We start from the raw sequence: 115,343 nt of genomic DNA on the forward strand, positions 1-115,343 counted from the left end.
CAAGGGTAAGCACTGGGCACAAGCCCTACCCGAAATATACGAAAGGAGATTCCCGGATGGCTGTGGATCTCAAAATGCAGGTCCTCCTCCAGCATATGGGATTCGTCGTACTCCACGGTGTAAGCGATCTGAAATGACGTCCGCTCCCCGGCAAAACTCCCCGCACAAAGGGGATGATCCCGTTTTTTGGGCGGCTTTCCCGGGAAAATCTTATCCAGGGAATCCGCCAGACAAAAATCATACTGATGCATATATCCTCCTCTTCCCCGCCGCTTAAAAAATTTCCACCTGCACTGCGCAGTCGGTATGATCAAAGCGGAAACGCACGACAGCATTGTCTTTTTCCACTGTGAACCTTCCCTTATTGGAACTTCCGCTTCTGGGATACCCGTCCCCGCAGTAAGTAGCTGACAATGTCCCATAGGTGGAAACCGCAAAATCATAGGTTCCTGCATAAGGCATCACAACACTCAGGGTGTATGTGTTATTTCCTATATAATACATCCGCGTCACTTCACTGTTGGAGTCGTTTTTCACGGCCCCCACATAAGGCTGGAAACTCCCGTAAACCACCACCTTTTCCGGAAGCTTGATCCCCGTCTCCGGGTCATAGACTTCCCTGGCGCCGTACGCGATCTGAAGCTCCGGATTGGCAGCCTGCTGTCTCAGACGGTGCCCTTCCTGCCACAGGCGCTTTACTGTCTCCTCCTGCCCAAATCCCATAGGACAGGACGGACTCTTTTTATTGATCTGATAAAATGTCTGTGTGTCTATGGTTCCACTGTCCCCCCGCTCCATGGTTACCGGGGCATCCCCCAGCATCCGGCGGAAGGGGATCTCAAAAAATCCATTCACATTATTCACTTCCAGCCACCGGTATGTGTACTCCAGAAAATGGTTCCGTTTTTCAAAATCCTGATGGGCAAACCAGGCGATCTGATCATATCCCCACCAGTCTTTTAAGGCAAGTTCCTCCCTGGAATATTTGGCGGGGTTATCCACCACAAGGCCTCCCCAGTTGTCGTATTCCATCAGATAAGGCATGGCCTGTGCTGACCAGCCATTTGGATTTAATCCGCCCTCACTGTATCCCTCACGGACCAGTACCAGGTCTGTACCCTCCCGCTCCAAAAGCGGAACCCGGGTAAAAGGCATGGCATGATAGTCAAATAACAGCGTTCCCCGCCGGTTCACCCCATGTGTGTGGGCATCCAGCAGCACCTTATGTCTCCTGCCATGAACAGACGCATACCTGCGTATCATCTCAAAAAGCTCCTGCGTCTTTACCATCCCCCGGTCATTTGCCGTATAAAGATGTACCTGCCCCATATGGAGTGCTTCATAGCCGCAGTCAATATAGCGCGCTGCCCGGTAGTAAAACCACATCCTGGCTTCCTGTCTGTTCAGATCAGGGATTCCCCCATTCTTTTCCGGTTCCTCTCTGTGGCTGACAAATCCCCCCGGCTCCCCGGGAAACAGGGTATCTGCCAGACAGAAGCACCTGTCCTCCGGCTCCATCCCAAAATCATGGAACACAAACTCAGGTATCTTCACGGTCTCTATCCTCTCTGTCACCCACTCAAAAATACAGGCCTGCAGGATTATATCCGGGTCTGCCTCATGTACCCTTTCTGCCAGTTCCTCTGACCTGGCAAAATGCACCCGGTCATCCTCCGTCATATACCAGATCCCTGAAGCCCGCCCCAGGAATTTCACTCCCAGCTCCCGTATCACCCGCAGGTCATCCGAGAGGGTCCTGCTCTCATAAAGCCCTGCCGCGGTCACTGCCCGCGACAGATAATTTTCCAGGACTTCCTTTGAAATCCTGCCGTCAAACTTATAATCCATCATCCCGGTTTCCCTTCTCCAAAAATGTAACGATGGAGGCAATATTGGCCCCTGTAGCGCCCTCTGCCATCCGATCGTCCTTTCCCCGCATCACACTTGGCCCCACTGCATCCAGATGTATCCATGCAACCCCTTCCTGAATAAATTCTTCCAGAAAACAGGCAGCCACACTGGCCCCGGCGCCTTTGCCGGGCGCATAGTTTGCCAAATCTGCGGTATTGCTCCAGGCCAGCAGTTCCCGGTAATGCCTGTCCAAAGGCAGTCTCCATACCCGTTCTCCGGCCTTACGTGCAGCACATGCAAACCCGCTGCTCACAAAATCATCGTTTGAGAACATTCCCGTCATGTTATCTCCTAGTGCTGCCTGGCAGGAGTATGTAAGCGTAGCCAGATCCAGGATCCTTTCTGCCCCCTGCTGCTGGGCATAAACCAGGGCATCGGCCAGGATAAGCCTTCCCTCTGCATCCGTGTTATAGATCTCCACCGTGCATCCGTTTCCCATGGTGATCACATCTCCCATCCGGCACGCCTCCGGGCCAATGGCATTCTCCGCCAGAGGCAGCACTGCCATAAGGTTTTCCTTCGTTCCCTCCCGGACAAGGATCTCAAAAGCCTCCAACACGTTAGCCGCGCCGCACATATCGAATTTCATTCCTTCCATTGCTTCAATAGACTTTAAGTGATAGCCGCCGCTGTCAAAGAGGATCCCCTTTCCCACCAAAGCAGTCAAAGGCCGCTCCAACCCCCGCTCTGCGGTGAGCACTGCCAGTTTGGGTTCCTGCGCGCTGCCCCGGTTCACTGCCAGGATACCGCCGAACCCTTGGGCTTTTAACTCTTCCCTGCCCAGTATCCTGCACGCTACACCTAAATCCGCGCCCAGGTCCCTGATGTAAGCAGTAAATTCCTCTGTTCCCAGGTAATTGGCCGGAAGATTGCCGAGACTTCTGGCATGGGCCATACATCTCCCTTCCAGTTCCCCGTACCTCACGGCACGTTCCAGCTCCGCGTCCTCTGCCCCATGGCTTTCTATATAAAATACCGTGTCCCCAAAATCTGCCAGGCTCTCCCGCATCCTAAATATGTCTTTTCCCTGAAGGTCTTTTAATCCTTCTTTCCGGAAACGGTATGCCCCCTGGCAGACAGAGCGCACGATCAGGCGTGCTGCCTCACTTTGCTGCTCCAAAGGGATTTTGTCCAGAGGGATCTTAAAACAATCTCCCCTCTGTTTTCCCAGCCGGTTAAACTGTTCTGCCAGCCGTCCGGCATCCGTGTGATCCGGTATCACTTCCGTACAGGCAGGCATATCCAAAGCCCCCATCCCGCTTGTCTGCAGGTATTTCAGAATAAATTTCATGTGGTCAAATCCCCGCTTTCCATTTTCTGACCGTCCTTCACATGCAGAAGCAGGGTCTTTATCTCATAAGGATGCAGGGATACCCGAATTTCAGATGAAGTGAAGGGGCTTTCCGGTTCTTCCATCAGATCACACTCACACCATTTGTCAACGTGAAATCCTGTCCTTATGCTTACTTCCCCCCGTTTTCCCTGGAATTCATGGAATCTGAGCACGATCTCCTCCCCGTTTTCCGCCTGTTTCAGCGCGTCTGCCACCAGGTTATCCCTGTCAAATGTCAGTATGCTCCCGTGCACAGCCGCGGCGCCTGCCTTGGCTTTTAGGGGCGTATTCAGGTCAAATGCCTCCTGCTCGATGGCCGCGTTGTACCATTCTTCCATATGTGGCAGCAAAGAATAGGTGAATGTATGGCTGCCCAGGTCCGCGCTGTAGTCAGGGTCTGTGGCTGCTTTTAAAAGGGTCAGACGCATGGTGTTCTCTTTCAGGTCATAGCCGTATTTACAGTCATTAAGAAGCGCTGCCCCGTATCCGGTCTCCCAGATATCCACCCATTTGTGGGCTGCCACCTCAAACTTGGCTGCCTCCCAACTTGTATTTCTCGTGATGGGACGCCGGATATTTCCGTTCTGGATATCAAACCTGGCGTCCACGGCCCGGATATCCACGGGAAATGCGGCCTTCATCAGTTTCTGCCGCTCCTGCCAGTCAACTTTTGTACAAAAATCTATGCGCCTCTTTTCGTTATAGAGACACATGGTCTGGCTGATCCTGCTCTTATGGTATTTCCAGCAGAAGGACACCTCCGTGCCAAGCCCATGTCTCCGAATCCGGATTTGGGTGCAGTCGGTGATCTCTTCCCTCTTTCTGTCAATGCCCGGCTCCAGTTCCCAGGCGTCAAAACAGCGGGGTTTGTCCTCAAAGATCTGGAGTACATTGGCACAGGCGCCACGGGGCAGGATCTCTCTTTCGGCCTCCCTGTCATAGATCCTGGAAAGCTGTCCCTTTTCATTCCAGCTGATTTCATAGAAAGGCGTCCGGATCTCCCCGGCTTTCACAGTCATCTCCTCCGGCTGTTCCCGGGGAATTTCCTCCGGCTGCCACTCTATGTCCGTGTAGGCGAAAGGCTCCATATCCCTGACCAAAACATACGCGCCTTCCTCTTTCCATACACAGGGAAGGGGATCCTTTGACCCACGGCCTCCATTTTGCATCCGGTAGAAATTCCCGGTACCCACCTGCTGCGCACACAGAGCTGCTGCCTCCTCCACGGGAATCAGGACAACCGAAGTTCTCAGCCAGTTGCTGTTGTTAAATACCGAAAAGAGACGCGCACCCGTACATTTTTGTACAAGCACCGCATCCACAGCCCCTCCTGTTTCCCTCAAAAGAGCGGCGGCTTTTTCATACTCCGTGTGGCTGTCCTCATAAACCTCCTTTATGGAAGACCCCGGCAGAATGTCATGAAACTGCTGGCAGAGCACGATCTTCCAGGCGCGCAGAATCCTCTTGGCGTCGTATGGAACCTTTCCAAATATCCTGGCTAACACCGACTGTATCTCCGCATCCCTGAGTGCATATTCCATCCTGCGGTTCATCCGTTTGTTATACGCCTGGGAGGTATAGGTCCCCCGGTGGAATTCCAGATAAAGTTCCCCGTCCCACACCGGAAGATAGCCTCCCATGGGGTTCTCTTCTATTGTCTTGTTAAGATCACGGAAATACTGCGTCACGGACTGTTTTTTCACATGGGGAATCCCCGGCATTTTATCCGCCATCTCCAACTGACGGAGCATATCCCGGTTTGGCCCGCCTCCCCCGTCTCCATAGCCGTAGGAGATCAGCAGTTCCCGGTTCAAATCTTTGTTCTTATAATTATCCCAGACACTTTTCACTGCCCTGGGGCCGGAGTTGCCGTTATATGTATAGTAATCCTCTCCGGGGTCTGAAGTAGTCACAAAGTGAGCGGTCACCCCGGTCCCGTCAATCCCCTTCCAGATAAAGGTGTCATAGGGCAGTCGGTTGGTGTCATTCCAGCTTATTTTCGTAGTCATAAATGTATCCACACCGGACTTCTTTAAAATCTGGGGAAGGGCCCAGGAATACCCGAATACATCCGGCAGCCAAAGGAACTCGCTCTCATAGCCGAATTCTTTACGGAAAAAATTCTTGCCCACCAAGATCTGGCGGATGATAGATTCTCCTGAGGCGATATTACAGTCACACTCTACCCACATGGCCCCGGAAGGCTCCCATCTGCCCTGGGCCACACGCTTTTTGATATCCTCATAAATGTCAGGGTAGTCCTCTTTGATAAATTCATAGAGCTGGGGCTGGGACTGAAGAAAATGGTAATCCCCATATTTCTCCATCAGGCGGTTCACAGTGGAAAAGGAGCGCGCAGCCTTCTCTCTGGTATGGCACAGCCGCCACAGCCAGGCCACATCAATATGGGTATGGCCGGTCATTGTCACACTGACATCCGGTTTTCCGCGGCCATCCAGACATCCGTCCAGATACCCCGCAGCCTCCGCCGCACTTTCATAGAACGCTCTGCTTCCCGGTTCGGTAAAATCCACAAGGCAGAAAGCCTTTACCAGTACATTCAGGATCCATTCCCGGTACTCGTTATCTGCTCCCAGGGCCTCATATGTCTCAAGCGCCGCTGTGGTCAAATAGTACAGATCATCGGTCCCTTTATCCAGCACACCCATCTGCGCCCGGCGTATCTCCATCACATTGTCCTTTGGAATGCCTCCCCCGCTAAGCCCTGTCCAAAGCCTGAATTTAAGACTTAGCTTCTGTCCACATACTTCCGGGTCCAAAAATACTTCCCGGTGATTTCCGTCTACTGCCTGATATGGTACGTCATTTAAATAGAGAAGACTTTCAAAGTTCCCGTTATTTCCGGTTCCCGCCAAAGCACCGAAGTCAAAGAGGCCCAGTACCTCTTTGCCCCAAAGCTCCCGCGGTATTTCTGTTTCCGTGCTCAGCCAGTAATACTTGTCCCAGCCTCGAAAGGAAAATCCCACGCCAACCTCCATAGGGTTCTCCCCGGATGCACAGTCCCCCTCCTCCCAGAACAAAAAAGAGGGAATATCCCAAAGATTTTTGTACCTAAGCTCCCGAAGTTCCTCGGCCAGGTTCTTTATCCTGTCAAAATCATGAAAATCAAACGGCATTTTTACTCCTTTCCAAGCAGTCCTTCATAGGCTCTGTCATAGTCTTCCAGCAATTCCTTTGCCAGTGACCAGGAACTGACCAGGGGGTGAAGCATCAGTGCTCGTGCTGCACACGTAAGGGAACCTGTCTTCACAGCCTCCACGGTCAGACGCTCATAATTTTTGATCAGACGCATGAGAATGCCGCACTGCGGGGGCACCTCTGTGACTGCCACCGGGCGGATGCCCTCAGAAGATACGCGGCAGGTCACTTCCACCACATCCTTGTCCTCCAGTCCCGGAATACAGCCCTGGTTCTCCACAGAGAGCACCAGGTATTTTCCCTCCGCACTCTGCATGCCTTCTATGCAGTCCAGCATAACACCCGCATATCCCATTCCGTCGGGCACCTCCAGACTTCCTTTTTCCGCAGCCGGGCGTTTGGCGGCCCCGGATTCAATACTCATATAGGAGTTCTCCCTCAGCTGCATATAATATAAGAATATCTGCAGTGCCCCCTCCGGGTCGGCATCCATATCCATGTTCTGCAGTTCGCTCATCATCTGTAGGTTTAGCTTTTCTATGGTCTCCCCTCGGGCGGTACCGGATTTTTGGATATTGGCCAGGGCTTTCTCTCTGTGATAGTAATAATACAGATACTCATTTGGCAAAAATCCTATGGAACGCAGCAGTTCCGGATCAAACATGGCAAATTCCTGGATTTTCCCAAGAAAATCGTCATCCGCCAGAAGCTGTGGAAGGATCTCTTCCCCCTCCTTTTTCACGCTCCGTATCCAGGAGAGGTGGTTCAGCCCAAAGAATTCCACATACAGGTCATCCTCCTCTGTCCCCAGGCAGGCAGCCATACGGAACTTTGTGCTGCTTGGCGCATCACAGATCCCAATGACACGGTCATAGCCTGCTGACCTAAGAGCCTGCGTCACAAGCCCGGACGGATTGGTAAAATTAAAGATCCACGCATTGGGTGCATACTCTTTTATCATCCTGCAGTAATCCAAAAGCACAGGAATGGTGCGCACTGCCATGGAAAATCCCCCCACCCCTGTGGTCTCCTGGCCGATGACGCCGTGCTTCAGGGCAATCTTCTCATCCAGTACACGGGAATGGTCACCGCCCACGCGCAGGGTGGTCACTACATAATCAGCACCCGCAAGAGCCTCCACAGGTGTCTGCGCTGCCCATACTTTCAGGTTTTCTCCCCTCCTGTCCACAACATGTCTGCACAGGCGCTCAATGATCTTCTGTTTTTCCTCCTGGATATCATAAAGCACTACCTCATCAATATGCAGCTTTTTATATCTTTTTAAAAGTCCGTTGATAAATATGACGGTCCTCACTCCGGCACCGCCTATGACAGCTATTTTCATTGCCGATCTCCTTTCACTTCTTTCTATTTATGTAACGGTTCAGTACCCTCACAGTTACAGGCAAAAATCCATGCAAAATCGCCTTTGCCGATGAGATTTTTGCTTGGCCGTGGTACACTTTCCTACGGTCAGCGCAGTGAATGCGCAGACCTACTGAATAGTCACCTATTTTTCTCAATAAAACGCAGCATTTCTTTTTCCTCAGGGAAACCGGTATTGCCCCCATGAGCGGATACCGAGCAGGCACCGCAGGCGTTTCCGTACTGCAGACAGGCCCCCATATCCTCCCCTTTCAGAAAGCCGTAGATAAACCCTGCATTGAAGGAATCCCCTGCTCCGGTGGTGTCCACAGCCTGTACCTCATAGGAAGCACGGCGGTGGACAACACCTTCTTTCACTGCCAGGGCGCCTTTTTTTCCCAGCTTGACCACAGCGGCCCCGCATCTCTCTGCAAAATGAAGGGCTGCCTCCTCTGCCGAATCCGTCCTGCCGTAATGCTCCGCCTCCGTCTCATTCATAAAAAGGACATCGATCCACGGAAACAGCTCATAGATCCTGCTGCTCCAATTCCCGGAAGGATCCCATCCCACATCAAAGGAGACTGTGGCCTCTGTCTCTGTCTTCACCCGGCGCAGCAGCCGTGCGTAGGACTCATGGGAGTCCTCCCCCTCATATCCCGTCACATGGATATGCCGGGCCTGACCTGCCTTTTCAACCTCTGCCCTATCCATGCTGATATCCCGGTTCGTTCCCCTGTAAGTGAGAAAGGAACGGTCATGTTCGTTGGTGAAACTCAGGGAGATTCCGGTCCGCTCCCCCTTCCTGGTCACAAGCAGTTCCGTGTCCACACCGGCCTGCTCAAAAGTCTCCCGGATCATGTGTCCGTAGCAATCGTCTCCCACTGCCCCCTGGAAGACCGGATGGAGCCCCAGCCTGCCAAGGCCCAGCGTAAACAGAGCTGCACCGCCTCCCACATACGTTTCCATGGAGGGGACAAGGTCCTCCTGGCCCGGCGCCGGAAACTTCTCCACACCGGGAATGATAATATCAGCATTCACGTCTCCATAGACATAGACATCCCACTTCTTTTCACTCATATTTCTGCTCCTTTTGTCTTTATCTGCAAAATATCTGTTTTCCTGCCCGTCATACCCAAAAACCGGCTTTCAGCGCGAACTAAAAGCCGGTTTTTTGTCAACCCTTAACTGCCCCAATCATGGCACCCTGAGCAAAATACTTCTGCACAAAGGGATACACACACAGAATCGGAACTGTGGTGATCACCACCGCTGCCATTTTCAGGGAATCTGATGTGACTGCCGTGGCGTTCTGCGCCAGGGCCTGAGCCACGGATGTAATCTCCTGCTGGGAACTCATGGCCTTACTCAACATCTGCTGGAGCACGGTCTGCACCGGCCATTTGGATGTATCACTCATGTAGAATGCCCCGGCGAACCAGTCATTCCAGTGATTCACAGCCGTGTAAAGCCCCACCACCGCGATCACAGGCTTACTGAGCGGAAGCATGATACGGGAATAGATCTGAAAATAACTGCACCCGTCCAGCTTTGCCGACTCCTCCAGACTGTCCGGAATCCCTTCAAAAAAGGTCCTGGCCATCAGCAGATAGGTCACGCTCACCAGTGACGGAACCACATAAACCCAAAAACTGTTGAGCAGATGCAGGTTCTTATACTGGATATAGGTGGGGATCATACCTCCGCTGAACAACATAGTAAATGTGATCAGCATGGTGATCAGCTTGTTGCCCGGCAGTTCCTTCTGTTTCAGGGAAAATGCCGCCAGGGTGGTCACCGTCAGACTTAACCCGGTACCGATCACGGTTCTGGCGATGGTGTACCCATAAGCCCGGACAATACTGCCGTCCCGGAACACTTCCTTAATGTTGTCAAACGTAGGCATTCTGGGCCAGAACCAGATACCGCCCCGGGCGGCATCCTTTCCGTCATTAAACGCCAGAACCAGCACATTCAGACAGGGCAGTATGATCACCAGACATACAGCAATAACGATCATGTATACAATAACCTGCACAGCGATATCTGTCCGGCTGGACTTAATCTTGGTTTTTTGGCCTTTACTCATCTTAAGCACCCTCTTTCACCTGTCAATGATAAAAGTTAACAGCATCTTTGTCTTTGTTGTAGACATCCGCCACATAGTCCTCAAACTTCTCCACACCTGCTGCTTTTAACTGACCGCGGAAAGATTCAATGATGCTCTTCACCTCGTCATCTGTTTTGGCGAAACATGCCTGGACAAATACTTCATCCCAGTTGAGCAGATCCATCTGTGTCTTCACATCTTCCAATCCTTCTGAGGACAGATACGCCGGTGCGTCCAGTCCCGGAATCAGTTTTTTCACATACGGATAATCCGCTGCAACCTCAACACTTCTGGCAAAGGTATCATTGGCAGACGCACCCGGTCTTGCCTCTCCGAAGTTATTGATATTGTCTTTATTGGTCAGTACAAATTCAAAGAAGTAGTTTCCGCTGCCGCCGAATCCTGCGCCCACCTGGTTGAGCAGATAGTCCATGTTGCCGTCGCTCAGAGCCTTCTGCACCTCTTCCTTGAGGACCGGTTTTCCGTCGACCATATCGTAGCTTACGCCCTCAGCTCCATACTGGGCGATCATCTGTCCCTCTTTTGTGGAGAGCCAGTCAAAAAACTTGAAGATCTCCTCCGGGTTCTCCGCATCCGCAGAGATCGCCATGCATCCCCTTGCCGTCTTACCGTGTGTTACCTTTTTGTTGTCGCCCTGAATGTCATTGAGGGGCCCCAGGGGGATCCAGTCGTCGGTCTGGTAAATAATATCCGTATAATTATTGACGTCAGCGATGATCGCGGAGTTATAACTCTTGCAGGCCTCCTGTGCACGGGTGGAGTCCATGGTGAAAAATTCCGGGTTCATAAGCCCTTCATCTATAAGGCGGCGGATATAATTGATCTCGTCATAGATGGAATCACGCTCTGCCTCATGCTTCACTTTTCCGTCGGTATCTATATTGTAGTTTTTGCTCACACCCCAGCGGTATCCCGGACAGATATACTCCAGGGTATCCACAGAACCGCCCCAGTATTTTGGTCCCAGCGGATAGACCGCATTTCCGTTCTTGTCTTTAAAACCGCCTTCTTTGATCTTCACAAGCAGATCATAGAAATCATCCTGTGTCCTGATATCATCCACATTAACCCCAAGGGCATCCACAATAGACTTCTGGATATACATGCCGCCCCGGTAATCCTCCTCCGGATCATATGTCAGGGACTTGTCTGTGGCATCCACATTCATCTGCCACAGATATACGCCGTCCAGGTCATCCCGGAATGTGACGTTTTTATAGGAATCCCAGGGAAGATAGCCTTCCTCATAATATCTGGAATACACCTCTGAATCTTTCATGTACTCCGATACATCCGCGAACATTCCCTCTTTTGCCGCCTTGGACAGCAGCGGGAACTCCGGTCTTGTAGAGTTGTCCAGATAGGAAACGATCACATCCGGAATGGTACCTGATGCCAGCTGGGAAGCCAGCACTTTTGCATCGCTGTCCCCGGGGGTATATTTCACATCCAGCTTGATCCCTGTCAGCTCCGTAATCTTCTTCATCGTTGGTGTGTTGTTTAAATCTTTGGGAAGGGAGTTTCCAATGTCATCCACATATGCCTGGACCGTGATCGTACGGTCTGCGATCCAGGTATCCGGTTTTCCTTCTTTACTCTCTGTACCTGTATTTTTAGCTGTCTCTTTGCTGTCTCCTCCGCACCCCGCCAGAACACCTGCCGTCATGGCGCCGCAAAGCGCAAGGGCCAGAACTTTCTTTACTGCTTTTCGTTTCATACCTTTTCCTCCTTTACCTTCTCCGATCACGCTACCATAGCCCGACTTCTGTGATCTTTTTACATACCTTGTTACAGATTACAACCAGGATCAATCCCACAACACCCTGTATCAGCCCGATGGCGGTTGCATATCCAAATTGTCCTCCCTGCAGGCCCACACGGACCACATATACATCCAGAGTATCTGCCAGAGTCATATTGCCGGGTGTACGCAGCAGCCAGATCTGATCTACCCCTGAGGAGAGCAGGCCTCCGATCCCCATGATGAACAGCAGACCGATGGTTCCCCTGATCCCGGGTAAAGTAATGTGCCACATTTTTTTCAGTTTTCCGCATCCGTCCATCTCCGCCGCCTCATAAAGAGCTGTATCTACGCTGCTGATCGCCGCCAGATAGATGATGGAATCCCATCCGATATTTCTCCACAGGTCCATGGAAAACAGGATTTTCAGGAAATACTTGGCATCCATCATAAAGAAAGTGCCTCCGTCCCCTCCAAGACCTGCTATGAGCTGATTCAGAATACCGGTATCCGGTGCAAGGATCCTCTGAAGCATTGTCACAATGATAACGGATGACAGGAAATGAGGCAGGTATGTAATGGTCTGCGTCACTTTCTTAAATTTCATGTTTCTGATCTCGTTGAGCAGCAGTGCCAGAATGATTGCGAACGGAAACTCCAGCACACATTTGATAAACCCAATCCTGAATGTATTCAGGATCAGCCTGGGGGCGTCATAGCTTTCAAAAAATGTCTTGAAGTATTTAAGCCCTACCCAGGGGCTTCCCCAGATGCCCTTGTTAAAAGAGTAATCCTTGAAAGCCAGAACGGAGCCGGCCATGGGCACATAGCAGATCAGTGCGTAATAGATCAGTGCCGGCAGCAGCATCACGTACAGTGGCCAGTATCGGACAAGCCGTTTTCCAATGGGCTGCTTTTGTTGTTTTGGCTGCTTTTCTTTTTGCATTTGGTATCCTCCTTCCTTCTGGTAACTATTATATTTTTTTCTCACGAATTTCCACAATGGATAAAAATCAATTATTTCATGGACATTTCTCTTCCCTGTCAGCCTCAGGTGTTATTGTTCACTCTGTGTCCTGTGTACCGTAACCTTCAGGTTCCAGCACCGCACAGATCGGATAATGGTCAGACAGCCAGATTTCCCCGTCCCTGTCCTCCCATTTTTCCACACTTCGGCAGCTAAATGGCGTGCCGGCAAAAATATAGTCAATACTCTCCGGCATATCCTCCGGCTCAAACCCATGGTAGGTGATGCCGATTCCTTCTGTGACATTTACAAGATCCCTGCGGCACTGCAGGACTTCCAGTTCCGGGCTGTCCGGCTCTGCGTTGAAGTCCCCGGCCAGGATCACAGGAATACCCCCAAATGCCTGCTCCCGGTCTGCCCTATCTAACAGCAGAGTTAGTCCCAATCTTCTGGCCTCTGTCCCCAGATGGTCCAGATGGACGTTATACAGCCGGAACAGGTATCCTTTTCCCATCTCTTGGGCATATTCAAACACAGCACCGGTGCAGACCCTGGGACAGATACTCTGGCACGCGTAACGGCTCCCCGGCACCTCCGGCTTGTCTGACAGCCAAAAAGTATCCATGGAGATCAGATTCACCCTGTCCTTTTTGTAGGCCACGGATACCTGCTCATCCCTCAGATTTTCATCCCTGCCGCACCCTATCACATAATATCCCTCTAAATGCTCTTTCAGCCACACCGCCACATGGGGAAGCACCTCCTGAAAACAGATGATATCCGGCTGCTCTTTCTGAATCTTTGCGGCGATCAGTTCCCTGCGCCGGCAAAAACAATTCTCTTTGTCCTGCCCAAAATCGCAGCGGATATTAAACGTGACCAGTTTCATACATTTTCCTCCATTCTCCCTGCCGCACCTTTTATAAAAGCCAAAGCCAGATCGGCTGGGACCAGGCTTTCTCTCCGGCCGCGTTCTTCACTACAAGGCGCACATATTCCTCGTCTCCGTTCAGGACAAAGGTTCCGCTTTCTAAATTTCCCTGGTCATCATGAAGGTGTCCGCTTCTGTGCGGGGTCTTAAAATATATGTCCGTACAGCCGCTGCAGAGGGCACAGGCAGCACCGTCCTCCACATAAAAATCATGGATCAGAGGACCTGAGGAGGCATAAAAGCTTCCGTCTCTCAGCGCCTCGAAGATACCCCTGTGGGTAAGCTCCCGGGCTTTTGCCATGATAAAGCCGCCCAGGCTGTGCGGTCCCAGTTCATGGGTATCATCTGACGCAAAGCAATACGTCCTGTTCCTCACAAACAAAAAATGATCGTAATACGTCTCGGAATTTCCATTACTATCCTCAAACTCTGCCACATGATTGTAGATTTCCATTCCCAGCAGTCCGTGGATATCCTTGATATCCGTGGAGTCCACCTTGGACCAGTAGGGATGGGCATAGATGGTGACATTGCCCCGCTGTGCCATATACTCAAGGATCCTCTGGGGGGTGCACAGGGTATTGCCTGTTCTCTCCTCCTCAAAACGGTAATCATCTGGTATCCGGTTCGTCCCAGGCAGACCGATACTCACAAGATGATGGTCCTTGCGCTCAGGCATCTCCAGATCCAGCTCTGTGCCGGGAAATATGAGAAAGTCCTCCCTGTTTAACGCTTCATGGACCCCGTAGACCCAGTGATCCGTGATAGCCAGAAAGGAATACCCCTCCTGCCTGTACCGCTCTGCCACCTCCCACGGCTCACCGCTTCCGTCTGAGCGTGTGGTATGGGTGTGGAGATTTCCCTTATAAAATTTCCCGGACTGATACAATGTTCTCTTCTGCATCTTCTATCCTCTCTTCCCAAAATTCTGCCTCAGCAATTTGGCATGGGCCTATTATAAAGCACTTTATTTTCAAAATAGAATGAAGATTTCTCAAAAAATCTATGGACAATTCTACGATACTCCCAAATCTATTGAATCCTGTTTTTATGTGTAGTATCATTTAGCCAAATTCTATTAACACTTTTTTCGGGAGGAGATACATCTATGAAAGTACTTTATAAGGTTGGAGGGACACTGTCAAAAGACTTTATCGGACAGATTTCCTATACCGTATGCCTGGACCAAAAATACGAGGAACTGGACATCGGGTTTTCTTTTGATAAGCAGAGATACACAGCCGCGGACGTGACAGAAGACGTGATCAGGGACTTGACAGACTACTGCCGAAGCCATTATGGCCTGGAACTGCCTCCCGATGCAGATCCGGTAAAAGAAATTACAGAAGGTACCAAAACGGAGATCCACACACTGGCCTCTCTCAATGACCGGTTCATCGGCTGTATCCACCGGCAGCTCACTGACAGACACATGCACTTTTCAGCCTCCTTCGCCACAGAGGGCTGTATCCCTCAGACGGAACTGGAAGGAGTCCTGAAGGTGACCATACTTGTCTTCAATGTCCTGATGGATGACACACATTATACGCTGCAGGTTTCTGCCAAATAAGGAGGTTCTCATGTACAAACGACTGGAATTACATAATCACACCACAGAGTCCGACGCTTCCCTCACCTGTGAAGATCTGCTTCACTGGATGGAAGCAGATCAGGTGGATGCCTTTGGCCTTACAGACCACAATACCATCTCCGGCCATCCCAAAATGCAGAAGCTGCTGCAGGAACGCAGCTTGGGCATACAGTGTATTTACGGCATGGAATACACCACCTATTACGGACACATCCTCTGTCTGAACTTAAAAGAGTATGTGCCTTGGGAAACCATTGACCGCCGCCGCCCGGAGCTGTTGTTTCAGGCCATCCAAAAAAAGAATGCCCTGGCAGGCATTGCCCATCCCTTTTCCTACGGCTACCCCTTTGCCCGGGGATGCCGCTTTGAGATGGAGCTTACAGATTACAGCTGTGTGGATTTTATTGAAATCTTCAATAACCCGGAACCGCTTCACCAGGTCAATGAAAAGGGACTGCTTCTCTGGGAAGACCTGGTGCTGAAGGGACTGCCCATTGCCATGACCTGCGGCATGGACCTGCACGGACGCTGGGAGATGGGGGATCAGTTTGCCACTTTTATCCCGGGGGAACCGGGCGGCGATATTTCTGCGGAACTGGATCTGGCAGTCCGCAGCCAAAAGACCTGTATCTCCAAAGGACCGGTCCTGGAGGTTTCCATGACCCCTGACAGCCGCTTCCTTACCTTTCATCTGGCTGACACTAAAAAACCCGGCTTCTCCTGTCCGGATGCCTCCGGTTATCTTGTCACGCTCAAAACCCCGGCGGAAACTTACACCGCAGACCCTGACCGGATGTTCCCCATAGCTAAACTGAAGGGTGCGGAATATGTGATCCCAAAATTATACTATAAAACTACGGATATTGAAAACCTGATCTGTGTAGCCCCGGTCCTGCACCTTGCAGGGCAGAGCCGCCTGCCGGGGATGTGACGTTATGAAATGGAAAGGTATCTATTCCCACCGCATCTTTACGCAGCTTGTTGTCTTTACTCTTTTGATCAGTCTGATCCCCACCTTGTCCATCACCAGTTTTCTGTTCTACAAGCTGGAGAACATGGTCAAGACAGAGCTTTCCAATTCCTATCGGCAGATGACCTCTCAGTACATAAAAAACATTGACGAAAAATTGACCCAGTACCAATACAGCCTGGACGTGATCGCCGACAATACGGTGATCCTGGAAGCTCTGGTGAATGAGACAAAAAGTCCTTACATTAAAGGAGAACAGATCAGCAGTGAAGTCACAAAGTCCCTGCTCCTGGACCGTCAGAAAGAAATCCGCAATTGTATGCTTTACTCTGATATAGATGAGTACCCCGTTTACGGAAACCGTGCCTCCATGGTCAAGGAGGCCGGACACGAGGAATGGTTTCTGCGGGAACGCGCTGTGAAGGAGGGCAGCTTCAGCTATATCTCCAGCGCAGGCAATGTACCGGTTCTCTCCTTTGTCAAAAACATAGAAAATGTCAATATCCATAACTATGAAAAAAAACAGCTCGGTTTTCTAAAGCTGGACCTGTACATGGAGCTGGTCTTCAAGCCTGCCGATGCAGACCTTGAGAAGGACTCCTCCTATGATGTCATTGTCTACAGTGACAAAAATGAACTCCTGTATTCCTCAGCCCCCCGAAAGAATCCCCTGCTGGACGCATGGCTTAATACGGAAGACTCCACAGAGCTGCTTGACGGCTTTACCGTCAAACATGAGACTCTGAAGGAAAGTTCCCTGAATGTCCTGCTTTTGTTTGACAATCATCAGCTGGCTGTCAAGCAGCAGACCGTAAGGCAGATGGTCCTGCCCATCCTTCTCGGTGTTACTCTGCTCATTATATTCTGGGCCTGGCTCTACAGCCGGAACTTCTCAGCCAGGATCGGATGTCTGGTCCAAAAATTCCACAAGGCGGAGACAGGTGACCTGAATATCTACGGGCCGATCGCAGGCAATGATGAAGTGTCAGAGCTGGACCGCCAGTTTTCTCACATGCTCGGGAAGCTGAATGCCCTGATCCAAAAAAATTATATCCGGGAACTGGAGAACAAAGAAGCCCAGTTAAAAAATCTGCAGCTTCAGATCAATCCTCATTTTCTCTACAACACCCTGGAGACCATCAGCTCCATGGCCGCAGTGAAACAGGTATTTGATATCTGCGATATCTGTCAAAAACTGGGGGAGATCTTCCGCTACAACCTGGGAAAAAATTACGGGGAATTTGTGACTGTGGCACAAGAACTGGGCCATGTACAGAATTATATCTTTATTATCAAAAAGCGATACGGAAACCGGTTTGAAGTATTCTACAATATCTCCCCGGACACAGACCAAGTCATGACCCTCCGCTTCATCCTGCAGCCCATCATTGAGAACGCAATCCTTCACGGGCTGGTCAAACAGACCACCACAGGTACCCTGGAGCTGTCCGTCTGGGAGGAGGACAACTGTCTGATGATACGCGTGGAGGACGACGGGATCGGCATGGATATCCAGAAAGTGGAGGAACTGAACCGCTCCATAAATGTAGCCGACAACCTGACCAAAACAGGACGGAACATCGGTATCCGCAATGTGAACCAGAGAATCAAACTCGCCTGCGGGGAACGGTACGGCATCACCGTAAAAAGCACTCTTCACTATGGCAGCCAGTTTGATATACGGCTGCCCCTCATTCGGAAAGGAGAAAAAACGGATGAATAGTAACCTGCTGATCGCAGATGACGAAGAACTCATTAGAAAAGGCCTGATCGCCCGTCTCAGCTACCTGGGATTTGAATTTGACCAGATCATGGAGGCAGAAAGCGGCTCTGAAGCGCTGGAGGCTGTCAGACAGAATTCCATATCCATTGTCATCACGGATATCAAGATGCCTGATATGGACGGACTCTCTTTTATCCGTGAGGCCAAGAAACTCTCTCCCCATCTGCGTTTCATGGTGTTAAGCGGTTACGCCGAGTTTGAATATGCCAAAACTGCGTTAAGTCTGGGTGCCAGCGCCTATCTGCTGAAACCACTGTCCAACAAGGATTTAAAGGAAGAGCTGGACAAACTGCTCATGCAGGTGGAGGTGGATACAAGAATACGCAGGGACATCACTTCCAGGAAAAAACTGGAGGAGGAGAATATTGCGTACACGCTGGAAAAGGAAGTCAATGCCCTCCTCCACGAGCCGGCAGGGGAAACTTCAGCAGCAGACAAATATCCAGCATTCTATCAAAAGATTTCTCCTCACCCCGGAAAACGCCTCCTCCTGGGGGTCATCAGCATTGAAGAAAAAAGCTGTGAGAATCATTTCAGCAAAGGGGACACCGAACTGATCCGGTTTGCAGTCAAAAATGTGTTTGACGAGATCAGTTCCCCCGGCAAGGTCCTTCTGGTCAACAGCATTATCCACAAACATCAGATGTATGCCGTCTTTGAGGGCAGCAGCAGTGAATCCTCCGTTCTCCGCCGGGAGGTGGAACAGTTCTTCCTGGAGATGCGGACAGTTCTGGAGAAACAGATGGGTATTTACCTGACCATGGGCATCAGCAGCCAGACCCGCAGGCTCTCTGCCGGCGTGTTAGGGGAGGCGGAATCCGCACTCCGTCAGCGTACCATCTACGGTGACGGCAATCTCTATTTCTATGAGGACAATGCGGTCTTTTCCGGAAAATCTTTCCCTGCTTCCGAGCTGTACTTCCTGGAACAATATCTGGTCCAGGGCAACATCAACGGCATACACAAGCTCCTGTCCGAATTGTTCTCCGAGGAAATGCTCCTAAACTGCGGGGTTTCCTACATCAGGATCTTGTGGGTGCGTATCCTGAACCTCCTCTTAAAATATTATGAGCCGGAGATACGCCAATACATCGGCGTGGAAGACCTTCTGCACAACTTCCGGGTCCTGGATGAACTCTGTCTTCCGGAAAAAATACACCGTTATATTTCGGAGATCGTCACTGACTGTATCAGCAAGCGGGGTATGCAGGATGCCAGTTCCAAAGACAAGATACTTCTGGCAGCACAATATATCAAAAAACATTATAACGAAAACCTGGCCATAAACAGTCTGGCAGAACTCTACAACATGAGCCCCAACTACTTCTCCTCTGTCTTCAAGAAGGAACTGAACCAGTCCGCGGTAAACTATATCACGGAAGTCCGTATGGAAAAAGCCAGGGAATACCTCAAAGACACTGACCTGAGCGTGATCGAGATCGCAGAAAGGGTGGGCTATGAGGACAGTCAATACTTTTTCCGGGTCTTTAAAAGGACAGCCGGGGTCACACCCCTTCAGTTCCGCCAGCAGCACAGGCGCAATACATCCATGTAGAAATATCTACTCCAAAATGTTGATATATCCATTTCCCCTTTTTCTGTTCTGATGTATATTGTTGAATGCAGAAAAAAGAAAGAAGAGGTATATCTCATGAAAAGATTTCACAAGCTTGAAAGTAATAAAATGGCACTCTGCCTGTTCCTGCTGTGCTGGTTCGCCTACTTCACCTCCTACATCGGGCGGCTGAATTTCTCTTCCGCTATGACCGCAATGATCGATGAGCAGGTACTGGCCGGGTCCCAGGCGGGCTTCATCAGCATGGTATATTTCTTCGCCTACGGCATTGGACAGATGTGCAACGGACTGCTGGGGGACAAGTTCCATCCCGGACGTATGATATTCACGGGGCTTGCCGCTGCCGCCGCCGCCAATTTTGTCATGGGGTTTGTGGATTCCTTTTTCCTCATGGCTCTGGTCTGGGGCATCAACGGCTACGCCCAGTCCATGATCTGGCCTCCCATCATCCGGATCTTTGCGGAAATGCTGCAGGAGACACAGAAGGTACGCTACTGTATCCACATTGTCTCCTCCCAGGTGGCCGGGACGCTGGGCGCCTATCTCCTGGCCGCAGCCGTCATGTGGCTGGCAGGCTGGAAGGCTGTGTTCGGTGCCGCTGCTCTCTGCCTGGGCGTTATGGCCGCTGTATGGTTCTTTGGTTTTAGCCGCATTGAGAGGTACAGTCAAAGTCACGGAAAAGATGAGGATACAGCCTCAGATACTTCCGGTCCCGTTCCCCAAAATACAAAGGCAGTACCTTTCGCCTCCCTTCTGTTCAGCTCCGGCCTGCTGGCAGTGGTATTTCCGGTACTGGTCCACGGAATGCTGAAAGACGGTGTAGCCACATGGGTGCCCACATTCATCAGCAAAACTTTTCTGACTTCTCCGTCCCTCTCCGTACTGGTGACAACGGTTCTCCCTGTGGTAAATCTGGTGGGCGCATATGCGGCACAGTATGTATACCGCCGGGCAGGCAGGCGGGCCATGAAAGCCGCCATCCCCTTTTTCCTGCTGGCTGCAGCGGCGCTGACCGGCATACGTCTGGCAGGCAGCCTGTCCATTGTCCTGACGGTGATACTGTTTGCGCTGATCACCGCCTCCATGATGGCAGTCAACACCTTATTTGTGAACCTGCTTCCTTTGAACTATGAAAAACAGGGGCGTGTCTCCACCGTATCCGGTTTTCTGAATTCTGTGGCCTATCTGGGAACCGCAGTCTCCACCTTTTCCATCGGGGTCATGGTGGACCATCTGGGATGGACCGCAACCGTGACCAGCTGGATCATAGTGACTGCTGCAGCCCTTTTGGTCTGCATCCTGAAATCCCTGCGTGAAAACGCCCTGTCTAAAAACCTTTGAGAACCGACAAGTGCTGCCGGAAAATACTCCGGCAGCACTCTTTTTTTACTGTATTGTAACTGTATCCTAATATTTTTTCATTTCCCGCAGGGACGCCGGGGAAACTCCATAGCACTGTTTAAACTTCCTGTAAAAATAGCTGGTATCCGTATATCCCACTTCCTGGGCAATGTCATTTATCCTGCGGTTAGTATTCAGGATCAGATCCTTGGCAATCCCGTTCTTAATGTTACTCAGATATTGGGTAAAGGAGCACCCCACCTCTTTCTGAAAAATCTGGCCCAGATAGGACGCGTTCATATGATACTTGTATGCCAGGGTTTTAAGGCTCAGTTCCTCTTTATAGTTTTCCTGCACCTCTGTCATGATCTGTTTTACCACCGGCGTATACGCGGAATTCTCTGTATGCAGATATGTGATGATCTCCGAGATCTCTGAGATAAACATAGCCTTCAGCCCAAAGATATCCTCCGCCCCATAGATGCCCTCCACCATATCAGACAGATCCTGCATATTCTTCTCTTCCAGCTTATATTCCCCTTTGATGTCCCATAAAAGCATGGCAATCTTAAGGGCAGTCTGGTACAGATTATTCACATCTGCGTCTTTCCTGATATTATTGATGAACAGATCCTCAATATAATTGATGGCCCCGTCCCGGTCCTTCTGCAGGATCATTTTGCGGAGCTGTGTCTCGTCAATGGCAACATCTTTTGAGCCACGGTTTTTAATATGGTTCTCATCCACACAGCTCCCGTACCCGTCCAGCATCCTGTACTTCTGCATCCGCATGGCTTCCCGGTAGACCTCCGGGAGCGTCTCATAATCCGTAAAAGAAGGGCCGATGCCTATAAATGTAAATATCCCCAATTCGCTTTCCAGCCGGTTCTGCAGATAGGAAAAGCGGCTGTGGATCTCACTTCTGATCTTCCTGGCCGTCTCCCCCTCCCCGCCATTCCAGGTATAATCTGTGGAGAAACATTCGATCAGAAGCAGGGTGTCTGCCTTCAGATGGATCACTCTGCACGCTTCTTCCTGCAGGATGGACAGCAGCTCTGACATATCCCCTTTCCGCATACTTCTGCTGTCAATCTTCATAACCGCTGCGGACAGAAGTTCTGCTTTTTTCACCTTTGGCAGCAGAGAGAGAAATGTCTTCCGCTCCTCCTCCCCGCTTCCTCCTTCCAGGAACTTCTGCCATCCAATGCGGTCCTCCATCTTCCTGGCATTGTCCTGGTCCATCTCCTGAAGTTTTAAGAGTGCCTTTTTTGCCACTGCCTCAAGCTGCTCCTCGTCTATAGGCTTTAATATGTAATCCTCCACATCAAGCTGGATCGCTTTTCTGGCATATTCAAATTCATCATATCCTGTGAGGATCACAAACCGCACCCTCTCATTCCTGCTCCTGATCTCTTTTAAGAGGTTCAGACCGTTCATCACAGGCATCTCCACGTCCGTCACCACCAGGTCCACAGGTTCCTTTTCCCAGAGGGACAGCGCTTCCTTTCCGTTGTGCGCCATATGTACCACATCAAGACCCAGCGCCTCCCAGTCTATAATGTTCCTTATTCCCTGGAGGATCAGTTCCTCATCCTCCACCAGCATTACTTTTTTCATCTGTTTCCCTCTCCTTGACTTTCACCAACAATATCACATGCATTCCCCGCGGCCTGTTTGCCTTTAAAAACACACCGCATGTATCTCCATAGGCAGCCTTCAGTCTGCGGTTGACATTGGTCATACCAATGGATTTGCGGGTATCCATCTCATTATTTTTAAGCTCCCGGTTCTTATTTTCCATATCTTCCCCGGGCATGCCCCTGCCATTATCCTCCACGTGGATATATAGATCCTCCCCTATGCGCCTGGCATAGATCCTGATCTCATTGTCACTCTCCTCCATACGGATCCCATGGATAAAATAATTCTCAATAATGGGCTGCAGTATAAATTTAATGACCGGAATTTTGGAGAGTTCCGGACTGCACTCCACACTGGAACGGAACTTTCCCTGGTAGCGGTATTCAAACAATTCCAGATATTTCTTACAATAATGCATTTCCTGCATCAGGGTGATCACATCCGCCTCCTTTAACTGGCTGCGGAATGTGACGGCAAGACTATACAGCATTTTTCCCACTTCCCTGTCCCCGTTGCAGATAGCCTTCATGCGGATGGCCTCCAGGGTATTGTACAGAAAATGAGGGTTGATCTGACTCTGAAGTGCCTGCATCTCCGCATTTTGCTGCTCTATCTCTGCCAGGTAGCTTTTTTGGATATAAGACTCCAGCTCCTGGCACATAAGGTTAAAATGGCGGGAGATCATATCCAGCTCGTCCCCGTTTTCGTTCTCAGGGAGCTGTACTTTTAAATTTCCCGTCTGCACCTGGTCCATGCCCTGTATGATACCGTCCAGCCTTTTTGTTAGGCGCTTCAGATAACTGCTGATCAAAATTTCTCCTGCTATGACCAGAACAGCACCGATGGCCAGTATAGCCAATATATGCACAACCGGGATGGAAGCGGCTGTATGCTTATCAAGTCTGGTGGCTACTATATAATCTTCCACGCTTTGGATCTGTATGTAGGATCTAAGCTTCCTGCCTGCGTCCTCCTGCTGGAGATCTTTCAGAAGCAGGGAATCTTTCTCCGGATATACCTGGTTTCCGTTATTATAATACAGGTACAATTCTGCCATGGGATACTTTTCCTGAATGGCTGTGATAGTACCCGTGTCAAATGTGAAGACAATACAGCCCTCTATCCTCATACTGAGAGGATCCCGGATCTCCTTCTGGAAAGAATAGGAGCCGGGGGATGCCAGCCCCCCATCCAGGATCTCCTTCCTCCGCTCTCTGCCGTTGTGATCCACACGAATGTCATTTTCCGAATAGAATACCGTTGTTTTATTATTGGTGTAACTGATAAGTTCTATTTTTTTGATATCCGGATATGCGGAATAGGCATTTTCCACATAGCTGTAAATGTCCTTGTTGTCCACTGTATTGGAGGAGGCATAAGTGTCCAGATGGCGTTTAAGATACTCCTCTGTTTCATACCGGAAATAATTGAGCATGTCCTGCAGTTCAGAATTATTTTGGTAGATGGCTCGGTGCAGATAGTCCGCATCTGAGCTTGCGCGGTTCACCTCCAGCACCGCCTCCCCGCACAGTTTCCCTGCATAATCCTGGTTTGTCTCCAGCATACGGGTTCTGCTGGATGAAATAAAATATAAAATGAGCACTCCCACGATCAGGATCAGAACTGCTGAGTAGCTCAGGAATAATTTGTGAAATAGATGTCTCGGGTTTTTGTTTTCCATATGTTTCCTCCTGCACATAAGTATAACATAACCATGTATGCCTGGGAAAGAAAAGAATCCGAGGAAAAGAAAAAGAGAGCTCCAAAGAACTCTCTTGGTCTCCCTATTCACTTAAACTTTCAGAGTGCGTCCGGTCGGGGACGGGAATAAAATCTGCCGCTGTAGCTCTTGATCTCATCCATAACAACAGCATTACGCCCCGGCGTTTTTAATGCAAATAATGCAATATAGCTGCCCCCCGGCGCCATCTCATCCAGAGTTTTCCTGACTGACCGGCGGATGTCCTCCTCGGAAATACACAGCCCATCCATATATTGGGTATCGAATCCGCCAATGTAGCACATTTTATGTCCATTTTTCTTCTTGCATTCAGCCGGATGATTTGATACATGCATGGTATTGGACGCTGTGCATCCCATATCCGCTATTTCATCCAGAATAGGGGCAAAGTATCCGCAGCAGTGATGCTCATATAGCACTCCCATAGAAGTAACCATATCTATAATACGCTGCAGATGGGGTTTCAGCAACGCTCTCCAGGTGTCCGGGGACATAAACATACCTTTTCCATGCCCATAATCATCGTGCATGCATAAAATATCAGGCTTATAATATTTTATTATATATTCATACATTCGTATTTTATGGTCTGCCACAGCCCCAAAAAAATCATAACAGGCTTCCGGTTCTTCTATCAGTGCACAAAGTGCTTCCTGAAATTCCATAACACTGAACATTCTCTCCCAGGGACCAAATACATCATTAATCCTTGTCAACTTATGTATACGGTCCCAATCTTTTGTATCAACAGCTGCATGTCCTTCCCAATCCAGTTTAGACAGATCCGGAAATTTCATATATTCTTTCCAACGTGTAATATCCGGCACCAGATGAATACCCGGTGTTGGATTTGCAGCCTTGATCTTAGGCTCATAAGTCCAGCTCTGCCCAAACCAGTCTTTTGCCACACCGGGAATATTGGTATATTCACATACAAAATCCATCCCCAAAGGCGTATATGTCTGAACATCTGTAATCATAGGCAGAAATTCCGGCTCTTTATGCTGCAGGGCAAGCAGTGTATTTTCTTTGTAGGATAAAACCGCCATTTACCGTCCCTTCTTTCCCGGCTCACTGTCCGCTGTAAAAAATACGGCTGTACCGGTACATCTCATCATCCAGATTGGTATTACCTTTGACTGGCCTCATGTCACGGATCCTGTATGCACATCGGCCTTTACTCCCTCTGGTCTTTATCATATCTTTGATGATCTGCACAGCCTCATCATCTGTAATATTGCCGCTTATATTAAAATTCCCAAGCTGTATCAGCCTATCCCCATACAGTTCCATGATCTCATCTTTATCCGTAGCCCCTTCCTGCCCTTCCCAGGCATCGAAACCTGCTTCAATAAAGTTCGGTATATGCATACGCACATTTCCACAGGAGTGCAGAGCAATATACATGCCCTCCTGATGTACTGCCTGTGTCAGCTTTCGATACTGGGGAATAAATAATTCCTGGTAGATTTCTCCGGAAAAAAACGGAGCGCGCTGTGCTCCCATATCATCATGGAACAAGATCATATCTGCATGATAATATTTCTTTGCTATTTTTATCAGTTGGATATACCAGTCAATCAATTTGTCATAAAACGCTGTTAATGCTTCCGGTTCCTCCAACAGATAGCAAAAGGCGTCCTCAAAACTGGTCAGGTCTGCAGTCCTCTCAAAAATGCCATTGTAAATCACAAAGTAAGTAAATCTGTCATTTGGCAGCATACTGTATAGTTCATCCGCATCCTTTTTCCAGTCTAACTGCTCTAAATCAGGAAACACCAGCTCTTTCTCCCAATTTGCCATGTCCGATAACCTACGGGTACCGGGTTTGACCATGGCTGCTTTTGTAAGCGGCTCATACTGCCACTCCACCCCGAACCAGTCCATTCCACCGAAGGCTCTTGCGGACGCATCCGGCATCATATCCGGGCATATGAGGTTCATATCCCGGTTCATATTGGGCAGCCACAGAGGTTTCTCTCCCCGGAACACCCGAAGTACATTTTCTCTTGGTGTAACAGGAGTGGAAAGCTTGGGCTGCTCCACACTTGCAGATCCATAACTGCCCGGAATTTTATAAGACCCTATACGCTTCATCTCTGTTTCTGAAAATCTCACAGTGCTCATACGCTCTCTCCTTATTTATCTATTATCGTAACTGTTCAGTACCCCTTTGGCGATAGGGTGTCAGCGCAGTGAATGCGCAGACCCTACGGAATAGTTACCTATTATCTACACATAAAACAACAGCACAATAGCAATGGCCGCGATCCCTCCGCTGATCACAGGTATTAAATTTCTCTTTACGCAGGTCAGAATATTTACATTCGTAGCGGATGCTATATAAAGAGAAGCGCCCGCCACCGGTGTAACCGCAGACCCAAGGGCGCACCCGATCAAGCCCAGATGCAGCAGAGGAAGAGGCTCAAGTCCTGTGGAAGTTATGATCGTAGTCATTACCGGTATGATCAGGCTGACATTCCCGTTAAACACTCCGGTTACCCCAACTACGAAAATTCCCAGGAGGGTGGTGATAGAAATGGCAATGGCAGTCCCCCCGCCGATACCGGAAAGCCCATCTACGATCAATTTCATTCCCCCTATCCCACTCAGGGCAGATGCAAAGAGTGTACCGAAAACAAGCAGGATACCAGGCCCTTTAAAGTAATCTCCCATCCCGTTGAATACCACAGAAACATCATTAAAGCACTCACGGAATTTCCTTCTGCATATACTGTGCACTACCACAGCAAGAAGCAGACTGAAATAGCAGGCCGCCACAACACTGATAACTATACTCCCCACGATCAGCTCACTGAAGATCAATATGGTCACCAGGGGTACCAAAGGCAGCAACGCGTAAAAATACGGAACACCGATATCCTGTACAGACTGGGATTCCAGAACTTCTTCGGAAGCCTCCGCATGCTCTCTTTTATCAAAAAACTTGGAAACCGGTATGAATACTGCCATTACAACCAAAAGTACAACCAGCATTACGGGAATCTGGCTTGAAACAAACCACTCCGACACAGACACGTCCTCGATACCTGCCAGCGACAGGGCTGTATACAGGCTGGCATCCGAAGGTCCCCAGACCGTCACATAAGAAAGCAAGACTGCTGATGCACTGGTTGTCTTAGAACATCCCACCTTGAGGAGTACCGGATACAAAGTGGCGATCATCAGGGCCGCAACACTAATACCACTTGGAATCACAATCTTTATCAGGTTGCCCACTAAGATCATCATGGCTGCCAGCAGATACGGTGCCTTGATCTTTTTCAGCGGTGCAGCAATCATTGTGGCAAACATATCCGACGCTTTAATATGTTTCATATAGACAATGTATCCGTATATAGACATGATGATCAGCACATTGCCCCCCATTGTTCCCTGCGCACTTGTATTGAGTTTTTCAAATATATCGAAAAACGCACTGCCGCAGGTGGCTTCCCCCATAATATCCGCCCCAGCCAGCGTAAGTCCCGCATAGGCAGCCAGAGACAAAGCCAGTAGTGTTACAACTGTATTATACTTTTTGACAATACTGAAAATGAGCAGTGACAAAAGAACTGCAGTTGCCAGAATTTTGATCATTTTTCGTTTCCTCCTTTACTTTTATATGTTTATTCTAAAGGGAAAACAATATTTTTACTATTCTCCCGAAGGTTTAAAAAAGGCTGTTTCTTTTTATGCATGCAGACTATAAACAGATTTCCGCTCTCCAATCTCAAAGTATGCCGTCTAAAGTATAGATTATTTGTTGTTGCTGTGCTATAATAAAGCAACTAAAAACTCAGGCAATTGCACAGGAGCTGATTTCAGATGGTAAACACAACCCTTTTTCTCAATATGCAAATTCTCTCGGATTATCTGGACGACCAATTTTCCGACTATATCTTTTACCGAAGCAATGACCCCATGGTCCTGGAGGACGTGCGTCTCTATTATGGGCAAACTACGGTTTCCCAGCAGATGGTCTACGTTACATCACCTGCGTATCTTGACGACCTGATGAAAAAGAACTGCAATATCATACTGGTAGGACAGGCAGTCATATGCCCGGATCCTATCCATTATAAAAAATCTATCATTCACATTCCCAGAAAAGAAAATCCCTGTTTGATCCTGGAACTGATACAGGATATCTTTTTGAAATTCCGGAAATGGTCTGCTCATTTGGAGCAAATATTGGCCGGTCACGGCAGCATGTATGACCTTTGTTCTGCTTCCATTGAAATCTTTGAAAACCCTGTCTATATTCTGGATCACAATAACAACGCCATTGTGCGCACCGCATTTGTGGTGGGAATGATGGAGATGAAGATGGACCCTGCTACCGGAAATCTCTTTCTTCCTGTTGAGAGAAGAAATCTTTTGTATCACTCAAAAGAATTTCTTGAAACCTATCAGACACAGACTGCTCAATACTGGACTCCCCCCTGGAACAAGCACAGAGACATCTACATTAATATATTTGATGAAAATAAGCGTTATCAGGGACGGATCCTGATCAATGAACTGCAGTCCTCCTTTAAAGCCAGCCACCTGAAACTCCTGGAATATTTCTCCTGCTTTATCAAGGAGGCTTTCTTATCATGCCGTTCTATAGAAAAACCCAAAGACAGCCCTTTACAAAAGCTCCTCTACCGGTATTTATTTGATGAGGATATAAGCGAAGAGCATCTGCTGGAGCAGCTTGACCGGATCGGATGGCATCAGGAAGATGGTTATCTGACAGCCAAAGCATCCCTGCCCCATCTGGATTCCAGTTATGCTTACAGTGCCTGTCTGGATATCACAGAAAATATCAACGACTGCGTAGCCTTTTTCCGCGAAACAGAGCTGTACGCTGTATGTCATGTGCCGAGATCCGTCCATGATCCGGCGCCTTGCTACTCCCTTCTCCATGAAATAGGATTGAAGGGCAGCATTCATTTTGGAGCAAGCAATCTATTTTATAATATATTAAAACTCCCCAATTACAGCAAACAGGCACAGGCCGGCCTCGAATACGGTCTGTGGCTGCATCCGGACCAGTATTGTCATCCTTTTTCCGGGATTGCCTTGTCTTATATGTTAAAAAACTCGGTTGGTGATCTAAACTCCAATATGGTATGTGCATCCAGTATCCGTTTACTGGAAAAGATCGACCTGGAAAAGGGCAGTGATTATTTTAAAACTTTGAAAGAATATATTCGTTCCAATTGTCAGCCTGTACTGGCCGCCAAGGCCTTATTTCTACACAGAGGCACCCTTACCTACCGGTTAAACAAAATACAGGAACTGACAAGTCTGGATCTGGATGACAGAGATACTATCTTATACCTGGATCTCTCCTTCCGTATACGGGATTTATTCCGGCAGGAGGCTTCAGACTGGTCCCCCCGTACTACAGCGGCCAGAAAACCGGAATCATAACAACACATGCGGCAAAGCACACAGCCACCAGCGGAAGCCCCTGTCTCAGCCAGTCTCCCATGTATATTCCGCCTTCCTCCGCAAGCATTGGATAGGACGGCGCCGCAATGGGCAGGGCAAATCCACAGCTGGATGCGATCATAGCTGTCAGCATAACGGGTTTCAGATTCACATCAAGACTGGAGGCAATCACTAAAACAAACGGCAGCACCACGCCAAAAGTACCTGTATTATTTAAAAACTGGGTAATCAATGCCACCAGCAGAAAGACCACAGCTATCAGTATTCTGTCAGGAATATCATCCCAGAATAGTCCCGCCGCCTTCTCTGACAGCAGAGAATCCAATTGGACCTTCTCAATCCCTATTCCTAACGCTTTCATCCCCATAATGAACATTAATATATCCCACCGGACAGCATTTACGATCTCATTTACCGATAGGATCCCTGCTCCGCCTAAAAACAGGATGACTGCACAGCCGGCTGCGTAGGCGGAGATCAGCGCCTTCTGATCAGGCGCTACCACAAGAATAAAAAACAGAAACGTCAGGGCAACGAGTATCTGGTTTTTTCTGCTTACTGCGCTTTTCACAACCGGCTGCACATCCATACATCCGGCTCTGTCGGGCAGATACCTGCTCCCTACAAAACAATAATATAAAATCATTAGGATACCCGCAGGCACGGTCACAAGGGAAATTTCAAAAATCCCCATGATATCTCCCGGCACTGTATTTTCGTAAGCAGCCTTCCCTATCATATTTAAGGGGGTGCCCATAATGGTCATCATGCCTCCGATCGTTGCCGCATAGGCGATCGCCATCATAGACTTTGTCTTGCTGACCTTCAGACTGCTTCCCAGCGTCAGTACCAGGGACATCATGGTAACCTGCACGGCCAGACTGGACAGTATACTGGATAACGCTGCGGTGCACAGACTAAGGACCAGGAGTATGACACCATCGCTGGTTACTTTTTTCAGTCTTTTCTGCATCCACTTCCCCAAAATATCCGATAGTCCCACCCTGAAAAATGCTTCACTGAGTACAAAGGCTCCCACAAAAATAAACATGGATTTGTCGGCAAGTCCTGAAAAAGCCTCAGCAGGGGTAATAATGCCTGAAACGGAAAGCACACAGGGAAGCAGCAAGCCAATCCACCCCAGGCTTGCTTTTCTTGTAAGCAGAAGTGCGATCAACACCACTATCATCCCCACAATAAATATCTGTTCCGCATTTCCCATTTTTCACCCCGCCTTTCCCTTCCCCTTTACTGTCAGCACATACTAAGATCCTGCACGGATGAGCTTTACTTCCTGATCTGATCTTGATGTAATTATAGCATTTCTGATAGTCTGCGTATATTCGGCAGGTATTATAAAAAAAGCAGCCTGATTTTACACATCAAGCTGAAAAGGATAAGGGGGCCTGTGCCAATGACTAGCCCATATATCCAAAAAAGACACGGGAGCACCGTGTCTTTTAAAGATCATATATGATTTTCTTCCAGTGAAAGCAGAACCTTCTGGTTCATAAACGTTATGAGGAACCCATACAAACTTCCCATAAATAATACCGCTGTCCCTGCCTTCAGTTCAAACAGCATCAGGATAACTCCCAGGGAAACCATGCTTCCCAGAGTGCTGGCAGGCCTGGTCACCAGAAGGATCAGGGATGTCTTTACAATATCCCTGTTTTTCATCCGGTAACGGGAAGCCAGCAGGTACAGATTGGGCGTGACCACCAATGTTGCCGCGAATAAGATGACAAATAGGATCATCAGAGGAAAGATAGGGACCTGGACCGCGAAAAACTCAATATTTATCTCAAACATCAGTATGAGGAACATATGCCCTGCTGCCAGAAGATATTTCTGCCCACAGTCATCCATATATGCCTTCCTGAAGTCTCTCCACGCCCCCGACTCTGTACCAAAGAGCAGTCGGTTCATGGTGTAAAACAGAGCGGAAAGGGCAGGCCCCATGGGAACCATGCACAGCAGAAACAGGGGCAGGCAGGTGCGCACCTGGGAAACTCCCACAAAGAGGAAGAACAGAAGCACCGGAAAGTTGGAAAGCAGAAACAAAGTATTTATTCCGATCACGTACCACAGTTTCTCACAAAATCCCAATATTTTTTCCATCTGGAACACTTCACTAAACATTTTTTCCTCCTTTATGGGTTCCGCAGGCCCTTACCGCCCGGCCGCCATCAAAAGACGGCAGGCGGCATATTGCTGCACACTGTATGGTTTATATACTGCTCTTTATAACGCTATCAGTAACGTCTTGATCTCATACGGATGCAGGTGAAGTTTCATCTCCCCTGCCGGTTTCTCCTCTGTAAGAGGACGCTCTCTTAAATCGCCCTCCATCCAGCGGGAATACGCAAATCCCGGTGTCACGGTTACCGTCTGGGAACTTCCCGCAAACTCATGGAAACGGAGCACAATATAGTTTCCGTCCTCGGATTTTTTCACTGCGTCTATTTCCACCTGCTCATTATCAAATGTGACAAAGCTTTCAAAATCCACCCTGGTCTTTCCGGCTGTTACTTTCATAGGATCATTGAGCGCACATGCCTCCTGCACAGTCTGCCCCTCCACAAAATCCCCGCCGTGAGGCAGAAGTGCGTAGGTGAAAGTGTGTATTCCCTGGTCCTGCAGATGGTCCGGCTGCAATCCGGAGCGCAGTAGGGAAATACGGATCACATTGTCCTTGATATCATGGCCGTATTTGCAGTCATTTAAGATGCTGACACCGTAATTTCTCTCGGAAAGGTCTGCAAAACGGTGGGCAACACTCTCGAATCTGGCCTGATCCCAGCTTGTATTCCAGTGGTTCGGACGCCTTACATTGCCGTACTGCACATCATAAGTGGCATAGGTGGAACGGATGTCAACCGGGAACGCAGCCTTTAATAACTGCTGTCTCTCATGGAAATCCACATCTGTCTTAAAGTCAATCCTCCTTGAATCGCGGTAAAGGCTCATATCCTGGGATATAGAGGACTTCATATATTTCCACTCCATATGGATCGTCAGCTTCAGAGGGCCGCACTCGGTCACCTCAAACGCTGTCATCTCTGTGATCTCCCTCATCTTCTGCTGATAGTAAATATCAATATCCCATGCATCGTTGTCAATCGGCTTATCCTCAAACATCTGCAGGACATTTCCCCGCTGTCCTTGTGCCAGGACTTCGCGGGCAAAAGTCTTATCATAGAGCCTGGTCATCTGTCCGTAATCATTCAAAGATACCAGGTAGTATGGTGTCTCAATCTCTCTTCCCCGGATCACAAAACTGTTCTGCTCATCCTTGCCCTGATCTTTCGGATGGAAACAGATAACCTTATGTCCCATGGCAGGTACCTGTTCTGCTTTTACATACACAGCGTTTTCCCCTTTTTGTACAGGCAGAACTCGGCCTTCCTCGTCTGTAAAGTACCCGTCATCTGTGCAGGGGACTGAGACCAGTTCATCTTTCTGCCATGCGGAAGCATTCCATACTGTCCAGGTATTCTCCTGCTGCAGGGCAGTGTTCTTTGTAAAATCATCCTCCACCTGTACGGCAATATCCTCAATTCTGGCATAGTCTTTGTGACAGTCCTCGTAAACTTCATGGATGGAAGAGCCGGGAATGATATCGTGAAACTGGTTGGTCAGGATCAGTTTCCAGCCTTTTGTGAGGCTTTCCTGCTGGGCTTTTTCAAGGCTTCCCTCCATCAGTCCCTGCATTACGGTCATCCACTCTGCGCGGCGGTACAGAAGTTCCATCTTCCTGTTCATGCGCTTGTTATACCCCTGGCTTGTGTAGGTTCCCCTGTGGTATTCCAGATACAGTTCTCCGTCCCAGGTGTTTACATACTGGTCTGTGTTCTTTACAGTGTCCTTCAGCTTTCTGAAATACTCCCCTGCTGTGGAGGTTTTCACATGGGGCAGCCCCGGGATCTTATCCAGCCTGCGTCTCTGTTCCAGCATATCACGGTTTACACCGCCGCCGCCGTCCCCGAACCCGTAGGCAATGAGCAGGTCTTTGTTCATCTCCTTCTCACTGTAGGCATCCCATACCCCCTTCACGGTCTTTGGCATCAGCTTTCCGTTGTAGGTGTAGAACCAGGATCCAGGTTCATTCCAGGGTTCCGGCGTGGTAATGAAGTGGGTCAGGACTTCGCTGCCGTCAATCCCCTTCCATTTAAAGGTGTCGTGAGGCATACGGTTAAACTGGTTCCAGCTTATCTTTGTGGTCATGAACATATCAATACCGGATTTTTTAAGGATTTGGGGAAGTGCCCAGGAATAGCCAAACACATCCGGCAGCCATAGGTATTCCACATCTTTTCCGAACTCATCCTTGATAAATTTGCTTCCGATCAATATCTGGCGTGTCAGGGACTCCCCACTTGTCAGATTGCAGTCCGCTTCCACCCACATGGCTCCGTCTGCTTCCCAGCGTCCCTCTTTCACCAGCTCTTTAATCTTTTCATAGATTTCAGGAAAATCTTCTTTCACGTATTCGTAGATCTGGGGCTGTGTCTGCAGGAAAATATATTCCGGGAACATTTCCATCATACGAAGCACAGTGGAGAAAGAACGGGATGCTTTCTCATGGGTATGTTTTAATCTCCACAGCCAGGCCATATCAATGTGGGTATGTCCCACACAGTATACATTTACCAGAGAGTGCTTATCCATCCGGTCAATCTTCTCATTCAGCACCCGGTCCGCCTGGTGGACAGACTCATAAAATTCATCGCTTCCCGGATATGCCCAGTCAATACAGTGGCAGGCTTCGTCCAGGGCATTTCTCAGATCATAACGGACAGGGTCATTCTCATCCAGATTTTCAATGGATTCCAGCACCATGGTTCCCAGATAGTAAAGGTCATCTGCTTCCTCATCCAGCCAGGCCAGGTCTGCTCTCTTGATCTGATGTTCCTGCACTGCCGGTACTCCGCCGCCCTCCAGTCCTGACCAGAGACGGAAGGTAAGGCTTAACGCCTTCCCAAAGTATTCCTCCGGGAAAAATACTTCCTGATGGTTCACGTCCACACCCTGGAAAGGTTCCTCATTCAGGTAACACATGGACTCAAATCCGCTGTTGTTTCCTGCTCCGGTATTTCCGAAATCAAAGATACCTACCGCTCTTTTGCCGGTCCACTCTGCGGGAATACGGATCTCCCTGTGCATCCACAGATAGCGGTCCCTGCCTGCCCAGCGCTCCCCTTCGCTGATTCTTCCCCAACCGTCAAAGTTTATGGGAACCTGGGGATTCACTGCTTTTTCTTCATCCTCGCACATAAGGAATTCTCCTATGGGAGTTACGCCACGGTATCTGTATTTCTTTACTTCGTCCATTCGCCTCTGTAATTTTCTATCTGTTAAAAACATAATACCTCCTGCTTCGCGCTTTTGATTATCTTTATGTCTCTATTTTACATGTTTTACAGGAAATAACAATTTTCCTTTTTCTAGGTTTCCTGTACAAATTCTAGAGCAGTATCCAGGCTGGCGAAAGCGTCATGATTGACCGGTCTTTTTACCGTTTTACCCTGTATCCCAGATAGTCCAGCATCAGTTCACTGTACATGGCATTTGCCCAGGAGAACCATGCTCTTGTAAAAATCTCAGGGTTATCCACAAAGACTCCCTCATGCATCATGCCTTTTCCACCGTCTGTCCCCGCAAGGCGCCTGAGCACCTGCACTTTTTCCTCTTCCATAGCTGCGGTCAAGCCTTCCATGGCTGCGGCAATATGCCAGACATATCTGGAAGGTGTGTGAGGACTTCCAATGCCGGACAGTTTGTCCCCTTTAAAATAGTACGGATTTGCTTCACTGAGCAGAAATCTTCTTGTATTTTCCGCCACATCACGGCGTCTGGGAATGTATCCCAGATACTCCATGGATAAAAGGCTGGGCACATTGGCGTCATCCATGAGATTATACTGCCCGAATCCGTCCGTCTCGTAAGCATAAATCTCTCCAAACTCCGCAGTCCTGACGATTCCGTATGACTCGATTCCCGCTGTTATCTCCTCGCGGAGCCGCTCTGCCCGCTGTGCGGTAAGCTCTTCATGAAGGAAACTACGGCATATCTCTGCCATATATCCCAGAATGACACAGGCAAACATATTGGAAGGAATGAGATATCCATATGTACATGCATCGTCACTTGGACGGAATCCTGACCAGATAAGGCCGCATCCCTCCTTTACCAGTGCACCTTTTCCCTCACGGGACAGAGTATCTGTAAAAACGCAGTTTTTCCGCTGGAAACGGTATTCCGAGCGGGACTCATGATACTGTTCCCGTTCAAATACATCCATGATAGTTTTGATCCCGGTTAAAAATGTATTGTCAAAGTGTTCCGTATACCCGGTATTTTTCCAGAGAAGATAAGCCAGCTGTACCGGATAACACAGAGAGTCAACCTCAAATTTCATTTCCCACACCCATGGATTTTGGTCCGGGAAATCTTTTTCCCAACAGTTTCCGTTATCCGTCTCATTAAAGGCATTGGCGTAGGGCTCCTTTAAAATACAGTGAAACTGTCTCTTCACAAGGCCTGCGATGACCTGTGTCAGCTTCTCATCCTTCCCAGCCGCCAGCAGATACGGACGGAGCTGTGCAGTGGAGTCCCGCAGCCACATGGCAGGGATGTCCCCTGTGATCACATGGGTGGTTCCGTCCTCCATCTCTTTTACTGTGGTGTTTAATGTGTTGGTAAAGCAATTGCGGAATACCTCCGCAAGATATGGCTCCTCTTTGCATTTTTGTTCTGCTTCTTTTATCAGTTCTTCAATGATTTCGGGGTTTTCCATTATATAGTCCTCCTGTATTCTTTCATGTAATTTGTTATGTGTCCATCCTATCAAAAACCGGGGGGACTGTATAGTGAAATATCTCTTGAAATTTGTAAACTTTTCTATTCTCCACGATTGTCCGCATATTAAATAAAGAGCCTCCGGACTATTAAAAACTCTCCGTCCATGAGACTCTTATTCTCTATCTTTTTATCACAAATTGATAACTGTTCAGTACCCTCACAGTTACAGGCAATAATCCATACAGAATCGCCTTTGGCCATGTTTTTTGCCTGGCTGCTGAAAGTTACTGCAAATTACAGATATCCAATTCCCTCACCGCACAAGAATGCTTCTTTGTACTCCTGTCATAAGTCAATGCTACCGCAAAGACCTTGCCGGATGTCTTATTATCACCAATCAAATCTTTAAACCGCAATGCGTATTTTTTCTCCTGGATCTGCTCCAATGCCGTCTCCGGTGCTGCATCAACTTTTAACTCCAAGATCAGTGCTGTATCACAGGGATCATAAGGATAAAATATAAAATCTGCAAAACCCTTTCCGGCTCTGTCCTCGCGTTCCATGCGATAATTGTCTCTGGCAGATAAATAGATCAGATTAACCAGTGCTCCCAGATCTGCCTCACTGTTATAATTTAGAATCGGCACCTCCGTATCATGTGCAAGAGATAAAATATCCTCCATTGTCCTGACATCTCCGCATAAAGTGGCCTGTAACATTTCCTGTGAACGCTTTGCTAATTTTGCAATATACCCCATTTCCCGGCGCTGCAGAACTTCCTCGTATTTTAACATCAATTCTTTATTCGGAATTGCTATTTTTCCATCCTTATGAGTCAGCATACCATAAACCAGCATGGCTGAAAAAATATCTTCGCGGCTGTGCAGTTCCATAGTTTCTGCGGTAAAATTCTTAATGCAAACCTCAATCCACTCTCCTGCCACCATCCGCACAATATCCTCTTTGACTTCGTGCAAATTGTGATTGATATAGAAAAATATTTCATCATACGGCCCCGTACTGCTCCAATAAGTGCCCAAATGATTCTCTGACAATGCCCGGTTCACAGAACGAGGATTATACACTGACTCTCCCTCTGCAGTCTGGTACCCGTCATACCAGATTTTCAGTTCCTGAAAGGTAAATCTTGTATTTTCTATTTTAGCAGAATACTTTTCATATAACTCCATCACCTCTCTGTCCGTAAAACCGAAACAAGTGCTGAATCTGGCAATCCCCGTGTCCGCCATAGTATATTCATTGAACATATTCAGCGGAGAACCGCTTGAATACTTCGCAATCGGAAGAATCCCTGTCATATATGCCATCTCTACATAGGCCTGTGATTTGAGTAGATTCTGCAGGAAACGCAGAAATTTAAACTGGTCGTTCCCGCTGAATGTATTGTCATGGAAAATAAAATCCCACTCATCCATGACGAAAATAAACCGTTCTCCTGTTTTACCTCTGATCATCTCAAGAGCGTCCCAAGGTGTATCTGTCTCTGTAATCCCGCATTGCGGGTACTGCTCTGCCAAATCTTTCATAAGTTTTTTCACTATGGCACTCATATAAGTATTATAATCTTCACACGGATACGGCGTTTTGCTAAAATCAATAAATATAACATTATGTTTATTGATGTGTTCCTCAAAATCAGGACTCTTTTTAATTTTCAGTCCGGAAAACAATTCCCTGCTGTCATACCCCCGTGAAAAGAAAGACGCTATTAGGTTTGCAGCCGCGGTCTTTCCAAATCTCCTTGGCCTTGTAATACAAATAAAACGGTTTTCTGTGTTGAGGACAGGGAATAGCTCTTCAAGGATTTCTGATTTATCCACAAAGTATTCCATTTGCGCGATATATTTATAAGATTCATAACATACATTATTGTTTAAATAATATGCCATACTGTCCTCCTTACGTTTTCTGCAAATTATTTGTCTGCATTTTCTGTAAATATGTATTTAAAACTAACTCTATTGTTAGATTATAACACATTGGCAGATTATAATCCAAAACATATCCTATAAAATCCAAAATACTAAAACACCCGGCAGTTCTGGCTAAACCAATAACTGCCGGGTATTCCCTATCTTTTCTGGCATTTCTCACAGAAATATACATTCCCGCCCATATATGCGGCCCTTTTTATCTCCCCTCCACACCGCATACACGGCTGATGCAGGGAGTTTTTAGAGAGCTGGGTAATGTACCCACCCTTATTTCCCAATAGATCACGTTCTGTATCTCTTCCCCCGCCGTCACACATCTGTTGCAGCGTACCGGTCACAGACTCGTAGAGGCTCCGGAAATCTTCCTCCTCCGCCTCACGCATATCAAACCTGGGGTCAATCCCCGCATTCCACAGGATGTCCTGCAGAACACCATTTCCCAGACCGGGAATGCGCTGCTCTGTTGCCAGATATGTCTTGGCCGATATCTTTTTCCCGGTATCTGGGTACAGACTTTTGAAATACTCATATGTGAATCCCTCATCCAGCGCCGTATGCTTACTGATGGAGGAACGGTAATATTCTTCGTCACACTCCCCCAGAGGATACACGCCGATAAATGCATACATCTGAACCGATACGGAAAGTGCCGTGTCGTCATCAAAGGCCAGAAATAGCTGATGCTTTTTCGGAAATTTTGCCTTCTCCTCATAATACCTGGGATAGGCGCCGTCTGACAGGATGATCATATAACTCTCCGTGTCGATCTCAAGCATACCGCCCCGGTTCAAGGCTTTTATAATTGACTGCCCCTGGAGCATTTCATCATACTCCTCTTTGTCCCCATGAAAAAATGCAAACTTATGGGGTGTATATCCCGCCGTTACATAGTCAATGGTCTTTCCATGCAAGGTCTCTGTTATCTGCTTTGCTATGGTCCGGCTCTCCGGCAGTTCCAGCATAGTCGTTGTCCTCCCTTAAGCCTGTTTCCACCTCTTCAGTGTGGGGAACCAGGACTCCATCATTTTTCTGGCCTCCTCCCGGGTGCCGAATGGGTTTCCGTTTTCTTCGTTGAATTTCAGGTTAAACTGGATCATATCCTCCATTGTCATATCATCGGTAAATTTGCCTTCCTTATAACAGTAACAGCAATACTCCTCATTTCTTCCCCCGTCATTGTTGGTACCGAAGTCCTCTGTCTTTTCCATGGGCATACCGCAGCTCTGACAAAATTTTTTATCTTCCATATTCGATGTCCTCCTGTTTTTCTTACAGAATACACGATGTAATATGACACCCTATGTCATATATGATAAAGTTTTTTTATTTTCTCCGCCTCATTTTTGATCTGCTCTTTCAACCATTCCGGTTCCAGAACCCTTGCGTCCGCTCCAAAGGATAAGATAAATCCTGTCAGCCATCTGCCCGGCGCGAACGCTGCTTTTACCTCAAATCCCCCGTCTTCCAGACGTACAATATCTTCCTCCGCAAAAAAATCCAGCACTTGAAACCCGGCTGCCTCCGTAAAGCTCAGCTTGATGGGAATCACCTTCCCGGGCATTTTCTCCTGCTGTTCCCCGGCCTCAGCCGCCTTTCTTATAGGGAAGATCTCCTCCTCCATCTGCAGTTCCCGGATACGGTTCAGGCGGAACAGACGAAAAGCCTGCTTTTTTCTGCAGTATCCTGACACATACCAGTGTCCGCCCTTAAAACAAAGACGCACCGGCTCCACCATTCTCCTGCTCTGGATGCCGGAGGAATTATAATATTGAAAAGTCAGCAGGTTTCTGTGTAAAATGGCATACTTGCAAAGCTCAAAATATTCTTTTTCCTGTTTTCCTGCACCCCAGGTCTCAAAATCCACTTCCAGCCAGTCCACCGTCTGCCTGCCGAACAGCCCGGCAAGCTGAGAAAGGAGCCTGCTGCTGTCCCCTGCTCCCACAGCGTCCAGACTTTGGAGAGCGGTCATGATATGCTCCTGTTCATCCTCCCCAAGCAGAGTCTTGTCAAGCTGAAAATGCTCCATGAGCCGGATTCCGCCTCCGTGCCCCTTCTCTGTATAGACCGGTATGCCTGCAGCGGAGAGTGTATCTAAGTCCCGGTATATGGTGCGAACTGATACCTCCATCCTTACGGCCAGCTCTCCGGCTGTTATCTCGCGGTGCTCCATTAATATGTATAATATCTCAAATAGCCTGCTGTTCTTCATTTATCCATCCCGTCTGTACCACAACATCTGTCCCTGTCACCGGCAACGCCATAGGATACACAGATATGGAGCATTCAGCTCCATATCCCACCGGCATTCTTCCATGACAGGGTATCCCTTTCTTTTCCTCCAGTATAACACAGGCCTGATTCACCTCACAAGATTGGTTCTCATGTCATTACGAAAAACTGGATCAGACTTGCCAATGTCTTACCGATGGCAATGGACAGGACTACCAGCCCTACCCCTTTTGTAAGGCCCACCCGTCTTGCCATAATGGCAAATACATTCACCACTTCGCCAAGGGCAATGATCCAGCTTCCCAGGAACATGCCGAAGAATATGCCGATAACTGCCAGCCCCCATTGCCCAAGAGGCAGGTGGAACTGATACAGATAAAAAATATTCCCCAGAAAAGTACCCAAAATCAAAGCGTCCTCGTAGAGGAGCAGATTATGTCCTGTATGGGTAACGCCTGCATACCGCGGGATAATACCCAGTCCGATAATAAAGGCTGCCAGCGCGGTGGCCACAACCATACCGCCGCTCAAACCTATGATGGCAGCAATCAGTTCACTCAACCACATTTCAGCTCTTCTCCTTCCTGTTCTTCTTCTCTATCAGAGTTTTGTCCACATCGTCCTCATAGACACGCATCTGCACCTCCATAGGAGTAGGGTCCTGTGTGATCTTTCCGTGCCCGAAATGGTTGAAGAAGAATACCACCCCAAGGCCGATCCCCAACGAATAAGTAAACTCCAAAATGGTGTGTCCGGTGGAAATATTGCCTGTGAGCTGTTTATAGATCTGAAAAAACAGCCCGGAAGTATCCACATCCATATTAAATGTCATAATGGAAAAAGCGCCGCCGAAAAATGTCAGAAAGCACACCAGAACCGTCTTCATCCAGCTCCAGAATACGTGTTTATGTCTCTGTGTCTCATAGGTGATGACAAAATTTGCCTCGCCGATATGGGTCACGTCCACAGTCTGCTCCTTATCCTGGATCGCATCCACCAGTTCCAGGGCTGATACCACATAACGCCCCGGCTTTCCGTCCGGTACGGTAAACACCTTTCTCACCCGGTTCCTGTTCAGCACACTTGTGCTGCTGGAGGACAGCTTCGCCACATCCTGCAGATATACTTCCGGCTGATGTACCTCCACATTTTTCTCTGTCTGCACATATAAAACATCACTCATGTATATATCTCCTTTGAACATAGACAGCCGGACGTAATCCTCCTGACTGCAATCACTATTACAGGGATAGTATGACATTTTCCTGTGCAAACTATTCTTAAAACAGCACACTTGCTGTGCCTTTCCTCAAAGCTTTTCCCGCAGGCAGTTCAGTATTTTTTTCTCAAGCCTGGACACTTGGACCTGAGATATGCCCAGCTCCCCGGCGATCTGGGTCTGGGTCTTCTCCTGGAAGAAACGCATATAGATCAGTTTTCTCTCCTCCGGATTCAAGGTACCCAGCATCTGCTCCAGCATCATGCGGTTTAAAAGATGCTCCTGGTCATTTCTCTGTTCCTCTATTTTGTCTTCAAGGGAGATATCCGTGCCGTCGCCCTGATATATGGTCTTCTGCAGGGACTCGATCTGTGCCCCCGACTCCATTGCCATTACCAGCTCCTCTCTGGTCACCGCAATACGCTCTGCGATCTCATCCATCTCCGGCTCTCTCCCGTTCTCTATCATCAGTTCCTCTCTGGCTGTGTAGGCCCGGCAGCATATCTCCTTTAAGGAACGGCTGACTTTCATCATACCGTCATCCCGCAAAAAACGTTTGATCTCCCCTGTGATCATGGGAACTGCATAGGTGGAAAATTTCACATCATAAGAAGTGTCAAATTTGTCGATGGCCTTCAAAAGACCAATGCTCCCTATCTGAAACAGATCCTCTGCCTCCACCCCACGGTTTAAAAAACGCCTTACAATACTGTGTACCAGACCAATATTTTTCTCTACCAACGTATCTCTTGCTTCCTTATCTCCCTGGTGCGCACGCCCGATAAGGGCAAGGATATCCTCCATACAGCCTCCTTCTACTCAAATACCTGACTTCCGGTTCCGATTTTTTTCTTCATCCGGACGACAGTACCCTTTCCCGGCTCAGATTCCACTTCCAGCATATCCATAAATGCCTCCATGAAGGCAAAGCCCATGCCCGAGCGGTCCTGCTCCGGTTTTGTAGTGAACATGGGTTCCATGGCCTTCTCCACATTCTCAATCCCACGGCCGTGGTCAGTTACCGCCACGGTAAGCTCTTTGCCGCAGATAGTGCAGTCAATCCTGATCTTATCCGTCTCCTTCTCGTAAGCATGTACAATACAGTTTGTGATCGCCTCAGAGACAGCAGTCTTAATATCTGCCACCTCCTCAAGTGTGGGATTTAACTGGGTGGCAAACGCTGCCACCGTGATCCGTGCCAGCCCTTCGTTGCAGGAACGGCTGTCCATCTCCAATGTCATTTCATTGGTATTCTCCATATCTACCTTCCCCCTTACCTTCTTTTCTGGTGCCAGACAGCTTCCTGGCTGATTTCAATATATTTGTAGATCCCTGACAGGCGCATAATGCGGTTTACCCTGTCGTTTACATGAATTGCCGACACCCTGCCCCCGCTGTAATGCAGCAGGCGGTATCTTCCCATAAGCATACCGATTCCGGAACTGTCCATAAAGGTGGTGCCGGAAAAGTCAAAGACAAGCTGGCGGACATTACCTTTTTTCAGCTCTTTGTCCACCTCATCGGTGATCTGGCTGGCAAAATGATGGTCCAGCTCCTGTGGTACATAAACCATCAGGCAGTTGCCTCTCTTTTTTAACACATCTTCCATACTCATTTCCCCTTACTCTTCCAATGCATCCCATCCGGATACTGCCGCCCGCAGAAATCCCATATTTTTCTGCAGACAACAAAAGGATGTGCATCCATTCATGCACACCCTTTCCTTCAAGGTTTCTCTTAGGTTATTCTTCCCCGGTGTCTTCCCAGCTGCCCTGTCCGTCACCTTCATCACCGCTGTTGTCATCACCATTATTGTCATCCTGGTTTTCGTCACCGGTTCCGGGATCCATACTGTCTTCCCCGCCGCCGTCTTCCTGGCCTTCATCGGGCTGATCCCCTGTATCTTCCTGAGGCTGTCCCTCATCAGCAGGTGCCTGGGAACCATCTCCGCCCCCGTCCTGCCCTGCTGAGGCTCCCGCAGGCGTTCCTCCGATGGCTGTCATGTAGTCCTTAGCGTCGCTGGCATAGCTGGTGCCCGGGAATGCGTCTATGATCTTCTGATACCATACTATGGCATTTTCATTGTCTCCGCTCTTCTGATAAGACTGGGCCAGATAGAACATGGAGTCATAATCCGGGTCTCCAATCTCCTGGGCTTTCAGCAGATTTTCAATGGCTGTCGCATAATCCTGGTTTTCGTAAGCCGTGATACCCGCGCTCTTATATGCGGCCTTCACCGTTTCGCCGATCTCACTCATAATCTTGTCATACATGGACTTGGCATCCACGGACAGCAGGGACGCGTCCACACTCTCCAGAGCGTTGGCCGCATTCTGATAATTCCCGCCGTTGTAAGCCTGCCAGGCCTTGATCAGATTATCGTAGCTCTCCGACTTGGTATTAGCCTGGGCGATCTGCTCGTTGGCTGTGTTCACAGACTGAGACGAGGCATCTATCTCCTGCTGCATCCTGTCTATCTCCGCAGCCTGGGTCGCCACCTTGTCACTGTACTCCACGATCTTCTTGTTGGCCTCATTATTGATCTTCTGGGTCTTGGCCGGAACAATGAGGAACCAGAGGGCTGACGCCCCCACAAGCAGCCCGATGATCAGGTTGATCAGCGTGTTGGTCACGGTCCTCTCCCTGTATTCCGGGGGCTGTATGATGGTATCATTGCCTGAGTTGTATATGACACGCCCGTCCTTTTCCTGGCGGTTCTTTTCCTTTGCCTTGAATCTTGGCTCCAGGCTGGTCATTCTTCCTGTCTGGTCATCCACCTCCCGCAGAAAACGCAGGGTGGTGGTATTGGTCTTGTCTATCTTGGCAGCGATCTTCAGCTGTTTCCTGGCCTTCTCATAGGCACCTTCTTTTATATATATCAAAGAAAGCAGATGATAGCCTTTAATCAGCTTGGGATTGCTGGTAAGCACCTTCTTGAGCTGCATCTTAGCCATATCCAGATTGCCCGTCCGGCAGTATGCAAGACACTGGTTATATTTTTTGATGCTGGTGTTGATGGTATCCAGCCGGTTGGCATTGCTCTGCAGCTTGTTGATATAATCTGACGCCACATTGCCGTCCGGCATAATATTTTTGCTGATGACCCATTCACTTAAAGCGGCCACTACCTCTCCGGTCTCAAAATACACCAGCCCCAGCAGGTTTCTGGCCTGGATATTACATTTGTTCATCTTAAGGCTTCGTTTCAGGCAGGTAATTGCCCCGGACAAGTCACGGATCTGTGCCTTCTCCAGCCCCTGATTATAATAGAGATTGGACAGTGCCACTGCCTTTTTCTGGGCGGTCACATTACACCCGCACTTTGGGCAGTAAGGTGAAGTGTTGAGCTGTGCTTGGCATATCATACAATTCATCTGTCTTCTCCCTAATTCTTAGCCGTTCCATTGGTTTCTTTCAGCATTTCCTTCAAAATATCGATCACATCCGTCAAATCCTGTTTGTAGATATTGCCTTCCGCATCATCCACATCCAGGCACGGCTGAAATTTCTTCAGTTCTTCCTCGTAATTAATCATTCATTCTCCTCCTAACGTAATCCTTTATCTCCCCGGCAAGATACAAAGACCCCACAACAAACAGCAGACCGTCCCCCTTCAGGGCGTATGCCTTCTCAAATGCCTCTCCCGAATCCGGCACTGCCAGTACATTGCTGCATCCGTTTGCTTTAAAAAGCTTTGCAAGCTCCACGGATGACTGCTTTCTGCTGCCCCATATCTCCGTTGTCACCACATTGGCAAAAGTCAGGCCGCTGCACACCCTGCGGATCATATCCGCATAGTCCTTGTCCGAAACCGTTGTAAACAGAAGGCTTATAGAATACTCTTTTTGAAAATGCCGGACGGTCTCCACGAACTGGGCAACCCCGTCCTCATTATGGGCACCATCCACGATCACGCCCGGAAGTATAGTCTCCATTCTGCCCTGCCATCTGGTATGCTTAAGACCTGTTTCCAGAGTTTCCTTCTCTATCCTGTGGATATCCTTCAGGACACCCATTGTCTCCACTGCCAGTGAGGCATTCATCATCTGGTATTTTGCAATAAACGGGACAAACAGTTCCGTAGTCCCGTAAACACCGGAATCAAAGGTAAATCCGATTCCATTTGGCGTATAGGACAAAAGCTTCTGGCTTCCTGCTTTCACCTCATAACAGGGGCACCCCAGCTCCTCTGCGCGCCTGCGGATCACAGCGGCTGCTGTCTCATTGTTCGCATCAAAGATAACCGGCACGCCTTTCTTTATAATGCCTGCCTTCTCGCCGGCTATTTTGTCAATGGTATCTCCCAGATATTCCACATGGTCCAGACTGATCGAAGTGATGACACAGGCCAATGGATTCAAAATGGAGTTGGTAGCATCAAGTCTTCCCCCAAGGCCGGTCTCAAGTACAACCATATCAACATCCTCATCATCAAAGATCAGCATTCCCATGAGAAACAGGAACTCAAAATACGTGGGGTGATAATCCCCCTGTTCCACCAGCCGGTCGGACAGCTCCTTCACCTTCAAAAAAGTTTCCAGAAATTTTTCATCTGAGACCATCTGCTCATTGATCTGGAATCTCTCATTGATCTTCATCAGATGCGGGGATGTAAAAAGTCCGCATTTATAACCGCCTTCCTCCAGCATGGTGGACAGAAAAGCGCAGACGCTTCCCTTTCCGTTGGTTCCTGCCACATGGATCATCTTTCTATTCTTATCGGGACTGCCCAGCATGTCCAGGCATTTCCTGGTGTGTTCCAATTTATTTTTCTTTGTAAATTTAGGAATTTCTTCAATGTATGCTGCTGCTTCTTCATAAGTAAACAAAAGCTTTTCCTTCTTTCCGTCTTTGGTAAGCCTTATGATAACTATATAGGAAAGTCACCACTTCCCTTTATAAGGATAAGGTCACTTATCATTATAATGGAGTGGTGACAATATGCAAGCAAATTATGTCGGTTCTTTTAAAAGTTTTTAATTCTGTACCGGGTTTTCCGGATTTGGCACCTCAATGTGCCCTTCACCGGACTCGGTTTTGTTCTGCTCCTCAATAGGATTCTGGGCTTCCCCGTCCCCATTGCCCGCCGCATTGGGGTCGATGACATCTGCATTTTCCTTGGGATCCTCACCCTCCAGAGGCGGAACCTCCGGGGTCAGAGGTTCCACAGGCACCTTGTAGATAATGGTATCTGTTCTGGTGAGCACCTTGCGGGTGGAGCTGTTGCTCCGGATCGCCACGTCCACCTCATCCCCGTCTTTTAGTTCCACATCATTGAGCAGTAGGGTTGTCGGGCTGATATATGTGGCATCCAGAAGTTCTCCGTTCACTTCCACATACGCGGACTGCGTGAAGTTCTCCCCGGTTATATAATACCTGCCGTCAGAAATCTTCTCGATTTTTTCAAGCACGGCATCTTTTACACCAAGACGCATCTCTGTCCGCTCAAAAGGATTCTCCCCATCGTAGACATACTGTTTTCCATACAGGATATCATACTGGAGCGTCTCCAGATCCACCTGATAATTTTTCGTCTGGCGTCTGGCCTGATGGAAACGGAAGATATTTCCCTCGTGGATCCCCACACGGTCCATAACCTCTGCTGCCATCTGGTAGGCTGCCACATTGGCATCCTTTTTCTCAAGGCCCATATTGTCCCAGATCACATACTCTGTCTGGAACAGATAACGGTTCTTTACATCCTTCACCTTCAGACCCATGGTAGGAAGATGGTCGCCGTACATGACAAGCACTACATCCTCGTCATATTGGGAGAGGGTTTCCGTAAGTTCTTTGACAAACTGGTCCATCTCATATATCTGGTTGCAGTAATACTCCCATTTATTATTCACAGCCTCCGACTCTCCGCCGGTCACGGTGATCTTGGGGTCATCGATCATGGGTTCCTCCGGATAATCCCCGTGTCCCTGCACAGATATGGTGTAAATATAATCCGGGTCATCTGAAGATTTCAACGCTTCCATAATATATTTTGTCAGGTTCCTGTCCCGCATCCAGTCATTGGGATTGGTGTCATCCTGCTCTGCCATATATTCCTCTGAGGTAAAAGTGTCAAATCCCAGATTGGCGAAGACATTCTTCCTGCCGTAGAAGTTTGCCTCATTGTTGTGTATGGCGTGGGTGCTGTATCCGAGATTTTTCAGCACATATGGCGCACTCTCGCAGGTTGTCTCCTTCAAAATACTCTTGTAAGGATACTCACCCGGCCCAAAATAGCGCAGGCTCATACCGGTAATGGACTCAAACTCCGTGTTGGCTGTTCCCGCACCCACACTGGGTACTTTGTAGTAGCCGGAGGAATATTCCTTCATCAGTTTCCTGAAAGTGGGAATGGGGTCCTCGGAGATATCCAGGAAATTCACAAGTGTGGGGTCAAAGAAAGATTCCAGCTGCAGGAAAATGATGTTGGGGCGTTTCTCCCCTGTCTCAGCCAGACCGCTCTCACTTTTCTCTATCTTATTGATGGAAGCCTCCGAATAATCCCTTGGGCAGCTGATACCTGTGTTGAAAATAGTGGTAGCCAGACAATAGGGATACCCATAATCTTCATAAGCAAATGCGATATTTCCGAAATAGTTGGACAGCACTCTCTTTTCCAGTGCCAGCTTGGTGGTTCCCGCAAAGGCCAGCACCCCTGCAAGCACAAGGGGAATATTCAGCTTGTAAGTCATTTTCCCCTGATATTTCGGTCCCTTCAAAAACAGAAATACCAGGCCAATGAGAGCCGCCACTGCCAGAATGATCACGATCACAAAAAAGACCGGTGATAAATATTTGTTGGCGATCTTAAATGCATCCGTGAGGAGATGCAGGTCCGGCCCGGTAAACGGTGTGACACGATTCGCCAGCAGCACACCGTTGATGATACCCAGGACCAGCCAGAAGATTGCCAGGAGAGTCCTCAAAAAAACCCTCCGGCGCACCAGATACACTATCAGCGTGGTAGTAAAGATCAGAAAGGAATTGTACAGAAACACCAGGGGCCTCTCCGTCATATAGGTATATGCCTCACCCACGGAATGCCTGGAGATTGCTTCTATAACAAAGTACCCCATCATGACCACTACCATCTGAATCGGCAGAGAAAGCAGATTCAGATATTTTAACCACTTCTCATTCATATATTTAACTCTCCTATAGCCTGCGCAGTTACCTGCCAAGCTGTGCAAGTCTTTCCTTTACCTGTTCCATCATATTTGTATATTTCTCAAGTTTGGCCTTCTCCTCAGCCACCTTGCTCTCAGGCGCTTTGCTCAGGAACCTTTCGTTTTTAAGCATTCCGTTTACACGGGCAAGCTCCTTGTTCAAACGCTCCGCTTCTTTGTTCAGGCGCTCAATCTCCTTCTCTATATCCACCAATTCCGCAAATGGCATATAGATCACAGCCTTTGAAGTCACTGCGGAGACCGCGTCGTCCGCAATCCCTGCTTTGTCAGCCTGGATCGTCACTTCACTGGCATATCCCAGAGTTGCGAAGAATACCTTTCCGTTCTCAAATACCTGACGGATGTCTTCCTCCTCTGAAACCACGAATACTTTGGCCTTTTTGCTTGGGGGTACATTCATATCTGTACGCACATTACGGATGCTTCTTACAGCCTCCTTGATGATCTCCACTGCACGCTCATCCTCTTTGAAACTCCACTCCTGTTTTTCCACCGGCCAGGAGGCGATCATGATGGATTCCTCCTCCGGATGCAGGGTGCAGAAGATTTCCTCTGTGATAAACGGCATATAAGGATGAAGGAGCTTCAGCGCATTGCCCAATACGGTTTTCAGCGTCCAGAGTGCTGCTGCCTTGGTGTTGTCCTCATCATTGTAAAGCCTTGGTTTTACCATCTCGATATACCAGTCACAGAACTCTTCCCAGATGAAATCATATACTTTCTGAACTGCAATGCCCAGCTCGTATTTGTCCAGATTCTCTGTGACTTCTGCTGCCAGAGTATTCACTTTGGAGAGGATCCACTTATCTGCACTTGTCAGGGTGCTTATATCAATCTCTGCCGGAACCTCGGCTTTTTCCAGGTTCATCATAATGAAACGGGATGCATTCCATACTTTGTTGGCAAAGTTGCGGCTTGCCTCCACTCTCTCCCAGTAGAAACGCATATCATTGCCGGGCGCGTTTCCTGTCATGAGGGTAAGACGCAGTGCATCCGCACCGTATTTGTCGATGACCTCCAGAGGGTCAATTCCATTTCCCAGGGATTTGCTCATCTTACGGCCCTGGGAATCACGCACCAGACCGTGGATCAGCACATGGTGGAAGGGTGTCCTGCCCGTCTGCTCCAATCCTGAGAATACCATACGGATTACCCAGAAGAAAATAATGTCATAACCTGTTACCAGCACATCTGTGGGATAGAAATATTCCATCTCCTCTGTTTTCTTCGGCCATCCCAATGTGGAGAAAGGCCAGAGTGCGGAGGAAAACCAGGTATCCAGGGTGTCCTCATCCTGGGTCAGATGCTCACAGCCGCATTTCGGGCAAACCTTTGGCATCTCCCTGGCAACCGCTACCTCCCCGCATTTGTCGCAGTAATAGGCGGGGATCCTATGGCCCCACCAGAGCTGACGGGAAATACACCAGTCACGGATATTCTCCAGCCAGTGCATATAGATCTTATCAAAACGGTCCGGAACAAACTGCAGGCTTTTGTCTTCCAAAGTCTGGATGGCAGCCTCCCCCATCTCTTTCATCCTTACAAACCACTGGGGTTTGATCATTGGCTCAACAGTGGTGTGGCAGCGGTCATGAGTGCCGACACTGTGGGCATGTGGCACTACTTTCACCAGAAGTCCCTGTTCCTCCAGGTCTTTGACCATTGCTTTTCTGGCCTCATAGCGGTCCATACCCGCATATTTGCCGCCCAGCTCATTGATGGTGGCATCATCGTTCATGATGGTGATCTCCGGCAGGCTGTGGCGTTTTCCCACTTCAAAGTCATTGGGGTCGTGAGCCGGTGTGATCTTTACGCATCCGGTACCGAATTCTTTATCCACATATTCGTCTGCCACAACCGGGATCTCCCTGTCCGTCAGCGGCAGCTTCAGCATTTTTCCAATCAGGTCCTTGTATCTGTCATCCTCGGGATTGACTGCAACAGCCGTATCTCCCAGAAGGGTCTCGGGGCGCGTGGTTGCGATCTCTACAAAACGGCCTTCCTCTCCCACGATAGGGTAATTGATATGCCAGAAAAATCCGTCCTGGTCCTCATGTTCTACCTCTGCATCTGAGATGGATGTCTGGCATACCGGACACCAGTTGATAATGCGGGAACCTTTATAGATATAGCCTTTTTCGTATAATTTAATGAAAACTTCCTGCACGGCCTCGGAACATCCCTCATCCATGGTAAAACGTTCTCTGTCCCAGTCAGCAGATGCGCCCAGTTTCTTTAACTGGTTGATGATCTTTCCGCCGTATTCCTCTTTCCATTCCCAGGCGTGTTTCAGAAATTCTTCTCTGCCGATCTCATTTTTATCAATGCCCTGTGATTTCAGCTTTTCAATAACCTTGACTTCCGTTGCTATGGCTGCATGGTCCGTGCCCGGCTGCCACAGTGCTTCGTACCCCTGCATTCTCTTGAAACGGATCAGGATATCCTGCATAGTCTCATCCAGCGCATGTCCCATATGAAGCTGGCCTGTTACATTGGGCGGGGGCATCACAATGGTAAATGGTTTTTTGTCTCTGTTCACTTCGGCATGGAAATATTTGTTGTCCAGCCATTTCTGGTAAATTCTGTCCTCCAGCCCCTTGGGGTCATAAGTCTTGGCAAGTTCCTTGCTCATAATCTCCTCCTTAAAATGAAATGGAATCCCGCGTGCGTTCCTCTTCCTTTTGCATACATTGCACATCCTGCCCGGAAGACCTTTTGTGTTACAATACAAAACGCCCTCTACAGACTTAGCTGTAAAGGGCGAAATATTCCGCGGTACCACCTTTTTTTCTCACTCATGTCCGTTAACGCAGACTACGCGTGAAGGCCTACTCCTGATTCATCCTTTACAAACCACACCATTCAGCCCTCCGGTTCAAAAGCTACCTTCCATCCATTCCCCTGAAACGACCTTACAGCCGGTGGATCGTTCTCTCTGTCAGGATCCAGGATGTACTCCTCTTTCTCATCACCTTTTCATACGTCCCATCATAATCACATTATCCTGGTTTGTCAAGTGAATAAATTGTGAAAAAACAAAAATAAGCCCGTTTCTGCGGACTTATCACTCACTTTGCAAGGGATGTTACCCCTCTGATCCTCGCCCCGTTCCGTAACCATTCAGCAGTATCCTTTTGGCTATGGGATGTTTGTCCGGCTGCTGAATATCTTCTGAAATTCAACATATTGATTGCACAGACCTACCGGGTTGTTACGGGTTCCTTCTATATAAAAGGGTGCGGATACACGAGGCATAAGGATCAGAGGAATCCCTGCCGTTTAATCTGCTGCATAATTCTATAAATTCAGGTTTCGGCCTTTCGGCATTCCATAATAAGAATCTCTTATAGAGATTCAGGTTCTAAACTTTGCACGGAAGTTCTCACCCTACTGCTCTCAAGCAGGTTTCCTGGCTTATGGTTCATCGCTCAGCCGCCTTCTCACACTTTCATGCAATGGCTCTTTGGCATCGCTCCCCATTTACAGTGACCGCATCGCTCAGGACTTGCACCTGATTCCCTTTTCACCAGCACTGTGCGGCCAGTGCGGATGCACTTGATCGTTTTATGGAATTATACACGTTTATGTTACCATTCTCCTCAGGTTCAGTCAAGCCCTTTTATTGGTTTACGGATGCAGTCCCCGCCTTCTGGCTCTCACGTTTTCTTCTTGTCATGATACCGCCGATGCGCCCTGTCTCCTTGGCTGAAAGGCTTTTCCATCCGGATTCCAGAACCTGGTCTAGCAGTCCCAGTTCCTCTGCTATTTCATATTTCAGCATTTCCTCGCGGGGCACCTTATTTAAGTCAATCTTCTCATTATTTTTCTTACTCATGAAAAGTCACACTCCTTCATAGATAATTAAAGTCTCTTTCAAGTATGACCTGTTCTTTTCATTTTAAACATATACAAAAAATATTCTGCTGTACTCCAATTCCAGTTGTTCCCTGTTTCTTTCCTTTGCCAATCGTGTTATTATTCACTTTGTAACAACTACATAACATTTTCGTAACAAATAAGGAGGTCTTTATGAAACACAAAATATTACCGGGATTTCTGGCACTGGCTGTCGTGAGCGCCATGGGAATGGCTCCCGCTCGTGTACAGGCTGCTTCCCTGGAGGATGTAAAACAGAATCTGCAGGGCAAAGGTATTATTGTAGCCGGAAACATTTCCAATCTGGATGAATTAAAACAGAAGCTGGAGAGTATGGGCATTGACTGCTCCATCCCCGGCTGGCTGGAATCCCTCTGCCCGGAACTCCCAGGCATGGGACAGCCCGGAAACCCGGACACACCGGACGACAACCAGCCGGAAAATCCAGACACACCGGATGACAACCAGCCGGAAAACCCGGACACACCGGATGACAACCAGCCGGAAAACCCGGATACTCCGGACGACAACCAGCCGGAAAATCCGGACACCCCGGACGACAACCAGCCGGAAAATCCGGACACTCCGGACGACAACCAGCCGGAAAACCCGGACACACCGGATGACAACCAGCCGGAGAACCCGGATACCCCGGACGACAATCAGCCGGAAAATCCGGATACTCCGGACGGCAGTCTCCCGGAAAATCCGGACATCCCGGACAACAACCAGCCGGGAAATCCCAGTGTTCCGGACAATGACACAGAGAACGCTGATTTTGTCCAGCAGGTAGTAAACCTTGTAAATCAGGAACGCGCCAAAGCCGGCCTCTCACCGGTGACAGCCGACACATCCATCCAGGCTGCCGCCCAGGTGAGGGCAAAAGAGATTGAGAAATCCTTCTCCCACACACGTCCTGACGGAAGTTCCTTCAGCACTGCGCTGACCCAGCAGGGTGTCACCTACCGCGGTTCCGGAGAAAACATTGCGTGGGGCCAGAAAACCCCGGAGCAGGTTATGAACGGCTGGATGAACAGTGAAGGCCACAGAGCCAACATTCTCAATAAAAACTTTACCAAAATCGGTGTAGGCTACCACCAGAACGCCTCCGGCACCAATTATTGGACCCAGCTATTCACTTACTAAACACACACACATTCATAAGCACACATCACACCAAAGACCGCGGCCCAGTGTCCCCCACTGCAGCCGCGGTCTTCCCTATTTCAGTATAATAATTGCGGCAATAATACACGATTATTGCCGCTCAACACCCTTCCCTATTTAGGTATGATAATTGCGGCAATAATATACGCCACAATTCCAGTCCATACCATCCCAAAGCAGGAAAGTATCACCCATGCAAGCCTCACCAGTGTTGGGTCGATATTGAAGTATTCCGCAATCCCTCCACACACACCTGCCAGCATATAATTTGTAGATGACCTATACAATCTCTTATCAGACATTATGATTCTCCTTTCATCTGAAACAATTTTTTTGATTTACAATTCCTGTTACTGATTCGCAGTATCAATCCCCGCTGTAACTGTTCAATCTCCATTCTCAAATAATATATCCACAGTGCCCATTCCGCATTCTATCTCCATATATTTTGGTGCATTGCTGTCACCTGTCCTCAATGAGCTGACACCGCTGTGGGACTCACTTCCCACATTTACAGCGCCTAATCCGCAGTCTATATCCGTGCCGTAATCCTGACGTTTTCCGCCCAGCGTTGCGGTTACGGTTCCCATTCCGCAGTTCACATACCCGGTAGTAAATTCTATAAAATGAATATCCATGGTGCCCATGCCAACGCCCAGTTCCGCCTCATTTGCCCTGATGCTTCCACTGGTCTCCACAGTGCCTGCGCCCACATACATGGTCAGATTCTCTGCCTCCAGGTCCTGCACTTCCAGTATTCCGGCCCCAATCTGAAATTCTGCGTCAACAAACTTCTTATTCTTCGGAATCTCTATCTGAATAGGGTATTTTTCAATCGAGCGTTTTCTGTAGGACCTTTCTATGGAGAGCTGACCGTCATCCTCATCAAACTCTACCTTATCTTTATTGGAATAAACCTTGACACGAATTTTATCGCTGGCTGAGGAACGCACTACAGATACATATGTGTATTTTGTATCCACATCCAGATCCAGGACTTGGTCTGCGTCAAATTCATATTCCTTAGCCGCTTTCCCGTTCAGTGTATCCTTGATGTCATCTACAGACTCTGAAAACTTATAATCATTGTCATAACGTACCCAGTTTTTAAAAGGCTCCCAGTCCACACTGTTTTCCACAGCCGCAGACACACCGCCCCAGGTAGCGCCCATGATGATCCCGGCTAAAAACAGTGCACCGCCTACAATCACCAGGACCAATGCTGTGATCAAACAAAATTTTGTAAATTTCTTCATGAACGGTCACCTCCCCTCATTCCTCTATGCATAATTCTCTGAATCAGATCAACAACCCAGCGGAACACCGCAGGCACCACTTTTGCTAAAAATAAAATAAATACCATGACCAGCAGGATACCGACAGCGGACATGATGATTCCCGCTCCGGAAATAGCCAGTGCTGCCGCCGGATTTCCCAGCATATGGATCAGTGCGTAAACCACCATGGCAATACCGCCGCCCAGCAGAGCTACCCCGCTGAACATAACTGCTGCGATAATACCGACCACACCTGCCAGCAGGCCAAAAGGTATACCGAGGATACCAAGGCCGATCCCGCCCACTACCGGAACAGCGAACAATACGAATACAATAATGATGCCCCACATGATTCCGCTTCTGTTCCTATGGGATTTCCCTGTACCGTAACCGCTTCTGCTGTAAGGGCCGTCATATCCCTTACCACCGCCGCTTCCGTACTGTCCTGTACCGTCCTGGCTGCTGCTCCCTTCCGTGCTTGACTGGCCGCTGAATCCATTCCGGCTGCCATAACTTCTCCTGCCTTCATATGCACTGCCGTCCCGCTGTGTCTGTTCCCCGCTGCCGGTACTTTTCTCTTTCTTATCCGCACCTGCCCGCTCCGGCATATCCCTGTCATCAAATATCCCGTCGCTGTATCCGGTCTCTGTGTATTCCCCGTACTCTTTGCGGCTTTCACCCAGGTCTGCCTTGATGATGGCAGCCACCTTGCCCGGACTCCCCAATTCCTGTATAACAGAGGATTCATTTTCCTCCCCTGCATCGTCAAAGTAATTGTTGTAGAACTCCAGTGCCTCCTCTCTCTCCTGCACCGGAATATCCCAAAGCAGCCGTTCCAGCTGCGCTAAAAATTCCTTTCGTTTCATTTTGGTATCCCTCCCTCGAACAATCTGGAAATCTTTGTGGAATAGTTTTTCCACTCTGTCTTATAAAGATTCAGCTGTGCCATACCTCTCTCTGTCAGCTTATAATATCTTCGGTTCCTGCCCCCGTACTCCTGATCGTAGGTCTCCAGGCATTCATCCTTCTGAAGCCTTCTGAGTACCGGATACAGTGTGGATTCGGATACCTCCAAAACCTGCCGGACATCCTGGGTGATCTTATACCCATATGTGCCGTCTGCCTCCTTGGAGACGACCGCCAGTACAATCGCGTCCAGCAGCGCGGCGCCTGTATTAAAAACCATATTCTCACTTCCTTTTCTCCGTATGTGCCGCCTGTACTGCCGCGGCTGCCTCCCGGCATGAAATATAGAACTCCGGGATACTTAGGATTTGTATAATATTATATTTTTTACAATACTATTTTATATTTAATACTATACGCTATATAATATAGTTTTGTCAATAGTATTATATAAAAAACATGTTTTTCTTTTCAAATGTCGGAAAAAGACGTATAATGTAGAAAAGAGCACAATGGTAACTGCGGGTCACTATCCGCAGATTCCCGTCCGGGAAGGCCTTCTCCAAAAGATGCTGCGCGAAGCGTGTTACTGTACAAAAAATACACATTAAGCATACTGTAAAGGTACCGGGCCGTTACCATTCTAAAACACGGAGGTAAGAATGAAAAATAAAATAGCAAAGATGATCGGCGTAGTCTGCGTCCTGATCCTGGTCATTTTCGGCGTATTTCTGGGAAGATACTGGGAGGGACGCAAATATCAAAAGGCAGATATCTCTGTCTCCGCGATTACTGCCCGTTTAACTCAAGCCAGTGACCTGGCTACCGCCCGCCTGGAATACAGAGGATTGATCCGTTACGAGGCCGGTGAGATCCGTTTTATCACTCAAAAAGGCTTTACCATGATCTACGATGCCCATATCAAGGCAGGCATTGATCTTTCCAAAGCCCAGGTGGACGTATCCGGCGAAACCATCACCGTGACCCTTCCCGAGGCTGTGATCCAGGATATCAATATTGACCCGGACAGCCTGGAGTTTTACGATGAAAAAATAGCACTGTTCAATCCCCAGAACAAAGAGGATACCGTAACTGCCCTGCAGGCTGCCAAGGAAGATGCGGAAAAAAATGCCGCTGACAGCGATCTGCTGACAACGGCAAATGAACAGGCCCAGCGCCTGATCCAGGAACTGCTGGCCCCTGTGACCCAGGACAGTGATAAAAAATACACCATTGTATTTAGTGAACCGGCTGCAAGCTAAAAAAAGTGTAACTATTCAGTAGGTCAGCGCAGTATATGCGCAGACCGTGAGAAAGTGTTCCGCGGCCAAGCAAAAATATAACAGTATATACATATCGGCAGAATAAAAGAAATGGGCCGGGAGAATATTACGATTTCTCCCGACCCGTTTCTTTTATTCCTTAACCGCAGCCGTATCCTGTCCGGACAAAAACTGGCTGTTATACAATTTGGCATAAAATCCGTTTTTCTCAAGCAGTGTCTTATGATCTCCCTGCTCCACAATGTTTCCGTTATCCATTACAAGGATCACATCCGCCTCCCGTATGGTGGACAGGCGGTGAGCCACGATAAAACTGGTCCTGCCCTGCATCATTTTTGCAAATGCCTCCTGAATATGCATCTCAGTCCTGGTATCAATGGAGGATGTGGCCTCATCCAAGATCAGCATAGGCGGAAGGCAGAGCATAACCCTGGTGATACACAGAAGCTGCTTCTGTCCCTGGGACAGGCCGCCGCCATCCTCTGTGATCACCGTATCATATCCCTTTGGCAGACGCTTGATAAAACTGTGTGCATGGGAAGCCCTGGCCGCCGCCTTGATTTCCTCCTCCGAGGCATCCGGTTTTCCCATGATAATGTTGTCCCGGATCGTACCTGTTCTGAGCCAGGTATCCTGGAGCACCATTCCGTAGGAACCCCGCAGGCTTTTTCTGGTAACACTGCGGATATCCCGGCTGCTGACCCGGATACTGCCCCTGTCCACATCGTAAAAACGCATGAGCAGGTTTATGATCGTGGTTTTCCCGCAGCCTGTGGGGCCTACGATGGCCACTCTCTGCCCGGGCTGCACATGCAGATTGAAATCCTGCACCAGTTTTGTCTCCGGTGAATAGGAGAAGTATACATGCTCCAGATCCACTTTTCCGTCTGTGTGTTCCAGAGTCTTTACATCCTCCGGCTCCGGTATCTGAGGCGTTTCCTCTATGAGCGCGAAGATACGGGACGCACAGGCCAGTGCATTCTGAAGTTCTGTCACCACACCTGATATCTCATTAAAGGGCTTGGTGTACTGGTTGGCATAACTCAGGAAACAGGAGAGCTGCCCCACTGTTATCCCGCCGCTTATGACAGACAGCGCCCCCACCAAACCAACCCCTGCATATACAAGACTGTTGACAAAACGGGTACAGGGATTTGTCAGGGAAGAGAAGAAGATTGCTTTTAGCGAACAGTCTGCCAGATGCTTGTTGATCTGGTCAAAATGCTCCAGGGCTTCCTCCTCATAATTGAATGCCTGGACCACTTTCTGGCCTCCGATCATTTCCTCCACAAGGGCGGTCTGCTCCCCGCGGGCCTCTGACTGCTGTCTGAACATGGTAAATGTCCTCTTGGCAATAAAGTTTGCCACAAAGAGGGAGAGCGGTGTGATCAGCACCACCACCAGCGTGATCCCCACATCTCTGGTGAGCATAAAGAGCAGGGTCCCCAGGATGGTGATCACCCCTGTAAAAAGCTGGGTGAATCCCATCAGCAGCCCGTCTGAGAACTGGTCCACATCTGCGATCACGCGGCTTACCACCTCGCCGTAGGAATGGTCATCCATGTATTTCAGCGGAAGTATCTGTATTTTCCGAAATGCCTGGTTCCGCACATCCTGAACCGTGTGGTAGGCGATCTTATTGTTGCTCACATTCATGATCCACTGGGCCAGGGCTGTAAACAGGATGACAATGCCGATCTTCTGCAGTGTATGCAGCACATAGACAAAATCAACCTTTCCCTTATCTATAATATGATCAATGGCCTCACCTGTCAGGATGGGCACATACAGAGTCAGGACCACCGTCACTGCCGCCGCCCCAATAGACAGGATCAAAAACGGCCAATAATGCCTAACATATTTGAGTACCTTTCGGAGTGTTTCCTTCTGTGCTGATCTTTTCCTGTCCATCTTATGCCTCCTCCTCTCTGTGCTCAAACTGTGATCCATAAATTTCCCTGTACACGCTGCAGGTCTTCAGAAGTTCCCCATGGCTGCCCGCACCTGCCAGATGACCGTCCTCCATCACCAGGATCAAATCTGAATACATGACAGAGGATGCTCTCTGGGATACAATAAATACCGTCATCTTATCCTTCAGGTTCCCTATAGCCCGGCGCAGTCTGGCATCTGTGGCAAAGTCAAGGGCTGACGCACTGTCGTCCAGGATCAGGATCTCCGGGTTTTTCACCAAAGCTCTGGCAATGGTGAGGCGCTGTTTCTGTCCTCCGGAAAGGTTTTTTCCTCCCTGCACCACCTCCGTGTCCAGGCCGTCCTCCTTCTTCTCCACAAACTCCTTTGCCTGGGATATCTCCAGTGCACGCCACAACTCCTCATCAGACGCCCCCCGGTTTCCCCAGAGAAGATTCTCCCGTATGGTCCCTTTAAACAACGATGCCTTCTGCAGTACCATCCCTACTTTTTGGCGGAGCTCATGGATGGGATAATTTCTCACATCCACTCCGTTCACCCGGACTTCTCCTGCCGTGACATCATAAAACCTGGGGATCAGATGCACCAGGGAAGATTTTCCGGAGCCGGTGCCTCCTATGATACCTATGGTCTGTCCCTTCCCGGCCTTAAAGTTAATATCCGTCAGGGATTCCTCCCCTGCATTCTTATATGTAAGCCCCACATGGCAAAATTCTACGGCTGCGCAGCTCTCTTTTGTCTCTGCCGGGGATTTTTTGCCTCCGTCCTGCATACTGGACTGTATTTCCAAAACACTCTCCACACGATTTGCACAGGCCAGGGCTTTGGTGATGGTGATGATCAGGTTTGCCAGCTTGATCAGCTCCACCAGGATCTGGGACATATAATTCACCAGGGCAATGAGCTGTCCCTGTGTGATATATCCCGTATCCACCCGAATCGCTCCTGTCCACAGAAGCACTACCAAAGCGCCGTTGATGATCACGTAGGTCATAGGATTCATAAGACCTGAGATTTTCCCCACATGTTTCTGCATGGCTGTGAGGGTATCATTACTCTCTTGAAAGCGTTCTTTCTCTTCCTCTTCCTTATTGAATGCACGGATGACTCTGACTCCGGTTAGATTTTCTCTGGTGATCCCCAGTACCCGGTCTAAAGCGGCCTGGGTCTTCTTATACAGAGGGATGGTGATCAGCATGATCCCAAAGACTACCACAGAGAGCAGAGGGATCGTCACCACAAAGATAAGCGCGGCTTTCACGTCAATGGTAAATGCCATTATCATTGCGCCGAACACAATACAGGGGGAGCGCAGAAACAGACGCAGCACCATATTGACTCCGTTCTGCACCTGATTGATATCACTTGTCATTCTGGTGATCAGTGTGGAGGTTCCCATGGTATCCATTTCCGTAAAGGAAAGTCCCTGGATATGGGAAAACAATACGTGCCGCAGTTTTGTGGAAAATCCCACCGCGGCCTTTGCCGCAAAATACTGTGCCGTCGCAGAGCAGACAAGCCCGATAATACCAAGGCTCACCATCAGCAGGCACATGATGATCACATAATGCCTGTCCCCGTTTCCGATCCCCCGGTCAATGATCCGGGCCATGACAAGAGGCACCAGCAGTTCAAAGGATGCTTCCAGAAGCTTGAACAGCGGTGCCAGGACAGACTCTTTTTTATAGTCTTTCATATAAATCAGCAGTTTTCTCATGATGTTCTCCTACCGGTTATTATTTTTTCCTATTTATCTTATCACCTCTTTCATGGAAAGACAAACTTTATCTGATATATTCCGGTACCGGCACATCTCTGAGGATCCGTACGGTAACTTTTGTCCCCCATCCCTCCCTGCTGTAAATGGATACGCCGCACTCCTCCCCATATGTACTTTTTACCATAGCCTTCACAAGCCGCACACCAAATCCGCCCTGATCCCCGGTATCGTCCTCCAAAAGACGGCGGCAGGTTTCTTCAGGCATCCCTTTTCCGTTGTCCCAGACTTCAAAGATCAGGTATTCCCCCTCCTGCCTGAGACTCACATGCAGCTGTCCCTCCTGTTCATTCATCCCGTACTTAATGGCATTTTCCACCAATGGCTGGATCAGCAGCTTGGGCATCTCACACTCTGACAGCTCATCCGGGATGCGGATCTCATACTGCAGTTTTTCATTCAACAAAAGTCTTTGGAAGGACAGGTAGGATGACAAGTATCTCATATCCTCCTGCACCGTGACAAATTCCTTTTTATGGTTCACGCAGTACCGCAGAATGTCAGCAAGGGTTGCCACCACATCAGCGATCTCATACTCATTTTTTAAGACCATCTTCCAGTAGATCATATCAAACGCATTATAGAGAAAATGAGGATTCAGTTTTGATTTGAGTGCCAGCATCTCCAGCTTGTAGTAATTGTTCCGCTGTCTCTGAACCGTATGAAGCAGTTCCTTGATGCGCACAAGCATGTAATTAAAACTGTCAATGATCATGCCGAATTCATCCTGCTTTTTCCGCTCCATGGTGAAATCCAGCTCACCGTTCTGGATCCGTTCCATGCCGTACAGAAGCTGTTTGACCGGCCTTAAAAAAGATTTGAAGATGGTAAACGCTATGATCCCCACTAAAAGCATGATACACACAAAGACAATGATCAGGATCGGGATGATCTGATTCAGCTCCTGCGTGACGGCTGTGCTTTCAAGAATGCCGCACAGGTTCCAGCCAAAGCTTCCCAGGGGATAGACCACCTGGTGGTCCTCCTGGTGGTCCTCCTGCTGCTGCTTCTGCTCTTTTAAATATTTCCCGGTCAACTCCTTGTTTTCCGTAAACAGAATGCGCCCGTCTCCGTCTGTGAGCATCATCTTTTCCTGGCGGCTTTTGTTTTTTGCGGTAAAAATGGTCTCGAAATTCTCCTGCGTAAACTGGACCACCAAAAGTCCGTATACAATATCCCCGTCATGGATGTAGCTTACAGCCTCCATAAGTCCCGGCTCTCCCTCGGGATATCTCCACAGTATATTTCCCTGGGGAAACTCCCGGTATTCTTCCAAATACGTCTTGTACAGCTCTGCAGTCTCAAAGACGGCGTTTCTGTAAAAACAGTTGACAGGCTCATAATCCTTTGTGTAGACATAGACATTCTCTGCCATACTCAGATTCCGTTCCCGCAGGGCTTCCCGCACAATGCGCACCTCTGTCATGGAAAAATTATCGGTGCCCGCCAAAAGTTTGGACAGATAATTTTTTACCCACTGGTTCTCCGAAATCCCTAAGATCAGGTCCTCCATCTGCCCGGTCTCCTGGCTGCATCTCTCAGAGACCTGGTATACGGTATTTTCAAAAAGCAGGTTGGTCTTTTCCGTCATGATCTTTACTGTACGGTAATACAAGACACTAAAAAGGACACAGATAAAAATGCCGCCTGCCAGGAAGATCAGAATGGTCTTTATCCATAAGGTTCTGGGTCTGTTCAGCTTTAGTCTACTCATAATCGTTTGGCACCTCTGTGTTGATCTTCCCGTCTATGTCATAATCCTCAAAGTAATCCCTGATCTCTTCCATGCCGATCAGACACCTGCCGTTTACTATAATCGTGGGTACCCAGAGGGACTCCTGCTCTCTCCCATAGAGGATATAGAACTTTTTCAGCATTTCCCAGCTTCCGGGCTCCCCGCTTCCTACAGGGTAAAGATCAAATTTTTCATACAGTTTATCATCCAGCTCCTCATTTCTGCCATCCAGCCATTCTTTTGCCTCCTGGCAGTCAGGACATCCCTCCATAGTAAAGAACACAATACGCGGAATCTCCCGGCTTCCCATATGGGTCTCCTTTTGTATCCCCAAAAGATAACCCAGCTTTTTCCGAAACGTTCCCTCTGCCTTGATGGAGGATAAAAGCTTTGCCTCCACTTCATCTTCCCCCAAAAGCATGGTACTGCCTACAAATACTGCCGGGTAAGTCATCTGTGCCGGTTCACTGGATGTCTGCATGGCTTTCGTCAGATCATTTCTGTAAAAGGAATAAAGTACATTATAAATTTTCAGTTCCGCCCGGTCCCTCACTCCCGCTTCCTCCAGCATGGATTCCATCTTGATCCTGTACTGCCGTTCCCCGGTACATGCGTTGCAGGGATGATCTGTCACAGAACATCCCCCGCACTGGTCATAAATATAGCATGATACAGGAACCGGTACCCTGTTTATCTTCCATACAGCACCTATCCCTCCTGCAAGAAACAGGAAAAGGACAGCTCCGAAAATCATTTTTCTCTTCAATACCGGTTCCTCCCATCTTATATGATCTCCAGGTCGTCTCTGCTCCCAAGCACGGAACCGCTGGGCGCCGGACTGTCCTGATACCAGTAGGCCACAGATGAGATATCATCCTGCAAAGGCAGATATCTTCCGCCCGAACGCCATCCCAGAGCCTGAATAGTCACTTTTAAATCCGTCTCAAAGTATATGGGATCTGTGATATGCCAGCGGTACATGCTGAACCTCTGCTGCGTCTTATAAGCCCCGTCCGTGTGTGTGATCTTTGAAAGGCCGGCATAGGGGGTACAGTATGGACGGTAAACCCCGTCCACCTCAAAGTCGTAAGCCCCGCAGAAATAATCCTCTGTCCCTGTTCCGCAGATAGTGGGATACTCCCGGTCCCCATCCATAAAGAATTTGATCTCTCCTTCTCCCCACCATCCATTGTTGTTTACACCCCAAAACATATAGGTGCCCACATACTGTCCTTTTCCCTTCACGCCGTCCAGGACCGTATAGTCTTCTTTATATGGAAGGGGATTTGTGCGGCGGTACTGGGCATGGAAATATCCGTACGCCTTCTCCAGCTCCCTGAGCTGGTAATCCACCTGGTAATATACGATCACATTCTCCTCCGCCAGATTTTCCAGTGTCATGCGGCATCCTTCGTAAAAAGGCATATCCCAATAACAGTTCAGGCCTCTGCGGGGATTCACACACACGGCAAGGGAGGTTAGCTGCTCATACTGCTGTTCATCCGCGCTTGCAAAAAAATCCCCCAGGGGAGCCTCCACAGACGGAAACTCCTGATCGTCCCAGTACATCCTGAGCACCAGGGTTCTGTTCTGCATACTGCTGGTGGTCACCCAGATATGCTTCACCATACCCTGCCCCTTTATATCCGCCAGGGTAAAGGTCTCGCCCGGCCCAATCTGTACGGAAGGTGAAACCTTCCATCCCTTGCCCAGGTCCCTTGCGCAGGAGGCACCGGTCCCCTCTACGGCCTGCCCTCCGGCCCCCTTTTCTCCTGTAAAGTTTTCAGGACTGACGGAACGTGTCCTGATATTTACCATTTCGCTTAAACTGCTCATATCTCCTATCATGGCTTCTCTTTCCTTTCTCAATGACAACTGTTTTACAGTTACGTTCAATGTTCATAACGGTAACACAAGACCTCATGCCCCTCCTCCATGGAATACATGGACGGGCTTTTCTGCCTGCATTTTTCTGTGGCGTATTTACACCTGGAGGCAAATTTACAGGCAGTGGCAGCAAATTCCTTGGTTTCCAGGTCAGGCAGGACTATGTCCCGGTCCCACTTTCTCCCCACAACAGGAATGGATTCCTGCAGGAGTTCCGTATAGGGATGGCCCGGATTCTCTAAGATTGCTTTTGCCTTTCCGAATTCTATCAGGTTCCCCCTGTACATGGTGGCTATATAATCACTCACATAATACGCGGTGGACAGATCATGGGTTATGTAGATAAAATTCACATGGTAGTCATTTTTCAGTTTTTTAAATAAATTAACAATATTCATTCTGAGGGATGCGTCGATCATGGCTACCGGCTCATCCGCCACGATCAGCTTTGGCCTTGTGATCAATGCCCTGGCTATGGAGATTCTCTGCAGCTCTCCGCCGGAAAACTGGTTGGGGAATTTTCCCTGTACCTGTTCCATGTTAAGCCCCACTTCAGCCAGTGTCTCCCGAATCTTTTCGGCAGCCTCCTCTTTTGACTTCATCTCCCCCAGATTACAGGCTGTTTCAAATAAGTAGCTGTCCACAGTCCTTCTTGCGCTGAAAGCAGTGAAGGGGTTCTGGAAAATAGGCTGCACCATTTTCCTGAATTCTTTTTTCTTCTTGTCATATACCGAGAGGTCTTCCCCTCCCAGGGAAATGTCTCCGCTCCCTGCCTCCAGAAGTTTTAAAACCATTTTGGCCAGGGTGCTCTTACCGCTTCCCGATTCTCCCACTATGGCCATGATCCACGGTTTGTCTGAGTGGATATCCAGATTCACATGGTCCACAGCCACTATACTGGTTCCGAAGATCATTCCGCCTATTTTAAAAGATTTTGTCAGATTTCTCACCGATAAATTATAATTTTCCATGGCTGCCTCCCTCCTTCAGCAAATGGCAGCTTGCCTGATGCCGTTCCCCCACAGATACCGATGTGGGCTGTTCCCTGCGGCACTTATCCTCAGCGTAAGGACAGCGTGCGGCAAATCTGCAGCCTTTCGGCGGGTTCCTGAGACTTGGGGGAAGGCCGGGAATCCCTTCCTTCTGCGTGTCATCCCCAAGCTTTGGAAGGGCTTTGATCAGCATCTGGGTATAGGGATGCTGGGGATTCCCGAATATCTCCTGTGTGGGTCCGTTCTCTATCATCTGCCCTGCATACATGATCCCAAGCCTGTCTGTGATCTGATAATGCACGCCCATATCATGGGAAACTATGACCATGGAGTTCTCCAGCTTCCTCTGCACTCTTGACAACATGGTCAGGATCCCCCGCTGCACCACCACATCAAGAGCCGTGGTGGGTTCATCGGCAAGCACCAGATCCGGTCCCAGAAAGGTTGCCAGCGCGATGATGACCCTCTGCCGCATTCCGCCGCTTAGCTGATGGGGATAAGCATCCAAAACTTCATGGGGCAGCTCCAGTTCCTTCAGGTACGCGGCAATGGTCCTCTCCTGCTCTGCCTTTTTCTGTCTCTTTTCTTTTGGTATCACATCAAAAAACTGTTCCCTGACTTTTCTGACCGGGTTCATGACATGCATGGCACCCTGGGGTACATAGGAGATTTCCCTCCACCACTCTTTTCTGATCTGGCCTGTTGTCAGGATTTTCTTTTCTTTTGAGGACTCTGTGGTCAGGGTCACCTTTCCCCCGCATATTTCCAGGGGAAAATCCACCAGGTCGTACATGGTTTTTAAAAGAGTGGATTTCCCGCAGCCGGATTCCCCGGCAATGCCCATGATCTCATTTTTCCGTACCTCAAAGCTCACATGGTCCACGGAATTCACATATCCGCTGACCGTTTCATAACGGGCACTCACCTGTTCCAGTTTAAGCATCTGTACCCCTCCTTTTTGCCCACATCTGCTGTGCCCCTGTCATGGTGAGGAACAGACCGATGAAAATAAGTGCTGTGGATACCACTGGCGCTCCGATCCACACCCAGCGCCCTGCCAGCATAGCCTGGTGCTCATTGGCCCAGTAGATCATTGTGCCGAGAGTGGCCGTTGTGTTGCTGGACATTCCGATCACGGCAAGGCTGGATTCCGCCGCGATTGCCACCAGGATCGTATTAATAAAGTTTGCCAGAGACCAGTTCATGACAAACGGGAAAATCTCTTTCAGAATGATCTTTCCGGTACTCTCCCCGGAAAACAAGGCTGTACTGATAAAATCCCGCTCTTTCAGGGTCAGCGCCATGGAACGCACCTGTCTGGCCGGCCAGGGCCAGTTAAAGATCACCAGGACCGCTGCCACATAAAAAAGCGGTGCGGTGCCCTTCAACATACTTGATATGAGGATCAGTATGGGAAGGGACGGGATCACAATAAAAGAATCCGTCAGAAGCGTAATGATCCTGTCTGCCCATCCGCCCTTAAATCCTGCAAGCAGCCCCATAAAAACCCCTACAGCTGTGGCAAAAAATGCAACTCCCATGCCTACCAGAAAGGAGTTTCTTATGGAGTAGGCCAAAAGCCAGAAGACATCCTGTCCAAGGCCTGTGGTCCCCAGCCAGTGCTCTGCTGTCGGGTCCATATTTCTGGGGTAAGACTGCCACTGCACAGGGCTGACTTTGCAGAAAACAGGCATGACAAATCCGATGACCAGGAAGACACCCAGAAGCACAGCGCCCATCTTCAGCCGAAAATTCCAGTATTTATTTATTTTGTTTTTCTTTCCTGCCATTCTCTCTCCCCCTAACTATAGCGGATGCGCGGATCCAGGAATGGATACAGCAGGTCTATCACGAAAGTTGTAAGGGCAACACTGATCACCGAGATGGTGATGGTGCCCATGATCAGGTTGTAGTCACTCTGCAGGATTCCCTGGTAGATCAAACTGCCCAGTCCCGGAAATCCAAACAGGATCTCCGTCACCAGTGCGCCGTTGAAGATACCGCCTATCTGCAGTGCCAGATTGGTGACCTGTGGGAGCATGACATTGGGCATCACATATCTTCCCATGATACGGCCTTCCCCCAGCCCTTTCAGTCTTGCAAACTTCACATATTCCTCTTCCTTGGCATTGCTCACCATGGTCTTCATACTGATGACCCACCACCCAAATCCTACCAGCACCAAAGACAGGGCAGGCAGAAAACAGTTCCAAAGAATGCTTTTTATATGTACCCAGTTAAATCCCTCGCCCTGTACAACAAAGGACAGGGGGAACACAGGAAGCAGGTAACAGAAAAACATGATCAACAGCAGGGCGAAAATGTAATACGGAATGGGATACATTACGATGGCGATCCCCTCCAAAAATTTTGACAGGGGTTTGTCTTTGCGAAACCCTGCCAGAAGCCCGATCAGGTTCCCGATCAGCCATGACAGGACCGTGGTGGTCAGCATAAGCCCCAGCGTCCACGGCAGCGCCCTGGCGATCATCTGCATCACCGGCGTGGGATACGCGGAAAGGGACGGGCCAAAATCATGTGAGATAACTACCCGTTTAAAAAAATCCAGATACTGGTGCAGGACAGAACCGTCCAGGCCGAAGAGGGAATTCATAGATTCCCTCATCTGCTCGATCGCCTCCGGGCTCATGGAACCGGCATTGGACGTCATCTGTCCAATCATTGCTTCCACCGGATCATTTGGCATGAGCCTGGGTACGAAAAAGACGGTTGTCACACCAATAAAGATCACGAGAAGAAATGTCGCAATCCTGGAGAGAAGAAATTTACCGAATTTCATTGACAGCCTCCTTATAATTGGTGTAATGTAACTGTTTCATACTTTCACAGTTACCGTATGGTGACAAATCATTTTGCAGCCTCGATCTTAGTGGTGTAGAACCTGAACTGTGACCACCACCACCAGGGACCTTCAAATGGATTTTCAGAATCCTGAAAACCGGTCCAGTACGTCTCAACGACCGGAACGAATTTTGCGGTGCCGAACATGGGGATCGCGGGCATCTCGTCCACAAAGATCTTCAGCATTTCTTCCACTGTTGCATTCACCTCTGGGTCATCCGGCTCAAGAGTCTGTAACTTATCAATGGCTGCACTCAGCTCCTCATTGGCATAACGCTCTTTGTTGCCTGCCGCGTTCTCTCCGTTTGGAAGAATATACTTTTCGTGCCATGTCTGGATATTCTCTGTCAGATCAGGGATTAGTCCGCAGAAAGGCCAGTATGCGCCTGCGTCATAGTTTCCTGTGGCATAGGAGGTCCAGAATGTGGAGGAATCCTGCTGCTTTACCTCAGCTTTCACACCGAATTTACTCCAGGCATCCGCAACTGCAAATGCCAGACGCATAGATTCAATCTCAAAGTCCGCAGGAGCCAGGATGATGATCTCCCAGGGCTGTCCCTCCGGTGTCATCCACTGCCCGTCCTTCTGGGTAAATCCGTTCTTCTGAAGCAGCTCTGCCGCCTTGTCTGTATCATATTTCCACCAGCCGATACCAAAGATATCTGTGATCTCCTCGTCTGTGGTGGGAAGATTTTCAACACCCTCTGTTTTGAGAAGCTCCACCATTTCCTTGGCTGTGTTCTCATTGAACGGTTTGTATCCATCCTCAAAGGCATATGTTTTCAGCCAGTCCAGCATTGGTTTCTGATACACATCCGTCAGCGCTGTTGTGGGAGGTACCGCAAGAGGTGAAAACTTCAATTTTCCGCCAAAGGTAGCCATGCTCACCTGTTTGATGTCCATACTCAGGGTCAGTGCCCAGCGCACATCCCTGTTATTGTAGTATTCATTGGAACAGTTAAAGGAGATGCCGCGCTCACAGGGATCATCCGGGATGGCATAAGGGAATTCCTCTGTCCAGCATTTTGCGTTGGGATTCTTTTCCTTCAGAATATCCCAGCTCTCCGGTGAAATGTCCTGCAAAATGTCAATCTCATTATTCACGGCTGCCATGACACGTTTCTCTTCACTTCCGAAATATTTGAATAATACATACTGGGGCTTCGGTTCCCCGTCAATGACGCCTACATCCGATTTGTCCCAGTCCTCTCTCTTTTCATACAGGAACCAGTTTCCCTGGGCATCACGTTTGGAGAGGGTGTACGGCCCCAGTGACAGAGGGTCTGTATACTTAAAGGTAGCCGGGTCTTCTTTTTCCCATATATGTTTGGGAACTACTTTAAAGTTATTGCCAAATACAATAACGCCCAGTTTCTGCTGGGGCTTCACGTTTGGCTCCACCAGCTCCATCTCCACTGTGTATTTGTCCACGGCCTTCATACTTTTTACAAAGGATTTGTACCAGCTTCCCCAACTGAATTCCTCTGTACTGCTGAGTATGTTGGATGTATACTCCACATCCTCGGCAGTGAACTCCACGCCGTCGGACCAGGTGATGCCCTCCCGCAGATGGAACTGGAACTTTGTGTTGGTGTCATCCATGGCCTCGGGAAAATCCGCCGCCAGGTCACAGATCTGCTCCCCCTTCATGGTATCCGCCTCCCACAGACATGGGTACAAAAGCTGATGAAGCCCGCAGTCCATGGCCACGCAGCCTGTCATATAGGGATTGAAATTATCCGGGTCTGTCTGGGTGCCGCTCAGCATATCCACGATCAGGGTATCCTCTCTGGGCGTCCCCACGTCTGTCATCTTGTCCCCCGACGCTGCAGGCTGAGCTGCAGTTTTTTCTCCTGACTTCCCTGCGCTGCCGCCGCAGCCTGATAACAACAGGGCCGCTGCTGTGGCTGCCGCCAAAATCTGTTTACTTTTTCTTCGCATTTTTTATCCTCCTTTGTTTTTTCATTGATGGTTTCAAGTATATCTATTTCCGTAAAAAAAACTGTTGATTTCATTAGATTTCTGGTAAATATATTTTATATTGCACAAAAAAAGCAGGGGTCATCAGTATTTTGACGGCTCCTGCCTCTTATCCGGCACTGTTATTTATTCATTATTTTCATTCTGTACTCTTTTGGCGACATTTTCTTGAACTTCTTGAATACGCTTCCAAAGTAGGCGGAATCTTTAAACCCCACCAGCTCTGCAATCTCTCCGATCTTTAAATCCCTTTCCTCCATCAGATTCACGGCTGCCTTGATCCTGACCTGATTCAGATATTCCCCCATGGGGATTCCCATATACTTTTTAAACTGGGAACTGAAGTACCAGGGATTCAGCGACACATATTCCGCCACCTTCTGCAGGGACAATTCCTGCATATAGTTGGCCTCCATGTAAGCGGATGCCAGCCGGACATAGGAAGGCACCTTGGCCTTTTCCTGGAAAAAGCTGAGAATCTGCTGCAGATATGCTTCCAGATTGGTCCATGCATGTAAAAGGCTTCTGCTGTTTCTCAGGTCTGAAAGTATCTGCTCCTGCTCGGAAAGACGCTCCGGCACTTTGCCCGTCTCCTGGGTTTTGACACGCTCTTCCATCATACAGCAGAAACGGATCATGCCCTTTTTCAGCATTCCGGGGTCAAATCCGTCTGTTCTGTTCAGAAGGCGGCGTCTGCCTTCATGCAGTATAAGCTGAAGCTGATCCTCTCTTCCCCGTATCAGGATCATTTCAATTTTAGAAAAAGGCAGATACTCCTCCATATTGATCTCCTCTGCCCTGCTGCTTTTCTTCTGCCATTCTTCCTCGTCCCACGTAAACAGCCTGCCGTTAAAATCCATATAAAATTCACGCTCCAAAAGTGCCTGCACGGTCTCCCGCAGTTCCTGCTGCTTCCAAGGAAAACGTCTTTCCAGATAAATAGCAAAATCCCCTGCATCCACACAGGTTTTCAAAGATCCCTCCTCTTGCAGCTCAGAAAAGGGCGCTATGATCCACAGCCTGTGTTCCTCCGCAGTCCCCACGGCATTTTTCTTTCTTAACTCTGCCCGCCTTCGTTCAAGGGCTGCCTCCCATTCCTCCCTGCCTTTATCCTTGTCAGACCACATGGCACACACGCAGTCCGTCCCCTCCGGGAATATAAGGGAGTCTCTCTCCTGCCAGTTCTCTGCCCCTTTCAGGAGCTTGATAAACAGGCGCTCTTTTTGCTTTTCCTCTGTCTCCTGTTCCCTCTCCTTTTTCTGCTGCTCCGCTTTCTCAAATATCCCCAGGATCTCTTTCCGCCTGCAGGGTTTCAGAAGATAATCCACTGCCCCGTTTTTCATGGCCTGCCGGATATATTCATAATCTGTGTACGCACTCATGGCGATCATGACGATCTCAGGACGTATATCCCTGATTCTCTCTATCAGAGTGACACCTGATATGTGGGGCATTTTTATATCTGTCACCACCACATCCACCTGTCCTTTATTTTCCTCAATAAAACGGATGGCAGGCTCCGGATCGGTAAAACTCCCCGTAACCTCATAATCAGGAAAGTCCTCCGCCAGCAAATGACTCATCCCCTGCAGCACTACTTGTTCATCATCAATCAATACAACCTTCAGCATCGTTTTCCACCCGCAATTCTGATCAATTTTCTGTTGTCAATTCTTTTCTATACAGAATTTTCTGTAGCTTTTTCCCATATCACGCAGATAAAACGCCCAGCAAACTGCAGATATACAGAATATGTAGATTATTATAATATATTGTCGGATTACAAACAATGGGAAATAACAAAATATGGGAGCCTCCTGTCGGGTTACTGTACACTCCGTGTCCTGTAATACGCTTCGCGATGCACAGATATGGCGTATTCTGCCCCATATCGCGCTTGCTGCCTGGGGATTTCCATGCTTTCAGCATGAAAACGCCTCCCGGTACAGTGGCCTGTATACAGTAACCCTGTCGGAGCCGTCAGCAATGCCTGCGGGTTTTATAGCCAAAAAAGAGCCTGCGGCAGTCCTCCGCAGACTTCTTTTTTCTTAACTTTGTGCAGCAGTCTTACTTTTTCTTTACTTCTTTCTGGAAATCAAAACATTCCTGTGCCACCACATTACTCAGCACCAAAAGGCAGATCAGGTTTGGGATTGCCATCAATCCGTTCATGGTATCTGAGAAATCCCATACGATCTGCAGTGTCCTGGTAGCACCCACAAATGTGATAAAGGAGAACAGTACCCTGTAAATCCTGTTCATCTTAGTGGAGCGGACCAGAAATTCCAAAGATTTCTCCCCATAGTATTCCCAACCCAGAATTGTGGAGAAGGCAAACAGCATGATCCCGATGGAAACCAGGTAACTTCCCATAGGACCCAGGGCGCTCTCAAAAGCTTTTATGGTCAGGTTTACGCCTGTCACCAATTCTCCGGAAGCATCCTTCATACCCAGCACACCGGAGGATGCAATGACAAGACCTGTGACGGAACAGACCACCAGCGTATCGAAAAAAGTTCCCGTCATATTGATGTAGCCCTGTCTGGAGGGATAATCGGTCTTAGCTGCCGCTGCCGCAATAGGAGCTGAGCCGAGGCCTGCCTCATTGGAGAACACACCTCTGGCAACACCCCAGCGCATGGCAGATGACATGGTAGCTATGATATTTCCGCCAACACCGCCGGCTACTGCCTTTACGGAAAACGCCATGCCGAATATCTGGCCCAGACCGTCCGGTATATGTTTTGCATTGATAATGATAACGCCCACTCCGCAGGCGAAATACAGCACTGCCATAAAAGGCACAACCTTCTCACAAACTTTTCCTATGCTCTTGATCCCGCCCACAAGAACTACCAGTGCCAGGGTCGTTATCACAACGCCTGTGACAATATTGGGGATTTTAAAGGTACTGTTCAGTGCATCCGCAATGGAGTTGGCCTGTGTCATATTACCGATTCCAAAGGATGCAAGAACCGCAAAGACTGCAAAAAGTGTTGCCAGCACAGCCCCCACTTTTTTGTTACGGAACCCATTTTTCATGGCATACATGGGGCCGCCCACCATCTCGCCGTCCGCGTTCATCTCCCTGTATTTTACAGCCAGAACGCTCTCCGCATATTTGGTGGAGAGTCCAAAGAGAGCGGAGATCCACATCCAGACGATCGCCCCGGGACCTCCCATGACCATTGCGGTTGCCACACCTACGATGTTTCCCGTACCTATGGTTGCAGCCAATGCAGTCATCAGGGACTGAAACGGGGTGATATCGCCCTCTCTGTTTCCCATACTGTCTTTTTCAGGGTCTTTGAATATTGATTTCAGAGCAAAGCCCAAATTACGCCACGGCAGGAATTTCAAATGAAAGGTAAGAAAAACACCTGTCCCCACCAGCAGAATGAGCATAAAGGGCCCCCACACAAAATCGTTCACCGTCTTCAGTATTCCAGCAAAATCCATACATTTCCTCCCTCACCTGCAGCAACGCAGAAAGGGACAGACTACCCAACCGTCTGCCCCTTTGTTCCACTGCGTTATTGCATTAACGTTTTATTCTTTCTCCATATCATACCATGGGAGGAGGGTTTTGTAAATCTGAAATCATTGCATCCAGCCCATCATGAAACGATATTTAATGGCTGGATATGTAACGGTTCAGCTTGTCTGAACTGTTACTCTGAAGTAACAACATGACAAGCAAGACTCGCAGCTCACCGAACCAATCACACCACCGGGCTTCAATTATTCATGTTCATGGTACAATTCTTGGCTGTAAGTTTTTAATCATTCCCTCTTACTGCCTATAAGCACATTTTTTCCATGGAACGCAAATCCGTACTTCCGGATTCTATCCTGCGGTATTCCTCTTGCTATTAAATATGCCGAGTACTCTTTCAATTCAATTTGATCTAATGCCGATTGAACGGTATCGTTCAAAGTTTTCTCATCATTTACATCCTGTACCTTAAATTCCATTATAATCGCATCATCCGTATGCTCCTTCGGTTCCAACATCACATCATATCTGCCAAAACCGCTTTCCCGATTTGACGCAACCGTATAACGATCCTCCAATTCCACAATTAATCCAAGCACAAAACCATGATAGAATCGTTCCGGTTCACTTTCTGCGGAAGGTTTTTTTCCTGTGTCAAAAAAACTGAATGTTGTTATGGACACTCTGTTCATATATACATTCATGGCCTTTATATCATCCTGCAGCATGGCTTTTATAAAGTCATTATAATTTGATGCCGATGAAGCAAACCAATCACGGACTAATCCCCGAAACATAATCATTACTTCCAGATTTGTTATCTCCAGTTCATACAGTTGTCTCCAATCCATCATAAAATCCTTCTGGATCAGGCATTTTCTCACCTTAAGATAACCACTGGCGAGCAGCAGACTCCAAATAGCACTCTCGTCAATATTAAGCTGCTCATACACGATCTGTTCATTGATTTCAGTGGTAATACTCTCTCCGGATAATAGTATTTCAAAAGTTTCTTTTATTTGCCTGCTCCCCTGGCGTATTAAGTTTCCTGCCAGGTTATTACTGCTTGTATTAGTCCAGTAAGGACCTACCTCACCTTTATCAAGGAAATTAATGATTGACCAGGGATCATAAATCCCCTGCACCTTTCCGAAAGAAAACCCATCATACCATAGTCTTACCTCTTCTTTCATATCCGTTAAACCATATGTTCTTAATGATTCAAATACTTCATCTTCTGTAAAGCCAAAACAATCTGCATATTCATTGGATGTAGCCGTTATCACCTTTAAATTGTTGAGGTCAGAAAAAATCGACTCCTTGCTAATACGAGTGATTCCTGTCATAATTGCACGTTCCAGATACGGATTATTTTTAAAAGTTGCATTAAATAAATTTCTGGTAAAAAAAGTCAAATCTTCCCAGTAACCGCTAACATAAGATTCCTGCATTGGGGTGTCATATTCATCCAGAAGTATAATCACCTTTTTGTGGTAATACTTATATAGATAACTTGACAATCTCCTAATTGATATGCTGATCTCAAAGTCTTCCATATCTGACGATATACTGTGGAAATACTCTTTTTCCCTCTCATTTAATATATTCCCATCCGCTAAATAATCGTGTTTATTGTACTGGTCAACTATAAGCTCACCAATTTTTTTACGAGCCTGCGTATAAGAAGTTTCTTTTATATCCGAAAAGCTCAGCGCTATAACTGGATAAGTTCCCTGAAGAGAGCGGTATTCCTGCTCTTTCCAAATATCCATATCTTGGAATAGGTCACTGCGTCCTTTAAATTCTAATGAAAAAAACTGTGCAGTCATGCTCATTGTGAGCGTTTTCCCGAAACGGCGTGGTCTGGCAATCAGGGTCACTTTGTCGCCACTTTCCCACCATTCCTTTATAAATCTTGTCTTGTCAATATAAAATAATCCATTTGTTATCAGTTCATCGTACTCCTGATATCCGATAGAAATTCTTTTTATCACAGATTTATTCCTTTCCAGTTGGTTTTATGGCTAATTCTTGTTATTATATCTGCAATCTTTGATTAGAGTGTGTTTGAAAATTGCTTTCGGCAAGATGTGCGTCACACTTTGTGGGAGATTTGACCTCGATGAGGGAGGCGTAGCGGGCTACGTTGACCGAATTGGGGGCAAATATACCGCGAAGTGGGGCGTGCGGATTGTCGGAATGGATTTTCAAACACACTCTAGTACAACCAGAAAATCCACTTCTCCTGCGTTACCAGGCAGTAGTATGGCTGTAATCTTACTGCTCTTTTCTTCCACCGCTTTTTGACCCAGGCAGTGCCCACCTCCGCATCTCCCCCTACACAATTAATTCCTTCTGCATATCCACCGAATAGATATACCTTTCAGACACCTTCCTACCCGTCATCCGCTCCAAAGCCTCTGTATAGTAATCAAGCTGAACCCTATATTTTTCAACCAGATCACTGCCATTTCTGCGCCGTACCCTGTCTGTTTTGTAGTCTACCAATATGATCCTGCCCTCCTCATAGAAAAAGGCATCAATGATCCCCTGTACCAAAACGCTCTCATCCCCAGCATACTCTTCTCGCAGCCGGTCGGCAGAAATCCCCATGACAAAAGGCTGTTCCCGATAAAGCATTCCTGCGGCCTGGGCTTTTGCCATGCGTTTTCCAATAGAAGAAACAGCAAACTGATACACATCGCGGGGCGAAACTGTACGCCGGACCTCCCTGTCTATCCTGTGCCCGGATTCCAGAGATGCAAGCTGTTCCTCCACTTCCTGAACGGAACCGGCCTTTGAAAAGTCAAGGCATTCAAATACTCTGTGGTATGCGGTACCTCTTCCGGCTCCGGTCAGGCCCTCCTCCCGTTTCTCGATAAATGAAGGGATGTATGGAACCACCTCTTCCTCCTCATACCAGTCAGTGCTCTCCTCATCTTCCATGTGCAGCCGCTTTAACTCGGAAACCGTAACCTTTGCAGGGATCTTTTCCCGGTCCGGGTATGGATAAGTGTAGGTAAAGCATTCCTCTATCTGCTCCTTTGCATCCTTATCCCAGCTTTCGTTGGTGTCAAATCCCAGGATCTCCTGTTTTTTCATCATCTGTATCATCCTGGTCTCCGCCTCTTCCAGGGTAAGCTTTGCAGGCGAGATTACCTGCACACGGAAGCCCGCCTCATGGTTATGGAGGGGATTCAGCGCGTATGGACGTTTTTCATAGGAGAGATATACCCGGTCCATACAGCGGTGCCTTGCAAGGGCGGGAAAGATCCAGTCCAGATAACAGCGGGCTTTCACAAGCCTGCCGTAGGATATCCTGCGCTCCTCCTGCTTTTTAAGAGGCTCCAGAGCTGTCAGCCGCTTCTCCAGCCTGGAGGTACAGCCTGTGAGAATCAGTTTTTCTTTTGCGCGGGTCAGCGCCACGTAGAGAATACGCAGCTCCTCCCCCAGATTCTCGATCTGTATCTGACGCTGTACCGCCTTTTTTAAGAGGGTTGGTGTTTTTGTGCGGTATTTGGCATCCACCCAGTCTGCGCCCACACCTAGATCGGGATGCATGACCAGGGATGCCCTGGCATCCTGCTGGTTGAACTGTTTTCCCAGGCCGGAGACAAATACAACAGGAAATTCCAGACCTTTGCTCTTGTGGATACTCATGATCTTCACTGTATCCTCATTTTCGGAAAGGATGTTGGCCTCCCCAAAATCCACCTGGTATTTCTGCAGATTTTCTATATACCGTACAAAGTTGAACAGGCCCCGGTAACTGGTGCTCTCATAGTCTCTGGCCTTCTGAAGCAGCATGAGCAGGTTTGCTTTCTGCTGTTCCCCGGAAGCACCTGCCTGGATATAGTCAAAAAGTCCTGTTCTGTCGTAAATCTCCCAAAGCAGCTCATGCATGGGTGTGTAGGGAACTTTCTTTCGGATACTTCTGTACAATTCCAGGAATCTGTGTGCCTTTTCTCCAATCTTTCTGTCCTCTGCATCCTCACATTCATGGAGTGTTTCCGCTGCCAGAAGTGCCTGATACATCCCTGATATTTCTTTCTCTTTGCCTGCACATTTCACACGCGCAAGCTCCTCCATGGAAAACCCGCCGGGCAGGTTGTGAATGGCTCCCGTAAAAGGGATGTCCTGCAAGGGATTGTCCAGGATCCGCAGGTAGTTTAACACAGTCATGACCTCTGACGCGGAAAAATACCCGGTCTTTGTGGTCACACTGGCCGGAATCCCTTGGGCGTTCAGGACACGTTTAAAGGTCTCCGACCAGCCGGACAGTGTCCTTAAGAGTATCACGCAGTCACTGAATCTAGCGGGACGGTACTTCCCTGTAGCCTTGTCAAGAACAGGATAGGAACCCACAATTTCCTGAATCTTACCCGCAACAGCCCTGGCTTCCAGCTCCTGCACGTTTTCACCGGATTCCATGACCTTCCATTCTTCCTCATCCGTCTCCACCAGAAGCAGTTCCGTGTCCTTCCACATGCTTTCGTCCGTCATAGGCAGCGTCAGTCCCCGTTCCTGATGCTCTGCCTCGTCTGTCTCCGCCAACGACAATTCTGTGCTTTTCCATTGGGTCCCGTCCGTCTTAGACAGCGTCAGTCCCCGGTCCTGATGCTCTGCCTCGTCCGTCTCCGCCAACGGCAGTTCTGTGCTTTTCCATTGGGTCCCGTCCGTCTTAAGCAGCGGTGTTTCCGTGTCCTCATCCCGTCCGGCCAGGCTCGCTGACCGGAGGCGGCTGTTCTCCTCTTTTCCATACGGGGGAAAGGATGCCCCGGGATACAGGGCCGCCGCTTCGTCATACTCTACTTTTCCCAGGGCCTCCCCCATGATCTGGTAGAAGAGAAAATTCACGCCGTCCAGCACTTCTTTCCTGCTTCGGAAATTTTTGTGCAGGTCTATTCTCAGGCAGTCGCCGCCTGCTGTGGAATAGGTCTTGAACTTCTCCATAAACAGATCCGGCCTTGCAAGACGGAAACGGTAAATGCTCTGTTTCACATCCCCCACCATGAAAATATTGTTGCTTCCATCCTCCATTTTAGAAACGGCGTTCAATAGCTTTTCCTGGACAAAGTTACTGTCCTGGTACTCATCTATCATGACCTCAGCAAACCTCCCGGCAAGCTCTTTGGCCGCCTGGGTCCTCCTGTCTCCCTCTTGGGAGTGATCTACTAAGATCTTCAAAGCAAAATGCTCCAAATCCGGGAAATCCAGAATATTTTTCTCTCTTTTTTTCTCTGCATAGGCCTGCGTAAACTGCAGTGTCAGGTCGATCAGCACACGCACGGGGCCTCCGGCCATCTGCACGTACCGGGCAGCCGCATCCAGGGAGAGAGAAAAATACTGCTCCCTCAGCTCCCCCAGCAAATCCTTTACCTGCTGCCGCAGATTTTTCGTCAGTTCCTTTGCCTCCTCAGATACCTGCGGGTCTTTCTTGGCTGAAAGCCTGGCAAAAGCAAGACCAGAAAACAATTTCTGCCATTCCTCAAAGGAATCTGTCTCGAGCAGCTTCTGTATAAAGGTCCTGTCAGACTGCAGTGCATTTTCATAATAGTAAGGGCCGCCCTCCCCCATGGCCGTGTCCAGAGCCGCGTCTGCCAGACTCATGGCTTCCTGCAGACTCTTTTGGATATCCTCTTTTATCATCTGCATCCACCCGGCCTGCTCCAGTTCCTCTTTGGAAGAGATATGGTAAGCCTCCTTACAGGATAATAGCCACTCCTCCGGATACGGATAGCTGACGGAAAAGGTGTAGAGCCGCTTTATCATGTCCTCAATCCCCTCATCCGTCTTGCCGGTGGAAAAACATTCCACAAACTGCAGAAACTCCGGCTCTTTCCTGCCGTACGCGTCATCCAGCACCTGCGCTGCCACATCCCCCTGCATCAGGCGCAGCTCTCCTTCCTCCGCCATCCGGTAGGATGGGTCCAGGTCGATCAGATGGAAATAATTCTTTACCACATAAGAACAAAAACTGTCAATGGTGGTGATCTGTGCGTGGTGAAGCAGGGTGCTCTGTTTCTGCAGATGTTCATTGTCCTCATCCTCTGCAAGCTTTTTCTCAATTGCCAGACGGATCCGCTCCCGCATCTCCCCTGCTGCCGCCCGCGTAAATGTCACGATCAGCAGTCTGTCAATATCCACCGGATGCACCGGGTCTGTGATCATGGTTATAATACGCTCCACCAGCACTGCCGTCTTGCCGCTCCCTGCTGCTGCACTGACCAGTATGTTGCATCCCCTGGCATCAATGACCCTTTGCTGCTCTGTTGTCCACATCACTCCCATACTTACACCTCCTTGTCCACAGGGTCCCCGGACTTTTCCCCGTCTTTCATCTTATTCCATATTTCCTCCGGTTTCAGAGGGTTCAGCCGCCGGTAGCGGTATCCCGCCACTTTTTCATCAAATCCGCAGGCCCCTTTATAGGGGCAATACTGGCAGGCATTCCGTTTTCCCATCTCATAGGGCAGAGTCTCTGCCTCCCCCGCCAGGATCCTGCGGCCGATCTCCCTCATCTTCTGGTTTACATAATTCGATATTAGATGAAACTGCTCTGGACTGACCGCGCTGGAATTTCGTGACAGGCTTCCGTCCTTATTGATGGTCACCGGGACACTCAGGGAGGCAGCACCGTTCTCCCTCAGATTTACATCCAGTTTTTCCAGCACGCCTCTGTCTGAGGAAGCCAGGCCGTTCATGCGCAGTTCCTTCAGAATACGACGGTTCAGCGCCTCCGGGTCTTCCTCCTCCACCTTTTCCACCACAGGGTCCTTGATATTGTAATAAAAGATCCCTGCAGGCTCCACCTTTTTATCGGGATTGTTCCTCTGCTCCAATTCCAGAGCCGCATTCATATACAGCACAAGCTGAAGCTGAAGGCCATGATACAGCGCCAGCAGATCAAAAGAAGTATTTCCTGATTTATAGTCAATGACCTTCACCAGGATCTTATCCTCCTCCACACAGGTATCCACGCGGTCAATCCTCCCCAGAAGCTTCATCTTCTCCTCTTCTGACAATGTGATGTTAATGCTCTCCAGGGAATCCGCCATGGCAAAGGAGACCTCAAAACGGCTTGGCGTGAAGGCTCCCTGCTCCATCTGGCTGGTCAATGCCCAGATGGTCCGCTTCATCATCCGTTTTACCCGGCTGACCATGTATTCATTTCTGGCACTGCTTTTCAGTATGGTATTTCCATAGTAAGAGACTACTTCCTCCACACAGGCATTTGCCATCTCATCCATCTGTTCCTCGTCAAGGTCTGTCCAGGGAATGCCGCTCTCATGCATTTTCTTTGCAAACCGCTCCAGGCCGCTGTGCAGTACATTTCCCATATCCATGGGACTGAATTCATATCTGGCCCGCTCTTTTAACTCCAGCCCGTAAGCCAGAAAATGGGCACAGGCACACTGGGCAAACAGTTCCAGACGTGTAGCACTGTTCTCCAGGGTCGTACCGTAGAGGGCCTTTGCCACACTTCTTCCGATCTCGTCCTCAGGGTTGATCCGAAATGCGCCTTCCACCATGTTCTGCATGGTCTGCTGCCATATTTCCTGCTTCTGGTACCAGGAAAACAGCTCCTTCCAGAGAGGGGACATCTCCTTATCAAGGATCTCCTTGAAGCCCTGCGCCAGATATTCCAGGGCACTCTGGGGATTTTCCACCTTCCAGGCAGAATCTTCGGATGGGCGTTCTAAAACAAGAGCCGGAAACAGCTTCTGCACCGCGCCGATCAGGAAAGACTGGGTCATGGGTTCTCCTCCATCGTCAGCCCTGCTGTACGACAGATACAGTTTGTCCGAAGGCTTTGTCATATTCAGATACAGATAGAACCGCTGTGTATACAGATTTTCCCGGTAGGTAGGAGCCAGCGTAACCGTGGAGTCTTTTAAATCCTCCCGGTTCAGATCCGACAGGATCTTTCCCGCAGCGTCCTCTCTTGGGATCTTCCCGTCATTGACGCCCACAAAGAATAACACCTTTATGTCTTTCAGCCTTGTCCTCTCCATATCCCCCACCAGCACCTGGTCCGAGTTTGGAGGGATGATACCGATCTTCACTTCGGAGAGACCGGCCTCCAGCAGCTCTTTGAATTCCCGGAGGCTCACTTTCTCCTCCCCCAGAACCTCTGCCATCTTGTCAAACAGGTCCATGACCATGGGATAAATCTGACTATACTCCTTGGCCCTGTCCATGGCGTTCTCCGAAGCGAAGTCCTTCCCGCTCCTGTCAAGCTTTTCCTGGATACCGCATGCGGTGATGAACCCATAAAACGCAGACACGCGCTCTAAGACGGTTCCTTTTCTGGTCTTCATCTGCTCTGTAAAAGGGGTCAGGATCTCCATGAGCTGTTTTCGGATTTTGTTGATCTCCACAACCTCCTCCGGCTTTTCTCCCCGGTAGTGGAGCACCCACTCCTCCTGCCATTTGCCAAAGCCCCGGATCCCCATGCCCAGCACATAGTTCTCCAGCCTGTCCATATCCTGCCCCTGCAAGTCCAAAAGCCCGCAGCGCAGCAGCCTGAAAACACTCTCGTAGCTGTAATTTTCCAAGAGCATGTCCACAGCCGAACGCAGAAATTCCACAAAGGGGTTCATGAACACAGACTTCTTCTGGTCAATAAAACAGGGGATATCAAACTTTAAAAAAGCTCTTGCCGCATGGTCCGCATAGGTTTCCATATCCCCGGTGATGACCGCAAAATCCCGGCATCTGTACCCTTCTTTCCGCATCAGGCGGCGTATGAAAAGGGCAGTCTCCTCCATCTCCTGTGCCGGATTTCTGCTCTCCCGGATGTGGACCGCCTGCTGCTCTTTCGTATAGATCTCCTTTTTAAACCGGAACAAGTTCTGTTCCAAAAACTCCATGGGTTCATTGCCAACAAACCTTCCGTTTCCCTTTACCCAGGTCTCCTCTACCTGACTTCCTGCTGCCCTGGCAAATTTACATAACTTTGACACCGTCTCCCTGCTCAGATGAAAAAGATGATGGGGGCTTCCCTGGCGGTAAGCGTCCAGGCGTTCATCCATAGTAACGGTCACATACATAGTTTCACACAGGGGAAGGACCTTTTCCAGCAGTTGAAGCTGAATGGGGGTAAATCCGGTGTAGCCGTCCAGCACTATCACACATCCCGATAATTTTTCAGACTGTCCGGCCACACGTCCCAGAACCTCCAGCACTTCTTCCTGGGTAATAAAGTTTCCCTCCAGGTAATCAAAAAATCCCCGGTACAGCACAGAGATATCCTTCAGCTTATAATAAAGCTCCGGCTTGTCCTTGGCATAGTCCAGCATGATATCCATATCCTCTTTTGTGACTTCATACTGTTTCAGCTCTGACACCATGGACTTCATCTGGGAAATATAGCCCTGCTTTTTCATTTTCTCCCCCAGGATCTTCAATTCCTTTTTCTTTTCCTGGGATACCTTCCGAAGCACCAGGCTCTTCCCGGTCTCCTCCAGCACCTGTGCACAGGATTCCCCGGTCTCCTCCAGCACCCTGTAGGCAAGGCGCTCAAAGCTCAGAACATCAATGTTCAGGATTCCCTTTCTGGGGTGCATCATCACAAGTTCTTTCTGCGTCTGCATAGTAAACTGTTCCGGTACCAGCACTAAATACTGCTTCCCCGGATGCTCCATGGACTCCTGTATGATCTTCTGGTAAATATAATGTGATTTCCCGGCGCCTGAAGCACCGAAAATAAAATGCAGCGGCATGTATCTCCTCCTCCGATCAGTTATAAAAAAACTTCTCTATCACTTCTTCCACCCCGTCCTCATCATTGCTCCGGACGGTGATGTAGTCAGCCACATCCTTGACCTTTTCCTGGGCATTTGCCATGGCGGCGCCCAGCCCGGCAAATTGTATCATGGAAATATCATTATAGCCGTCCCCGCAGCACACCATCTCCTCCCTGGATATGCCCAAGATCTTCAAAAGCTTTTCCAGACAGTAGGCCTTGTCCACATTTTTGGGTGTTGCCTCCAGGAAAAACGGCTCTGAGCGGAAGATCTGGGCTTCGTGCAGATATTCCTCCGCCAAAAGAGGCTCGATCCGCTCCAGCTCATCCGGCTCCCCTGTAAGAAGACATTTGTTTACCGGGAAGTTTACATAACTAGGAAAATCCTTTCTGTGACAAATGGGCAGCCCGGTGATCTTTGATTCTGTCTCCATATAGATATCCGGTGTGGTTCCCGCAATGATCTGCTCCTCCTCATAAGTGATGATCCCCACCTCGTGCCGCACGGCACTGCGGTAGAGCTTTCTGGGCATACCCAGGGGAAGCGTTTTGGAATAGATACACTCCTTTGTCTTCCAGTTCACGATCCTGGCCCCGTTAAAAGCCAGCACATAACTTCCATATTTATCAAACTCCAATTCATCCGCCACCGGAGCGATTCCCCTGGTGGGCCGCCCGGAGGCGATAGCTACCAAAGTCCCCTGCTCCTGTAGTCTTTTTATGGCCGCTTTTGTCCTGGGTGTCACTTTTTTCTCTGTATTGGTAACTGTGCCGTCAATATCCAGCACAAGTAATCGGTATTTCATAATTCTCCTGCCTCCTTGGTGACAAAATTGTCTGCAACCAGTGTATCACAAATTATGGAGGGAACCAACCTTGTTTTTCTTCCGGAGACTCCGGTAAAAAGCCGACTACGTGCTGTGCCTAACCTGCAGGATTTACAACACGAAGTAATTCCTCAACAAATTTACTGCTTTCATTTATCCAGGGACTATGGCCTGAATGCTCAAACCATACGATTTCCTTGTGGGGTGCCTGTAGAACTTCTGCATAATCCTCCACTAAAGATGTAGGTGCATTGATATCATGTCTTCCAAGAAAAAAATAAACCGGCACTTCTAGTTTCGGATAGTCAGTGCTCAAATTTATATGATACAACTGCGGATAAACATGATTGAACGTTGTAACAATTCCTCTCAAATAATTTATTTTATCTATAATACCATATTCACTTGAAAAAATATCCCGGAAGGTATTGAATCCTCCATTGTGGATCTCCGGGTTTCTTCCCATATAGGAGGAGAGATAATTTAAATATTCCGCACTTTTCCAAGTGACATCGGGGCCATAATAAGGAGGACGGCCATTATCTTTCAGTTTCCTTACTTTGTCCGTATCACCGTTCTTTTGAGCTAATTCCATTGCTTTGTCATAGTCAATACACTCTGTCTTCAGAAAATCTACCATTTGCCCTGTCCCTATTACGGCATGGTAGCTGCCGGGTGATTCCGATGCCAGAAACACGCCCAAAGCGCTCCCCCAGGATTCTCCCACAAGATATATCTTATCCTGGGAAAATTGCTTTTGAAGATATGCAGTCAACGCCAGGCCATCCTCAACATATGTATCAAGTGTCAGATTCTTACCGCCCGCCCCATATGACTTTCCGGACCCCGGCTGATCCCAGACCACAACAACAAAGTGTTTCTCCAATTCTGATAGGTCATGCCGCACGGCTGCCATCTGTGACCCGCCGGGACCTCCTGCCAAAAACAGAAGCACCGGGTTTGTTTTATTTACGCCTCTGATGCTGATCCATTCACTTCTTCCGTTCAAACTTACTTTTTCCAACTCTGCAATACTGCCTTTTATGGGCTTTTTGTTTTCATCTTTTATGGACGGTGTTGAAGCTGTAAGCTGACTGAATAACATAAAACCTCCCGTTAAAACCAATATCATAACCAACCATACTGTATTTTTCCTTAATCGGTTACGTTCTTTTGAATACAATCCCCGGTTTCGTTTTTTAAGGAAAAAACGGAATCCCAAAATAAGCTCTGCCGCCAAAAGTATAAACGTACAAACCAGCAGACCTAAAAATATAACCACCTCAATCATTATTAACTTCTCCTTTTCTCTTTTTTGACCGTTGTTCAAATTTATTGTAGCATAGATTTGACCGCTGTTCAAGTGTGAGAACTTGTGTTATAATCAGTGCCAAAGGTGGTGAACTTATGAATAAAAAAGATTTAATTTTAGATACCATGCTGGATTTGCTGTCAGAGAAAAAAGGTGAAAGCTGTTCAGTTAATGATATAGCCAAAAGAGCGGGAATCGCCAAAGGCGGATTATACTATTACTTTAAGTCAAAAGAGGAGGTTTTCGACGCCTTGGTGGAGCGCACTTATCAGGATATAATAGATGAATGTAAGGACATTGCTTCTTCAGGTGGAGAAAATGCCATTGAAAAGTTAAAACATTTATATATCCATTACCGAAGATCCATCGTATCATCGGATTTAGATACTTATCTTCATAATCCACAGAATGCAGGTATACATCAAAAATCACTTGCAAAAATATTAAACAGTCTTTCTCCCATTGTGGCTCAGATTATAAAAGAGGGCAACCGGGAGGGCGTATTTCATTGTGCCTGTCCTCTTGAACTGAGTGAAATAATTATTTCTTCTTTTTGCTTCCTGCTGGACCCCGGCATATTTAGCTGGACACCAGAGCAGAGCAGGAAAAAATTGGAGGCTCTTGCCTGTATGCTGGAAAAAGGCTTGGAAATTCCGGAGGGAAGCATAGACTTCTTTGTTTAAACGTAAGGGTTCCCTTCCAATATAGTTACCTGTCCCCCCAGGCCCCTCAACAATTTGTCCTCCTTTCAAGAATCCTTGCATATTTTCCCCACTTCCATAATAAGTTATAAAAAGGAATGCAGGAGGTGCAGCCATGAGCTCAAAGACCAAGATTGTCGTATTACATATGAAAGAAGTCATTTATACCATTATTTTCGTGGTACTTGCCATTCTTCTGGCGGTTCTTCTCTTTATGATGTTCGGAAAAGACCGGAAAGCCGACTCAGCCGCCACTTCAGCCGCTGTCTACCACGCTGGCGTGTATAAAAGCCCCATCACACTAAATGGCAACACATTTGACGTTGAGGTTACTGTGGACGAAAACCACATAAATGCCATATCTCTGGTAAATTTAAGCGAGACCACCACTGCCATGTATCCGCTGATGGAGCCCGCACTGGATGCGCTCTCCAGCCAGATCTACGCATCGCAGACCACGGAAAACATTACCTATACAGACGAGAACAAATACACCTCGATGCTTCTGCTGGACGCCATCAACGAGGCGCTGGACAAAGCAAAAGTGGATTGAACGCCGCGGCCGGCATAACAAGCCGAATAAAAAAACGGGGATGCTCCGGAACATCCCCGTTTTTTTCTGTCTGTTGATCATATCTGTTCTTCTCTGAAACCGCTTCTCAATTTACCGTGAGTACCTCCCCTGCATAGATCAGATTAGGATTTTCTATCCCATTGGCTGCCGCAAGCTGCGAAACCGTGGTACCGTACCTGCGTGCGATCCCGGACAACGTATCACCGTAGCGCACAACATAAGTCCTTCCCACATCCCCGGTACTTCCCGAGGAAGATACCTGAAGGATCTCACCCGGATAGATCAGGTTGGGATCAGAGATATGGTTCATAGCCGCAAGTCTTGCAACAGAAGTCCTGTACATCTGTGCGATCCCCCAAAGAGTATCCCCTCTGCGCACCAGATATGTGTTATTCATCTCTGAAGAAGGCACATTATCCGCCAGCGTGATCCTCAAAACCTCACCCGGATAGATCAAATTAGGATTTGCTATCCCATTCTCCGAAACGATAGCTGAAACACTGGTTCTGTACATCTCTGCGATTCCCCAGAGTGTATCCCCGCTCTTAACGGTATATTCCACTGTTGACGCAGAAGGCTCCGGCATTGGCACAGGCCCCGGCACACTGCCCGGTTCTTCCAGAAACATGGCATCCGTATAAAGATCCAAATCCACCGGCCCGGAGATCCCGGCCACATTCCCCATATCCGAATACTGCCATCCGGCCCAGGAATCCCAATTCACCGCCGAGGAAGGTTCAGAAACGCCATACTCCGCGATCCAGAGCGGATACGCTGTCAGTCCGCCGCCAAAAACAGCCCCCGCATTATAAGCGTCACTATACACCACGGTCCCTTTGCCGCTCAGATCTTCCACTGTCCTGATAAACGCCAGCCCAATTTCATTGGCCTCAGCGGCACTCAGTGTTGTCAGGTCTTCAAAGTCCATCGCCAGGCGGCACTGGAACTCCTTCCCCTGTATGGTATTTACAAAAAAATGGGCCTGGTACTCAGCCTGGGAGACCGTCCTGGCCGTGACATAATGATAAAATCCCACATTCAGCCCGGCTGCCCGTGCCCTCTCGTAATTCTGTTCAAAATACGGGTCCGTATAATCACACCCCAGACCGGAACGGATATAGACCGTGTCCACCCCGGACTCTGCCACCTCCTCAAAATCAATATCCCCCTGCCACATACTCACATCAATCCCCCGGCGCTGTTCCCCTGACGCCGCAGGGAGGGCAGACACGGATGTACAAGTGAGCAGCACAAAAGCCGCTGATAACAATATATATGAAAATACTTTTCTGATCATATCAATAAAAATCCTTTTTTCTCTATCATATGACCCCTATTCCCATCTGCTACCTTTCCCTCTCAATCAATGAAAGTTTTCCATCCGCTGCACTTTGCCGTGTGGGTGTTCCACCCGCTAAACTATCTGCCCTTTTCTGAACGCGCCTATCCTTTCACGGCGCCTGCCAGGATTGCGTTCTGCACCTGTTTACTTAACAAAATATAGATCAAAAGCACCGGGAACGTAGCCACTACCATTCCCGCCCCTATAGGTCCCCATTCCGTATAATACATACCAGCCAGGCTTTGGATCCCTACCGTAAGTGTCTTATATTTTTCATCACTGATAAAGGTCATTGCAAACATCAGCTCATTCCATGAAGATAAAAACGTAAAGATAGCGATCGTAGCCAATGCCGGCCGGACCAGTGGTAATATTACCCTGAAAAAGGTCTGATAAATATTGCATCCGTCTATACAGGCCGCCTCCTCCATCTCGTACGGCACGGTTGCGTAATGATTTCCCAGCACCATGATTCCAAAAGGAAGGGCGAACACAATATACGGAATGACGATAGCCAGCGGCGTATTCAATATATTGATCTTCTTAAATAATATGAATAGCGGAAGCAGCGTTGCATGGATGGGAATCGTCAGCCCCGCCATAAAGAACCAGTAAGCCGCTCCCCTGAGTTTCCATCTCATCCTTGTCACTGCATAGGCAACCATGGAGATCAAAATGGTAGATACAACAATGACCACAACTGCCACCAGTACACTGTTTCCCAGATATCCTAAAACCTTTCCTCCAAGCAAGGCGTTCTCATAATTTTTCACCTGCCAGATTTGGGGAGGCCCCATAATATTGCCGCCGAAGATTTCCTGATTACTCTTAAATGAGAAAAACACCAGCCAGATCAGCGGATAGACCGAAGTCACAGTAAAAAGGAGTAAAAATGCCATAAGGATCATTCTTATGCACTTTTTGCAGATAATACTTTTTAATGATTCTTTCATCCTTTTCCTCCCCCTTAATATTCAATCGGTGATGTCTTCACCAGCCGCTGCAAAAGATATGCTATGCCAATACATTCCACTACGATAAAAATCGCAGCTGCACTTCCGTATCCATAACGGTTGATGACAAAAATGCTGTTGAACATCAAAGAGCTGGGCACTTCTGTGGAATTCACCGGACCGCCGTTTGTCAGTACATAGATCATGTCAAATGCTTTTAAGGAGCCTGTGATAACAAAGATCGCACATGTCTTTAACGTTGGTAATATCAAAGGTATGGTGATCTTCATGGCTGCTTTTATGCCCGTGGCCCCATCTATCTGCGCGGATTCATGGATGTCCTTTGGAATGGCCTTGATGGCCGTATACAACAGAAGCATGTGATACCCTATGTTCTGCCAGATGATAGGGATAAATACACAGAACAGAGCAGTTTTGACATCCCCTATCCAGTTTTGTGTGAGATTTTCCAGCCCTATCATTTTCAGCAGCTCATTCAAGGCTCCATAATTAGGATTATAGATCTTAAGCCAGAGCTGGCCCACTACTACTGTGGACAAGGTGACCGGTATAAAAAATATGGTACGAAAGATAACTTCACCCTTTATATGTGATGCCAGGATCAACGCCAGGATCAGGGCCAACGGCAGCTGGATCAACAGCGTAAAGATACACAGAAGAAAGGAATTGATAACCGCCCTATGGAAAATAGTGTTTTGAAACATTTCTATGTAATTATCAAGGCCGATAAAGATCCCTTTTCCGATACCATCCCAGTCTAATAAACTATAGTAAAAAGAAAACAGTACAGAAGCGATCAGCAGGCCTCCAAACAGCAGCAAAGACGGAAGCGTGAATATAGCGATCGCTTTTTTATTTCCTAAAAATCTATCCAAAATAGCACCTCCCTGCTTTTAAAATCGGCAGCATAATCTGCGGGATAGAGATTATGCTGCCGAAATCATATTATTTCCTGGTTGCCGTCATTGCCTCTATATATTGTTCTGCCGTGGTCTGCTTCGCATAGATCCCCTGCAGAGAATTGCTGTGGATATCTGCTGTCTCTGCATCCAGCAGGGTATCCCATGCCAGACAGAAGCCGTCTGCATTTTCCATCAGTTCCGTTAAACGTTTCTGCATATCCGGCAACTCTGCGTCTCCCTCGTACTTCCATGTGGGAAGGTGCGCGCCGCTCTCGTAGCCATATTCTGAAAATTTCTGGCTCATAAATACAGCAAACTCTACGGCTTCTTCTTTTTGTTTTGATTCAGAAGAAACCATTAAAGTAGCACTGGCTCCTCCGATATAAGAATTCTGTTTCTCCGCACCGCCTTCGGCTGTTGGCCAGTTTGTCACTGTCAGGTGTCCTGCCAGAGGTGAATCCTCATCTAAATTCGCAACGCCCCAGCTTCCGTTATAGAACATAGCCGCTCTGCCTTCCAGAAATTCATTTTTCGCCTCATCGTTGGTGAGCGCCACTGCGCTGTCTGAAAAGACACCTGTGCTGACCATTTTCTCCAACTCTTCTGCGGAATTTTTCACAAAATCCTGGTCAAAATTCCCTTCCCCGTTTAACAGCTTTGTATTTTCATCAACGCCTCCGTAGCGCAGGGAAAGGATACCGAATGGGAACAGCCCGGGCCATTTGTCTTTTTCCCCCAATGACACGGGTGTGATCCCATTTTCCACGAATACCTTAGATACCTCATACATCTCATCCATGGTTTCCGGAACCTTCAGATCATACTGGTCAAACAGTTCCTGATTGCACATAAGTACGCCGATAAAGCTGTCCAGGGGAAGTCCGTATAAGGAGTCCTCATAGTAAAAATTATTACATATGTTGGGCATCATTTTATCCATATCAATGACACCGCTGTCCACATAAGCGTCAAGGTTTTCTACAATCCCGGCTTTTACAAAGGACTGGGAAAATCCGCCGCCCCAGGAATAGAATACATCGGGAGCCGAACCTGCTGCCAGTGTGGTCTTTAACTTTGTCTTATAAGCTTCGTTATCTGTTTTGTCCTCTTTGACGGTAACATCCGGATGTGTCTTTTTGTATTCCTCCAGCGCTTTATTCCATGCCAATACCTGGCTGTCCGTTTCATTCACCATAATGTGGGAAACTGTTAATTCTACCCCTTTTGCATCCCCATTATCCGTCTCTTTCTTTTGTGGGTCCGCCCCTCCGGCACTTCCACAAGCCGCTAAAGATACTACCATGGCCGCTGCCATAAGTGCCGCTAATCCTTTTTTCCTCATTTTCCTTTCTTGCCGGGAGCACCCGGCAATTCCTCCTTTCAAAGTTTAACGTGTTTTTTTATAATTGTATTATACCTATTTTCGCTTTTTCTTTTCCTTTTGCTTTTTACTATTTCTATTAATATTTTTACCACGGGAAACAGATTGCCGGCCCCTTTGCAGGTCAGCAAAAAAGGCCGTGCCGGCATATGGCTTTGGCGGACAGAATAATAGAACTGCACCGCTTCTGAGAGCCGGTGCAGTTCCGTCTATAAGGTTATACACAATGTACAGGGATCTTAACCCTGGCGTTTTTTGGAACGGTACTCATAAGGCGTACAGCCTACCGCTTTTTTAAACAGGATCCCTAAATAATTGGCATTGCCGGTCCCTACTTTTTCCGCTACTTCATAGATCTTTAAATCAGTCTCTTCAAGCAGGGATTTCGCCCGTTCAATGCGCTGGGCATTTACATACTCCACAAAAGATACCCCCATCTCCTTCTTGAATATACGGCTCAGATAGCTGCTGTTCAGATAAAATTTCTCAGCCGTTCCCGCTAACGCCAGCGTGGCATCCGACAAATGCATGTTGACATATTCTTTTACCGCATAGATCAGGCTGGACGGCCTGACAGACTTTTCATCGTGATACATTTCCATGATCTTTCTGCACATATCCAGAAAACAATCCTGCAAAAGCTTTAATGTGGGTATCTGAAAGATCCGCTGGTAATACTCCTTATAATCCTCATGGAAATCATAAGATGCCTCTTCCTTTGTATTCATAGAATAAATATAAAAGACAGCATTGAGAAGCTGCAGCTTCAGATAAAATAAATCCATAAAATTGATATGCTTCCATTTTTCAAACCAGTTATGGACCAGCTCCTCCACCTTGGCGGGGGAGTCTGTTTCAATATAAGCATGCAGTTTTTTCAAATCTTCCATGGGTATGGGATTGGCCATTCCCTCAAACCTGGAAAATATATTTTCCTCCTGATATTGGTTGTTTCCGAAAACAATAGCTGAATTCAAACGATTATTAGCTCCCATATACGATTTATAAATGTCTTTCATAAACCGCTCTGCATCCCCAATCCCATAATAAATGGGGAAATGAAACGTTTTTTTCCATTTCCCTTCTAATTCAGCCATAAATGTTTCCCATGAAAAATCCTCTTCACGGCTTAGGAATACTATATGCCCGAACTTGTCCGGCACCCAGTATATCCTTTTATCTTCCAGCTCCTTTTCCAGATAATGCGTCATCCACTCTGTGTTCCCTTTTTTAATGTCCATGCCAAGTATTATCTGGGAGAAATCATCAAAACTCACCACCACGGTCTGATAAAATCCCTCCCTGCCCGGCAGCAGAGAATCCACAGCATTTTCAGATAAAGAATCCTGATGGAAATCAGGCTCCAGTAATTTTTTCAGATAATATTCCCGCACGATGGGTTCATTCTGCCTTCTGTAATCTGTCAATTCCCGAAACAGCTCATCCTGTGACTGCTGGGATAAGATACTCTCTTTAATCTCCAGTGCCACGTTTTCCAGTTCTTTTTCGTCGATGGGCTTGAGCAGATAATTATCCAGACCCACCCGGATACCGCGCTGCGCGTATTCAAAATCATCATGTCCGGTAACGGCGATCACTCTTACATTGGGACAGCTCCCTTTTAACAGCCCGGTAAAAGACAGACCGTCCAAACCGGGCATACAAATATCTGTCAGCACCACATCCGGTTTCAATTCTTCCGCCAATTGAAGTGCGCCCTGAGCAGTCCCAAGCTCTCCTACAATGGTGTAACCTAATCTCTCCCAATCAATGCAATTACGGATATACTGTCTGATCAAATATTCATCATCTACAATCATAAGTTTCAGCTTCTGCATATAACCACCCTCATCTTTGGAGATCAGTAACAGCTCAGGCAGCTGAACTGTTACATGCATCCGCCTATTCAAATCGCTTCGCGATGGGCCGGATGCCTACTGTCGTTACATATTCATACGGTCAGTGCAGTAAATGCGCAGGCCGGTCTGAACTGTTACGGAGATCTTTCATAGGAATATAAATCTGTATCTTTGTTCCCCGGTTGATCCTGCTTGTTATTTTATAGACCATATCCCCGCCGTAACAGTATACCAGTCTCCGAATGGTCCCCATTAACCCAAAGGATTTCCCGGCTCCTGTATTTTTGCCATTGAGGACATTGTTTAGTGTATTCTCTGTCATTCCAATCCCGTTATCTTCCACCACCAGGCTTAAATATCCCTTTTCCTCTTTGATCCGCACAGCGATACGGCCTTCCTCCACGAAACCGTGGATTCCATGGGTGATGGCATTTTCAACTAAAGGCTGTAAGACCAGCTTTAATATTTTATATCCGCCCACTTCGGGGTCCACATCATAGTCCACCTGCAGATCCTCACCGTAACGCATTTTCTGTATTTCGATATAGTTTGCCACCATTTGGACTTCTTTTTCTATGGTGATATACTCATCGCCTTTGCTCAGACTGATCTTATAGAACTGGGCCAGTTCACACATCATGTGATAGGCATCCTCATAGCGTTTTAACAAAAACAGGGATTTAATAGAATCAAAGGTATTATAGAGAAAATGGGGGTTCATCTGTGTACTCAGAACTTCCAATTCCGCTTTTCTTTTCTGCATTTCCACCTGTTTTGTTTTCTCCAGCAGATTTTGGATCTCCCCCACCATTTCATTATAAACATCTATCAGATTCTGCACTTCACGGTGCTTGGTCTTTATCTCGATCTGTTTGAAATGTCCGTTCTTTACCTCCTCCATAGATTCCATTAATTTTTCAATGGGGCGAGTATACCAGTGGGACACAAACAGTGCCGCAATGATAATGATCGCCGCCTGGACAGCAAGGAGTATCATGGTCAGCAGAACCGTTCCTTTTTCCTGCTGATGAAGATCATCAAAAGGCGTGACCCCCATGTAAGTCAGCGTCTCCGTCTGGTACACGGATATCTGGCAGCGGACGTTTCCGATCTGCTCCGTGGCGGAGTCCCGGCCTTCTTTCACAAGCTGGATTCCCAGTCTTTCCGCCTCCTTCTGCATACTGCTGTCTAAGGTATTCAGCAACACATGGTCTTTATCCGAAAAAATGTAAAATTTCATCTGTGACTCATTATCATCTAGATTCAGCAGCAGCTTCTCCACCATTTCCTGGGAGATATGGATCATCATGTATCCGATGGTCTGCATGGAATCAAGGCTTCTGATGGCACGGGCAAAGGAAATGCCCGGTATCTTATCGGGATTGCGGAAAAAGTCATCACAGCGGTAGATGACGTGATACTGCCCGTCCTGCCCTACGTCCCGGTACCAGCTATAGTCCTGTATGTTACTGTGCCGCAGGGGATTGTTTCCCGACTTGTCTGAGTAACACAAAAAATTTTCCGTATCAAAAATATAAACGGACTCGATCAGATCAATTTTGGAGATCAATTCTATCAGGGAATCTTCTATCTGCTCTATATTGCGGAAATCGGTGATTTCCACCTTTTCCTTTACCAGTCCCTGCTGCAGATCAGAGTCTGACAGACAGATATAGGAATATGTATTGATATTTTCGATTATATTTTCCACTAATGTGTTCACACTTGTCAGATTCGTGATGGCAGCTTCCTGGGTATTTTCATATAAAATACGCTTATTATAGGTCTGGAAAATTGCCACGGTGCAAAGAAATACTAAGGTGATAATCGTGATCATCAAAACTGACATTTTCGTTGCAATTTTCTTTGAATAAATAAAATGCTGTATTTTACGCTTCCAATCTTTTGTATTTGGCATAATTTTCCTTTTTTCCTTATAATTTTCAAAGAATTTTGTAAATTATACACTATTTTCCGTAATAAATCAATAAAGGCGAGAACACACCTCAAAAAACAGAAGCGTGTGGTAACAGTTCAGACAAGCTGAACCGTTACAGCGTGTGGACTGCTGCATGTAAATACGCTCTCTGCAGTTTTCCAAAATACCTGATCCATATCCTCAGGTTTCAAGATCTGCTTATACTTTTCCAGCTCCACCCTTACATTATTCACATGGTCTGAGGCGAACATCATCCGGTGTGGTCCTATTTCCCTGTAGATCTCCCTTGTGTTATAGATTCCTGTCCAACTGGTCTCCAGGTAGATATTGGGACATTCTTTTGCCACAAATATGGCCTGATGAGTATCCCAATCCATACCGGAATGGGCGATCACAATTTTCAGATCCGGATATTTCCGGGCTGCCTTCCATATCTTCAAAGGCTGGGAAAACGGCACGCCGGAGCCTGTATGGACCATCATAGGCACCTGAAGCTCATTTGCAACGGAAAAGGCGAACATGCCGTCCTCCGATTCCGGATCTACCGCATGCCCTACAGGTGTGATCTTCAAGCCCACAAATCCCAGTTCTTTGATGCATCTGTATGCCTCCTCTCTGTACTCTTCCTTGGTAAAATGGGGATAGATGGAGGCCAGCCCCCAAAACTTCATTTTCCTGGAAGCACACAGACGGGCAATTCGGTCATGTATCTCCCGGTTTGCCTGCAGGGAAAACCGGGGCAGGGATGGCTGCACAATGGCTCCCGCCACCGGGGTATCCTCGTATCCCTTTAACAGATCCTCCTCGCTGATATGATGGTCAAAAACACAGTCATCGCCAAGGTGTGCGTGTACATCAATTATTTTCATACAATCTCAATCCTCTCTTTTTCCGGTCCGGGTGCCAACGGGAACCGGGCACCCGGGCCTGCTCTGCCTTTCCCGCGTGGGGATGACTCCTCCGTTCGATGCTGATCCCACATTTTGAGCATACTGATACAGACAGCCTGTGATATTCTTATGGACTCTGGCTTTTGTCTGACGGCGCTTTGCAAAGTCGACGCAAACAGCCTCTATGATCCCCTGCCGTACATCTACCAGGATTTCATCTCCATCCTCCAGATAGGCGATGGGGCCGCCGTCAGCGGCTTCGGGGCAGATGTGCCCTACAAAACAGCCGTTATTGGAACCGGAAAATCTTCCGTCCGTGATCAGGCACACTTTGTCTCCCAGATCCATCCCCACCAACAGCTTCATTGCCTTGTACATTTCAGGCATACCCGGTCCACCCTTGGGGCCCTCATTGCGGATCACTACCACATCTCCGGCTTTGACCTCGCCGCATCTGATCCCGTTAAGCGCCTCTTCTTCCCCCTCGTATATCTTTCCTTTTCCGCGAAACACCAGGGCTTTTTCCGGAATAGCGGAAGGCTTCGTCACTGCGCCCTCCGGCGCCAGATTTCCTTTCAGGATTTTGATCCCTCCCATTTTATGTACGGGATTTTCCATGGGGTGGATCACCTCTTTTCTGTGATTGGTTACATTCTCCAACAATTCTCCAACGGTTTTACCTGTACAGGTCTTTTCCTGTGTCCACAAAACCTCCTGTAACTCCTTCATAAGTACCGGTATCCCTCCCGCCTCATAAAAATCCAGGAGGGTATTGCTGCCTGCCGGGATCAAGGGGACCAGATGAGGGATCCCCTCGCATATCTTTCCAAATTCAAATACAGACATCTCGATCTCACCCTCATATGCAACAGCCAGCAAATGAAGGACTGCGTTGGTGGAACCTCCTATGGCGGCGTTCACCCTGATACCATTATAAATTGCCTGTTTCGTTATGATATCTCTTATTTTTATATTTCTGCGTACCATTTCTACAATCTGCTTGCCGCTCTGATATCCCACGGACAATCTCTCACTATACACCGCAGGGATAGCCGCTGTACCGGGCAGCATGATCCCCATGGCCTCTGCCAGACATCCCATGGTGTTGGCCGTACCCAGCATGGCGCAGGAGCCGATGGAGGGCATAGCATGTTCCTCTATCCACTTAAATCCTTCCTCGCTGATCAGTCCCTTCTTCAGCGCACCTTCTGATTCCTGGATAATGGAATGGTCAATGTATTCTCCTCCGTAAGGATTCCCCTCCTTCATACGTCCCGGCAGGCTGGGACCGCCGTTTATAAGAATAGCCGGAAGATTCACCCGCATGGCTCCCATGAGCATACCGGGAATGATCTTGTCACAGCTCCCCAGTAAGATAAGGCCGTCCAGTCTGTGTGCTTCCGCCATGGCTTCTATGCTGTCCGCGATCATCTGCCTTGTGGGAAGAATATACCGCATTCCCTTATGTCCCATTGCTATCCCGTCACATGCCCCGATCACGCCGAATTCTACGGGCGTACCGCCTCCTGCCTGTATCCCTTCTCTGACACGCTCCGATAAATTTTTAAATATCACATGCCCGGGGCAGACTGTGCTGTAGGAATTCACCACCGCGATCATGGGTTTTTCCAGTTCCTCCCGGGAATACCCGTCCGCCTTATACAACGCCCTCACATTTGCCCACTGAGGTCCCTTTAAAATATCACTGCTTCTCGTATTCATACCAGCACTCCTGCTCAATCTGTTCATTTTTTGCAACTGTTCCATTCTTGTTACTGTTCAATCCATAGCTTGTCACCTGCTAGATAAGCTATAAACCACTGTATCATACAGCCAATGGGCATACCCCTGGCCGCAAGCGGTTCCCAGCGGATATGCCATGTTACTGTCCAAATGCCTGCCTGTGGACAGTATCTATTTTTTAAGTGTAAACCGGTAATCTCCTGATCCTACCCGGATACAATATCCTTTATCCGTCTGTTCTACAGAGCGGATCCCTTCTTTTCCCTCTTCCCCGGGCAATAAGAGATCGCCGCCTTCCTGCAGCGCTTCTCCGGTGCCCGGAAGCAGCACCACTGCGCCGGTATTGCAGGGAATGGTTAAATACAAAGAAAAATCCGTGTCCGTTTTTTCCCATTCTACAGAAACCATCCCATACATGGTCTCTTTCTTAGCTGCCGCAAACCGCAGATCACCGATTGGCCCCGGTGCGATCAGAACCTCTTTGCAGGCTGGCGAAAGGGGCACGATCCCCGCCACTTTTTCGTAAAAGCATCCGCTGATGCTTCCGAACATGGGCTGGTTATGACAACAGGAACACTGATAGAACCCGTATTCTTTTTCCCAATACTCCCACAGCGCAGTGGCCCCGTTGGCGAGCATATACCCATAGCCGGGATAAGTAGTATTTGTGATCATTTGATATGCAATATCCCCATACCCGTTATCCACGAGTGTTTCAAATAGATAAGGTGTCCCAAAGATCCCTGTATCCAGATGACCATCACATTCCTTAGCAACATGCTTTGCCATATATCTGAAGACCTGTTCTTTTTCCTGTTCTTTTACAGCTCCCAGTTTATAAGCAAAGGCTTCACTGCCCTGTGCCCCGATGCTGTACCGGCCTGTCTCCTTATGGAAAAATTCCCGTCGGAAAGCCTGTATGGTATTTTCCTTTAAAACGCTGTAGGACTGCCTTTCCTCTTCCTTTCCCAGAACCTTCGCTATATTTTCCATCAAAGAAGCACAATAACCGTAAAAATAGGTATTCACAAACCGGGGCGGAATCAAGGTCTCACCCGGCGTTGACCACTCTCCCAGGCAATCCTTATCTGTCCCTTCCGCTTCTACGATACCATTTCGGACACCTGTAGCCAGGAACTCCATCCAGTGTTCCATATTTCCAAAATGTTTTTTCAGTATCTCTGTATCCCCATAGTATTCATAGCATAACCAGGAAATGATAATATAGGCGCAGCCCCAGGCCGGACCGCCCCCGCCGTCCTGACAAGGTACCGTGTGAGGCACAAAACCTGTTTCCGCATCCTGGGCGTCCGCAAAATCGTCCATCCAGGCAGCATAAAAATTCTCCATATTAAAATTATAGATACAGGCTTTCGCTGCTGTCAGCGCATCCCCGCCGTACCCCTGCCTTTCCCTGTGGGGAGAATCCAGAGGCATGCCGCAGTGCAGCCCATTTAACAGGGACCAGCGGGAGGCCTGCTGGATCTGATTCATCAATACATTGGAGCAGCTAAACTGTCCGTCTTCTTCCACCCCTGTATGTACTACCACAGCCTCAATATCTTCTGTTTCAGGCATTTTCCCGTATCCCTGTATTTCCGCGTATCGAAATCCATGCCAGGTAAAGCGGGGCTGATACTCCTCCTCCTCTCCTCCCTTCAGGATATACACGTCTTTCTGCTGTTTCCATCCGGTTCCGGTGCTGTAATAATTGATCTTCCCATCCGGCCACAGCTCCTCGCCGAAACGCATGGTTATGGTCTGTCCCTCACTGCCCCTCACTTTCATCTTTAACCAGCCTGTGATGTTCTGCCCGAAATCCAGCACATACATATCCTCTTTGACCTTCGTAATCGTTCTAGGATGTATCGTGCCTGTCACAGCGTCACCGGATGCCCTCTGTTCTGTCAGACTCCCTCCGGGTTCTTTTGCCGGTCCCGCCTGATTCCATTCCTCCTTTCGCACACCGGGCCGGTTCCACCCGGACAGTTCCTGGCGTGCATCATATATCTCTCCGAAATAAATATTATTATATTGTATAGGACCCGGCTGCCATGTCACGGAAGTATCACTGCCTACTGTCTCCCTGGTTCCATCTTCATAATACAGTTCAATCTGAAATAACAGCTTCGGACAGCCATACCATAATAGTTTCACATTGACCTTATCCCTCTGGTTATACCAGCCATTTCCCAAAATCACGCCCATGGTATTTTCCCCATTTTTTAGGGCTTCCGTAATGTCATAGGTATGGTAATAAACTCTTTTGGTGAAATCCGTTCTGTTGGGCAGCAGAAATTGTTCATTCCTTTTCTCTCCATTGAACGAAAGCTCATAGAATCCTAACCCGCAGATATAAGCCGTGGCTTTTTCCAGCTTTTTCTTTACCGAAAAGTCTTTTCTGAAATAAGGTGCACTCACCTGGTCATCTGCACAGATCCAACTGGCTTTCCAGTCGCTTTCCTCCAAGAGTCCTGCCTCAAAAAAGTTTATCTCACTCCAGGGAGACACTTTGCCCGCCTCGTCCCAGATCCTCACGCACCAGTATATCCTCTCTCTGGAATGAAGGGATTCCCCTCCGTAATAAATGCCCACAGAACAGGAACTCTCCACCCTGCCGCTGTCCCAGCACAGGCCGCTCTCATCTGAAAGCTGGGTTTTGCTGTGCGATGCCCATATCTGATAGGCGGTTTGTCTTCTGCCTCTTCCATATCCTGCCATCTTCCATGCTAATCTGGGGTTTTTGCTGTGGATCCCCATGGGATTTACAGAATATTCACAGGTAAGTTTTTCCGGCGCATAACATTTTCTTTCCATCCTAATCTCCTTATCTCCATTGAATCACAACGCCCATGAACGGGGAACGGTTTTCCTGCATCTGTTTATATATCCCGGCAGCCTCCTCATAAAAAACGCGATGGCTGATAAGACTGGCCACTTCCATCTGCCCGGTGGCGATCATCTTGAAGAACACTTCACTGTTACGCACACAGGTCCAGGGATCATCAAACCCTGCTGTCACAGCCTGGGAGGAGATGTGCGCCCCTATGATCTGAAAACTCCCCGCGTTGCAGAAATCGTGAAAATCAAATTTTGTTTCTTTCCTCGGTGAACTCAGCATACAAAGTTTCCCCTGCTGATGCAGCACCTGAAATTCCTCCGGGATCAAATCTGCGTTTCCGGTGGTCTCAAACACAATGTCCGCAAGCTCACCTTGTGTGGCCTGCTTTACTGCTTCCATTACGGACTCCGTTTTTGAGGACACAGGAATCACTGCTGAAGATTTCGGAAGATATTCCAGCCTTTTTTGGGAACGGTTCACAACTACTATTTCTGTACACCCTCCGGCCAGCAGATAACGGACTAAAACCTGGCCGATGACTCCCGCACCGTAAACCACCACCCGGTTTCCCAGTTCAATCTTTGTTCGTCTGATCCCATTTAAACCAACTTCTGCAATGGCAAAAAAGGCAGCCTCCTCTGAGGTGATATCATAACGGATCACGCGGAGTTCCTCTTCCTTTGCCGTCACGTACTGTGCATGTTTGCTGAAACTGGCTACTCTCCTGCCAATCCATTCTTTTGAAACCCCTTCTCCTGTCTCTACCACAACTCCTACATTGGAATAGCCCGGTGTCATTGGATAATGGATATAGGAAGACCATTTGGAATCTTTGGGACATTCCCCATTTAAAAAGGTCAGTTCTGTGCCAATGCTGACCAAAGATACCTCTGTCTGGATCAGGACCTCTCCCTTTTGGGGTTTTGGACATTCCCTGTCCTGCAGCTCCACATTTCCTGCTGATGGAAAAATAATTGTTTTATTCATGGAAACCTCTCCTTTTGTTAAATTTTCGTAGTGTTGATATAACTCTTCTGCGCCTAGTATATCGTCTTTTTCCATAATTCTATCTTAATTATTTTACCGAAATCCTATCTATTTTTACCACTGCAAACATGTTCCTCCCCCTGGTGCCTTTCCTATACCCGGACCGTTCCGGGCAGGCCGGCTTTGCCCGGATAGCGTAACATTTCAGACAAGCTGAACCGTTACGCATCCAGCCATTAAAAATCGCTTCGCGACGGGCCGGATAAAGCTGGCACTACTTTTTCATACGGTCAGCGCAGTAAATGCGCAGTCCTGTCTGAACTGTTACCGGACAGCGTCTGCAATGAAAGTTGAGATAGTAAAAATAGACAGCATTCCAGTAAAAATATTGCATATATTTTTTCCGTTCAAGTTCTATAATTCTAAAGTGTATTTGAAAGACCCTAACGGTAATTTTCAAACATACCATAAAAAAGGAGGTAACTAAATTGATAAACATTGGAATTATAGGATGCGGCAGAATTGCACAGGTACGTCATATCCCGGAATATGATCAGAACCCGGATGCCTGTATTTACGGGGTATATGACATGAATGAAAAGCGTACCGAAGAAATCGCGGCAAAATATCATGCAGTCCCATATAAGTCTTACGAGGACCTGCTAAATGATGAGGCCATTGACGCGGTCAGCATCTGTACAGCAAATCACTCACACTGCGAAATTTCCATAAAGGCACTAAAATCGGGAAAACATGTCCTGTGTGAAAAGCCCATGGCTGTCACCTACGACGAATGCCAGGCTATGGTAAATGCCGCAAAAGAGACCGGGAAGTTTCTGATGATCGGCCAGCAGGAGCGTCTGTTCCCCACCCACGTAAAGGCCAAAGAGATCCTTCAGAGCGGTGCCATTGGAAACGTTTTAAGCTTCCACACCAATTTCCGCCACTCCGGTCCCGAAAACTGGACCGTTGACCGTCAAAAAGTCTGGTTCTTTGACAAAAGATCCGCCGCCTTCGGCGCCATGGCTGATCTGGGGATACATAAAGCAGACCTGATACATTACCTGTTAGATGATGTGATCGAAAGCGCCATGGCCGTAACCGAAACCCTGGACAAAAAAAATCCTGACGGAACTCCCATTGACGTGGACGACAATGCAGTCTGCATCTTCCGCACCCAAAAGGGCGTCATCGGGACCATGGAAGTGAGCTGGACCTGCTACGGTCAGGAAGACAAATCCACCATAATATATGGTACCAACGGCAGCCTGAAAATCAACTGTGATCCCCAGTACCCTATTATCTTAGAAAAAAAGAGCGGAGAACAGATTTACTTTGATATGAAAAACTATCACAGCAGTCAAAACGGCTCCGGTATCATAGATACCTGGATGACCTGCCTGACCACCAACACCCCGCCCCTAATCTCCGGAGCATCTTCCTTTGAATCTATGAAGGCAGTCTTCGCCGCATTGGAATCCGCAGAAAAAGGGTGTGTTGTAAACACCAAAAATCTGTCCTGACCTCCCTCAGGATGAAACTTAATATTAACGATACACGACACAAAAAAGACGCCGGACAGGTCCCTTACTCCTATCCGGCGTCTTACTCAACAAACTATATAATTTTCAAAATCCCCTTCTATTTGATCGCTCCGTCCACCATTCCCTGTATGATCTGCTTCTGCGCAAACAAGAACAGGATAATGATGGGTATCATGGCGAGCAGCGCTGCCGACAAGATCAAATCCCATTGTTTCACATAAGACCCCACAAAACTGCTGACCGCAACCGGCAGTGTTTTGATCCGGCCATTCAGTCCCAGCATCAGAGAAGGCAGAAGGTAGTCGTTCCAGATCCAGATACCGTTCAATATCAGGACCGTCACCTGCACAGGCTTCAAAAGCGGGAAAATGATCCGAAAGAAAGTCCCCTCGGGACTGCACCCATCAATCCACGCGGCCTCCTCCAGTTCATAAGGGATCCCCTTCACAAATCCGTGCAGAATGAACACAGACATAGACCCGCCGAAGCCCAGATAAGCAAAGATGATTCCCTTATAACTCTGCAGCATCTGGATTCCGAAAAAGTTGGAGGTTTCCCGGAATGTGGAAAGCAGCGGCAGCATGACCACCTGGAAAGGAATGACCATAGCGGATACAAAAAGCATAAAAATAAAGCTTGACCATTTGGTCTTATTTCTCACCAGTACCCATGCCGCCATACTGGAAAACACCGTCAGCAGCAAAAGGGAAACTGCCGTGATCAGCAGAGAGCTGAAGAAAGAGTTCCAGTAATTAAAGTTCTGGTTATGTATCACATTGCTCAGATTGGTAAAAATCTGCCCCCAGTGTTCCGGCAGGGTAATGGGGCTTGTGATAATGTCCGCGCTGCTTTTTGCAGAGTTCACAACAACCAGCAGGAAAGGAGCCAGGATGATGATCGTAAGAATCACACCGATAACCTCTGCGATTCCGGTTCTTATTTTTTGTGCCTTCATTACATTTCAACCTCCTTCTTCTTACTGATGGATACCTGTGTCAGGGAAACAATGGCCAGGATAATAAAGAAAACCACTGCCTTTGTCTGCCCCAGTGCATACTGATTCTTGCTGATAGCCGTATTATATATGTTTAAAGCCAAGAACTCTGTGGCCTGTACCGGTTTTCCCGCCAGGATACGGCTGGGCGCTCCGTTGGTGATGGCCAAGTTCAGGTCAAACTGCTTGAACGAGTTCACAAGCGTCAGGAAAATACATACGGTAAATGTATTGGCTATCATAGGGACTTTAATCTTCAGCAGTGTTGTGATCTGGTTGGCACCATCCACATTGGATGCCTCCAGGATATCCTTAGGCACACTCTGAAGCCCTGTCACGTAAATCATCATGATATAACCCGCATACTGCCAGGTACTCACGATCAGGATCGCCGCAATCGCCAGATTGGGGTCTGTCAGCATGGATGTACTGCCCTCGATCACAGTTGTCATTACCTTGTTGAAAATAAACTGCCATACATAACCCAAAACAATACCACCGATCAGGTTCGGTATAAAATAAGCTGCGCGGTAAAAATTTCGTCCTTTTACTTTTGACGTACACAGAAGGGCCAGTCCGAAAGCCACCAGATTGACAGCCAGCATGTTGATAACCGTAAAAATAAAGGTTACTACAAAGGAATATATATAATCGTTTGATTTAAACATACTTATGTAATTGCCAAGTCCCACAAACTTTTCAAATTTGATTCCGTTCCAGTCCGTCATGGAATAGAAAATACCGCAGGCAAACGGGATCAGCACCGTCACCGCAAACGCGAAGATCAGCGGAAACAAAAACAATACATTGATAATGGAACGGTGTTTTCTGGTAGGAAGCAGATACACACCAGCCATTACAAGCACAGCTCCTGCTATGAGAAGCGGCCCTCTGACCGCGGAGGAGCTGCCGGAAAAATCCATATACAGTGCTGCTGCCATACATAGGATGCCCGCAGCCATGGCAGCGATTGATATTGTTTTTTTCAATTGAACATTCATGTCTTTTCCCCTTTTGAAAATTTACCGGCTGTCCTCCCAAGGATATGCCCGGGACCTTTCCCGCGCACACCCTAAGGAAAAACCGCCGGCAAAACTGGTTAATTGCTTCCGTTAGTTGTTACATAATCTTTGATCACTGATTCCATGGTGTCTACAAATCCCTGTTTGTCCAGCTGGCCCTTTGCGTACAGCTCAAATACAGCGCCTGTGGCATTCTGTGCGATACCTTCCGGCTGTGTCAGCCAGTCCCAGGCATATGTCTTGCCGTCCTTGATATAAGGAAGCATACTTTTTGCAAGTGGTGTGCTTGGCTCCAAGGTGCAGGATTTATACGGGGAAACCATTCCGCAGTCCTCAACCAGGGCTTTCTGTCCCTCTTCGCTCTCAGCCAGTGCTTTCAAGAATTTCTTGCAGGCGTCAATCTTATCGCTCCCATTATAGATACCCCAAACAGCCGGTGCATCTACAATAATACCTTCTGTGTCCTCTGTTGTAAAAGCAGCAGGTGCAATACCGCATGGAAAATCTGCCTCGTATGTGGGAAGTGAAGGATCGATCCAGTTACCCTGTGTGATAAACGCTGCTTTTCCTGTTGCCCACAGTGCAAGCTGGTCATCATATGTACCGGAGATCAATACGTTTTGGTCTGAGTAATCAAACAGTAACTGAAGCCAGTCAGCAAACTGTCCCATTCTGTCCTTATCAATCCCGCCTGCATTCAATTTATCAATAATGTCTTTATCTGTTCTGTCTTTTCCCTGTGAAATATAAGCTGCCATCATGTGATTTCCGGTGGACCAGTACATCTGGCCTGACTCCGCTGCCACAGCGCATACGGATGTGATTCCCAGCTCATCCTTCATGCCGTCAATCTTCTCGAATGCATCTTTATAAGCATTGATGTTAGTCAGTGTCGATGGGTCAATACCTGCCTGATCCAGTATGTCCTTGTTATAGGCAATACCAATCCCCTCAAGCGCAAACGGCATTCCGTATACTTTTCCGTCCTCTCCCTTAAATGCATAATCCGTATCTTCGATCCATGACTCTCCGTCCAACGGTTCCAGCCAGTCTTTAAAAGAAGATTTGTAAGAGTCCGCAGCAAATCCAAAGATATCCGGCATATTGCCTGCTGCATAATAGTTTTTGAGCTGTCCGTTCACATCCACGCCGCCGCCCAGGGACTCTACGACAACTTCCTGCCCCGTCTCTTCCTGGTACTGCTTTGCAAACTCTTTTAATGCTCCGTCGATCTCAATTTTTGTATTCATAAAACGAATGGCATCTCCGCTCACATTCGCTGTGTCTGTCGTCCCCTGTGTGTTGTCATTAGCCGTGCCGGTGTCATTTCCACTGTCTGTATTCCCTCCGCATGCTCCCAGTGTCACTGTCATTGCTCCGGCAAGTAGTGCCGCTAAAATCTTCTTTTTCATTTCTCTTACCAACCTTTCTGAGGATTATCTTTTATACCTTTTGCGCATAAGGTTTTGATGTTTTGTATCTTACCACCAACCCCGCGTAAAATCAATGTTTTTTATAACACCTAATATGCATTTCTCCATTTTTAACAGAATTCATCCCTATTTCAACCTATATACGGCTATATTTTTGTCTATATTTAACAACAGGTTTTTCGCAAAACCTTTTTTACAAGATTCGACATCTATATACTTTTGCGCAAAAGTAAGCATTGTATGACGTCCGTTGTAGCACTCTGTATGTTTTGTCAATTTCGAACAAATTCACTAAAAACATAAAATAGAGTTTCGCTTGCGAAACTACGCCTGCGGCAGCCGCATCGCGGCATCTACAGCTTACGCCGCAGTGCGCACCCCGCCGGGAGGGATTTTTATCTTATAGGCGAACTTTCCTATAAGACAAAAAAGCCGTATGGCTGCAGTTAACCTGCAAGCCATACGGCATAAAGTTCTGATCCTTTATTATTTATTTATATTTCTTACGGAGTCCCGGATGACCATGCGGGTAGGAAGCACCACCAAAGTCTCTGCTTCCTCCGGTTTCCCCTCCAGCATCTTCACCAGCATGTCAACAGCCACCTGGCCTTTCTCCTGGATATCCTGACGCACTGTGGTCAGCGCCGGTCTTACCAGGGAAGCGTATTCCACATCATCAAATCCTGTGATAGAAATATCCTCCGGAATCTTCCTTCCGCTGTCCTGCAGTGCATTGAGAAGCATGGAGGCATAATAATCCGAGGCGCATATAATGGCTGTGTATGCATAGGATCTTTCACACAGTTCTTTCAGGTTATCCTGCTCTCCTCTGTTTCCGGAACATATCTTCAGGAAGTTCTCCTCACTGTCCGGAAGTCCGGCTTCCTCCATTGCCTGGCAGTATCCCAGAAAGCGCTGATGATCCAGGTTTATATTATTATCTGCCAGAAAAGCTATTTTCTTGTGGCCGCAGCCTATCACATATTTTGTCATCTCATATGCTGCTTTTTTGTCTTCCAGACGGACGTTGATACAGTTGTCCAAATCATCGGTGTCATAATCATCAATGATCACAATGGGCTTTTTGTAGCGTTCCTGCAGATATGAGATCTCACCCTCCACAAAACCACAGGTCACCAGTCCATCCATGTTCCAGGACAGGATAAACTTCTGTACCTGCTGTACATCATTCAGTGCATAGACCATCAGATTATAACCTTTGCTCCTCACACGCTCTTCCACTGCGCCCAGTAGTTCGCCGAAGAACTGGTCTTTAAATGGGTTTTCTTTTCCGTTGACTTTTACCACCATACCAATGATCCGGGAGCGTTTACTCGCCAGATTCCTGGCATTGATGTTTGGCATATAGTCATATTCCTCCAAAACCTTCCTGATACGCTCCACATTGGCTGGTGAAACCTCTTTTGTCTTGCCGTGAATGACGTTTGACACCGTGGTGGTGCTCACGTTCAGCATATTGGCTATCTCTTTAATTGTAATCATTTCTAAGTCCCCAATCTGTTTACAGTTCAGACAGGTCTGCGCATTTACTGCGCTGACCGTATGAAAAAGTAGTGCCCGCTTTATCCAGCCCATGGCGAAGCGATTTTTAATAGCTGGATGAGTAACAGTTCAGCTTGTCTGAACTGTTACTCCAATCTGTTTACAGTATTTCTGCAGTGATCTCTTTTCTGCGGCTTCCTGTATAAGTACATTTTCCGCTTCTGTCGATTACAATCATACCATAATTTTCGGGATTTTCATAGTCTTTCCCTTTGCCGTCATCCTCATACCACTCATAAGATGCCCCTTCTTTTACAAATGCAATGGCCTTTACCCGGTCCATGTCCACCTCATCGGTGCATTCCCCGCCGCCGGACAGCAAAAGGATCTTATCCGGGCGCAGAAATACCAGCATTTCACTGAGCCCGGCCTTAACATAGTGATGTCCTGCGGGGAGGATCTCCGTATCATAATCGTTCAGGCTCCGGAAACGGAGAAGTGCCATCTCCTCAGGCAGATATACATACCTTCCCTCTGCATTCTGGGTGTAAACCGGGGCAGTCATAAGGCTGTCTCCCACTAAGAGCTGGTCTTCCACCTGGGAAGCAAAGCTGTCTTCTGTGTACACAAAAGACAGAGGCATAAAATACATATCCCCGCCCAGAGCAGCCTTCATATATTCACTGTAAATATAGGGCAGCAGTCCATAGCGGATCCCCAGTATATCCGCAAACTGCTCCATATGGTCAAACCGGTAAACCTCCTGCATTCTGGTCCCCAGTGCTGTGTGGTTCCTCATAAGCGGGGAGAACATGGCAAGCTGGATCCAGCGCATGACCAGATCCTCGGTAGTATCAGAACCAAAGCCGCCGATATCAGCGCCTGTATAGAGTATTCCCACCATATTCAGGGACGGCATCATCTTCAGATTGAGAAGCAGGTGCTGCCACCAGGACTTGTTGTCCCCTGTCCAGATGCCGCCATACCGGTGCATACCCACGTAGGAGGAACGTGAAAACATGAGGATCCTCTTGTCCGGGCACAGGCGCTCAAATGCCTCCCCTGCGGCTCTTGTCATATTATAGCCGAACAGGTTATGTACTTTGTCATGGCGCACAGTTCCCATGTCTGTGCTGTGATAAAATTTTTTAAAATCCTCCGTATTGTTTGCCAGACTATCCACCAGACCCGTAAACTTCTGGAAAGTATCCAGATCCAGGTTCTTTCCCTTCAGCTCTGCGATGGCATCAATGGTATCATCCATGCGGTCCTGAGCAAAGAAGATGGAAGGCTCGTTCATATCGTTCCAGAAACCTTCTATTCCTTTATCCAAAAGGAACTGATACTGATTTCCGAACCACTCCCGTGCCTCACGGTTTAACACATCAGGAAAATGCACCTGTCCCGGCCATACACCGGCGATAAACTCTTTTCCGTCCTTATCCTTACAGAAATAGCCTTTCTCCACACCTTCCTCATAGACCGGATAACCTTCCTCCACTTTTACACCCGCATCGATGATAGGCACCAGACGGATATTCTGTGCCTTCATATCTCTCACAAGGCCTTCAAAATCAGGGAAGCGCTCCTCATCAATGGTGAAGTCTTTGTACCGCTCCATGTAATCAATGTCCAGATAAATACTGTCAAGGGGCAGATTGTTTTTCCGGTGCTCCTCTGCCACCTCTCGGATGTCCGCCTCACACTTATATCCCCAGCGGCTCTGTTGATATCCGAATGCCCACCTGGGCGGAATATAACTTCTGCCGATAAGCCCTCTGAATTCTTTTACGATGGAACGGATATCGCTGCCCTCCAGAATATATACATCAGCGTCCGGCTCCTCCAGTGTAATGATCAGCTCATCCAAATGAGTATAGCCTACATCAAAGCTGATGATTCCCGGGTAATCGAAAAAAACACCGAAGGTCTCTTCCCCTGCGATCACCAAAAAGTTATGGGATGCGTACAGGGAATGCCTGTCCTCCAGATGGTTTGGCTCATCCGCGCAGCAGCTCTTGTAAAGCCATCCCCTTTTGTTGATCCCTCTCACATTTTCACCCAGTCCGTATACCAGGTCCTTTTCCCCAAGACGGCAGGAAAATGTGAGTCTGCCATCCTGTACGGTCTGTTTCAGGTAAGGCAGCGTATGATCCTCTGCTGTTATCTCCTTTACAACTGCGTCCGTACAGAAAGGATTTCCGTATGTGTATTTCCGTATCATGTCTATTCCTCCTGGTTCTCCATTATTATTTGGACATCATAGCACATGCCTATTTATGCCGCAATACCTTTTGCGCATAATTTATACTTCATACAATATATATCAAATACATTATGGCATATTTTCCGCATTTTTCTGCCTATATATGGTTTTATGCACAAATTTCCCGAGATGATTTTAGTCATAATAACAACGGTAAAAATAAACAAGGGAACGTACTCATGTACATTCCCCGGTTTGGCTTGATTTTTCTCTTCTACTGCGCCTCTTCTGAACTCTGGCCGCTGTTATTTTGTTAAATCCTATTATTTTTCCATAGGATAGCAAAGTCCCCATTTTTTACGGACAGCATCCATCTGCTCCATGATCCGGACAGTCTGGCTGTGGGACATTTGAGGACACTCACAAAGTCCCTCCTCTATGGCCTTTTTGCAGGCTCTCACCTCATATTCATAACCGCTTATCTGCTTTGGCTGGTCATACCGGGCCGTCACTTCCCGTTTCTCATTATAGACCGTGATGGATTCAAAATTATTGATATTCTCCACCACAAGAAAACCTTTTGTTCCGTAAATGATGCCCTGCCTGTCAGAGAGCGCCCGGAGGGAATTGTTCAGCACAGACATCCTGCCGTCCGGGTAGCAGAGGGTAATGCTGCTCTGCGCATCCACGCCTGTGTCTGTCATTACCACAGAGGTATCTATGGATGAAATGTCATCCCCAAATGCGATAGATGCAAATGTCAGGGTATAAACACCTACATCCAGCAGCGCACCCCCTGCCAGTTCAGGCACCATCATCCTGTGGACGGATTCCAGGAGGTATCCCAGATTGGCAGTCAGAGTATACGGCTTACCGATGGCCCCTGAGGCAATGACCTCCTGCAGTGTCTCTGCCATGGGCATATATCTCACCCACATGGCCTCTGCCAGCAGCAGACCTTTTTCTTTTGCCAGCACCGTCATCTCCCTGGCTTCCTGTGCATTTACGGAAAATGCTTTCTCACACAGGACATTCCTGCCGTTTTCCAACAGCATCTTTACATTTGCACAGTGTTCGGAAATGGGAGTTGCCACATATACCAGATCCACCTTCCCGTCTGTTGCCATCTCTTCATATGTACCGTATGCCTTTTCAAATCCGAATCTTGCCGCGAAAGCATCTGCTTTCTCCTGGCTTCTGGACGCCACTGCGTACAGTTCCACATCCTCCATACACCCAAGTGTCTCCGCCATAGTTGCAGCAATATTCCCTGTACTTAACACACCCATTCTCAGTTTCTTCATGCCTGTCTCCTTCTGCGGAATGAATTTCCGCTGTATCCTCATGGTTTCACCGCAAATTTTATTACCCCATCCTGCCTGCCTTCAAAGATTTCATATGCCTTCAAGATACCATCCAGGTTCGTCCTGTGAGTGATCAGGCAGCTTGTATCCAGTTTTTTCGCTGACAAAAGCTCCATGATCTCCTCACAATAGCATCCGTCCACTCCGCCTGTTTTAAAAGTCAGGTTCCTGCCGTACATCTGGGGCAGGGGAAGGACCTGTTCCTCCTCATACATGGCAACTATCACGACAGATGCATTGGGTCTGGCAATCTTCCATGCTGTCTCAAAAGTATCCGCCCCGCCTGCAGCTTCAAATACCACATCAGCGCCTCTCCCATGGCTCTCTGAGAGGACACGCCCTACAACATACTCCTGCACTTTTCCTGCCACGTCCGCATAATCCTCGGCTCCGCAGCGGCAGCGCTCCGGCATGGGGCATACCACCGCGTCAGCCAGCCCTTGTCTCTTGGCCAGTTCCAACCTGTCCGCATCCACATCTATGGCAATGATCTTTGCCGGACTGTATAACCGGGCACACATCATGGTACAGAGCCCTGTGGGACCGGCGCCCAGGACCGCAACCGTATCCGCAGGTTTTAATCCGCCCAGTTTGGCTGCCCAGTAACCGGTTGAAAGGATGTCCCCGGTGAACAGAGCTTCCTCGTCGGTCACATGGTCAGGTATCTTAGTCAGGCCATTGTCCGCATAGGGAATGCGGCAGTATTCCGCCTGACCTCCGTCTATGCGGCATCCAAGCGCCCAGCCGCCGTTTTCATCCTCGCAATTATTCACAAATCCCCTTCTGCAGAAAAAGCACTCCCCGCAGAATGTCTCCACATTGACCGCCACCCGGTCACCGGGGCGGACCTTCTTCACAGCACTCCCGGTCTCCACTACCTGCCCCACAAACTCATGGCCCAAAATGGTTCCCGGCACTGCCCTGGGCACCGCTCCGTGTTTTATATGGATATCACTGGAGCATATGGTTGTGAGAGTAACTTTCACGATCGCATCCGCGGCATTTCGGATAACAGGGATATCCCGCTCTTCAAGGGCTATGTTTCCCTTTCCCTGGTATACAACAGCACGCATCTTATTTTTCTGCAACTTTTACACCTTCTTTTCCCCAACCTGTCATCCCAATGTTTCCAGTTCATCCATCCAGATCCTCACGCACGCATCACTTGGCATGCGGAGATCCCCTCTCGGTGACACCGCCACACTTCCCACTTTTGGACCGTCCGGCAGACAGGAACGCTTGAACTGCTGGGAGAAAAATCTCCAGTAAAATTTCTTCAGCCATTTTAATATCACTTCGTCATGATACATGCCGGCAAAGGCAATTCTGGCGATCCGGTAAATTTTTCCCGGTCCGAACTGGAAACGCATCATATAGTACAGGAAGAAATCATGCAGCTCGTACGGGCCTACCAAATCCTCTGTCTTCTGGGAAATGACCCCATCTTTTGGAGGGAGCAGCTCCGGGCTTACAGGCGTATCCAGCACATCCTCCAGGATAGCCGCCAGTTCGGGTTCTTTGCAGGTATCCGCATAGTAGCGCACCAGATGCCGTACCAGTGTTTTCGGAACAGAGCCGTTGACTCCGTACATAGACATATGATCTCCGTTGTAGGTTGCCCAGCCCAGAGCAAGCTCTGACAGATCCCCCGTTCCGATCACAAGACCGCCCAGGCTGTTGGCAATATCCATAATGACCTGGGTCCTCTCCCTTGCCTGGGCATTTTCAAAGGTCACACTGTGGTCCTCATAATCATGTCCGATATCTTCAAAATGCTGCAGCACTGCCTTTTTTATGTCAACCTCACGAAGGGTGGCTCCCAGCCTTCTTGTCAGCTCACAGGCATTCGTATAGGTCCTGTCCGTGGTGCCGAAGCATGGCATGGTCACCGCTGTGATCTGGCTTCTGTCAAGGCCGCACAGGTCAAATGCCCTGGCTGTCACTAACAGGGCAAGGGTGGAATCCAGTCCCCCCGATATGCCCAGGACTGCGGCTTTGCAGCCTGTGTGGTCCAGACGTTTTTTCAGGCCCATAGCCTGTATGGTGAGAATCTCATCACATCTTCTGTCCCTGTCCGTTTTATCTTCCGGTACAAAGGGACTGGGGTCAAAAAATCTGGACAGAGGAGTCTGTTCCACTTTCACATGGAAATTGATCTGCGTATGCTCTTCCTTGGATTCCGGCTGCCAGGTGGAGATCCTCCGTCTCTCACTCTCCAGACGCTCCACATCAATTTCCCCGTAAATGGTCTCATTTGCAAAGCGCTTTGCCTCCCGCAGAACAGTGCCGTTCTCCGCGATCAGGTTCTGTCCCCCGAATACCAGGTCCTGGGTGGACTCTCCGTTGCCTGCCGTGGCGTATACATATCCGCAGATGAGGCGCGCGGACTGTCCGCTTACCAGTTCCCTGCGGTAAGCGTCTTTTCCTGTTGTCTCATCGCTGGCTGAGAGATTGACGATCAAAGTGGCCCCTGCCATGGCATGGAATATACTGGGCGGGTTAGGTGCCCACAGATCCTCACAGATTTCCGCTGCCACACAGAGTCCCGGCACTTCCGCACAGTGGAACAGAAGATTCTGGCCAAAGGGAACCTTTTCCCCCTGCCAATCCACATATCCGTCAAAAGCCTGACCCGGTACAAAATATCTGGCCTCATAAAATTCAGCGTAATTGGGCAGATGATGCTTGGGAACAAACCCCAGGAGCCTGCCCTGATTCAACACTGCTGCCGCATTGTAGAGCTTTCCTTTATGCCGCAGGGGCAATCCGATAAAGATCAGTCCGTCAATATCCTGAAGCTCTCTCTGCATGATCTTAAGCTCTTCCTCTGTTCTGTGCAGCAGGGTTTCCTGCCAGAACAGATCCTGGCAGGTATACCCTGTCAGGCAGAGTTCCGGAAATACCAGGACCTTTGCCCCGTTCTTTGCCATCTCCCTGGCTTTCTCTACAATTGCCTGTCTGTTGTGTACACAGTCTGCTACCAGAACATCCGGTGTGGCGGCTGCTACTTTGATAAAACCATCTCTCATATTGTACCTGACCTTTCTCTACCCTCTTTTGCAGCGTTTT

Annotated in this window: 87 protein-coding genes, 1 pseudogene, 1 riboswitch and 1 other annotated feature (2 of these 90 running past the window's edge); of the genes and pseudogenes, 12 read left to right on the top strand and 76 right to left on the bottom strand. The window is 48.3% G+C overall.

All coding sequences use genetic code 11. The features are described 5' to 3' along the window. From CI595_RS05490 to CI595_RS05540, 11 genes are all read right to left on the bottom strand, one after another. Positions 1–251, bottom strand: the beginning of a protein-coding gene (locus CI595_RS05490) for a DUF4091 domain-containing protein (RefSeq protein ID WP_095172231.1). Its footprint begins 1,426 nt before the window's first position; only the first 251 of its 1,677 coding nucleotides appear in the window; the start codon lies at positions 249–251; its stop codon lies beyond the left edge, outside the window. Positions 252–273: 22 nt separating this feature from the next. Continuing rightward, on the bottom strand, positions 274–1,851 hold the full coding sequence (locus CI595_RS05495; protein WP_095172232.1) for a hypothetical protein: 1,578 nt from the start codon (positions 1,849–1,851) through the stop codon (positions 274–276). After that, positions 1,838–3,202 carry a M17 family metallopeptidase gene (locus tag CI595_RS05500; protein WP_095172233.1) on the bottom strand — a complete coding sequence of 455 codons (1,365 nt, stop codon included), beginning with the start codon at positions 3,200–3,202 and terminating at the stop codon, positions 1,838–1,840. Before CI595_RS05500 ends, CI595_RS05495 begins: the two co-directional genes overlap by 14 nt. After that, a complete protein-coding gene (locus tag CI595_RS05505) occupies positions 3,199–6,381 on the bottom strand; it encodes an alpha-mannosidase (RefSeq protein ID WP_095172234.1) in 3,183 nt (1,060 codons plus the stop codon). Before CI595_RS05505 ends, CI595_RS05500 begins: the two co-directional genes overlap by 4 nt. A 2-nt stretch (positions 6,382–6,383) precedes the next feature. Continuing rightward, a complete protein-coding gene (locus CI595_RS05510) occupies positions 6,384–7,748 on the bottom strand; it encodes a family 4 glycosyl hydrolase (protein WP_095172235.1) in 1,365 nt (454 codons plus the stop codon). Between the two features lie 161 nt (positions 7,749–7,909). Further along, complete coding sequence (locus tag CI595_RS05515; RefSeq protein ID WP_095172236.1) at positions 7,910–8,845, bottom strand: carbohydrate kinase family protein; 936 nt, start codon at positions 8,843–8,845, stop codon at positions 7,910–7,912. A gap of 97 nt (positions 8,846–8,942) precedes the next feature. Further along, positions 8,943–9,854, bottom strand: a complete 912-nt coding sequence (locus CI595_RS05520) for a carbohydrate ABC transporter permease (RefSeq protein ID WP_095172237.1) — start codon at positions 9,852–9,854, stop codon at positions 8,943–8,945. Positions 9,855–9,876: 22 nt separating this feature from the next. Further along, positions 9,877–11,613, bottom strand: a complete 1,737-nt coding sequence (locus CI595_RS05525; protein WP_095172238.1) for an extracellular solute-binding protein — start codon at positions 11,611–11,613, stop codon at positions 9,877–9,879. A 31-nt stretch (positions 11,614–11,644) separates the two neighbouring features. Then, entirely contained in the window at positions 11,645–12,583 is a 939-nt protein-coding gene (locus tag CI595_RS05530) for an ABC transporter permease (RefSeq protein ID WP_095172239.1), read from the bottom strand. Positions 12,584–12,701: 118 nt separating this feature from the next. After that, positions 12,702–13,493, bottom strand: a complete 792-nt coding sequence (locus CI595_RS05535; RefSeq protein ID WP_095172240.1) for an endonuclease/exonuclease/phosphatase family protein — start codon at positions 13,491–13,493, stop codon at positions 12,702–12,704. A 31-nt stretch (positions 13,494–13,524) separates the two neighbouring features. Continuing rightward, positions 13,525–14,439, bottom strand: a complete 915-nt coding sequence (locus tag CI595_RS05540) for a CehA/McbA family metallohydrolase (RefSeq protein ID WP_095172241.1) — start codon at positions 14,437–14,439, stop codon at positions 13,525–13,527. A gap of 204 nt (positions 14,440–14,643) precedes the next feature. On the opposite strand from CI595_RS05540, the gene CI595_RS05545 reads away from it, so the two are divergent. The 5 genes from CI595_RS05545 (at position 14,644) to CI595_RS05565 (ending at position 20,796) form a co-directional block, all read left to right on the top strand. Beyond that, positions 14,644–15,105: a DUF6669 family protein gene (locus CI595_RS05545; RefSeq protein WP_095172242.1), complete on the top strand. Its 462-nt coding sequence runs from the start codon at positions 14,644–14,646 to the stop codon at positions 15,103–15,105. Positions 15,106–15,115: 10 nt separating this feature from the next. Further along, positions 15,116–16,057 carry a CehA/McbA family metallohydrolase gene (locus CI595_RS05550; protein ID WP_162291812.1) on the top strand — a complete coding sequence of 314 codons (942 nt, stop codon included), beginning with the start codon at positions 15,116–15,118 and terminating at the stop codon, positions 16,055–16,057. Between the two features lie 4 nt (positions 16,058–16,061). Next, on the top strand, positions 16,062–17,819 hold the full coding sequence (locus CI595_RS05555) for a sensor histidine kinase (RefSeq protein WP_095172244.1): 1,758 nt from the start codon (positions 16,062–16,064) through the stop codon (positions 17,817–17,819). Continuing rightward, on the top strand, positions 17,812–19,434 hold the full coding sequence (locus tag CI595_RS05560) for a helix-turn-helix domain-containing protein (RefSeq protein ID WP_162291813.1): 1,623 nt from the start codon (positions 17,812–17,814) through the stop codon (positions 19,432–19,434). Before CI595_RS05555 ends, CI595_RS05560 begins: the two co-directional genes overlap by 8 nt. Before the next feature lie 96 nt (positions 19,435–19,530). After that, positions 19,531–20,796 (top strand): MFS transporter, encoded by a 1,266-nt coding sequence (locus CI595_RS05565; protein WP_095172246.1) that lies wholly within the window; start codon positions 19,531–19,533, stop codon positions 20,794–20,796. Positions 20,797–20,862: 66 nt separating this feature from the next. Here the strand turns inward: CI595_RS05565 and CI595_RS05570 are convergent, their stop codons facing one another. The 5 genes from CI595_RS05570 to dcuC form a co-directional block, all read right to left on the bottom strand. Beyond that, positions 20,863–22,413: a response regulator gene (locus CI595_RS05570; RefSeq protein WP_095172247.1), complete on the bottom strand. Its 1,551-nt coding sequence runs from the start codon at positions 22,411–22,413 to the stop codon at positions 20,863–20,865. Beyond that, positions 22,385–24,118: a sensor histidine kinase gene (locus CI595_RS05575; protein ID WP_162291814.1), complete on the bottom strand. Its 1,734-nt coding sequence runs from the start codon at positions 24,116–24,118 to the stop codon at positions 22,385–22,387. Before CI595_RS05575 ends, CI595_RS05570 begins: the two co-directional genes overlap by 29 nt. A gap of 119 nt (positions 24,119–24,237) precedes the next feature. Beyond that, positions 24,238–25,227: a uroporphyrinogen decarboxylase family protein gene (locus CI595_RS05580; protein WP_095172249.1), complete on the bottom strand. Its 990-nt coding sequence runs from the start codon at positions 25,225–25,227 to the stop codon at positions 24,238–24,240. A 22-nt stretch (positions 25,228–25,249) separates the two neighbouring features. Beyond that, positions 25,250–26,305 (bottom strand): uroporphyrinogen decarboxylase family protein, encoded by a 1,056-nt coding sequence (locus CI595_RS05585; protein ID WP_243135105.1) that lies wholly within the window; start codon positions 26,303–26,305, stop codon positions 25,250–25,252. Between the two features lie 105 nt (positions 26,306–26,410). After that, complete coding sequence (dcuC, locus tag CI595_RS05590; RefSeq protein ID WP_095172250.1) at positions 26,411–27,778, bottom strand: C4-dicarboxylate transporter DcuC; 1,368 nt, start codon at positions 27,776–27,778, stop codon at positions 26,411–26,413. A 228-nt stretch (positions 27,779–28,006) separates the two neighbouring features. Between dcuC and CI595_RS05595 the strand changes: the two genes are divergently transcribed. After that, a complete protein-coding gene (locus CI595_RS05595) occupies positions 28,007–29,602 on the top strand; it encodes a PucR family transcriptional regulator (RefSeq protein WP_095172251.1) in 1,596 nt (531 codons plus the stop codon). Here the strand turns inward: CI595_RS05595 and CI595_RS05600 are convergent. The 19 genes from CI595_RS05600 to CI595_RS05685 form a co-directional block, all read right to left on the bottom strand. After that, positions 29,574–30,845: an SLC13 family permease gene (locus CI595_RS05600; RefSeq protein ID WP_095172252.1), complete on the bottom strand. Its 1,272-nt coding sequence runs from the start codon at positions 30,843–30,845 to the stop codon at positions 29,574–29,576. The genes CI595_RS05595 and CI595_RS05600 overlap by 29 nt on opposite strands. A gap of 245 nt (positions 30,846–31,090) precedes the next feature. Continuing rightward, positions 31,091–31,765 (bottom strand): YesL family protein, encoded by a 675-nt coding sequence (locus tag CI595_RS05605; RefSeq protein ID WP_095172253.1) that lies wholly within the window; start codon positions 31,763–31,765, stop codon positions 31,091–31,093. Positions 31,766–31,867: 102 nt separating this feature from the next. Then, the gene (locus CI595_RS05610) at positions 31,868–34,990 is read right to left on the bottom strand and encodes an alpha-mannosidase (RefSeq protein ID WP_095172254.1); all 3,123 of its coding nucleotides are present in this window, start codon (positions 34,988–34,990) and stop codon (positions 31,868–31,870) included. A gap of 148 nt (positions 34,991–35,138) precedes the next feature. Then, positions 35,139–36,422, bottom strand: coding sequence for a glycoside hydrolase family 125 protein (locus CI595_RS05615; protein WP_095172255.1), 1,284 nt, complete (start codon positions 36,420–36,422; stop codon positions 35,139–35,141). A gap of 289 nt (positions 36,423–36,711) precedes the next feature. Continuing rightward, positions 36,712–38,337, bottom strand: coding sequence for an AAA family ATPase (locus CI595_RS05620; protein ID WP_095172256.1), 1,626 nt, complete (start codon positions 38,335–38,337; stop codon positions 36,712–36,714). A 182-nt stretch (positions 38,338–38,519) separates the two neighbouring features. Then, a complete protein-coding gene (locus CI595_RS05625; protein WP_095172257.1) occupies positions 38,520–39,344 on the bottom strand; it encodes a DNA-formamidopyrimidine glycosylase family protein in 825 nt (274 codons plus the stop codon). 15 nt (positions 39,345–39,359) lie between these two features. Further along, entirely contained in the window at positions 39,360–39,629 is a 270-nt protein-coding gene (locus tag CI595_RS05630) for a zinc ribbon domain-containing protein (RefSeq protein ID WP_095172258.1), read from the bottom strand. 56 nt (positions 39,630–39,685) lie between these two features. After that, the gene (locus CI595_RS05635) at positions 39,686–40,591 is read right to left on the bottom strand and encodes a helix-turn-helix transcriptional regulator (RefSeq protein ID WP_095172259.1); all 906 of its coding nucleotides are present in this window, start codon (positions 40,589–40,591) and stop codon (positions 39,686–39,688) included. 170 nt (positions 40,592–40,761) lie between these two features. Further along, the gene (locus tag CI595_RS05640) at positions 40,762–41,178 is read right to left on the bottom strand and encodes a stage V sporulation protein AB (protein ID WP_095172260.1); all 417 of its coding nucleotides are present in this window, start codon (positions 41,176–41,178) and stop codon (positions 40,762–40,764) included. Between the two features lies 1 nt (position 41,179). After that, positions 41,180–41,794: a stage V sporulation protein AA gene (locus CI595_RS05645; protein ID WP_095172408.1), complete on the bottom strand. Its 615-nt coding sequence runs from the start codon at positions 41,792–41,794 to the stop codon at positions 41,180–41,182. A gap of 126 nt (positions 41,795–41,920) precedes the next feature. Further along, positions 41,921–42,634, bottom strand: coding sequence for an RNA polymerase sporulation sigma factor SigF (gene sigF / locus CI595_RS05650; RefSeq protein WP_065543238.1), 714 nt, complete (start codon positions 42,632–42,634; stop codon positions 41,921–41,923). Between the two features lie 11 nt (positions 42,635–42,645). Beyond that, on the bottom strand, positions 42,646–43,089 hold the full coding sequence (spoIIAB, locus tag CI595_RS05655; protein ID WP_095172261.1) for an anti-sigma F factor: 444 nt from the start codon (positions 43,087–43,089) through the stop codon (positions 42,646–42,648). Positions 43,090–43,103: 14 nt separating this feature from the next. Then, entirely contained in the window at positions 43,104–43,439 is a 336-nt protein-coding gene (locus tag CI595_RS05660; protein WP_104804112.1) for an STAS domain-containing protein, read from the bottom strand. 133 nt (positions 43,440–43,572) lie between these two features. Continuing rightward, complete coding sequence (locus CI595_RS05665; protein ID WP_095172262.1) at positions 43,573–45,204, bottom strand: tetratricopeptide repeat protein; 1,632 nt, start codon at positions 45,202–45,204, stop codon at positions 43,573–43,575. Between the two features lie 11 nt (positions 45,205–45,215). Beyond that, positions 45,216–45,365, bottom strand: a complete 150-nt coding sequence (locus CI595_RS26325; RefSeq protein ID WP_018597822.1) for a hypothetical protein — start codon at positions 45,363–45,365, stop codon at positions 45,216–45,218. Then, positions 45,358–46,659 carry a bifunctional folylpolyglutamate synthase/dihydrofolate synthase gene (locus CI595_RS05670; RefSeq protein WP_095172263.1) on the bottom strand — a complete coding sequence of 434 codons (1,302 nt, stop codon included), beginning with the start codon at positions 46,657–46,659 and terminating at the stop codon, positions 45,358–45,360. Before CI595_RS05670 ends, CI595_RS26325 begins: the two co-directional genes overlap by 8 nt. A 147-nt stretch (positions 46,660–46,806) precedes the next feature. After that, a complete protein-coding gene (locus tag CI595_RS05675) occupies positions 46,807–48,972 on the bottom strand; it encodes an LTA synthase family protein (protein WP_095172264.1) in 2,166 nt (721 codons plus the stop codon). Positions 48,973–49,000: 28 nt separating this feature from the next. After that, the gene (locus CI595_RS05680; protein WP_095172265.1) at positions 49,001–51,649 is read right to left on the bottom strand and encodes a valine--tRNA ligase; all 2,649 of its coding nucleotides are present in this window, start codon (positions 51,647–51,649) and stop codon (positions 49,001–49,003) included. 121 nt (positions 51,650–51,770) lie between these two features. Further along, positions 51,771–51,995, bottom strand: a binding site (T-box leader). A 404-nt stretch (positions 51,996–52,399) separates the two neighbouring features. Then, a riboswitch (cobalamin riboswitch) is annotated at positions 52,400–52,591 on the bottom strand. Positions 52,592–52,636: 45 nt separating this feature from the next. Beyond that, positions 52,637–52,852: an alpha/beta-type small acid-soluble spore protein gene (locus CI595_RS05685; protein ID WP_095172266.1), complete on the bottom strand. Its 216-nt coding sequence runs from the start codon at positions 52,850–52,852 to the stop codon at positions 52,637–52,639. Positions 52,853–53,046: 194 nt separating this feature from the next. Between CI595_RS05685 and CI595_RS05690 the strand changes: the two genes are divergently transcribed. Then, positions 53,047–54,039 carry a CAP domain-containing protein gene (locus CI595_RS05690; protein WP_095172267.1) on the top strand — a complete coding sequence of 331 codons (993 nt, stop codon included), beginning with the start codon at positions 53,047–53,049 and terminating at the stop codon, positions 54,037–54,039. A 134-nt stretch (positions 54,040–54,173) separates the two neighbouring features. On the opposite strand, the gene CI595_RS05695 is transcribed toward CI595_RS05690, so the two are convergent. From CI595_RS05695 to CI595_RS05710, 4 genes are all read right to left on the bottom strand, one after another. Then, positions 54,174–54,362 carry a PspC domain-containing protein gene (locus tag CI595_RS05695; RefSeq protein WP_065543247.1) on the bottom strand — a complete coding sequence of 63 codons (189 nt, stop codon included), beginning with the start codon at positions 54,360–54,362 and terminating at the stop codon, positions 54,174–54,176. An 84-nt stretch (positions 54,363–54,446) separates the two neighbouring features. Further along, complete coding sequence (locus CI595_RS05700; protein ID WP_095172268.1) at positions 54,447–55,316, bottom strand: DUF4097 family beta strand repeat-containing protein; 870 nt, start codon at positions 55,314–55,316, stop codon at positions 54,447–54,449. After that, positions 55,313–56,203 carry a DUF1700 domain-containing protein gene (locus CI595_RS05705; RefSeq protein WP_095172269.1) on the bottom strand — a complete coding sequence of 297 codons (891 nt, stop codon included), beginning with the start codon at positions 56,201–56,203 and terminating at the stop codon, positions 55,313–55,315. Before CI595_RS05705 ends, CI595_RS05700 begins: the two co-directional genes overlap by 4 nt. Next, complete coding sequence (locus tag CI595_RS05710; RefSeq protein ID WP_033139211.1) at positions 56,200–56,523, bottom strand: PadR family transcriptional regulator; 324 nt, start codon at positions 56,521–56,523, stop codon at positions 56,200–56,202. The genes CI595_RS05705 and CI595_RS05710 overlap by 4 nt, the downstream gene beginning before the upstream one ends. 382 nt (positions 56,524–56,905) lie before the next feature. Here CI595_RS05710 and CI595_RS05715 point away from each other — a divergent pair, with 382 nt between their 5' ends. Beyond that, entirely contained in the window at positions 56,906–57,505 is a 600-nt protein-coding gene (locus CI595_RS05715; RefSeq protein WP_205728110.1) for a DUF4230 domain-containing protein, read from the top strand. Positions 57,506–57,658: 153 nt separating this feature from the next. Here the strand turns inward: CI595_RS05715 and CI595_RS05720 are convergent, their stop codons facing one another. From CI595_RS05720 to CI595_RS27055, 14 genes are all read right to left on the bottom strand, one after another. After that, entirely contained in the window at positions 57,659–59,437 is a 1,779-nt protein-coding gene (locus CI595_RS05720; RefSeq protein ID WP_095172270.1) for an ABC transporter ATP-binding protein, read from the bottom strand. Between the two features lies 1 nt (position 59,438). After that, positions 59,439–61,175 carry an ABC transporter ATP-binding protein gene (locus CI595_RS05725; RefSeq protein WP_095172271.1) on the bottom strand — a complete coding sequence of 579 codons (1,737 nt, stop codon included), beginning with the start codon at positions 61,173–61,175 and terminating at the stop codon, positions 59,439–59,441. 67 nt (positions 61,176–61,242) lie between these two features. Beyond that, positions 61,243–62,949, bottom strand: a complete 1,707-nt coding sequence (locus tag CI595_RS05730; RefSeq protein WP_095172272.1) for a cache domain-containing sensor histidine kinase — start codon at positions 62,947–62,949, stop codon at positions 61,243–61,245. Continuing rightward, positions 62,942–63,736, bottom strand: a complete 795-nt coding sequence (locus tag CI595_RS05735) for a glutaredoxin family protein (RefSeq protein ID WP_095172273.1) — start codon at positions 63,734–63,736, stop codon at positions 62,942–62,944. The genes CI595_RS05730 and CI595_RS05735 overlap by 8 nt, the downstream gene beginning before the upstream one ends. A 17-nt stretch (positions 63,737–63,753) precedes the next feature. Then, entirely contained in the window at positions 63,754–64,818 is a 1,065-nt protein-coding gene (locus CI595_RS05740; RefSeq protein WP_095172410.1) for a glycoside hydrolase family 172 protein, read from the bottom strand. A gap of 44 nt (positions 64,819–64,862) precedes the next feature. Further along, complete coding sequence (locus CI595_RS05745; protein ID WP_095172274.1) at positions 64,863–65,828, bottom strand: ABC transporter ATP-binding protein; 966 nt, start codon at positions 65,826–65,828, stop codon at positions 64,863–64,865. Beyond that, complete coding sequence (locus CI595_RS05750; protein ID WP_095172275.1) at positions 65,815–66,792, bottom strand: ABC transporter ATP-binding protein; 978 nt, start codon at positions 66,790–66,792, stop codon at positions 65,815–65,817. Before CI595_RS05750 ends, CI595_RS05745 begins: the two co-directional genes overlap by 14 nt. After that, positions 66,785–67,639: an ABC transporter permease gene (locus CI595_RS05755; protein WP_095172276.1), complete on the bottom strand. Its 855-nt coding sequence runs from the start codon at positions 67,637–67,639 to the stop codon at positions 66,785–66,787. Before CI595_RS05755 ends, CI595_RS05750 begins: the two co-directional genes overlap by 8 nt. An 11-nt stretch (positions 67,640–67,650) precedes the next feature. Next, positions 67,651–68,649, bottom strand: a complete 999-nt coding sequence (locus CI595_RS05760) for an ABC transporter permease (RefSeq protein ID WP_095172277.1) — start codon at positions 68,647–68,649, stop codon at positions 67,651–67,653. A 68-nt stretch (positions 68,650–68,717) separates the two neighbouring features. Continuing rightward, positions 68,718–70,652, bottom strand: coding sequence for an ABC transporter substrate-binding protein (locus tag CI595_RS05765; protein WP_095172278.1), 1,935 nt, complete (start codon positions 70,650–70,652; stop codon positions 68,718–68,720). A 161-nt stretch (positions 70,653–70,813) separates the two neighbouring features. Beyond that, positions 70,814–72,322: a response regulator transcription factor gene (locus tag CI595_RS05770; protein WP_095172279.1), complete on the bottom strand. Its 1,509-nt coding sequence runs from the start codon at positions 72,320–72,322 to the stop codon at positions 70,814–70,816. A 436-nt stretch (positions 72,323–72,758) separates the two neighbouring features. Beyond that, entirely contained in the window at positions 72,759–74,150 is a 1,392-nt protein-coding gene (locus tag CI595_RS05780; protein WP_095172281.1) for an alanine/glycine:cation symporter family protein, read from the bottom strand. A 324-nt stretch (positions 74,151–74,474) separates the two neighbouring features. Next, on the bottom strand, positions 74,475–76,181 hold the full coding sequence (locus CI595_RS05785; protein ID WP_095172282.1) for an AAA family ATPase: 1,707 nt from the start codon (positions 76,179–76,181) through the stop codon (positions 74,475–74,477). 43 nt (positions 76,182–76,224) lie between these two features. Continuing rightward, positions 76,225–76,398: a DUF6783 domain-containing protein gene (locus tag CI595_RS27055; protein ID WP_334293485.1), complete on the bottom strand. Its 174-nt coding sequence runs from the start codon at positions 76,396–76,398 to the stop codon at positions 76,225–76,227. On the opposite strand from CI595_RS27055, the pseudogene CI595_RS27060 reads away from it, so the two are divergent. Then, positions 76,315–76,494 (top strand): annotated as a pseudogene (locus CI595_RS27060) (DUF6783 domain-containing protein); the annotation flags it as partial. The gene CI595_RS27055 and the pseudogene CI595_RS27060 overlap by 84 nt on opposite strands. Before the next feature lie 30 nt (positions 76,495–76,524). Here the strand turns inward: CI595_RS27060 and CI595_RS26565 are convergent. The 4 genes from CI595_RS26565 to CI595_RS05810 form a co-directional block, all read right to left on the bottom strand. Further along, on the bottom strand, positions 76,525–80,478 hold the full coding sequence (locus tag CI595_RS26565; RefSeq protein WP_243135106.1) for a UvrD-helicase domain-containing protein: 3,954 nt from the start codon (positions 80,476–80,478) through the stop codon (positions 76,525–76,527). 2 nt (positions 80,479–80,480) lie between these two features. Then, on the bottom strand, positions 80,481–83,912 hold the full coding sequence (gene addB, locus CI595_RS05800) for a helicase-exonuclease AddAB subunit AddB (protein ID WP_095172283.1): 3,432 nt from the start codon (positions 83,910–83,912) through the stop codon (positions 80,481–80,483). A 16-nt stretch (positions 83,913–83,928) separates the two neighbouring features. Then, on the bottom strand, positions 83,929–84,741 hold the full coding sequence (locus CI595_RS05805) for a Cof-type HAD-IIB family hydrolase (RefSeq protein ID WP_095172284.1): 813 nt from the start codon (positions 84,739–84,741) through the stop codon (positions 83,929–83,931). A gap of 118 nt (positions 84,742–84,859) precedes the next feature. After that, positions 84,860–85,867 carry an alpha/beta fold hydrolase gene (locus CI595_RS05810; RefSeq protein ID WP_243135107.1) on the bottom strand — a complete coding sequence of 336 codons (1,008 nt, stop codon included), beginning with the start codon at positions 85,865–85,867 and terminating at the stop codon, positions 84,860–84,862. Between the two features lie 302 nt (positions 85,868–86,169). On the opposite strand from CI595_RS05810, the gene CI595_RS05815 reads away from it, so the two are divergent. Both CI595_RS05815 and CI595_RS05820 read left to right on the top strand, forming a co-directional pair. Next, a complete protein-coding gene (locus CI595_RS05815) occupies positions 86,170–86,757 on the top strand; it encodes a TetR/AcrR family transcriptional regulator (protein ID WP_095172286.1) in 588 nt (195 codons plus the stop codon). Positions 86,758–86,890: 133 nt separating this feature from the next. Further along, positions 86,891–87,328: a hypothetical protein gene (locus CI595_RS05820; protein WP_065543257.1), complete on the top strand. Its 438-nt coding sequence runs from the start codon at positions 86,891–86,893 to the stop codon at positions 87,326–87,328. A gap of 106 nt (positions 87,329–87,434) precedes the next feature. Here CI595_RS05820 and CI595_RS05825 read toward each other — a convergent pair whose 3' ends face one another. The 10 genes from CI595_RS05825 to CI595_RS05870 form a co-directional block, all read right to left on the bottom strand. Beyond that, entirely contained in the window at positions 87,435–88,646 is a 1,212-nt protein-coding gene (locus CI595_RS05825) for a LysM peptidoglycan-binding domain-containing protein (protein ID WP_095172287.1), read from the bottom strand. Between the two features lie 146 nt (positions 88,647–88,792). Further along, entirely contained in the window at positions 88,793–89,644 is an 852-nt protein-coding gene (locus tag CI595_RS05830; RefSeq protein WP_095172288.1) for a carbohydrate ABC transporter permease, read from the bottom strand. 14 nt (positions 89,645–89,658) lie between these two features. Then, the gene (locus CI595_RS05835) at positions 89,659–90,540 is read right to left on the bottom strand and encodes a carbohydrate ABC transporter permease (protein WP_095172289.1); all 882 of its coding nucleotides are present in this window, start codon (positions 90,538–90,540) and stop codon (positions 89,659–89,661) included. A 70-nt stretch (positions 90,541–90,610) separates the two neighbouring features. Continuing rightward, entirely contained in the window at positions 90,611–91,909 is a 1,299-nt protein-coding gene (locus tag CI595_RS05840; protein ID WP_095172290.1) for an ABC transporter substrate-binding protein, read from the bottom strand. 278 nt (positions 91,910–92,187) lie between these two features. Continuing rightward, positions 92,188–93,786, bottom strand: coding sequence for a response regulator transcription factor (locus tag CI595_RS05845; protein WP_162291815.1), 1,599 nt, complete (start codon positions 93,784–93,786; stop codon positions 92,188–92,190). Between the two features lie 121 nt (positions 93,787–93,907). After that, on the bottom strand, positions 93,908–95,725 hold the full coding sequence (locus CI595_RS05850) for a cache domain-containing sensor histidine kinase (protein ID WP_095172292.1): 1,818 nt from the start codon (positions 95,723–95,725) through the stop codon (positions 93,908–93,910). Positions 95,726–95,841: 116 nt separating this feature from the next. Further along, positions 95,842–96,615, bottom strand: coding sequence for an amidohydrolase family protein (locus CI595_RS05855; RefSeq protein WP_095172293.1), 774 nt, complete (start codon positions 96,613–96,615; stop codon positions 95,842–95,844). 6 nt (positions 96,616–96,621) lie between these two features. Continuing rightward, positions 96,622–98,358, bottom strand: coding sequence for a dihydroxy-acid dehydratase (gene ilvD / locus CI595_RS05860; protein WP_243135108.1), 1,737 nt, complete (start codon positions 98,356–98,358; stop codon positions 96,622–96,624). 192 nt (positions 98,359–98,550) lie between these two features. Next, the gene (locus CI595_RS05865; RefSeq protein ID WP_095172294.1) at positions 98,551–101,196 is read right to left on the bottom strand and encodes an alpha-L-rhamnosidase; all 2,646 of its coding nucleotides are present in this window, start codon (positions 101,194–101,196) and stop codon (positions 98,551–98,553) included. Positions 101,197–101,206: 10 nt separating this feature from the next. Continuing rightward, entirely contained in the window at positions 101,207–102,208 is a 1,002-nt protein-coding gene (locus tag CI595_RS05870) for a zinc-binding dehydrogenase (RefSeq protein WP_158661561.1), read from the bottom strand. Between the two features lie 488 nt (positions 102,209–102,696). On the opposite strand from CI595_RS05870, the gene CI595_RS05875 reads away from it, so the two are divergent. Continuing rightward, positions 102,697–103,731 carry a Gfo/Idh/MocA family protein gene (locus CI595_RS05875; RefSeq protein ID WP_095172296.1) on the top strand — a complete coding sequence of 345 codons (1,035 nt, stop codon included), beginning with the start codon at positions 102,697–102,699 and terminating at the stop codon, positions 103,729–103,731. Positions 103,732–103,849: 118 nt separating this feature from the next. On the opposite strand, the gene CI595_RS05880 is transcribed toward CI595_RS05875, so the two are convergent. From CI595_RS05880 to hslO, 9 genes are all read right to left on the bottom strand, one after another. Further along, positions 103,850–104,707, bottom strand: coding sequence for a carbohydrate ABC transporter permease (locus tag CI595_RS05880; RefSeq protein WP_095172297.1), 858 nt, complete (start codon positions 104,705–104,707; stop codon positions 103,850–103,852). Beyond that, complete coding sequence (locus CI595_RS05885; RefSeq protein ID WP_095172298.1) at positions 104,707–105,747, bottom strand: carbohydrate ABC transporter permease; 1,041 nt, start codon at positions 105,745–105,747, stop codon at positions 104,707–104,709. The genes CI595_RS05880 and CI595_RS05885 overlap by 1 nt, the downstream gene beginning before the upstream one ends. Positions 105,748–105,845: 98 nt before the next feature. After that, positions 105,846–107,180: an ABC transporter substrate-binding protein gene (locus tag CI595_RS05890; RefSeq protein WP_095172299.1), complete on the bottom strand. Its 1,335-nt coding sequence runs from the start codon at positions 107,178–107,180 to the stop codon at positions 105,846–105,848. A 507-nt stretch (positions 107,181–107,687) separates the two neighbouring features. Then, entirely contained in the window at positions 107,688–108,704 is a 1,017-nt protein-coding gene (locus CI595_RS05895; RefSeq protein ID WP_162291816.1) for a LacI family DNA-binding transcriptional regulator, read from the bottom strand. Between the two features lie 160 nt (positions 108,705–108,864). After that, entirely contained in the window at positions 108,865–110,928 is a 2,064-nt protein-coding gene (locus CI595_RS05900) for a glycoside hydrolase family 31 protein (RefSeq protein WP_095172301.1), read from the bottom strand. A gap of 305 nt (positions 110,929–111,233) precedes the next feature. Continuing rightward, complete coding sequence (locus CI595_RS05905) at positions 111,234–112,214, bottom strand: Gfo/Idh/MocA family protein (protein WP_187143999.1); 981 nt, start codon at positions 112,212–112,214, stop codon at positions 111,234–111,236. Between the two features lie 38 nt (positions 112,215–112,252). Further along, entirely contained in the window at positions 112,253–113,347 is a 1,095-nt protein-coding gene (locus tag CI595_RS05910) for an alcohol dehydrogenase (protein WP_095172412.1), read from the bottom strand. Positions 113,348–113,389: 42 nt separating this feature from the next. Next, complete coding sequence (locus CI595_RS05915; protein WP_095172302.1) at positions 113,390–115,303, bottom strand: NAD(+) synthase; 1,914 nt, start codon at positions 115,301–115,303, stop codon at positions 113,390–113,392. Between the two features lie 18 nt (positions 115,304–115,321). Next, a protein-coding gene (gene hslO, locus CI595_RS05920) for an Hsp33 family molecular chaperone HslO (RefSeq protein WP_095172303.1) crosses the window boundary here: on the bottom strand, positions 115,322–115,343 show its end. The gene runs 863 nt beyond the window's last position; only the last 22 of its 885 coding nucleotides appear in the window; its start codon lies beyond the right edge, outside the window; the stop codon is at positions 115,322–115,324.

Origin of the sequence: Blautia hominis, from assembly GCA_002270465.1 — a bacterium.
GTDB lineage: Bacteria > Bacillota > Clostridia > Lachnospirales > Lachnospiraceae > Blautia > Blautia hominis.

Coding starts and splice junctions, on each gene's coding strand:
- CI595_RS05495 (WP_095172232.1), bottom strand. CDS start 1,851: ATGATGGATTATAAGTTTGACGGCAGGATTTCAAAGGAAGTCCTGGAA.
- CI595_RS05500 (WP_095172233.1), bottom strand. CDS start 3,202: ATGAAATTTATTCTGAAATACCTGCAGACAAGCGGGATGGGGGCTTTG.
- CI595_RS05505 (WP_095172234.1), bottom strand. CDS start 6,381: ATGCCGTTTGATTTTCATGATTTTGACAGGATAAAGAACCTGGCCGAG.
- CI595_RS05510 (WP_095172235.1), bottom strand. CDS start 7,748: ATGAAAATAGCTGTCATAGGCGGTGCCGGAGTGAGGACCGTCATATTT.
- CI595_RS05515 (WP_095172236.1), bottom strand. CDS start 8,845: ATGAGTGAAAAGAAGTGGGATGTCTATGTCTATGGAGACGTGAATGCT.
- CI595_RS05520 (WP_095172237.1), bottom strand. CDS start 9,854: ATGAGTAAAGGCCAAAAAACCAAGATTAAGTCCAGCCGGACAGATATC.
- CI595_RS05525 (WP_095172238.1), bottom strand. CDS start 11,613: ATGAAACGAAAAGCAGTAAAGAAAGTTCTGGCCCTTGCGCTTTGCGGC.
- CI595_RS05530 (WP_095172239.1), bottom strand. CDS start 12,583: ATGCAAAAAGAAAAGCAGCCAAAACAACAAAAGCAGCCCATTGGAAAA.
- CI595_RS05535 (WP_095172240.1), bottom strand. CDS start 13,493: ATGAAACTGGTCACGTTTAATATCCGCTGCGATTTTGGGCAGGACAAA.
- CI595_RS05540 (WP_095172241.1), bottom strand. CDS start 14,439: ATGCAGAAGAGAACATTGTATCAGTCCGGGAAATTTTATAAGGGAAAT.
- CI595_RS05545 (WP_095172242.1), top strand. CDS start 14,644: ATGAAAGTACTTTATAAGGTTGGAGGGACACTGTCAAAAGACTTTATC.
- CI595_RS05550 (WP_162291812.1), top strand. CDS start 15,116: ATGTACAAACGACTGGAATTACATAATCACACCACAGAGTCCGACGCT.
- CI595_RS05555 (WP_095172244.1), top strand. CDS start 16,062: ATGAAATGGAAAGGTATCTATTCCCACCGCATCTTTACGCAGCTTGTT.
- CI595_RS05560 (WP_162291813.1), top strand. CDS start 17,812: ATGAATAGTAACCTGCTGATCGCAGATGACGAAGAACTCATTAGAAAA.
- CI595_RS05565 (WP_095172246.1), top strand. CDS start 19,531: ATGAAAAGATTTCACAAGCTTGAAAGTAATAAAATGGCACTCTGCCTG.
- CI595_RS05570 (WP_095172247.1), bottom strand. CDS start 22,413: ATGAAAAAAGTAATGCTGGTGGAGGATGAGGAACTGATCCTCCAGGGA.
- CI595_RS05575 (WP_162291814.1), bottom strand. CDS start 24,118: ATGGAAAACAAAAACCCGAGACATCTATTTCACAAATTATTCCTGAGC.
- CI595_RS05580 (WP_095172249.1), bottom strand. CDS start 25,227: ATGGCGGTTTTATCCTACAAAGAAAATACACTGCTTGCCCTGCAGCAT.
- CI595_RS05585 (WP_243135105.1), bottom strand. CDS start 26,305: ATGAGCACTGTGAGATTTTCAGAAACAGAGATGAAGCGTATAGGGTCT.
- dcuC (WP_095172250.1), bottom strand. CDS start 27,778: ATGATCAAAATTCTGGCAACTGCAGTTCTTTTGTCACTGCTCATTTTC.
- CI595_RS05595 (WP_095172251.1), top strand. CDS start 28,007: ATGGTAAACACAACCCTTTTTCTCAATATGCAAATTCTCTCGGATTAT.
- CI595_RS05600 (WP_095172252.1), bottom strand. CDS start 30,845: ATGGGAAATGCGGAACAGATATTTATTGTGGGGATGATAGTGGTGTTG.
- CI595_RS05605 (WP_095172253.1), bottom strand. CDS start 31,765: ATGTTTAGTGAAGTGTTCCAGATGGAAAAAATATTGGGATTTTGTGAG.
- CI595_RS05610 (WP_095172254.1), bottom strand. CDS start 34,990: ATGTTTTTAACAGATAGAAAATTACAGAGGCGAATGGACGAAGTAAAG.
- CI595_RS05615 (WP_095172255.1), bottom strand. CDS start 36,422: ATGGAAAACCCCGAAATCATTGAAGAACTGATAAAAGAAGCAGAACAA.
- CI595_RS05620 (WP_095172256.1), bottom strand. CDS start 38,337: ATGGCATATTATTTAAACAATAATGTATGTTATGAATCTTATAAATAT.
- CI595_RS05625 (WP_095172257.1), bottom strand. CDS start 39,344: ATGCTGGAACTGCCGGAGAGCCGGACCATAGCAAAGCAGATAACAGAG.
- CI595_RS05630 (WP_095172258.1), bottom strand. CDS start 39,629: ATGGAAGATAAAAAATTTTGTCAGAGCTGCGGTATGCCCATGGAAAAG.
- CI595_RS05635 (WP_095172259.1), bottom strand. CDS start 40,591: ATGAAGAACAGCAGGCTATTTGAGATATTATACATATTAATGGAGCAC.
- CI595_RS05640 (WP_095172260.1), bottom strand. CDS start 41,178: ATGTGGTTGAGTGAACTGATTGCTGCCATCATAGGTTTGAGCGGCGGT.
- CI595_RS05645 (WP_095172408.1), bottom strand. CDS start 41,794: ATGAGTGATGTTTTATATGTGCAGACAGAGAAAAATGTGGAGGTACAT.
- sigF (WP_065543238.1), bottom strand. CDS start 42,634: ATGGAGGATATCCTTGCCCTTATCGGGCGTGCGCACCAGGGAGATAAG.
- spoIIAB (WP_095172261.1), bottom strand. CDS start 43,089: ATGGAGAATACCAATGAAATGACATTGGAGATGGACAGCCGTTCCTGC.
- CI595_RS05660 (WP_104804112.1), bottom strand. CDS start 43,439: ATGGAAGATGTGTTAAAAAAGAGAGGCAACTGCCTGATGGTTTATGTA.
- CI595_RS05665 (WP_095172262.1), bottom strand. CDS start 45,204: ATGAATTGTATGATATGCCAAGCACAGCTCAACACTTCACCTTACTGC.
- CI595_RS26325 (WP_018597822.1), bottom strand. CDS start 45,365: ATGATTAATTACGAGGAAGAACTGAAGAAATTTCAGCCGTGCCTGGAT.
- CI595_RS05675 (WP_095172264.1), bottom strand. CDS start 48,972: ATGAATGAGAAGTGGTTAAAATATCTGAATCTGCTTTCTCTGCCGATT.
- CI595_RS05680 (WP_095172265.1), bottom strand. CDS start 51,649: ATGAGCAAGGAACTTGCCAAGACTTATGACCCCAAGGGGCTGGAGGAC.
- CI595_RS05685 (WP_095172266.1), bottom strand. CDS start 52,852: ATGAGTAAGAAAAATAATGAGAAGATTGACTTAAATAAGGTGCCCCGC.
- CI595_RS05690 (WP_095172267.1), top strand. CDS start 53,047: ATGAAACACAAAATATTACCGGGATTTCTGGCACTGGCTGTCGTGAGC.
- CI595_RS05695 (WP_065543247.1), bottom strand. CDS start 54,362: ATGTCTGATAAGAGATTGTATAGGTCATCTACAAATTATATGCTGGCA.
- CI595_RS05700 (WP_095172268.1), bottom strand. CDS start 55,316: ATGAAGAAATTTACAAAATTTTGTTTGATCACAGCATTGGTCCTGGTG.
- CI595_RS05705 (WP_095172269.1), bottom strand. CDS start 56,203: ATGAAACGAAAGGAATTTTTAGCGCAGCTGGAACGGCTGCTTTGGGAT.
- CI595_RS05710 (WP_033139211.1), bottom strand. CDS start 56,523: ATGGTTTTTAATACAGGCGCCGCGCTGCTGGACGCGATTGTACTGGCG.
- CI595_RS05715 (WP_205728110.1), top strand. CDS start 56,906: ATGAAAAATAAAATAGCAAAGATGATCGGCGTAGTCTGCGTCCTGATC.
- CI595_RS05720 (WP_095172270.1), bottom strand. CDS start 59,437: ATGGACAGGAAAAGATCAGCACAGAAGGAAACACTCCGAAAGGTACTC.
- CI595_RS05725 (WP_095172271.1), bottom strand. CDS start 61,175: ATGAGAAAACTGCTGATTTATATGAAAGACTATAAAAAAGAGTCTGTC.
- CI595_RS05730 (WP_095172272.1), bottom strand. CDS start 62,949: ATGAGTAGACTAAAGCTGAACAGACCCAGAACCTTATGGATAAAGACC.
- CI595_RS05740 (WP_095172410.1), bottom strand. CDS start 64,818: ATGATAGGAGATATGAGCAGTTTAAGCGAAATGGTAAATATCAGGACA.
- CI595_RS05745 (WP_095172274.1), bottom strand. CDS start 65,828: ATGGAAAATTATAATTTATCGGTGAGAAATCTGACAAAATCTTTTAAA.
- CI595_RS05750 (WP_095172275.1), bottom strand. CDS start 66,792: ATGCTTAAACTGGAACAGGTGAGTGCCCGTTATGAAACGGTCAGCGGA.
- CI595_RS05755 (WP_095172276.1), bottom strand. CDS start 67,639: ATGGCAGGAAAGAAAAACAAAATAAATAAATACTGGAATTTTCGGCTG.
- CI595_RS05760 (WP_095172277.1), bottom strand. CDS start 68,649: ATGAAATTCGGTAAATTTCTTCTCTCCAGGATTGCGACATTTCTTCTC.
- CI595_RS05765 (WP_095172278.1), bottom strand. CDS start 70,652: ATGCGAAGAAAAAGTAAACAGATTTTGGCGGCAGCCACAGCAGCGGCC.
- CI595_RS05770 (WP_095172279.1), bottom strand. CDS start 72,322: ATGCTGAAGGTTGTATTGATTGATGATGAACAAGTAGTGCTGCAGGGG.
- CI595_RS05780 (WP_095172281.1), bottom strand. CDS start 74,150: ATGGATTTTGCTGGAATACTGAAGACGGTGAACGATTTTGTGTGGGGG.
- CI595_RS26565 (WP_243135106.1), bottom strand. CDS start 80,478: ATGGGAGTGATGTGGACAACAGAGCAGCAAAGGGTCATTGATGCCAGG.
- addB (WP_095172283.1), bottom strand. CDS start 83,912: ATGCCGCTGCATTTTATTTTCGGTGCTTCAGGCGCCGGGAAATCACAT.
- CI595_RS05805 (WP_095172284.1), bottom strand. CDS start 84,741: ATGAAATACCGATTACTTGTGCTGGATATTGACGGCACAGTTACCAAT.
- CI595_RS05810 (WP_243135107.1), bottom strand. CDS start 85,867: ATGTTATTCAGTCAGCTTACAGCTTCAACACCGTCCATAAAAGATGAA.
- CI595_RS05815 (WP_095172286.1), top strand. CDS start 86,170: ATGAATAAAAAAGATTTAATTTTAGATACCATGCTGGATTTGCTGTCA.
- CI595_RS05820 (WP_065543257.1), top strand. CDS start 86,891: ATGAGCTCAAAGACCAAGATTGTCGTATTACATATGAAAGAAGTCATT.
- CI595_RS05825 (WP_095172287.1), bottom strand. CDS start 88,646: ATGATCAGAAAAGTATTTTCATATATATTGTTATCAGCGGCTTTTGTG.
- CI595_RS05830 (WP_095172288.1), bottom strand. CDS start 89,644: ATGAAAGAATCATTAAAAAGTATTATCTGCAAAAAGTGCATAAGAATG.
- CI595_RS05840 (WP_095172290.1), bottom strand. CDS start 91,909: ATGAGGAAAAAAGGATTAGCGGCACTTATGGCAGCGGCCATGGTAGTA.
- CI595_RS05845 (WP_162291815.1), bottom strand. CDS start 93,786: ATGCAGAAGCTGAAACTTATGATTGTAGATGATGAATATTTGATCAGA.
- CI595_RS05850 (WP_095172292.1), bottom strand. CDS start 95,725: ATGCCAAATACAAAAGATTGGAAGCGTAAAATACAGCATTTTATTTAT.
- CI595_RS05855 (WP_095172293.1), bottom strand. CDS start 96,615: ATGAAAATAATTGATGTACACGCACACCTTGGCGATGACTGTGTTTTT.
- ilvD (WP_243135108.1), bottom strand. CDS start 98,358: ATGAATACGAGAAGCAGTGATATTTTAAAGGGACCTCAGTGGGCAAAT.
- CI595_RS05865 (WP_095172294.1), bottom strand. CDS start 101,196: ATGGAAAGAAAATGTTATGCGCCGGAAAAACTTACCTGTGAATATTCT.
- CI595_RS05870 (WP_158661561.1), bottom strand. CDS start 102,208: ATGAATAAAACAATTATTTTTCCATCAGCAGGAAATGTGGAGCTGCAG.
- CI595_RS05880 (WP_095172297.1), bottom strand. CDS start 104,707: ATGAAGGCACAAAAAATAAGAACCGGAATCGCAGAGGTTATCGGTGTG.
- CI595_RS05885 (WP_095172298.1), bottom strand. CDS start 105,747: ATGAATGTTCAATTGAAAAAAACAATATCAATCGCTGCCATGGCTGCG.
- CI595_RS05890 (WP_095172299.1), bottom strand. CDS start 107,180: ATGAAAAAGAAGATTTTAGCGGCACTACTTGCCGGAGCAATGACAGTG.
- CI595_RS05895 (WP_162291816.1), bottom strand. CDS start 108,704: ATGATTACAATTAAAGAGATAGCCAATATGCTGAACGTGAGCACCACC.
- CI595_RS05900 (WP_095172301.1), bottom strand. CDS start 110,928: ATGATACGGAAATACACATACGGAAATCCTTTCTGTACGGACGCAGTT.
- CI595_RS05905 (WP_187143999.1), bottom strand. CDS start 112,214: ATGAAGAAACTGAGAATGGGTGTGTTAAGTACAGGGAATATTGCTGCA.
- CI595_RS05910 (WP_095172412.1), bottom strand. CDS start 113,347: ATGCGTGCTGTTGTATACCAGGGAAAGGGAAACATAGCCCTTGAAGAG.
- CI595_RS05915 (WP_095172302.1), bottom strand. CDS start 115,303: ATGAGAGATGGTTTTATCAAAGTAGCAGCCGCCACACCGGATGTTCTG.